Source organism: Niallia sp. Marseille-Q9988, from assembly GCF_976954375.1.
This window is the reverse complement of sequence record NZ_CDRJSZ010000005.1, coordinates 115,343-230,685: the sequence shown is the minus strand read 5'-3', so window position 1 is coordinate 230,685 and position 115,343 is coordinate 115,343. Positions and strand designations below refer to the sequence as shown.

101 protein-coding genes, 1 pseudogene and 4 riboswitches (1 of these 106 cut by a window edge) are annotated in these 115,343 nt (G+C 34.1%); of the genes and pseudogenes, 30 read left to right on the top strand and 72 right to left on the bottom strand.

Going from position 1 to position 115,343, the window contains the following annotated elements:
* Positions 1-17 precede the first annotated feature (17 nt).
* Positions 18-737: a C39 family peptidase gene (locus ACWNMZ_RS10945; RefSeq protein WP_031534178.1), complete on the top strand. Its 720-nt coding sequence runs from the start codon at positions 18-20 to the stop codon at positions 735-737.
* A gap of 320 nt (positions 738-1,057) precedes the next feature.
* Here ACWNMZ_RS10945 and ACWNMZ_RS10940 read toward each other — a convergent pair whose 3' ends face one another.
* Both ACWNMZ_RS10940 and ACWNMZ_RS10935 read right to left on the bottom strand, forming a co-directional pair.
* Positions 1,058-2,845, bottom strand: a complete 1,788-nt coding sequence (locus ACWNMZ_RS10940; protein WP_449598635.1) for a sensor domain-containing protein — start codon at positions 2,843-2,845, stop codon at positions 1,058-1,060.
* Positions 2,846-2,951: 106 nt separating this feature from the next.
* Positions 2,952-3,155: a hypothetical protein gene (locus ACWNMZ_RS10935; protein WP_449598627.1), complete on the bottom strand. Its 204-nt coding sequence runs from the start codon at positions 3,153-3,155 to the stop codon at positions 2,952-2,954.
* A gap of 290 nt (positions 3,156-3,445) precedes the next feature.
* Here ACWNMZ_RS10935 and ACWNMZ_RS10930 point away from each other — a divergent pair, with 290 nt between their 5' ends.
* Positions 3,446-3,913, top strand: coding sequence for a YkyB family protein (locus ACWNMZ_RS10930; protein WP_031534174.1), 468 nt, complete (start codon positions 3,446-3,448; stop codon positions 3,911-3,913).
* A gap of 154 nt (positions 3,914-4,067) precedes the next feature.
* Here ACWNMZ_RS10930 and ACWNMZ_RS10925 read toward each other — a convergent pair whose 3' ends face one another.
* The 3 genes from ACWNMZ_RS10925 to ACWNMZ_RS10915 all read right to left on the bottom strand — a co-directional run bounded on the left by ACWNMZ_RS10925 (position 4,068) and on the right by ACWNMZ_RS10915 (position 7,190).
* Positions 4,068-4,973: a chemotaxis protein gene (locus ACWNMZ_RS10925; protein ID WP_031534172.1), complete on the bottom strand. Its 906-nt coding sequence runs from the start codon at positions 4,971-4,973 to the stop codon at positions 4,068-4,070.
* 309 nt (positions 4,974-5,282) lie between these two features.
* Positions 5,283-6,587 carry an MFS transporter gene (locus ACWNMZ_RS10920; RefSeq protein WP_031534170.1) on the bottom strand — a complete coding sequence of 435 codons (1,305 nt, stop codon included), beginning with the start codon at positions 6,585-6,587 and terminating at the stop codon, positions 5,283-5,285.
* A 78-nt stretch (positions 6,588-6,665) separates the two neighbouring features.
* Positions 6,666-7,190, bottom strand: a complete 525-nt coding sequence (locus ACWNMZ_RS10915) for an RDD family protein (protein ID WP_031534169.1) — start codon at positions 7,188-7,190, stop codon at positions 6,666-6,668.
* Positions 7,191-7,477: 287 nt separating this feature from the next.
* Here ACWNMZ_RS10915 and ACWNMZ_RS10910 point away from each other — a divergent pair, with 287 nt between their 5' ends.
* Positions 7,478-7,651 (top strand): hypothetical protein, encoded by a 174-nt coding sequence (locus tag ACWNMZ_RS10910; RefSeq protein WP_155986730.1) that lies wholly within the window; start codon positions 7,478-7,480, stop codon positions 7,649-7,651.
* A gap of 125 nt (positions 7,652-7,776) precedes the next feature.
* Positions 7,777-8,931, top strand: coding sequence for an aminotransferase A (locus ACWNMZ_RS10905; protein ID WP_031534168.1), 1,155 nt, complete (start codon positions 7,777-7,779; stop codon positions 8,929-8,931).
* A gap of 38 nt (positions 8,932-8,969) precedes the next feature.
* Here the strand turns inward: ACWNMZ_RS10905 and ACWNMZ_RS10900 are convergent, their stop codons facing one another.
* From ACWNMZ_RS10900 to ACWNMZ_RS10885, 4 genes are all read right to left on the bottom strand, one after another.
* On the bottom strand, positions 8,970-9,845 hold the full coding sequence (locus tag ACWNMZ_RS10900) for an NAD(P)-dependent oxidoreductase (RefSeq protein ID WP_031534167.1): 876 nt from the start codon (positions 9,843-9,845) through the stop codon (positions 8,970-8,972).
* Between the two features lie 180 nt (positions 9,846-10,025).
* Positions 10,026-12,671 (bottom strand): cation-translocating P-type ATPase, encoded by a 2,646-nt coding sequence (locus ACWNMZ_RS10895; RefSeq protein WP_031534165.1) that lies wholly within the window; start codon positions 12,669-12,671, stop codon positions 10,026-10,028.
* Between the two features lie 688 nt (positions 12,672-13,359).
* A complete protein-coding gene (gene ptsP, locus ACWNMZ_RS10890; protein WP_031534163.1) occupies positions 13,360-15,081 on the bottom strand; it encodes a phosphoenolpyruvate--protein phosphotransferase in 1,722 nt (573 codons plus the stop codon).
* A complete protein-coding gene (locus tag ACWNMZ_RS10885; RefSeq protein WP_031534161.1) occupies positions 15,081-15,347 on the bottom strand; it encodes a phosphocarrier protein HPr in 267 nt (88 codons plus the stop codon). Before ACWNMZ_RS10885 ends, ptsP begins: the two co-directional genes overlap by 1 nt.
* A gap of 869 nt (positions 15,348-16,216) precedes the next feature.
* On the opposite strand from ACWNMZ_RS10885, the gene ACWNMZ_RS10880 reads away from it, so the two are divergent.
* Positions 16,217-16,585, top strand: a complete 369-nt coding sequence (locus ACWNMZ_RS10880; protein WP_251627367.1) for a PilZ domain-containing protein — start codon at positions 16,217-16,219, stop codon at positions 16,583-16,585.
* A gap of 328 nt (positions 16,586-16,913) precedes the next feature.
* Here the strand turns inward: ACWNMZ_RS10880 and ACWNMZ_RS10875 are convergent, their stop codons facing one another.
* Positions 16,914-17,108 carry a hypothetical protein gene (locus ACWNMZ_RS10875; RefSeq protein ID WP_251627368.1) on the bottom strand — a complete coding sequence of 65 codons (195 nt, stop codon included), beginning with the start codon at positions 17,106-17,108 and terminating at the stop codon, positions 16,914-16,916.
* A 477-nt stretch (positions 17,109-17,585) separates the two neighbouring features.
* Here ACWNMZ_RS10875 and ACWNMZ_RS10870 point away from each other — a divergent pair, with 477 nt between their 5' ends.
* Entirely contained in the window at positions 17,586-17,759 is a 174-nt protein-coding gene (locus ACWNMZ_RS10870; protein ID WP_065429081.1) for a YkvS family protein, read from the top strand.
* Between the two features lie 91 nt (positions 17,760-17,850).
* Here ACWNMZ_RS10870 and ACWNMZ_RS10865 read toward each other — a convergent pair whose 3' ends face one another.
* Entirely contained in the window at positions 17,851-17,955 is a 105-nt protein-coding gene (locus tag ACWNMZ_RS10865; RefSeq protein WP_251627369.1) for a DUF6254 family protein, read from the bottom strand.
* A gap of 220 nt (positions 17,956-18,175) precedes the next feature.
* A riboswitch (glycine riboswitch) is annotated at positions 18,176-18,259 on the top strand.
* A gap of 136 nt (positions 18,260-18,395) precedes the next feature.
* Here ACWNMZ_RS10865 and ACWNMZ_RS10860 point away from each other — a divergent pair.
* Positions 18,396-18,674, top strand: a complete 279-nt coding sequence (locus tag ACWNMZ_RS10860) for an ACT domain-containing protein (RefSeq protein ID WP_031534154.1) — start codon at positions 18,396-18,398, stop codon at positions 18,672-18,674.
* Between the two features lie 17 nt (positions 18,675-18,691).
* On the top strand, positions 18,692-20,053 hold the full coding sequence (locus ACWNMZ_RS10855; RefSeq protein ID WP_251627370.1) for a PFL family protein: 1,362 nt from the start codon (positions 18,692-18,694) through the stop codon (positions 20,051-20,053).
* A 407-nt stretch (positions 20,054-20,460) separates the two neighbouring features.
* On the opposite strand, the gene ACWNMZ_RS10850 is transcribed toward ACWNMZ_RS10855, so the two are convergent.
* Positions 20,461-21,492, bottom strand: coding sequence for a YkvI family membrane protein (locus ACWNMZ_RS10850; protein WP_031534151.1), 1,032 nt, complete (start codon positions 21,490-21,492; stop codon positions 20,461-20,463).
* Positions 21,493-21,807: 315 nt separating this feature from the next.
* On the opposite strand from ACWNMZ_RS10850, the gene ACWNMZ_RS10845 reads away from it, so the two are divergent.
* Positions 21,808-23,967, top strand: coding sequence for an ATP-dependent Clp protease ATP-binding subunit (locus ACWNMZ_RS10845; RefSeq protein ID WP_031534149.1), 2,160 nt, complete (start codon positions 21,808-21,810; stop codon positions 23,965-23,967).
* Positions 23,968-24,005: 38 nt separating this feature from the next.
* On the opposite strand, the gene ACWNMZ_RS10840 is transcribed toward ACWNMZ_RS10845, so the two are convergent.
* Positions 24,006-25,700, bottom strand: coding sequence for a M3 family oligoendopeptidase (locus tag ACWNMZ_RS10840; RefSeq protein WP_031534147.1), 1,695 nt, complete (start codon positions 25,698-25,700; stop codon positions 24,006-24,008).
* A 164-nt stretch (positions 25,701-25,864) separates the two neighbouring features.
* A complete protein-coding gene (locus tag ACWNMZ_RS10835; RefSeq protein ID WP_031534145.1) occupies positions 25,865-26,302 on the bottom strand; it encodes a MarR family winged helix-turn-helix transcriptional regulator in 438 nt (145 codons plus the stop codon).
* Between the two features lie 167 nt (positions 26,303-26,469).
* Between ACWNMZ_RS10835 and ACWNMZ_RS10830 the strand changes: the two genes are divergently transcribed.
* On the top strand, positions 26,470-27,957 hold the full coding sequence (locus tag ACWNMZ_RS10830; protein WP_251627371.1) for an ATP-binding protein: 1,488 nt from the start codon (positions 26,470-26,472) through the stop codon (positions 27,955-27,957).
* A gap of 224 nt (positions 27,958-28,181) precedes the next feature.
* On the opposite strand, the gene ACWNMZ_RS10825 is transcribed toward ACWNMZ_RS10830, so the two are convergent.
* Positions 28,182-28,562 carry an aspartyl-phosphate phosphatase Spo0E family protein gene (locus ACWNMZ_RS10825; RefSeq protein ID WP_081836522.1) on the bottom strand — a complete coding sequence of 127 codons (381 nt, stop codon included), beginning with the start codon at positions 28,560-28,562 and terminating at the stop codon, positions 28,182-28,184.
* A gap of 242 nt (positions 28,563-28,804) precedes the next feature.
* Positions 28,805-29,980, bottom strand: coding sequence for a pyridoxal phosphate-dependent aminotransferase (locus ACWNMZ_RS10820; RefSeq protein ID WP_031534140.1), 1,176 nt, complete (start codon positions 29,978-29,980; stop codon positions 28,805-28,807).
* 324 nt (positions 29,981-30,304) lie between these two features.
* Between ACWNMZ_RS10820 and ACWNMZ_RS10815 the strand changes: the two genes are divergently transcribed.
* On the top strand, positions 30,305-31,090 hold the full coding sequence (locus ACWNMZ_RS10815; protein WP_031534138.1) for a carbon-nitrogen family hydrolase: 786 nt from the start codon (positions 30,305-30,307) through the stop codon (positions 31,088-31,090).
* Between the two features lie 512 nt (positions 31,091-31,602).
* Here ACWNMZ_RS10815 and ACWNMZ_RS10810 read toward each other — a convergent pair.
* Together ACWNMZ_RS10810 and ACWNMZ_RS10805 are read right to left on the bottom strand one after the other, a co-directional pair.
* The gene (locus tag ACWNMZ_RS10810; protein ID WP_251627372.1) at positions 31,603-32,175 is read right to left on the bottom strand and encodes a metalloregulator ArsR/SmtB family transcription factor; all 573 of its coding nucleotides are present in this window, start codon (positions 32,173-32,175) and stop codon (positions 31,603-31,605) included.
* A gap of 215 nt (positions 32,176-32,390) precedes the next feature.
* Entirely contained in the window at positions 32,391-34,271 is a 1,881-nt protein-coding gene (locus tag ACWNMZ_RS10805) for a PAS domain S-box protein (protein ID WP_251627373.1), read from the bottom strand.
* Between the two features lie 407 nt (positions 34,272-34,678).
* Between ACWNMZ_RS10805 and ACWNMZ_RS10800 the strand changes: the two genes are divergently transcribed.
* Positions 34,679-35,701 (top strand): acyltransferase family protein, encoded by a 1,023-nt coding sequence (locus ACWNMZ_RS10800; protein ID WP_031534132.1) that lies wholly within the window; start codon positions 34,679-34,681, stop codon positions 35,699-35,701.
* 51 nt (positions 35,702-35,752) lie between these two features.
* Here ACWNMZ_RS10800 and ACWNMZ_RS10795 read toward each other — a convergent pair whose 3' ends face one another.
* The 3 genes from ACWNMZ_RS10795 to ACWNMZ_RS10785 form a co-directional block, all read right to left on the bottom strand.
* Positions 35,753-35,899, bottom strand: coding sequence for a hypothetical protein (locus tag ACWNMZ_RS10795; RefSeq protein WP_192840939.1), 147 nt, complete (start codon positions 35,897-35,899; stop codon positions 35,753-35,755).
* The gene (locus tag ACWNMZ_RS10790) at positions 35,900-36,058 is read right to left on the bottom strand and encodes a hypothetical protein (RefSeq protein ID WP_192840940.1); all 159 of its coding nucleotides are present in this window, start codon (positions 36,056-36,058) and stop codon (positions 35,900-35,902) included. It abuts the gene before it with no gap.
* A gap of 186 nt (positions 36,059-36,244) precedes the next feature.
* The gene (locus ACWNMZ_RS10785) at positions 36,245-37,600 is read right to left on the bottom strand and encodes a TrkH family potassium uptake protein (RefSeq protein WP_235250193.1); all 1,356 of its coding nucleotides are present in this window, start codon (positions 37,598-37,600) and stop codon (positions 36,245-36,247) included.
* 420 nt (positions 37,601-38,020) lie between these two features.
* Between ACWNMZ_RS10785 and ACWNMZ_RS10780 the strand changes: the two genes are divergently transcribed.
* Positions 38,021-38,215 carry an alpha/beta-type small acid-soluble spore protein gene (locus ACWNMZ_RS10780; protein ID WP_235250218.1) on the top strand — a complete coding sequence of 65 codons (195 nt, stop codon included), beginning with the start codon at positions 38,021-38,023 and terminating at the stop codon, positions 38,213-38,215.
* A 79-nt stretch (positions 38,216-38,294) separates the two neighbouring features.
* Here ACWNMZ_RS10780 and ACWNMZ_RS10775 read toward each other — a convergent pair whose 3' ends face one another.
* From ACWNMZ_RS10775 to ACWNMZ_RS10740, 8 genes are all read right to left on the bottom strand, one after another.
* Positions 38,295-39,068 carry a TerC family protein gene (locus ACWNMZ_RS10775; RefSeq protein ID WP_031534127.1) on the bottom strand — a complete coding sequence of 258 codons (774 nt, stop codon included), beginning with the start codon at positions 39,066-39,068 and terminating at the stop codon, positions 38,295-38,297.
* A 122-nt stretch (positions 39,069-39,190) separates the two neighbouring features.
* Positions 39,191-39,286, bottom strand: a riboswitch (yybP-ykoY riboswitch).
* A 144-nt stretch (positions 39,287-39,430) separates the two neighbouring features.
* Positions 39,431-39,904 (bottom strand): hypothetical protein, encoded by a 474-nt coding sequence (locus ACWNMZ_RS10770; protein ID WP_031534125.1) that lies wholly within the window; start codon positions 39,902-39,904, stop codon positions 39,431-39,433.
* A gap of 232 nt (positions 39,905-40,136) precedes the next feature.
* Positions 40,137-40,916, bottom strand: coding sequence for an amino acid ABC transporter ATP-binding protein (locus ACWNMZ_RS10765; protein WP_031534123.1), 780 nt, complete (start codon positions 40,914-40,916; stop codon positions 40,137-40,139).
* Between the two features lie 18 nt (positions 40,917-40,934).
* The gene (locus ACWNMZ_RS10760; RefSeq protein ID WP_031534120.1) at positions 40,935-42,134 is read right to left on the bottom strand and encodes an amino acid ABC transporter permease; all 1,200 of its coding nucleotides are present in this window, start codon (positions 42,132-42,134) and stop codon (positions 40,935-40,937) included.
* A gap of 9 nt (positions 42,135-42,143) precedes the next feature.
* The gene (locus ACWNMZ_RS10755; protein ID WP_031534118.1) at positions 42,144-43,316 is read right to left on the bottom strand and encodes an amino acid ABC transporter permease; all 1,173 of its coding nucleotides are present in this window, start codon (positions 43,314-43,316) and stop codon (positions 42,144-42,146) included.
* A 91-nt stretch (positions 43,317-43,407) separates the two neighbouring features.
* Positions 43,408-44,478, bottom strand: coding sequence for an amino acid ABC transporter substrate-binding protein (locus ACWNMZ_RS10750; RefSeq protein ID WP_031534116.1), 1,071 nt, complete (start codon positions 44,476-44,478; stop codon positions 43,408-43,410).
* Between the two features lie 688 nt (positions 44,479-45,166).
* Entirely contained in the window at positions 45,167-46,747 is a 1,581-nt protein-coding gene (locus tag ACWNMZ_RS10745) for a peptide chain release factor 3 (RefSeq protein ID WP_031534114.1), read from the bottom strand.
* 171 nt (positions 46,748-46,918) lie between these two features.
* Complete coding sequence (locus tag ACWNMZ_RS10740; protein ID WP_031534112.1) at positions 46,919-47,632, bottom strand: NAD-dependent deacylase; 714 nt, start codon at positions 47,630-47,632, stop codon at positions 46,919-46,921.
* Positions 47,633-47,826: 194 nt separating this feature from the next.
* Here ACWNMZ_RS10740 and ACWNMZ_RS10735 point away from each other — a divergent pair, with 194 nt between their 5' ends.
* On the top strand, positions 47,827-48,594 hold the full coding sequence (locus ACWNMZ_RS10735) for a TatD family hydrolase (RefSeq protein ID WP_031534110.1): 768 nt from the start codon (positions 47,827-47,829) through the stop codon (positions 48,592-48,594).
* 67 nt (positions 48,595-48,661) lie between these two features.
* On the opposite strand, the pseudogene ACWNMZ_RS10730 reads toward ACWNMZ_RS10735, so the two are convergent.
* The 3 genes and pseudogenes from ACWNMZ_RS10730 to ACWNMZ_RS10720 form a co-directional block, all read right to left on the bottom strand.
* Positions 48,662-48,745: pseudogene (locus ACWNMZ_RS10730) on the bottom strand (YjcZ family sporulation protein); the annotation flags it as partial.
* Between the two features lie 87 nt (positions 48,746-48,832).
* A complete protein-coding gene (locus ACWNMZ_RS10725; protein WP_081836530.1) occupies positions 48,833-48,937 on the bottom strand; it encodes a YjcZ family sporulation protein in 105 nt (34 codons plus the stop codon).
* A gap of 262 nt (positions 48,938-49,199) precedes the next feature.
* The gene (locus tag ACWNMZ_RS10720) at positions 49,200-49,742 is read right to left on the bottom strand and encodes a GbsR/MarR family transcriptional regulator (protein WP_031534108.1); all 543 of its coding nucleotides are present in this window, start codon (positions 49,740-49,742) and stop codon (positions 49,200-49,202) included.
* Positions 49,743-50,075: 333 nt separating this feature from the next.
* Here ACWNMZ_RS10720 and proV point away from each other — a divergent pair, with 333 nt between their 5' ends.
* The 3 genes from proV to ACWNMZ_RS10705 are packed head-to-tail and all read left to right on the top strand — an operon-like array spanning position 50,076 to position 53,041.
* The gene (gene proV / locus ACWNMZ_RS10715) at positions 50,076-51,320 is read left to right on the top strand and encodes a glycine betaine/L-proline ABC transporter ATP-binding protein ProV (RefSeq protein ID WP_031534106.1); all 1,245 of its coding nucleotides are present in this window, start codon (positions 50,076-50,078) and stop codon (positions 51,318-51,320) included.
* A complete protein-coding gene (locus ACWNMZ_RS10710) occupies positions 51,313-52,158 on the top strand; it encodes an ABC transporter permease (RefSeq protein ID WP_031534103.1) in 846 nt (281 codons plus the stop codon). The genes proV and ACWNMZ_RS10710 overlap by 8 nt, the downstream gene beginning before the upstream one ends.
* 1 nt (position 52,159) lies before the next feature.
* The gene (locus ACWNMZ_RS10705) at positions 52,160-53,041 is read left to right on the top strand and encodes a glycine betaine ABC transporter substrate-binding protein (protein WP_031534101.1); all 882 of its coding nucleotides are present in this window, start codon (positions 52,160-52,162) and stop codon (positions 53,039-53,041) included.
* Between the two features lie 48 nt (positions 53,042-53,089).
* Here ACWNMZ_RS10705 and ACWNMZ_RS10700 read toward each other — a convergent pair whose 3' ends face one another.
* Positions 53,090-54,604, bottom strand: a complete 1,515-nt coding sequence (locus tag ACWNMZ_RS10700) for a flotillin family protein (protein WP_031534099.1) — start codon at positions 54,602-54,604, stop codon at positions 53,090-53,092.
* A 27-nt stretch (positions 54,605-54,631) separates the two neighbouring features.
* Positions 54,632-55,153, bottom strand: coding sequence for a hypothetical protein (locus ACWNMZ_RS10695; RefSeq protein WP_048717690.1), 522 nt, complete (start codon positions 55,151-55,153; stop codon positions 54,632-54,634).
* A gap of 472 nt (positions 55,154-55,625) precedes the next feature.
* On the opposite strand from ACWNMZ_RS10695, the gene ACWNMZ_RS10690 reads away from it, so the two are divergent.
* Positions 55,626-55,940: a hypothetical protein gene (locus tag ACWNMZ_RS10690; protein ID WP_031534095.1), complete on the top strand. Its 315-nt coding sequence runs from the start codon at positions 55,626-55,628 to the stop codon at positions 55,938-55,940.
* 85 nt (positions 55,941-56,025) lie between these two features.
* Here ACWNMZ_RS10690 and ACWNMZ_RS10685 read toward each other — a convergent pair whose 3' ends face one another.
* The 5 genes from ACWNMZ_RS10685 to ACWNMZ_RS10665 form a co-directional block, all read right to left on the bottom strand.
* Positions 56,026-56,799 carry a Cof-type HAD-IIB family hydrolase gene (locus tag ACWNMZ_RS10685; RefSeq protein WP_251627375.1) on the bottom strand — a complete coding sequence of 258 codons (774 nt, stop codon included), beginning with the start codon at positions 56,797-56,799 and terminating at the stop codon, positions 56,026-56,028.
* Between the two features lie 17 nt (positions 56,800-56,816).
* On the bottom strand, positions 56,817-57,608 hold the full coding sequence (locus ACWNMZ_RS10680) for an ABC transporter ATP-binding protein (RefSeq protein ID WP_251627377.1): 792 nt from the start codon (positions 57,606-57,608) through the stop codon (positions 56,817-56,819).
* 271 nt (positions 57,609-57,879) lie between these two features.
* The gene (locus ACWNMZ_RS10675; RefSeq protein WP_251627379.1) at positions 57,880-58,146 is read right to left on the bottom strand and encodes a phosphocarrier protein HPr; all 267 of its coding nucleotides are present in this window, start codon (positions 58,144-58,146) and stop codon (positions 57,880-57,882) included.
* Positions 58,147-58,271: 125 nt separating this feature from the next.
* On the bottom strand, positions 58,272-59,024 hold the full coding sequence (locus ACWNMZ_RS10670) for a gamma-glutamyl-gamma-aminobutyrate hydrolase family protein (protein ID WP_031534087.1): 753 nt from the start codon (positions 59,022-59,024) through the stop codon (positions 58,272-58,274).
* A gap of 184 nt (positions 59,025-59,208) precedes the next feature.
* On the bottom strand, positions 59,209-60,765 hold the full coding sequence (locus ACWNMZ_RS10665) for a bifunctional metallophosphatase/5'-nucleotidase (protein WP_031539909.1): 1,557 nt from the start codon (positions 60,763-60,765) through the stop codon (positions 59,209-59,211).
* 256 nt (positions 60,766-61,021) lie between these two features.
* Here ACWNMZ_RS10665 and ACWNMZ_RS10660 point away from each other — a divergent pair, with 256 nt between their 5' ends.
* Positions 61,022-61,984 carry a D-2-hydroxyacid dehydrogenase gene (locus ACWNMZ_RS10660; protein ID WP_031539911.1) on the top strand — a complete coding sequence of 321 codons (963 nt, stop codon included), beginning with the start codon at positions 61,022-61,024 and terminating at the stop codon, positions 61,982-61,984.
* A 52-nt stretch (positions 61,985-62,036) separates the two neighbouring features.
* On the opposite strand, the gene ACWNMZ_RS10655 is transcribed toward ACWNMZ_RS10660, so the two are convergent.
* The 3 genes from ACWNMZ_RS10655 to ACWNMZ_RS10645 form a co-directional block, all read right to left on the bottom strand.
* Positions 62,037-62,885, bottom strand: coding sequence for a metal ABC transporter permease (locus ACWNMZ_RS10655; protein ID WP_031539913.1), 849 nt, complete (start codon positions 62,883-62,885; stop codon positions 62,037-62,039).
* The gene (locus ACWNMZ_RS10650) at positions 62,822-63,538 is read right to left on the bottom strand and encodes a metal ABC transporter ATP-binding protein (RefSeq protein WP_235250365.1); all 717 of its coding nucleotides are present in this window, start codon (positions 63,536-63,538) and stop codon (positions 62,822-62,824) included. Before ACWNMZ_RS10650 ends, ACWNMZ_RS10655 begins: the two co-directional genes overlap by 64 nt.
* 863 nt (positions 63,539-64,401) lie before the next feature.
* Positions 64,402-65,628 (bottom strand): coiled-coil domain-containing protein, encoded by a 1,227-nt coding sequence (locus ACWNMZ_RS10645; protein ID WP_031539916.1) that lies wholly within the window; start codon positions 65,626-65,628, stop codon positions 64,402-64,404.
* 672 nt (positions 65,629-66,300) lie between these two features.
* Here ACWNMZ_RS10645 and ACWNMZ_RS10640 point away from each other — a divergent pair.
* Positions 66,301-67,425, top strand: a complete 1,125-nt coding sequence (locus ACWNMZ_RS10640; RefSeq protein WP_251627381.1) for an NAD(P)/FAD-dependent oxidoreductase — start codon at positions 66,301-66,303, stop codon at positions 67,423-67,425.
* Positions 67,426-67,985: 560 nt separating this feature from the next.
* Complete coding sequence (gene minD / locus ACWNMZ_RS10635; protein WP_048717691.1) at positions 67,986-68,759, top strand: septum site-determining protein MinD; 774 nt, start codon at positions 67,986-67,988, stop codon at positions 68,757-68,759.
* A 32-nt stretch (positions 68,760-68,791) separates the two neighbouring features.
* On the opposite strand, the gene ACWNMZ_RS10630 is transcribed toward minD, so the two are convergent.
* The 9 genes from ACWNMZ_RS10630 to ACWNMZ_RS10590 all read right to left on the bottom strand — a co-directional run bounded on the left by ACWNMZ_RS10630 (position 68,792) and on the right by ACWNMZ_RS10590 (position 80,933).
* Positions 68,792-71,236: an SH3 domain-containing protein gene (locus ACWNMZ_RS10630; protein ID WP_251627382.1), complete on the bottom strand. Its 2,445-nt coding sequence runs from the start codon at positions 71,234-71,236 to the stop codon at positions 68,792-68,794.
* A 430-nt stretch (positions 71,237-71,666) separates the two neighbouring features.
* On the bottom strand, positions 71,667-72,665 hold the full coding sequence (locus ACWNMZ_RS10625; protein ID WP_031539080.1) for an asparaginase: 999 nt from the start codon (positions 72,663-72,665) through the stop codon (positions 71,667-71,669).
* A 375-nt stretch (positions 72,666-73,040) separates the two neighbouring features.
* Positions 73,041-73,526, bottom strand: a complete 486-nt coding sequence (locus ACWNMZ_RS10620) for a nitroreductase family protein (protein ID WP_031539082.1) — start codon at positions 73,524-73,526, stop codon at positions 73,041-73,043.
* A gap of 102 nt (positions 73,527-73,628) precedes the next feature.
* Positions 73,629-74,813: a Ger(x)C family spore germination protein gene (locus ACWNMZ_RS10615; protein ID WP_031539083.1), complete on the bottom strand. Its 1,185-nt coding sequence runs from the start codon at positions 74,811-74,813 to the stop codon at positions 73,629-73,631.
* Between the two features lie 229 nt (positions 74,814-75,042).
* On the bottom strand, positions 75,043-76,869 hold the full coding sequence (locus ACWNMZ_RS10610; protein WP_031539084.1) for an APC family permease: 1,827 nt from the start codon (positions 76,867-76,869) through the stop codon (positions 75,043-75,045).
* A 98-nt stretch (positions 76,870-76,967) separates the two neighbouring features.
* A riboswitch (cyclic di-AMP (ydaO/yuaA leader) is annotated at positions 76,968-77,106 on the bottom strand.
* A 280-nt stretch (positions 77,107-77,386) separates the two neighbouring features.
* The gene (locus tag ACWNMZ_RS10605) at positions 77,387-78,571 is read right to left on the bottom strand and encodes an NAD(P)/FAD-dependent oxidoreductase (protein WP_031539085.1); all 1,185 of its coding nucleotides are present in this window, start codon (positions 78,569-78,571) and stop codon (positions 77,387-77,389) included.
* 121 nt (positions 78,572-78,692) lie between these two features.
* On the bottom strand, positions 78,693-79,118 hold the full coding sequence (locus ACWNMZ_RS10600; protein ID WP_031539086.1) for a DUF1641 domain-containing protein: 426 nt from the start codon (positions 79,116-79,118) through the stop codon (positions 78,693-78,695).
* A gap of 571 nt (positions 79,119-79,689) precedes the next feature.
* A complete protein-coding gene (locus ACWNMZ_RS10595) occupies positions 79,690-79,980 on the bottom strand; it encodes a sensor histidine kinase (protein ID WP_109769099.1) in 291 nt (96 codons plus the stop codon).
* Between the two features lie 2 nt (positions 79,981-79,982).
* Positions 79,983-80,933 carry a histidine kinase dimerization/phospho-acceptor domain-containing protein gene (locus ACWNMZ_RS10590; RefSeq protein WP_031539088.1) on the bottom strand — a complete coding sequence of 317 codons (951 nt, stop codon included), beginning with the start codon at positions 80,931-80,933 and terminating at the stop codon, positions 79,983-79,985.
* A 421-nt stretch (positions 80,934-81,354) separates the two neighbouring features.
* On the opposite strand from ACWNMZ_RS10590, the gene ACWNMZ_RS10585 reads away from it, so the two are divergent.
* The gene (locus tag ACWNMZ_RS10585; protein ID WP_031539089.1) at positions 81,355-82,710 is read left to right on the top strand and encodes an amino acid permease; all 1,356 of its coding nucleotides are present in this window, start codon (positions 81,355-81,357) and stop codon (positions 82,708-82,710) included.
* Positions 82,711-82,805: 95 nt separating this feature from the next.
* Here the strand turns inward: ACWNMZ_RS10585 and ACWNMZ_RS10580 are convergent, their stop codons facing one another.
* Complete coding sequence (locus ACWNMZ_RS10580; RefSeq protein ID WP_031539090.1) at positions 82,806-83,711, bottom strand: TetR/AcrR family transcriptional regulator; 906 nt, start codon at positions 83,709-83,711, stop codon at positions 82,806-82,808.
* 277 nt (positions 83,712-83,988) lie between these two features.
* On the opposite strand from ACWNMZ_RS10580, the gene ACWNMZ_RS10575 reads away from it, so the two are divergent.
* Positions 83,989-85,521 carry a DHA2 family efflux MFS transporter permease subunit gene (locus tag ACWNMZ_RS10575; RefSeq protein WP_235252616.1) on the top strand — a complete coding sequence of 511 codons (1,533 nt, stop codon included), beginning with the start codon at positions 83,989-83,991 and terminating at the stop codon, positions 85,519-85,521.
* Positions 85,522-85,572: 51 nt separating this feature from the next.
* Here ACWNMZ_RS10575 and ACWNMZ_RS10570 read toward each other — a convergent pair whose 3' ends face one another.
* Entirely contained in the window at positions 85,573-86,613 is a 1,041-nt protein-coding gene (locus ACWNMZ_RS10570) for a 2,3-butanediol dehydrogenase (protein ID WP_031539092.1), read from the bottom strand.
* A gap of 199 nt (positions 86,614-86,812) precedes the next feature.
* On the opposite strand from ACWNMZ_RS10570, the gene ACWNMZ_RS10565 reads away from it, so the two are divergent.
* On the top strand, positions 86,813-87,700 hold the full coding sequence (locus tag ACWNMZ_RS10565) for a LysR family transcriptional regulator (RefSeq protein WP_031539093.1): 888 nt from the start codon (positions 86,813-86,815) through the stop codon (positions 87,698-87,700).
* Between the two features lie 18 nt (positions 87,701-87,718).
* On the opposite strand, the gene ACWNMZ_RS10560 is transcribed toward ACWNMZ_RS10565, so the two are convergent.
* Genes ACWNMZ_RS10560 through ACWNMZ_RS10545 form a run of 4 tightly spaced genes read right to left on the bottom strand, consistent with a single transcriptional unit; the run spans position 87,719 to position 90,509 of the window.
* Positions 87,719-88,315: a VanZ family protein gene (locus tag ACWNMZ_RS10560; protein ID WP_048717692.1), complete on the bottom strand. Its 597-nt coding sequence runs from the start codon at positions 88,313-88,315 to the stop codon at positions 87,719-87,721.
* 16 nt (positions 88,316-88,331) lie between these two features.
* Positions 88,332-89,564, bottom strand: a complete 1,233-nt coding sequence (locus ACWNMZ_RS10555; RefSeq protein ID WP_031539095.1) for an FtsW/RodA/SpoVE family cell cycle protein — start codon at positions 89,562-89,564, stop codon at positions 88,332-88,334.
* The gene (locus ACWNMZ_RS10550; protein WP_031539096.1) at positions 89,557-89,973 is read right to left on the bottom strand and encodes a PadR family transcriptional regulator; all 417 of its coding nucleotides are present in this window, start codon (positions 89,971-89,973) and stop codon (positions 89,557-89,559) included. The genes ACWNMZ_RS10555 and ACWNMZ_RS10550 overlap by 8 nt, the downstream gene beginning before the upstream one ends.
* The gene (locus ACWNMZ_RS10545) at positions 89,958-90,509 is read right to left on the bottom strand and encodes a sigma-70 family RNA polymerase sigma factor (RefSeq protein ID WP_031539097.1); all 552 of its coding nucleotides are present in this window, start codon (positions 90,507-90,509) and stop codon (positions 89,958-89,960) included. Before ACWNMZ_RS10545 ends, ACWNMZ_RS10550 begins: the two co-directional genes overlap by 16 nt.
* Before the next feature lie 84 nt (positions 90,510-90,593).
* Here ACWNMZ_RS10545 and ACWNMZ_RS10540 point away from each other — a divergent pair, with 84 nt between their 5' ends.
* Positions 90,594-91,019 carry an AI-2E family transporter gene (locus ACWNMZ_RS10540; RefSeq protein ID WP_031539098.1) on the top strand — a complete coding sequence of 142 codons (426 nt, stop codon included), beginning with the start codon at positions 90,594-90,596 and terminating at the stop codon, positions 91,017-91,019.
* Here ACWNMZ_RS10540 and ACWNMZ_RS10535 read toward each other — a convergent pair.
* The 7 genes from ACWNMZ_RS10535 to ACWNMZ_RS10505 form a co-directional block, all read right to left on the bottom strand.
* A complete protein-coding gene (locus ACWNMZ_RS10535) occupies positions 90,956-92,236 on the bottom strand; it encodes an MDR family MFS transporter (RefSeq protein ID WP_035416638.1) in 1,281 nt (426 codons plus the stop codon). The two genes, ACWNMZ_RS10540 and ACWNMZ_RS10535, sit on opposite strands and share 64 nt — an antisense overlap.
* 179 nt (positions 92,237-92,415) lie before the next feature.
* Complete coding sequence (locus tag ACWNMZ_RS10530) at positions 92,416-93,039, bottom strand: SGNH/GDSL hydrolase family protein (protein ID WP_449598626.1); 624 nt, start codon at positions 93,037-93,039, stop codon at positions 92,416-92,418.
* 138 nt (positions 93,040-93,177) lie between these two features.
* Entirely contained in the window at positions 93,178-94,212 is a 1,035-nt protein-coding gene (locus ACWNMZ_RS10525) for a metal ABC transporter substrate-binding protein (RefSeq protein WP_251627383.1), read from the bottom strand.
* Between the two features lie 684 nt (positions 94,213-94,896).
* Positions 94,897-95,946 (bottom strand): Gfo/Idh/MocA family protein, encoded by a 1,050-nt coding sequence (locus ACWNMZ_RS10520; RefSeq protein ID WP_251627384.1) that lies wholly within the window; start codon positions 95,944-95,946, stop codon positions 94,897-94,899.
* 41 nt (positions 95,947-95,987) lie between these two features.
* Positions 95,988-96,956 (bottom strand): sugar phosphate isomerase/epimerase family protein, encoded by a 969-nt coding sequence (locus tag ACWNMZ_RS10515; RefSeq protein WP_251627385.1) that lies wholly within the window; start codon positions 96,954-96,956, stop codon positions 95,988-95,990.
* Between the two features lie 47 nt (positions 96,957-97,003).
* Positions 97,004-98,029 (bottom strand): Gfo/Idh/MocA family protein, encoded by a 1,026-nt coding sequence (locus ACWNMZ_RS10510; RefSeq protein ID WP_031540707.1) that lies wholly within the window; start codon positions 98,027-98,029, stop codon positions 97,004-97,006.
* An 18-nt stretch (positions 98,030-98,047) separates the two neighbouring features.
* Positions 98,048-98,764, bottom strand: coding sequence for a ThuA domain-containing protein (locus ACWNMZ_RS10505; protein ID WP_251627386.1), 717 nt, complete (start codon positions 98,762-98,764; stop codon positions 98,048-98,050).
* A 182-nt stretch (positions 98,765-98,946) separates the two neighbouring features.
* On the opposite strand from ACWNMZ_RS10505, the gene ACWNMZ_RS10500 reads away from it, so the two are divergent.
* From ACWNMZ_RS10500 to ACWNMZ_RS10480, 5 genes are all read left to right on the top strand, one after another.
* Positions 98,947-99,855: a helix-turn-helix domain-containing protein gene (locus tag ACWNMZ_RS10500; RefSeq protein ID WP_048717093.1), complete on the top strand. Its 909-nt coding sequence runs from the start codon at positions 98,947-98,949 to the stop codon at positions 99,853-99,855.
* Positions 99,856-100,114: 259 nt separating this feature from the next.
* A complete protein-coding gene (locus ACWNMZ_RS10495) occupies positions 100,115-102,103 on the top strand; it encodes a methyl-accepting chemotaxis protein (RefSeq protein WP_251627387.1) in 1,989 nt (662 codons plus the stop codon).
* Positions 102,104-102,230: 127 nt separating this feature from the next.
* Positions 102,231-103,100, top strand: coding sequence for a dipicolinate synthase subunit DpsA (dpsA, locus tag ACWNMZ_RS10490; protein ID WP_251627388.1), 870 nt, complete (start codon positions 102,231-102,233; stop codon positions 103,098-103,100).
* A gap of 135 nt (positions 103,101-103,235) precedes the next feature.
* Positions 103,236-104,078 (top strand): SPFH domain-containing protein, encoded by an 843-nt coding sequence (locus ACWNMZ_RS10485; RefSeq protein WP_031540702.1) that lies wholly within the window; start codon positions 103,236-103,238, stop codon positions 104,076-104,078.
* Positions 104,079-104,090: 12 nt separating this feature from the next.
* Positions 104,091-104,255, top strand: coding sequence for a hypothetical protein (locus ACWNMZ_RS10480; protein WP_016200850.1), 165 nt, complete (start codon positions 104,091-104,093; stop codon positions 104,253-104,255).
* Positions 104,256-104,324: 69 nt separating this feature from the next.
* Here the strand turns inward: ACWNMZ_RS10480 and ACWNMZ_RS10475 are convergent, their stop codons facing one another.
* The 8 genes from ACWNMZ_RS10475 to ACWNMZ_RS10440 all read right to left on the bottom strand — a co-directional run.
* Positions 104,325-107,507 (bottom strand): DEAD/DEAH box helicase, encoded by a 3,183-nt coding sequence (locus tag ACWNMZ_RS10475; RefSeq protein WP_031540701.1) that lies wholly within the window; start codon positions 107,505-107,507, stop codon positions 104,325-104,327.
* A 281-nt stretch (positions 107,508-107,788) separates the two neighbouring features.
* Positions 107,789-108,754, bottom strand: coding sequence for a S8 family peptidase (locus ACWNMZ_RS10470; RefSeq protein ID WP_031540700.1), 966 nt, complete (start codon positions 108,752-108,754; stop codon positions 107,789-107,791).
* A gap of 197 nt (positions 108,755-108,951) precedes the next feature.
* On the bottom strand, positions 108,952-109,842 hold the full coding sequence (locus tag ACWNMZ_RS10465; RefSeq protein WP_031540699.1) for a CPBP family intramembrane glutamic endopeptidase: 891 nt from the start codon (positions 109,840-109,842) through the stop codon (positions 108,952-108,954).
* 4 nt (positions 109,843-109,846) lie between these two features.
* Complete coding sequence (locus ACWNMZ_RS10460) at positions 109,847-110,884, bottom strand: asparaginase (protein ID WP_031540698.1); 1,038 nt, start codon at positions 110,882-110,884, stop codon at positions 109,847-109,849.
* Between the two features lie 20 nt (positions 110,885-110,904).
* Positions 110,905-111,672 (bottom strand): GNAT family N-acetyltransferase, encoded by a 768-nt coding sequence (locus ACWNMZ_RS10455; protein WP_031540697.1) that lies wholly within the window; start codon positions 111,670-111,672, stop codon positions 110,905-110,907.
* 179 nt (positions 111,673-111,851) lie between these two features.
* Positions 111,852-112,277, bottom strand: a complete 426-nt coding sequence (locus ACWNMZ_RS10450) for an ATP-binding protein (RefSeq protein WP_031540696.1) — start codon at positions 112,275-112,277, stop codon at positions 111,852-111,854.
* Positions 112,278-112,504: 227 nt separating this feature from the next.
* Positions 112,505-112,587, bottom strand: a riboswitch (cyclic di-GMP riboswitch).
* 302 nt (positions 112,588-112,889) lie between these two features.
* Positions 112,890-113,942 carry an aldose epimerase family protein gene (locus ACWNMZ_RS10445; RefSeq protein WP_031540695.1) on the bottom strand — a complete coding sequence of 351 codons (1,053 nt, stop codon included), beginning with the start codon at positions 113,940-113,942 and terminating at the stop codon, positions 112,890-112,892.
* Between the two features lie 262 nt (positions 113,943-114,204).
* On the bottom strand, positions 114,205-115,343 hold the 3' portion of the coding sequence (locus ACWNMZ_RS10440) for a glycoside hydrolase family 13 protein (protein WP_251627390.1). It continues 487 nt past the right edge of the window; 1,139 of the gene's 1,626 nt are visible here — the last part of the coding sequence; its start codon lies beyond the right edge, outside the window — the gene reads right to left on this strand; the stop codon is at positions 114,205-114,207.

Genomic DNA, 115,343 nt, shown 5'->3' with positions numbered 1-115,343 from the left:
AAGAAAGAGGTAGTAAAATGCAGTTGTGTAAGCTATTACTGTTGCTCACTCCCTTTTTCGGGTCCGAGCAAACTTGGGAATATTTCCATATTGAAGAGAGTAAGCCAAAAGTAGAACAACTACATCAAGAATCTAGCACGAACAAAAGTGTATTGCTTGATGTTCCTTTGATAAAACAAAATCCTGAACTAAAATATGGATGTGAAGTGACCAGTTTAACGATGGTTTTGAATTACGCTGGTGTTAAAGTAAATAAAATGGAGCTTTACAAAAATATTCAGAAGGACATAGACCCATTGATTCGAAAAAATGGCAATATTATCGAATGGGGAGACCCCTCTATTGGATTCGTAGGTGATATGACTGGAAAAAAGCCTGGGTATGCTGTATTTGATAAGCCAATGGAAGATCTAGTTAACAAATACCTCCCAGAAAGAGCCGTTAACTTAACGAAATATTCTTTCCATGATTTAGAGAAACATGTTCAAAATGGTTATCCAATTGTAGTTTGGACAACAGGTGATTATCGTTTACCAGATAGATGGGAATCATGGAAACACAATGGAAAAACAATTAAAACACCATTAGACCTACACGCTGTTGTATTAGTTGGCTTCAGTAAGAATCATGTTTACTTAAATGACCCCTTATCAGGTAAAAAGAATGTTAAAGTCGATAAAAAGACTTTTATTAAATCTTGGCATGCTTTAAAGTCCAGAGCTATTAGTTATCGGTAAAAGTGTATAAAAAGGATAATAAATAGAACGTATTCATAATTTGTTTGCAACAACATTTAACGATTAGCGTTGATTGCATCCACCTATTGATAATTGTTAAAGTAAAGAAGGGATTCCGAGTGTAAATCCAAATTCCCTTATTCTTTTCCTCCAAAAAGCAATTATCTGTGCGCTGCAATCAACGTGTTTCTTTCAAATAGACTCAACCCTACATTTTTTTAAGTACTAACAAAAAGATATGCGTCCAGCTATCCTTCTAGGGTCTTCCTTTTTATTAACTCGCTTAATATAAGTTTATGTTTCCATCTTTCTATTCATGTTTAAAAATCCTTAAGAAATTGCTCCGCCTCTTCACAAGTCAATGGTCGAGAATAATAAAAGCCTTGTGCTTTTTGACAATTTGCCTCTTTTAAGAAGTCTTCTTGCTCTTTCGTTTCCACACCTTCTGCAATAACTTCTATCCCTAAATTTTGTCCTAAGTGAATAATCGTTGTCGTAATGGCAGCATCCTTTGCATTTGTAACCACATCTTTTACAAAGGATTGATCAATTTTTAATACATCAATCGGAAATTGCTTAATATAGCTTAGAGAAGAATAACCAGTTCCAAAATCATCGACAGAGATAATAACCCCTAAATCCTTTAGTTTTCGCAAAATAGGAATTGCTTCTTTAATATTCTCCATAACCCCTTCTGTAATCTCAATCTCCAGCAAGGACGGTTTAATATTAAATTTTTGAATAGAGTAACGTATCATTTCAACAAAATTGGGTTGTTGAAATTGCTTTGGTGAGATATTAACTGCTATACGCACATCCTTATGGTATAAAGTTTTCCATGTATTTATTTGCTCACATGCCTTTTCGATTACCCAGTTTCCAATAGAAATAATGAGACCTGTGTCTTCAGCAAGTGGGATAAAATCATTGGGTGCAACTAGTCCCAATGAAGGACTCTCCCATCTTAATAATGCTTCAAAACTATTAAATGTATGACTCTTTAAATCAATTTGTGGCTGATAATACAATTTTAGTTCATTTTTTTGGACTGCTTTTCGCAATTTTGTTTCTAATGATACTACATTTGTTAAATTTGAAGTCATATCAGAACGATAGAATTGATAATGTGCCTTACCTCTTTCTTTCACGCGAAAAAGTGCCTCATCCGCGTTCTTAATGATTTTCTCCATGTCATCTCCATCATATGGATACATACTAATTCCGATGCTCGGGCTAATATAGTATTCATGAGAGTTTAAGTAGAAGGAATTTGCAAAACTTGAGATAATACGTTGAACTAAGCTTGCTGTTTCTTGTCTATTTGTATTGGACAGGAGAATATTAAATTCATCTCCTCCCTGTCGATATACATGGCATTTATGATTTTTAAATTCTAATAATCGTTCCGCAACTTTTATGAGAATTTGATCTCCGACAATATGACCAAATGTATCATTGATATATTTAAACCGATCTAAATCAATCGTCATTAAGGCAAACGTAACTTTCTCTGTTTCAGCCTTCTTAATCTCCAGATTTAAATCTTCAACAAGGGCTCTTCTATTATAAAGACCCGTTAGCTGATCATGAAAGGACATATAGCGAATTTTTTCTGCCGTTTCCGCACGTTCAGAAATATCCCTTAAGATAACATAAATACCTCTAATGGTATCATTCACTTTAATGGGAACAAATTTTGTATGAATGGACAGTTTTTTTCCATTTTTGCTTTTTAACTTACAATCTAGCGATTGGGATGTTTCCGTTAATTTGCATTTTCTAAAGCTATCGTAAAATAAGGTATTACCCTCATCTATGAGTTCATACAGTGAAAACAGTGGCAGTTTTACATCACTAAAGTCAATTAACTTTAATCCAGTTGGATTCACTTCTTGAATAACCCCATCTAAGCTAACCGTGAATACGGCATCTAAATTATTTTGAACTAATGAACGATATTTCTGTTCGCTTTCATGCAACAATCGTTTTTCTTTAATGGACTCTGTAATATCTCTTGTGATGGATACAATATACTTTACTTCATTCTGTTCATCTATAATAGGCGTCAAAACAGATTCCGCATAAATGATATCGCCATTATCTGTCAGTATTTGATCTGTATAAATATGATTCTTCTTTGTTTCACATACAATCGTATATTCCTGTTGTAATCTATCAGCTATTTTCTTAGAAGAGACATCTTGAAACCCTTTCCTATGAAATCAATTGGTAATTGAGAAAATAAAAGGCAGCCTCATTGACAAAGATATACCGAAAAGTATTGTCTTTTTCTGCTTTCATAATAAATACCATATCTTTTATATACATAAAAATAATTTCAAAAATAATATTTTCTATATTTGATTTAGATTGTGCTATCATTTTCTTACTTGCATTATTCTTGTTAAATTCGTTCATCCATCTCATTCCTAACATGCAGCGATATATTATTTTGTTTCGAATAAGATTAACTCTATTAACAATCGCTATCCAATCTAATTTTCTTTTACTACTTTTATCGGCATATATATGAAAGTTTGTACTTAAATAGATAAAAAATTTAGTTTATTCGTATAAAAGGGCTAATCCTAGATTATTATTCTAATTTTAAAGAAATAACGGAAAAGATATTCTCTTTTTATTTCCTTTTCTCTCGTAAAAATAGTATAATAACTTGTACAATTTAGTAAGAAAGGAGCATTAACCGATTGAATAAGCAGCAAAAATATCCACCACCAATACAACCTACTGTTGAAAATCTTCTCCAAGCAATTTCTGTTGTAAATCGTCATGCAAAAACTGCTCCAAACCCAAAGTTTTTATATAAATTGAAGCATGACAGTTTACATAAGCTATTAGCAGAAGGCAAAGCAAAAAAAATGGGTCTACACTTCTCAAACAATCCAAAATATAGCCAACAACAATCAGATCTATTAATTGCATGTAAAAACTATACTTTTCATCTACCTCCAACTAAAAAGGATTTTGAGGAATTGCCACATTTAGGATCTCTCAATCAAAGTGTTCGAAATCCCAAATCAACTCTATCCTTAACACAATCAAAAAAGCTTTTATCCGTTTACACTGGTTTAAAAGAAGATTCGCCACCTAATCAAACATTCCGCAAAAAGCAATACCAAAAACCAGTATTTAAAAAGCTCGGTGAAAGCTATTAATTTTTGCTCTTTCTCAACTATTTGCAAAGGGGCTAATCCCTCTAATCAACTTATCTCTTTAACAAAGAAAAGCTGCCAAGCTATTTTGCTCTTAAGGTCAAAATAGCTTGGCAGCTTTCATTAAATCACATACTTTTCTTTTAAAACATAAGTATTATAAAATGATGTCGTCGATAATTTGAATTAATTCGTTAATCTCTGGTTTACTTACTTGGGCATTTGCTCCAACAACCTGCCCCTTATGTCTTAAACCCTCTGTAATTAATGACGAAAATATAACGACAGGTAACTTAGATAAGTTTGTATTATCTTTAACTAGCTTTGTTAGATGATGCCCGTCCATTTGTGGCATTTCAATATCTGTAATCATTAACTGGGCAACCTCGTCTATAGAAGTACCATTCTCCACATTTTTTGTTAAATAAGCTAATGCTTCACGACCATTTTCAAAAAATGTAATGTATTGAAAGCCTGCAGCGCTCAACGTATCTTCCAGTAATTTTCTTAGAAGGGCAGAATCTTCCACAACAATTAGTTTCTTATCACTTCTTGCTCTTTCCCCTAATTTTTTCACTTGTTGTACATTAATTCCGGATTCAGGATTAATATCTACCACTATTTTTTCAAAATCCAGCAGTAAAATCATCTCTCCGTTTAATTTAACTACACCAATTATTTGGCTTTCTGATCCATAATAAGTCTCAGATGGTTTCTCAATATTTTCCCATGATATCCGGTGGATTTGTGTAACATTATGAACATGGAAAACAATTTTTGTTTTATTGAATTCAGAAACAATATATTTATCTTTTTCAGGAGTATCAGAAGGAGCATATCCTAATACGTTTGCAAGATTAACTACTGTTAATACTTCTCCTCTTAGTTCCATTATTCCTTCTACATAGGGATGGGCATGTGGTATTGGAGTAATCGGTACTGGATTAATAATTTCCTTCACCTTAATAACATTTATACCAAAATTGTTCTTTCCAACACTAAATTCCACAATTTCAAGCTCATTTGTTCCAGATTCTAAAAGTATTCCTTTGTCGTTTTTCATTTATTTCTGTCCTTTCGTGGTTCTAAAAATTCCTTCATTTATGAAATCCACTTTTCAGTTATTTACCTATTCTTTATATCGGACTATTTATCTATTCTTAAAGTAAGTTTATTCAATTTTCTCCAATTAGAAACTATCTTTGCTCGCTAACAATATCCTCTTTTTTAATCCATCTAGCCAACAATTACTATACCTAATACAGTTATATTAAAAAAGACTGTTCCTAAAGGCAACAATCAAGCAGCTTTTTCCATTGGTTTCACCATTTACGGAATATCTGCTTTCGTTAGCCTTCTTGAACAGCCTAGCCTACCATTCTTCTTTTACGCGTGCATGGATTACTAATCCAATAATAGTTAAAATAATTAACGAGCCTAGCGCCATCCTGCTCGCTATATTTCCTAAATCAGCAAATATGAGTGTAATCGTACCATATACAAATGGACCGATAATGGAAGATACCTTACCAGAAAAGGCAAATAGTCCAAAGAACTGGCCTCTCTTCTCTTCTGGAGTAATATCAACAATATATGTTCTTGTCGTTACCCACATACTCCCTAGAGCAACTCCAAAAAGACTCCCAGCAATCCAAAATGCCCCTTGATTCCAAGCAAATGTTGCAATAATCAAAGCGATAACTAATAATATCCCTACATATCGTACAGCTCGATATGCTCCAACTTTTTTTGCAATATATCCAAAGATAAAGGATCCAATGATGCTTGCAATAGTTGACACAAGATATAGAATAATGAATTTACCTGAACTTATTTCAATAACTGTATTTGCATAATCTGCCATCATAGCAATTGTAGTTGCTAAGGCATCATTAAGAAAAAAATAGGCAAGCATAAAAGTAAAAATCTTTCGATAATTCCTCATCTGCTTAAAGGTTTCCACTATTTCACCATAGCCTGAGAAAATAGATTGCTTTTGGACATTTTCTTTTGGTTTGTCTTTAATGAAAAAAAATAATGGCAAGGATAAGAGCAAAAAGAGAATCCCAGTTGGTATAAATGATTGATTAAAAGCCCCGTCATCTATAAATAAATAAACAGATAATCCAATAAGTGTTCCGATATAACCTACTGCGACACCAAATCCGGAAATTAACGGGATTTGTTCCTTGCTACCTAAATCAGAAATCATTGAATCATAAAATACTAAGCTAGAATGATACGTAAATTTCGATAGTACAAAAAAAAGAACCACGAAACCTAAGGACAATGGTATTCCAAGTATCGTTTGTGAAAACTCAATAGACGAAAAGATCCCCATTGCAATTGTTCCTAGCACTGTTAATAGTGTCAGGATTACAATATATTTCTTCTTTTTTCCTGTTCTGTCCATAATTACTCCAAATAACGGTGTAAAGATAACTAATAAAATGCTTGCAAGGGCATTTGCATACGAAATAAACGTGGATGCTATTTGTTGCTGTACCTCACCTGAACCAATCATTCCCTTTAAATAGAAGGGGAAAAAGACTGTATTAATATTAGACGAAAAAATGGTATTAGCAGCATCATATAATGCCCAAGAAAGAATGGGCAAGGAAAAATACAACGCCCATCCTTTTTTTTCCATTTGAACTTTATTTGTTACTGACTCCATCCATCAAGCTCTCCTCTCCAAAAAGCAAGTATGACATTTTATTTACTGTTCGTTGTCCCCGATAGGAAATAAAACGCATTATTTTCTCACCACAAGAGAACCAACAATTAAATCATGTAATGCTTGTTTTTTCTCTGTAAAAGCAGCCAAAATAAAACCAATCAAAAGGATTCCCGATAAAAGACTTGATACTACATATCTTCCTAGGCTTCTCCAAAAAGATAATCTATTCCCATTTTTATCTGTTACCTTTAACCCTAAAAGTTTTTTCCCAATTGTCGCTTGCCATTTTGATGAATGAAGTAGCGAATAATAAAAAAGACTAATAAGCAAACATATACCCATTGTTCCAAAAAATGCGGTCATCATCGGTCCTATTATCGATAACATTTCTGCATCAGATAATGTGTCTACACTTGCTGGATCCATTAATAGCTCTTCCGGGATTTCCATTGAATTTACAAACAAAGCAAAAATGACATTTGAAAGAATTAATAAGGGAATCCCGATAATAATACTATCGATTACCCATGCTCCAAAGCGAATCCAAAATCCTGCATATTCAGGTTGTTCGTTTTTTTCTATATGTATTGTTGTTACCATTTAATTTCCCCCTCCTATTCTTATGATAAATGGAATTTATTATCTAAACAACCTTTTTTATGTAATAGGTGAAAGGTTTACAATTTTTATACAATTAATGAATTCCTTTGTTTCCTTCCTTCTTTAAATATTCATAAAATGTTTATATTTTTTTTACTATTTCGTGAAAAGTATAACAAAGACCTAGACGATTTAGTGCAATTGGAATAATCTAAAAGTGTAAGCAAGTGAAGGAGAGAATGAAAAGATAATTGCTAAAATATATTTAAAGAGAGGACGAGTACACAATGAAGGGTACTGCAATTCTTTTTCATGAAGACTTATCTGTAACTTTTTTAGAAAATATTGACTTAGAAGCATGGAAAAAACACGAAGAAACTGTACAAATAACGGAAAAATTAGAGAATCATGAGCAATTATTCCTAATGGAAGAAGACGTTGATTGGGATTATGGTTACTAATTCACGATAAATAGATAGAGCTGTGATTGATTTTTTTGTCACTGCTCTTTTTTATTTTGTCTATGGTTTTCAATAATCTCCGCTTTTGATATCATAATAGAATACATTATGATGGGAGACTTAATATGGAACATTTAATCAATAAAAAAGTTAAAAATATTGAGATTTCTGGCATTAGGAAGTTCTCTAATATGGTCGCTGGAAAGGAAGGGATGATTTCTTTAACGATTGGTCAGCCAGATTTTCCGACACCTCTTCATATTAAAGAAGCTGCTAAAACGTCTATTGACGAAAATTTCACTTCCTACACACATAATGCTGGGGAGCTAGAATTACGGAAAGCAGCATCACAGTTCGTACATAATAAATATAATCTTTCTTATGATCCTTCTAATGAAGTGCTTGTTACAGTTGGAGCTAGTGAAGCAATAGATGTTACCTTTCGAACCATTCTCGATAAAGGAGTCGAAGTAATACTCCCTGGTCCTGTATATCCTGGATATGAGCCAATTATCCGTTTATGTGATGCTATTCCAGTATATGCAGACATTCGTGATACCTCCTTTCGTTTTACAGCTGACGTAATAAAAAAATACATCACAGAAAAAACTAGATGTATTGTCTTGCCATACCCATCCAATCCTACAGGAGTCAGCTTATCGAAAGAAGAATTAATGGAAATTGCTGCTCTTATTAAGGGTAAAGACATCTTTATTTTAGCAGATGAAATATATAGTGAATTACTCTATGATCAAAAGCATGTATCTATTGCTGAGTTTCTCCGTGAACAAACCATTGTCATTAACGGACTATCTAAATCCCATAGTATGACCGGCTGGAGAATTGGACTATTATTTGCACCAGCATATCTTAGTCAGCAAATTATTAAAGTACATCAATATAATGTAACTTGCGCCTCCTCTGTCTCTCAGAGAGCTGCACTAGAGGCGTTAACAGTTGGTATAAATGATGCCGAGCCAATGAGAGATGACTATCGAATGCGAAGAGAATATGTATATAATCGCTTAACTTCTATCGGATTGGACGTAGTAATGCCAGATGGTGCTTTTTACTTTTTCATAAAAGTACCGACAACAAAGTTGAATTCCTTTGACTTTTGTCTCGATTTAGTTGATAAAGTAAATTTAGCGGTTGTTCCTGGCAGTGCTTTTTCTGCATTAGGAGAAGGATATTTCCGGATTTCATTTGCCTATTCAATGGAAACATTAGAAGAAGCATGTAATCGATTAGAGAAATATATGACAACGTATATGAATTAGAAGCAAAGAGCTTCCACAGATGTGGAAGCTCTTTATTATCAATCCCAATATTTAAATAAAGCTTGTGTGCCGCTTTCTTCTTCTCCTTTAGCAGATAAATGGCTATATAATGTTTCTGCAAGAGATAGACCAGGTGTTTCCATATTCATTTCTTCTGCTTCTTTAAGAGCAATCCGCATGTCTTTAATAAAATGCTTTATATAGAAACCTGGTTCAAAATCGCCTTTTATCATTCTTGGCGCAAGATTACTTAAAGAGAAGCTTCCTGCTGCACCAGTTGATATGCTTTCTAGAACTTTCTCTGGATCTAATCCTGCCTTCTTTGCATAAACAATTGCTTCTGAAACGCCAATCATGGTAGAGGCTATAGCAATTTGATTACACATTTTTGTATGCTGACCAGAGCCTGCAGGTCCTTGATAAACGATATTTGTGCCTAATATCTCAAAGATGGACTGAAGTTCTTTATACACCTCTTCGTCCCCACCAACCATAATAGATAATTTTGCATCTCTTGCTCCTACATCTCCACCGCTAACTGGCGCATCCACAGCATAAATATTTTTCTTTTTTGCTTCTTCATATATTTTCTTCGCAAGGCTAGGAGTAGATGTTGTCATATCGATTAAATAGGTATTTTCACTTGCATTGTTAACTAATCCATTCTCCCCCAAATAGACTTCTTCTACATCTTTTGGATAACCAATAATCGTAATAATTACATTCGCCTTTAAAGCCATCTCGTATGGACTGTCTACCCATTCTGCACCTTCTTCTACAAGGTCGCTTGCTTTTTCTTTCGTGCGATTATGTACAATAACAGGATAACCTGCCTGTAATAAATGTCTTGCCATACTTTTCCCCATTACTCCTGTACCGATAAAGCCAATGGTAGTAGTTTCTTTTGCCAACATGCTATTCCTCTCCTTTATACAATGTTCCAATTTTATTTAAACATTGTTTTTCTTTATAGTAACATGAAAACATTTATAAATGTCTAAATTCTCTTCTAAAGTCGTACTCACAATGACTGAAAAACTACCCATTATACAAATCTTTACACCGATTTTATATAAAGGGTAGTTTTTTTCAACTTATTTACGTAATATCCTCACTATAAGGACTTTCATTATTTCCATTGCAATTACAGCAGCGATTGCTAAGCCAGTTGCTATTAACCATTCATTCATGCCAAACGAAGCTGGAATAGCAAAGACTTCTCTAGCGAATGGCAAGATAGTAATCAAATATAACAAGAAGCATATTCCAACAGCACCTAATACATATTTATTGGAAAATAACCCAACACCAAAAATCGTTTGTGTACTAGATCTTGCAGCAAAAGTCTGCAAAGAACGTGAAAGAATTAAGGTGGTGAAAGCCATAGCGACTCCTAATTCATCCGAATGTTGTAATCCAATATAATGGGAGATAATAACTGCTATACCAATTAATACTCCTCTTACAACGACTGCTCGAAGTGTTCCGCCGGCAAAGATTCCCTCATTAACATCCCTTGGTTTGCGCTTCATTACGCCTGGCTCTGATTTTTCCATGCCAAGGGCAATCGCTGGTAAGGAATCATTCACTAAATTAATAAATAACAGCTGTAATGCTGTAAAAGGATTAGCCCAACCTGCTATTACCGCAAATAATATAGCAATAATTGCTCCAAAATTCCCTGCAAATAAATAACCAATTGATTTTTTTATATTATCAAAAACAGTTCTTCCTACACCAACAGCATTAACAATTGATACAAAATTATCATCTGTTAAGATCATATCTGCTGAATCTTTGGCCACATCGGTTCCACTTCCCATTGCAATACCGATATCAGCCTGTTTTAAAGCTGGCGCATCATTGACACCATCTCCTGTCATAGCAACAATTCGATTTTTCTTTTGCCACGCTCGAACAATTCGAATTTTATTCTCAGGAGACACACGAGCATAAACAGATATATCCTCCAATTTATGGTCTAATTCTGCTTCCGATAAAGCATCTAACTCTTGACCAGTTAAGGCAATATCGTTCTCTTCCATTAAACCGATTTTGCGACCAATTGCCTGGGCAGTTGTTTTATGATCCCCAGTAATCATCACAGTACGTATACCTGCATTCTTTGTTTGTTCAATTGATCCATATACTGCCTCTCGGGGAGGATCCATCATGGCACTTAACCCTACTAGGATAATATCTGCTTCCTCTTCTTCCGTAATCGTCATTTTATCTTTCGGCATGATTTTATATCCATATGCTAGTACTCGTAATGCTTGACGGGAGAAATCTTCATTTGCTTCCTGAAATTTGTTTAACCATTCATTTGTAAAAGGTTCTTCTTTTTCATTGACTAGCACTTTCGTAGCCCGACTGAACATTACATCTGGGCCACCCTTTATAAGCATAAGCCGTTGATTATCAATCGTATGGACGGTAGACATTAACTTTCGATCTGAATCAAACGGTAGTTCTGCTTCTCTTGGATATCTTAAACGAATTTCTTCATAGCTTCTTTTTCCATCATTATAGAAATTAATCAAAGCAACTTCCGTTGGATCTCCTACTTCCCTATTTTCTTTATTAATATAAGAATCATTACATAAAACCGCTATATTTAAGAGTAATCTTTCTGATTGATTCCAATGGGCGGGATCTTCTGGGAGATGCTCTCTTTCTCCTTCTGGAATGAAGTAATCTGTTACGGTCATTTTATTTTGTGTCAATGTCCCTGTCTTATCTGTGCAAATCACACTTGTAGAACCCAATGTTTCTACTGCAGGCAATTTACGAATTATAGCACTTTGTTTAGCCATTTTATTTGTTCCAACAGACAGAACAATCGTAACAATGGAGGATAGAGCCTCCGGAATAGCGGCCACCGCCACTGCAACTGCAAATAATAATGCATTCAAAATAGACGTGGTGACATCTACCGTTTCATCTCCCAACCATATTCTTAATGCTTGGATGGCAAAAATAAGAATAGATAAAAGAAGAATTCCTACTCCTAATTTCTTACTAAATTCTGCAAGCTTCTGTTGTAATGGTGTCTGTTTTTCTTCAGCAGTATTTAGCATATCTGCAATTTTACCTATTTCCGTTTTTTCTCCAGTACCTGTTACTACAAAAGTACCTCGTCCATAAACAACCAGCGAACTACTATAGACCATATTAATACGGTCACCAAGCGCAGATTCTTCTAATATAACCTTATCTTGTTTCTCAATCGCTTCTGATTCCCCTGTTAACATCCCCTCATTCACTTTTAAGGAACCACTTTCTACAATTCGTCCATCAGCTGGAACATAGTCACCAGCTTCTAGGAAAACAATATCACCTGGAACTAGCTCACGGGCTGGAATTGTACTATTCGTGTTATCTCGTCTCACCTTAGCCTCTGGTGCACTCATATTTCGCAAGGCATCTAATGAACTTTCTGCTTTTTTTGTTTGAATAACACTAATAACCGAGTTAAGCAATAGTACTAAAAATATGATTAAGGATTCGACAAATTTACCCATTATCAATTGGATAATGATTACTACTAATAACACAATAACCATCGGATCTTTAAACGTTTCTAAAAAGAGCTTCCATGTTGGCACTTTTTCTTTATCTTGGAGCTCATTATATCCTTCTTTTTCCAAAAGTGACTTTACTTTGTCTGATGATAAACCTTGTGCAGATGACTGTAACTCTTTTAATACGACGTCTTTTTCCTTTTGATAAAAATCCATGTGACTTTATTCAACTCCTTATTGTTCTGTCCTGACTTTTTTTGCACTTAACATAAACGAAAAAGCAATTCTTTGTACATATGTATAATAAAAAATCCTTTTTTAAACCACTTCCCATTATTTATTCTCCATAAACCTGTCCAATAATATGGAAAAACTATTTTCGTAAAGTTTGTTATACGATAACAGCTAAAAGTACTTTACATCCTTGCGAGAAAATAGAGCCTACTCGGTATAACTCAGTGGCCACTGAAAAAGTGAATTACCTGGTGAATGGTAGTTACCAAACCATTCTAACTTAGTGTAGGTTTTTGTTTTCCGAGGCTTATTATTCACTTTCAAATAAATAAAACCTCATTTTATTTGGAAAACTAGACTTTTTCAGTGCCCTGATAACTCATGAGTGAGGGCATTTACCTCAAACCACTCGGACCCTTTAAAAATAGTCGAGTTGATTTCCCACCTATTTTCCTTACTCATTATAGTCATAGAGTTTAAGAATGAATATACGAATATTTTACCTCTATCCTTTGCTTTTCATGTATGAATCTTTATAACCACATAAAAAACTGACTAGAATCATCTAGTCAGTTCAAATAAGGGGAAAATGAGAATAGCGTTAAGCTAACTTGTAAAAGAGCTTATGCTATTTTTATTTATACCCACTATTTTTAAGGATAAACCTATTTTATTCAGAAAGTTTTGCTGCAGCTTTAACTGCTTCCATAACTTCTTCTGTTGTAGACATTTGTAATGCTTTTTCTGCTAATTCTTCCATTTCCTTTTTAGAAAGGTTTAGAATTTGTGATCTTGCTTTTAAGATAGATGTAGCACTCATAGAGAATTCATCTAGGCCTAATCCTAATAATAAAGGAATTGCTGTTTCATCTCCTGCCATCTCTCCACACATACCTGCCCATTTACCTTCTTTATGCGCTGCATCGATAACCATTTTAACAAGACGTAAAATAGAAGGATTGTATGGTTGGTAAAGATAAGAAACACGCTCATTCATACGGTCTGCAGCCATTGTGTATTGGATTAAGTCATTTGTACCAATACTGAAGAAGTCAACTTCTTTAGCAAATTGATCTGCAAGAACTGCAGTAGAAGGAATTTCAACCATGATACCTAATTCAATTTTTTCTGCTACTTGAACGCCTTCACTTGTTAAGTTAGCTTTTTCTTCTTCTAAAAGAGCTTTTGCTTGGCGGAACTCATTTAATGTAGCAATCATTGGGAACATGATTTTTAGATTTCCATATGAGCTTGCACGTAATAATGCTCTTAATTGCGTACGGAAAATATCTTGCTCCTCTAGACATAAACGAATTGCACGGAAACCTAAGAACGGGTTCATTTCTTTTGGTAAATCTAAATATGGAAGCTCTTTATCTCCACCAATATCTAATGTGCGAACTACAACTGGCTTCCCTTTCATTCCTTCAAGGACAGCTTTGTAAGATTCAAACTGTTCATCTTCTGTAGGGAGCTGATCTCTACCCATGTAAAGGAATTCAGTACGGTATAAACCAACTGCTTCCCCACCGTTATTAATAACACCTTCTAAATCATTTGGTGTACCAATATTTGCTGCAAGCTCTACATGAACACCATCAGAGCTAACTGTTTGTTCATTCACAAGTTTTGCCCATTCTGCTTTTTGTTGTTCATATTGTTCTGCAGTCTTTTTATAGCTTTCTACCATTTCAGGTGTTGGATTAATATGGATTTCTCCTTTTAATCCATCAACAATTACTAAATCGCCATTATTAATTTCATCTGTAGCCTTTTTAGTACCGACAACAGCAGGAATTTCTAAAGAGCGAGCCATGATTGCTGAATGAGAAGTTCTACCGCCAATATCAGTTGTGAATCCTTTAACAAATTGACGGTTAAGCTGTGCAGTATCAGATGGTGTTAAATCTTCTGCGACTACCACTACTTCTTCAGAAATCATACTTGGGTTTGCTAAATGTACGCCTAAAAGATGAGACATTACACGCTTTGTAACGTCACGAATGTCAGCAGCTCTTTCTTGCATATATTCATTATCCATCGATTCAAACATAGTAATAAACATATCTGTTGTTTCTTTTAATGCATATTCTGCATTCACTAGGTCTGTTTTAATTTTATCTTCAATAGGTGCAATTAATTCTGGATCACTTAATACTAATAAATGTGCTTCAAAAATCGCAGCTTTATCCGCACCAAGCTCTTTATTAGCTTTTTCCCGAATAGCTTCTAATTCTGATTTTGCTTTCGTTAAAGCATCTTGAAAACGAGAAATTTCATTTTCAGCATTTTCTACACTAGTCTTTTCAAATGAAAGATCTGGTTCAACTAAACGATAAGCTTTTGCAATGGCTATTCCACTAGATGCAGCAATTCCTTGTAAAAAACTCATTATTCTGCTAAACCTTCTTTATTTAACGTTTCTTGTAATCCATTAATAGCTTCTTGCTCGTCATTACCTTCTGCGATAATTTTAATTTCAGCACCTTGAGCAATTCCTAATGACATAACACCCATAATCGATTTAAGATTTACTTTTTTCTCTTTGTATTCTAATTGAATATCTGAATCAAATTTGCTAGCTGCTTGTACTAAAAGTGTTGCTGGTCTAGCATGAATTCCTGTATCTGCAATAACTTTAAATTGTTTTTCTACCATAATAAAATCATTCTCCTTTATCGATTAAGTTATAAGATGTAACCATATAGATAAACTTTTCAAACTTAAACAACCTTAATATAAATTAACAATTGTTTATCATTAATAATATATAATTTTTATATTACAATTGTAAACTGAAAGCTATGTATTTTGTCGAAAAATATCGCTGTCTATGCACACAAACTTTCTTCACAACCATTTATAGCATCTTCTAAGAAGAAGAGAACATGTAATGACCTGTTCAAAATAGGCAGGCAATTTAAGTTTTTGAAAAAGACATCTCAAATGAAAGAATAGCATTTCTTTCTTATATAGACAATCAAAATTTATTAAACGACAAAAATTTGTTCACTTTATGGCGAAAATTAGCATTTTTTATTTGATAAACCTACACTTGGTGTAAAGTTACTGCCTGTTTAGTAAAATCCCCTAATTATCAACTTTTATACAATTAAAAATGGTGACTGTCCACTTAAAAAGATTATTGTAATTGAATGGGACATCTTATGAAAACAGTTAAAATGTGAACAAAGCTCTGTAACAAATCCTTCAAACATTTGTATAGAAAACTTTTATTAGTCGAAAAATATATTGCAATCTCTCGTTAAACAAGCTTTAATATTATTGAACTTTCAAATATGAATAGTTAATCTAATAAAATTAACCGTTTCAGTGGTATGCGTCATTTATCCACTGATTGTTAGTTGGAACGATTCAGCTTTGTATGGACAGTTGATTCCCATCTATTTTCCTCGAATACCATAAGCTTACGGTTAAGATATAAAGCTAGCGTATTCGTCAAGTTCACGCGATTTAACATGATAAATATAATTTTTATTGGAGAAAAAAATAAAGGGAGGGAGAATATGAGATACAAACGTAATGAAGCTTTTCGTTACCAATTGAATGATTCTCTTGACGCTATATTTACACTAAAGGTTGAGGAAGACACACTTTCTAGTAAAGGGCATGCTCTTATCTATAATATAAGTCCCAATGGATTAAGATTTCGGACAGAATATGACTTACCTGTTGGTGATTCGCGCTTATTATTACAACTTCAGTTCATTTTAAATGGAAACGAGATAATTATGCCTGGCCATATAACCTGGAAGAAAAAAATCGGGATTCTATTTGAATATGGTTTTGAAGGAAAGGAAAATAATGAAGCAAAACAGAAGATAATCAACGGCTTAAAAGAACTTTCTCGAATAGATAATAAAGATACGCTTTAAAAGAGTGCGTATTTATTACACACATCTAAATATTCTTCCACTTCACTCGACCACTGAACTTTTGCAGTGGTCTCCTTTTTTTGTTGGGGTACTTTCCGTCCTTGCTAATCTCCTCAACAAGTTGATCTATATTTTTTACTCCCCAAAGTTAACATTTCACCTGTTTAAAATCTTTTAAATAAACTCATTTTCTATGTTAATTTGGATAGAAAGGAATAAAAAGATTTCCATCAGTGGAGTTGCCTTAAAACTCCACCGATGAATAATTAGCAAACAGTTTTTCAGTGTCCGTCGTTTAAAATGGATCTAAAGCTAAGTGCCCTATTTTTCAACTTCTTGGCTCGTCCATATATTTATATGTAACATCTCCGCCAATTTCTGCAATTCCTTTAAAATGCTTAAAGTCTTCTCTCTTTACCAATTCTGATCGAAAAGTGAGAAATTCCTCTTTTTTAACTCGATAACTTTCTATTTCTTTATTCTTTAACTGTTCTAATATTTTTTCTGCCAATTCCTTATTCATGCCACTCACCAATTACCCTTTCTATCTTTTTTTCAGTCCATATTTTAATTTATTGTAATATTTTAAGCAAAGAATTCTACACTTTTCCTTTTTTAATATTATTTTTTGATATTATTATGGATATTTTTTTTAATTATGTTATAATATCATCTAATATTAGGATAGTGTAACCATTAGTGATAGTCAAAAAAATAGGATAATGAAGTCCAAATTACTTCCTTCACTTTCTTTTATATTAAAAATACATAATTTTTCGATAAACAGCATTTCCCTTTATTTCATCATGCTAGGTAGAACTTACCTTCAAGCAGCAACGAAAAAGACTATTTCAAAAAGTAAATGATACACATTTTATTTGCAGTTTCATAGTATATATTTATTAAGATTACTATACTGCTATTTTTTACGAATAAGTTCTAATAGTGCAAACTATAATCAGAATTTATATAAAATTTGGAATGATAAGGAGAGATTTGAGTGAAAAGAGCTGAGGTTGGAAATATAATTGAATTTAGAGGGTTACAAGGAATTGTTGAAAAAGTAAATGAAAATTCAGTTATTGTAGACTTAACTTATATGAATAACTATCGTGATTTAGAATTAGAGCAAAGAACAGTTGTTAACCACAAAAACTATCGTATCATTAAATAATGTTCAAAAAAGAAGTCTATATAGGGATTGCCTCCTTTTATTGACTTCTTTTTTGTATGCGCTTTATTTCTTCCTTATAATAAGGAAGAAACTATTCTTCCGCCAATTCTTTTTTTGTCTTTACTTTTCCATGTGGCTTTTGTTTCTGCTTACGTACAGTCCATTCTCTTTCTTTTTCTCTATGTGCTTTTGACATCTTCTTCACCTCCATCCTTCGTTATATAATAAACATTATCAACTTTTTTATCCCTATTAATAGTTACAAACTTATCCCATTTTCCAAGTGAATTTCCGCTCCAATATTCCATGCGCTTAAAAGAAATATTTGGTTGACCACATGAAAAAAAACTGTTAACATCACATTATATTTCTTAAATAAATTACATGCTATGAATGTTATGGATCAAACTATAACAGGAGCAGCTTCTGGAGAGACCGTTTGGATTCCCAAACGGCACCGAAGGATTCACAATCTCAGGTAAAAGGACAGAAGAACAACCAATACATATTTATAATCATGTCCTGGTTCTTCTTATCCTTTGAAACAGATTGGTGTATCCAATCTGTTTTTTTCATACATTCATTAAATCGTTTTATTTGAGAAGCAAACAAAATTGTGAGGTATGAGGTGAAATAATGGTTCAACAACGTCGAGCAGTCGTAAGTGTCATTGGAAAAGATCAAATTGGAATTATCAGTAAGGTAACAACAATCCTTTCTAATAATCACATTAATATCCTAGATATCAGTCAAACCATCCTACAAGATTTCTTTACAATGATGATGTTAGTAGATATTACCGATAAAGAAAACTTGGATAACTTAACAAAACAGTTTGATGAATTAAGCGAGCAACTTCATTTAAAAATTAATATCCAATTAGAAGAAATTTTTCAATCCATGCACCGTGTCTAAGAAAAGAGGGTCAGAAAATGAAAATTGCATTGAATGAAATGATGGAAACCATTAATATGGTACAGATGGAAAGCCTTGATATTCGTACTGTTACGATGGGAATCAGCCTTTATGATTGTGCTGATTCAGATTTTCAAAAGTTAAATGAGTCTGTCTATAAAAAAATTACAAAGTATGCAAGCAAATTAACGGAAGTAGCAAATGCTGTTGAAAAGGAATATGGAATTCCCATTATTAATAAGCGTATTTCTATCACTCCAATTGCAGAAATTCTAGGAAATAGTACAGTAGAACAAGCAGTAACCCTAGCAAAAACATTAGATAAAGCCGCAAAAGATTTAAATGTAGATTTTATAGGTGGATATTCTGCCCTTGTACATAAGGGGATTACTAAAGGTGATCAAACATTATTAGCTGCCCTTCCAGAGGCACTTTCTGTGACAGAACGCGTTTGTGCCTCCGTATCTGTTGCTACGACTAGAACCGGTATTAATATGGATGCAGTAAAACAAATGGGTGAAATAATTAAAAAAGCTGCTGAAAATACAAAAGATCAAAATGGTCTAGCATGTGCTAAGCTAGTGGTTTTCTGTAATCCTGTTGAAGATAACCCATTTATGGCTGGAGCCTTCCATGGAGCAGGTGAAGGAGAAGTTGTAATCAATGTTGGTGTTAGTGGACCTGGCGTTGTATTAAGTGCATTGAAGAAATATCCTGAAGCTGATTTAGGAGAAGTCTCAGAAATCATCAAAAAAACAACTTTTAAAATAACTCGAGCTGGGGAATTAATTGGACGAGTAGTTGCGGAACGTTTAGATGTACCATTTGGAATTATGGATTTATCCCTTGCACCGACTAATGCTATTAATGATAGTGTTGCAGAAATATTAGAAGAGATTGGTTTGGAACGTGTCGGAACACATGGGACCATTGCAGCATTAGCTTTAATGAACGACGCAGTTAAAAAAGGTGGAGCAATGGCAAGTAGTTATGTTGGTGGATTAAGTGGCGCCTTCATTCCAGTAAGTGAGGATAATGGAATGATTAAAGGAATTTTAGATGACAGCTTAACCCTTTCTAAACTGGAAGCAATGACTTGTGTATGCTCTGTTGGACTTGATATGATTGCCCTGACTGGAGATGTTACAGCAGCTACGTTATCAGCAATCATTGCCGATGAAGCAGCTATTGGAATGATTAATAAAAAAACAACAGCTGTCCGTGTCATTCCTGTCCCAGGAAAGAAAGAGGGAGAAATCGTAGAATTCGGCGGTCTTTTAGGTCGAGCACCTGTAATGGGAGTTAATCCATTTAGTTCAGCTAAACTCATTGACCGAGGCGGACGTATACCATCTCCCCTACAAGCATTAATTAACTAATAGTATCTTTACATGACAAATACATGAGGCTGGGACATAAGCATTTCATTCAACAATAAACACGAACTATTATGTAATTAATTTGCATGAAAATTCGTGTTTATTGTTTTGAAAAAGGTTTAAAAAACGAAGTGTAATGGAGCGGAGGATGCTCGACTCCTGCGGGAAATAGAGGAAAGGCTGAGACCCCGCAGCGCAGCGAGGAGGCTTAGCTTCCTCCCCGGCGCATCGTGCGTCCGTAGCGCAATGGAACGACTTAGTTTTTACACCTGACTATATTTAAAAACATAGAAAACCATCATGAGAAAGTAGCTTTATTTAAAAGCTACTTTAGAGATTATTCGTCTTTAAAGATTAGTTTTTTAGTTTTGTCCCAGCCTCACCTTCTTGTTAGAAGCGAAAACCAATTATTTAGGCACAGGTTTAATCCATAAGAACAGCAAGAATACTAAGCTTATGTAACCAAATATAGGATATAAAAAGGATAATAATGTGCCATACTGTACGAAACTAATTAAATAGGAAACCAAAATAATTCCACCGATTATTACCATACTTGGTAAAGGAATGAAGCTCCGCAACTGCCTCTCTAACCCATAAATATTCCCGATTACCGAACTGAAAATTTCTCCATATATGACTAAAATATAAACCCATGAAAGCTGTGGAGCTAAATTTTTCATAATAATAGCCATAGGAATAGAATACAGATAAACATCCTTCAGCATAATAAGGGAAAAATGACTGGATATTAGAATCATCATTAGAGCAATTCCACCTAAAATACCTCCCCATTTAACCACTTCTTCATCACCAATTTCAGAGGCTGCAGGTACTAGCACAGCAATTGCTAAAGCCAAATTTAAGGCAGTATACGAAAACGGAGAGCTGATCGTTTTCCAAGTAATGGTCTCCATTTGAAATATCTCTCCCAAAAATCCTGGCAAAGAAATAGAAAGTATAAAGAGAATAAAGCTGAAACTGATCATAATAGGTACAACAAATGTGTTTACGGCAAATAACCCTCTTGTTCCTACCATCATAACCATTAAAGAAAGGACAATTGTAAAAATGACGCCAACCGTTTTATCTAGGCCGAGCTGCTCTTCAAATACAGCACCAGCTCCTGAAAACATCACAGCACAGACTCCTATTAGCATAAGTAATAATAGAATGTTAATCATTGTTCCTATGACATTACCAAATAAGTAAATAGTAAACTCTTGATAGGAAGATGCCTTTATTTTGACCGAAATACGCATTAGTTTCGCCCCAAAATACGCAAAAATAAATCCACTTACAATGATTCCTAACAAGCCGATAAATCCATATTGTGAAAAAAAGACTACTATCTCTCTTCCTGTCGCAAATCCAGCACCGACAACAGTACCTACATACACCGCTGCTAGCTGTATTGCAGCATACCATTTATTTTTCACAGATTTCCCTCCCTACATCAACTATATGTAGAAATGGACAAACAATGACGAGCATTTTCTCTAAATAAAAAATAAATTTTTAAATGAAATAGCTTCCTAATTTTGAACAAGAATATTTACATTTGGATTAGGAAGAACCCAGTCTATCTTCCTCCCATTCTGTATGCAAGTAAAGAGTCTTCAGGAGATTTTTAAACGGAATAAAATTCCATTAATATTTTTTAAGCAAAAAACTTGAAAGTCAAAAAAGGTCAAAGTATAATCATAATTACAAAAGGTCAATATTAGTCAAAATCAAAAGGAGGATATTTAATGATGAAATGTGAAATTTGCCAACAAAACAGTGCCACAATCAGCTTACGATTTGTATTAAACAATATGGAAAGCACAATGAATATTTGTCATGTTTGCTATCAAAAAGAAAAGCAAAAAATGACAGCACAAAACGGCCCAATGTTTTTCCAACCTTCCCCTTTTGACGAGTTATTTCAATCACTTAACCAATCAAATTCATTAGGGGGAGCTAGTGCTTCAAAGGAAGCTCCTTTTATTAATAACAATAAAAAAGCTGGCATTCTCGATAAACATGGGAAAAACTTAAATCAAATGGCTAATGCTGGTTTGATTGACCCAGTTATCGGAAGAGAAAATGAAATTGAACGTATAATCGAGATTCTAAATCGAAGAAATAAAAATAATCCAGTACTAATCGGGGAACCTGGTGTCGGGAAAACAGCGATAGCAGAAGGATTAGCTTTAAAAATTATGGAAGGCAATGTTCCAAAAAAATTACAAAATAAAGAAATTTACTTATTAGATGTGGCTTCCCTTGTATCAAATACAGGTATTCGCGGTCAATTTGAAGAAAAAATGAAGCAAGTCATTCAAGAAGTACAAGCTAGAAAAAATGTTATTGTCTTTATTGACGAAATCCATCAGTTAGTAGGTGCAGGCTCTGCAGAAGGCTCTATGGATGCTGGGAATATTTTAAAACCAGCATTAGCTCGCGGCGAACTGCATATCATTGGGGCAACAACCTTAAAAGAATATCGTCAAATCGAAAAGGATGCTGCCTTAGAGCGACGATTCCAGCCAGTGCAAGTAAGTGAGCCATCTGTGGAAGCTACATTATCGATTTTAAATGGCATTAAGGATAAATATGAAAAATTCCATGAAGTTTCTTACACGGAAGATGCAATAAAAGCATGTACTGAGCTATCCCATCGTTATATTCAAGACCGCTTCTTACCAGATAAAGCGATTGACTTAATGGATGAGGCTGGTTCTAAAATGAATCTTTCTTCTACTTATCAAAACACGGAAGAAATCGAAAATCGTCTTGCTATGATAGCAAAAGAAAAAGAAAAAGTATTAAAAGAAGAAAATTATGAAAAAGCAGCTCAACTGCGCAAAGAAGAACAACAGCTTGAAAAGGCATTAAATGAACCAAACAATGATGATAAGCCGATTGTGGATGTTGCCCTTATCCAGCAATTAATCGAAAAGAAAACGGGCATTCCAGTAGGAAAATTACAGGAAGATGAACAGCAAAAAATGAAGTTTTTAAGTGATCGATTAGCAGCAAAAGTAATTGGACAGGATGAGGCTGTTCGCAAAGTGGCTAAAGCCATTAAACGTAGTAGAGCAGGACTTAAATCAAAAACGAGACCAATTGGTAGCTTCCTTTTCGTCGGTCCAACTGGTGTGGGGAAAACGGAACTTACCAAAACACTAGCAGAAGAATTATTCGGCAGCAAGGATAGTATGATTCGCCTAGATATGAGTGAATATATGGAGAAACATAGCATTAGTAAAATCATTGGTTCTCCTCCAGGATATGTTGGTCATGAAGAAGCAGGACAATTAACAGAAAAAGTTAGAAGAAATCCATATAGCATTATTCTGCTAGATGAAATCGAAAAAGCACATCCTGATATTCAATCCATCTTCTTGCAAATTCTAGAAGACGGACGCTTAACAGATAGCCAAGGACGCACTGTCAGCTTTAAAGACTCTGTTATTATTATGACAAGTAATGCAAGTGTCGCCCATAAACATAGGGTTGTTGGCTTTGGAAATAATGATGCAATCGAAGAAAGCAATCTTTTACAAACATTAGGAAACTTCTTTAAACCAGAATTCCTTAACCGCTTTGATGCGATTATCGAGTTTAAATCATTGGAAAAAGAACACTTACTACAAATTACAGACTTATTATTAGAGGAACTTTCTCAAAATTTACAAGAACAGCAAATCACTTTACAAGTAACCGAAACGGCCAAAGAGAAAATCGTAGAATTAGGAACACATCCAAGCTTTGGTGCTCGTCCTTTAAGAAGAGTAATTCAAGAGCATTTAGAAGATCAATTAGCAGATGTTATTCTCGATGAGCCAACAGTTAAAGAATTAACTGCAGTTATTGAGGATGACCAAATTAAGGTCAAACCAGTGCAAACACAATCTATTAGTCAGTAAATAAAAAGAAAACCGTGGGGCAATCCCACGGTTTTCTTTTATAGATTTCGGTCATCTACAGAACTTAACCACTCATCAATTACGCCGACAACTGACTCTACACAGCCATTTTCAAATGGAGAGATTAAATTAGCCTCTTTCACTAATTCCGTAAACGGCATGCTTCCCCCTAATTTGCATAGCTTAACATAATCAGCCCAAGCATCTTCTTGATTCTCTCTTGAACGTTTCCAGAATTGGAATGCACAGATTTGCGCCAATGTATAATCAATATAATAAAATGGAGAACTAAAAATATGCCCTTGCTTTTGCCAGAAGCCACCATTCTCTAGAAACTCATTTCCATCATAATCAAGATGTGGACTATATTTTTTTTCGATATTTCTCCAAGCCTGTTTTCTTTCTTTTGGAGTAGCGGTCGGATTTTCATATACCCAATGTTGGAATTCATCCACTGATACTCCATAAGGAAGGAATAAGAGTGCTGAGCTTAAATGAGAAAACTTATATTTCTCTACATCTTCTTTAAAGAATAATTCCATCCATGGCCATGTAAAGAACTCCATACTCATCGAATGAATTTCTGCAGCTTCATATGTCGGCCAATAGTATTCAGGAATATCAAATCCACCACTAGAGTACACTTGGAATGCATGACCTGCTTCATGTGTTAATACATCAATATCTCCTGAAGTTCCATTGAAGTTAGAAAAAATAAATGGCGCTTTATAATTTTCAATAAAGGTACAATATCCTCCCCCTGCTTTTCCTTTTTTAGCAACCAAATCCATTAATTCTGTTTCTCTCAAATAGGAAAAGAAATCACCAGTTTCTTTTGATAGTTCCTTATACATTTTTTGACCATTTTCAACTATCCAGGCTGGATCTCCTTTAGGAGTAGCATTCCCCGTTAAAAATTCGAATGGTTCGTCATAATATTTTAAGGAGTCGACCCCTATTCTTTTTTGCTGTCTTTCTTTTAATTTTGTTGTTAATGGGACGATATGTTCTTTTACTTGATCTCTAAATGCGGCAACCATTTCTGCATTATAATCGGTACGATACATACGATAGTATGCTAGCTCGACAAAGTTTTCATATCCTAGCTTTTTGGCAATTTCTGTACGAACCTTTACCATATCATCATATATTCTATCTAACTGCTCTTCATGCTCACCAAAGAAAGCAAAACGGGCTTCACTAGCAGCCTTTCTAGTATCACGGTCTTTTGATTCCGTAAATGGCTGCAATTGTGCAAGTGTTCTTTCTTCTCCCTCAAACATTATCTTTGCAGAAGCTACAAGCTTTGTGTATTCTGTTGATAGTTTATTTTCTTGTTGCAAAAGCTCTACTACTTCTTCTGAGAACACTTTTAATTGAGCTTCCGCTAATGCAAATAGCTGATGTCCCCATTTTTCTTCCAATTGTTCTTTAAACTTAGATTTTACAAGCGCTTCGTAATATTTAGTAGTAAGCCCCTCCACCTTAGGAGATACTTCATCCATATAATCTTGTTCTTTTTGATAAAATTCATCATTTGTATCAACAGAGTGTCGAATATAGCATAAATTAAACATTGTAGAAACATCATTTCTTAGCTCGTTTATTTTCTCTATCGCAGTAATTTGCTGCTGAACATGTTCTGCATTATTAAAATCTACTAATAGTTCATTCATCTTAACTGCAAACTCTTCAATATTTGGTCTTTTGTATGTAAATTCCGAAAATTTCATTTATATACCCCCTATTTCTTCTATGTATCACTATAATTATACATGAATATTAACAACACAAATACATAAAAGCGAAATTCGTAAGGAAGATTTATTTCAAATAGTTCCTTCGAAATAAACCTTTATCCTATTTATGAATACTCGCTTTTTACATTATACAATGACTATTTTCCAACTGATAAACCAAGGCGTTTAATTAATTCAATTGCCACATCTTTTTCTCCTGGTGATAGTTCAGACATGATTTCATGGATTCTTTGTTCGTGATTTGGAAAAATGCTTTCAATCAACTGTTTGCCATTTTCCGTTATTTGAGCGAATGTGACTCTTCGATCTGTTGGACAGGCAATTCTTCTTAAATACCCTTTTTCTTCCAGTTTATCAACTACATAGGTAATACTTCCACTTGCTAATAAAATCTTACCTCCTATTTGCTGTAACGGTTGATCTCCTTTATGATACAACAATTCGAGAACAGCAAACTCAGTTGGATTCAATCCATTTGCAGTAATTAATTTATTCACATTTTCATTGATTGCTCGAAATGCTCGAGACATAACAATATATAATTTTAATGATTGTTCAATATCTTTTTTTTCCATATTAAACTTCCCTTATTAGAATAATTCATTATCTCGAATTCAGATAAATTATAGTATTCTCCCTTAGATTTGTCAATTTCTGTAGAACTCCGCCTGTCATTGAGCTTTTACCATTTCATGTTATAATGAAGTTTATACATTGGAATTTCGTTATGGAGAATCTATTAATGAAAATAACTACACAAAAAAAAATTTCGTATATTGTAATCGTTGTTATTCCTATTATGATTACTGCAGTTCTTTTTTTTAATTACCAAATAAATAAAGAAGAAGCCAAAAATAAAGCTCATGCAGAATGGGTTGCTTCCATCCACCAAAAGCAATGGGACTCTTATATAAACAAAGTAGTATCCTCTTTAAATATATTAAGTCTATCTATTCAACCAAATATTGATACACCTAATGAGATGGATAGCTTACTTAAAAAAGTATTTACGAATGAGCATATCTATGGGGGTTTATTTTTACTCGACAGTAAAGGGAAAACGATTGCAGGGGTAAATGATACTTATGATTCCATTGATATTTCAGAGGAAGATTATATATTGGAAGTTATAAACTCAAAGGATTTAGTGATTTCTAATCGAGAAGAAGTATTAAGTAACGGACAGAAGGTTATCGGTATTGCAATGCCAATATTAGGTCAACATAATAGACTAGACGCGATTATAACAGCATATCTTCGTGTCGATTACCTTATTAATTTAACGAAGATGTTATCCTCAGAGGAAAATATTGCGATTATGAATGGGCAAAAAGAAACCATTCTCTATATAAATGATGGTGCAACTTTAGGCGAAAATGTCATTAACATGCCGATTGACCGTTTACCTTGGTCAATCATGGTTGAATTAGTAAAACCGAATATTTGGAACATTGTCAAAGCAAATATTTGGATACCTCTGTTCTTCATTCTCATTTTTCACCTTATTTATCTGATTATGATTCTTTACTATCAAAGAAAAGTAAGAAAGGAAGAAACAAAAGAGAATGAAATCCAAAAATTAGAGCTTGTTGGTAATTTAGCTGCTAGTTCAGCTCATGAAATTAGAAACCCTTTAACAGGAATTAAAGGATTGATCCAATTATTAAGTGAAAAACATCAAGATCAAAAGGATCAGCTATACTTTTCCATTATCCAAAAAGAAATTGCTCGAATAAATGAAATTGTAAGTCAATTCCTCATTTTAGGAAAGCCTACAGCACAAAAAAAACATAATATGAATTTAAAAATGATTATAGCAGAACTTAATCCACTTATTATTTCAGAAGCAAATTTATATAATGTAAAGTATATTGACAAAGTGCCTGATGAAGACATTTATGTACTTGGAATAGCAGATCAAATGAAACAAGTACTGTTGAATTTAACAAAAAATGCACTTGAAGCAATGGAAAATGGTGGTCAATTAGAGCTTACAGTTCGTCCTATTCGTTCAAACGTACTTATTTCAGTAACGGATAATGGTATAGGCATGTCCAGCCGTCAATTAAAGAAAATATTTGAACCATTTAACACTTCGAAGGAATCAGGTACCGGCTTGGGGCTTGTTGTATGTAAAAGAATCATTGAATCATTCGATGGTGAAATACAAATATCTAGTAGAGAAAAGAAAGGAACAAGGGTGAATATTATTTTACCTTTAATAGACTAACAACCTACTTCTTCGCTTCTTGCATGTTCCTTTATATTTCCCTTCTTTCCACAAAGAGGGGAATAACTATTGAACAAAAGATGCTTTTTTCTTTATCCTGATCGTGGACACATGCGGAATAATGGGGTATTAACATCATTTAATTACAGAAGGGCATTGATTTAGATGAGATATTATTAGGTAATTACTGCCATTACCCTTCACCAATATTATTTAATAGTATATTATCTATATACAACCTCAGAATAATTTTTGCGCTTATATTGACTAGCATTAGACCAAAAAATTCGAGTGTTTTTATATTTTCTTTTTATTTGTTTTCTTTTTTCTCGTTCGTAACGAAAAACAAGCTGATATTTATAGATTAATTCATCAAGCTCTTGACTTAACCTAATCGTCTCCGCATCAATAGTACCAAGCTCTTTTGCTGTTTTTATCATTACCTCCCTCTTCTCTTGAATTTCATCTAACAATTCTGTTTTCTTACAATACACCTTTTTCTTCCTCCTAATCAAATTCCAACTTTCAAACAATTCATTATTGTTTACTTGATGAATTATTACAATAAAACAAATAAAAGTAAATAGATTCGCAATATTAGACATTTTTTTAAGAAAAAATAGGTAAAAAGACCTATTTATCTATCTAACCATTACTGTTGTTCGACAAGAAACGTGACGAAAATAGTCGAATGGTATGACTAAAGTAAGCAAACGCTTTCTTTTTGGTTATTTCCGCCCATTATTTCCCCTCATATAAAAAAAGCTAGTACTCTTTATATTAAAAAAGGATTAAATAGATAAAAATCTATTCAATCCTAAATGAAATTTTATAGCTTTATTCCATCTTATTTAAAAATCGGAAGTGTACTTAATCTTTCAATGGCCTCTTGTAATCTATCCACTTCTGTTAATAACCCCACTCGAACATATCCCTCTCCAAATTGACCAAAACCGGATCCTGGAGCCATTGCAATATGTACTGTCTCTAATAAATAATCACTAAATTCTTGTGACGTAAAACCATCTGGTATTTTCAGCCAAGCAAAGAAGGATCCCTCTGGCGCCTTCACTTCCCAACCAATTTCGTTGAGTCCTTTTATTAATATATTTCGTCTCTTTTCATAAAGCTCATTCATCCTTTTTACACTCTCTTGAGATTCTGTTAATGCCGTGTAAGCAGCTTCCTGTATCGCACCAAATAAACTTACATACAGATGGTCTTGGTAAAGATTAATAGCTGAAATAACACTGCTATTTCCAACTGCAAAGGCTACTCTCCAGCCTGCCATATTAAACGTCTTTGACAATGTATATATTTCAACTCCAATATCCTTTGCTCCATCAGCTTGAAGAAAACTAATTGGTTTCTTTCCATCAAAGCCAATCGCACCATATGCAAAATCATGGACAACACAAATGTCATGCTTTTTACTTAGAGAAACTGTCTCATCAAAGAATTCCTTTGTTGCTATCGCTCCTGTCGGATTGTTTGGGTAATTTAAAAACATTAACTTTGCTTTCTCTAAATCCTTTTCTGCTATATCCTTATAATTGGGCAAAAACCCATTTTGTTCTCGCAACGGCATCATAACTGTTTCTGCTTGTGCTAAAGCAATCCCAGATAAATAGTCGGGATAGCCAGGATCTGGAACCATTACTGTTTCTCCTGGATTTAATAGACATAACGGAATTTCAACAAGACCTGCCTTCCCCCCAAATAAAATAGCCACCTCTGTTTCAGGATTTAAATCTACATTATATTCTTGCTTGTAAAATTGAGAAATGGCCGTTTTTAAATGAGGATAGCCTCTAAAAGGTGAATACTTATGGTTTTTCGGTTCTTCTGCTGCAGCTTGCAGGCTCTGGATAATAGTAGAAGGAGTCGGTTGATCTGGATTACCTTGTCCTAAATTAATCACATCATAACCTCTCTCAATATAGCTATTAACTTTTGTAACTAATGAAGCAAAGAATTGTTCTGGCAAATTTTTCAATAACTGAGATTGTTCATATTTCTTCATATAACTCACACCTTCTTTAAACGATAAAGTGAAACTTCCATCAGGGAAATTTTTCTTCTTTTTCCCCGCTGATGTTAATGGAATCATTCAACCTTTACAAACAGTTGATTATCAAATCTCCTACAAAAAGAAATGAGCGTATTCCTGTCCGTTAATAGTGGGATAATCGCTAAAAATATTTCACTTACTTAAATGATGCAATACAAAAATAATCATTTAATAATTCGCTTTTTTATGATATAACCAAATTACCTTAATAATTGGATTTTTTAGTTGATTATCATTATATAGGAAAATAACGAAGATGAATAGAGGTGTTAGCTTTTGAATTTTCGAATTAGTTTGATTCAAATGGATATTGCATTCGGTAAACCAGAAGATAATTTTCAGCAAGCAGAAGAAAAAATTACGGCCGCTTGCAAAGATAACTGCGATATCATTGTATTGCCTGAGCTATGGTCAACGGGCTATGACTTAGCAAGACTTTCATCAATTGCTGATAATCATGCCAAAAGAACTATCTCTTTTTTAAGTGAATTAGCACTTAAACATCAAGTTCACATCATTGGTGGATCTATTGCGAATAAGAAGGAAAATGGCATATTTAATTCCCTTATTGTTATAGATAAATCAGGAAATGTCGCCCACACCTATGACAAGCTCCACCTTTTCCAATTAATGGATGAACATTTATATTTAAAAAGCGGAACATCAAGTGGATTGTTTTCTTTAGAAGAGAGAATGTTTGCTAGTATGATTTGCTATGATATTCGCTTCCCAGAATGGATAAGAGCACATACAACAAAAGGGGCGGAAGCAATCTTTGTTGTTGCTGAATGGCCAAAGCCAAGATTGGCACACTGGAAAAGCCTCCTTATTGCTCGAGCCATTGAAAATCAATGCTTTGTAATTGCTTGTAATCGCGTTGGTGCAGATCCTGATAATGTCTTTGCAGGACATAGTATGATTATTGATCCATGGGGAGAAATCGTAGCAGAAGCCGGTGAAGAAGAAGAAATTCTAACAGCCTCTGTTCATTTAGATAAAGTTACAGAAGTTCGGAAGACTATCCCTATTTTTACCGATCGCAAACCAGAATTTTATAATTGATTTTAGCATTTTTATAAAAATATTCTAAGTAGAAATAATGAGCAGCCTGAATACACATAAACTTAGACTCCTCTTGGATTTGCGGAGGGCACTGAAAAAGAATAGTATCTCCAAATTAAATAAGAATTTATTTATTTGAAAGCGAATATTAAGTTGGTTTGGAGAGGCGTCCGCTCGACTCCTACGGGAGATGCGAGAAAGTCCGAGACCCTGCAGGAGCGTGAGCTGTGAAGCGGCTCGGCGCTCGCCCCTATGAGTCACGTGGGCACCTCGGAAAACAATTTGCACATCTAAGTTTAAAAGGCGGTTACTATCAATCATCAATAGCTATCACTTTTTCAGTGGTCTCGATTTGCGAGAGTGAGATCCTATAGCCGAAACACGGGGATTAAAAGCTTTCCCATTTGAAAGCAAAGTGTATTTAGGCAGAGGATTATAGCAACAATATTAACAAAAATACCGATCATTCTTTTAAGGACTGTTTGACTCTGTTGATCAGTCCTTCCTATTTTTTACTTTGCCCACATTTCCTCTGGATTAAGTTCATATATATTATTTTCTCTATACATAAAATGATTAATGATAAATTCTCTTCTAATTGTGGCATAATCATCAAAGTACTGTTTTATATGTTCATTTATTTCTTTTTCCTCATATTTTCTTCCAAAAACTAATCCTTTTAACATGTATTTGAATACTATTAATTTCTTCTTTCTTTGAGCAGGGATATTCTTAAGTCTTCCCTCTGCAGTAAAGAAGTTTTCGATAATTTTTGTTTGTTCCTCATTGTTAACAGTCATTACACTTTCCTCCATTCCTATAGCAAGTTTTTTTAAGGCTTCTGTTTGCTGCAAAATAACAGATTTGTTTAAATAAAAATAAATCGTGTTCTTATCTCTTCTATCATAGACGATATTTATTTCACGCATTTTCTTTAAATGATGTGTAATCGTAGGGGCAGATAAGCCTAGTTTATCTGCTAAAGCTTGCCCATTCCATGGTTTGTTTGCTAATAAAGAAATAATTCTTATTCTCGTTGGGTCTCCCATTGTTTTATAAAAAGCAACCAATTTATCTAATTGCATTCAACCACCTACTTTCATAACCTTCTAATTAGATACTAATAAAAGTAGTTGGTTGTGTCAAGAAAGAAAATCAGTATTAACTAATTCTTTTTTCCTATTGAAAAAACAACAATCTTTTAGAAAACGGACAAAGTTTACGAGATGCTTTCCCTTTTACCTTACTTCAACAAAAAAAGACCTAGTTTACATTAACGGGGTCTTTTGTAATAATTCCATTAGTCTATTTTGTTTATGTTTATTGGAAGTAGGAGGTGAAAAGTCGTACCAATGCCCAGCTCCGACTCTACTTTCACTTTCCCTTGATGGTCTTCTATTATTTGATAAGATACTAATAAACCTAATCCTGTTCCTTTTTCTTTTGTCGTATAAAAAGGCTCTCCTATTCTAGCTAGCTTTTCTTTACTCATCCCTTTTCCATTATCCTGGATTGATATATGGAAGTAATCTTGTTTTACTTCCATCGAAGCCTCGATTTCTCCGCCATCTTCTAATACCTCTATTGCATTTTTGATAATATTTATAAATACTTTTTTCAGTTGATTAGGTTCACAGTAAATCATCGGAATTTCTTCTTCGTATTTTTTTATAAATTGAACATTTTGTAATACTGCTTGAGCATGAAGTAATTCCATCGTTTCATTCATAATCTGCCTTAAATCACTTTTTACATATTTGACTACCTGTGGCTTAGCAAGCAATAAAAATTCATTAATAATTGATTCAATTCTCGTTAGCTCCGATTTTATTACCCCAAAGTACATTTCATTTTCAGGAGAAGCCACATCTGTTTCTAATAGTTGAATAAACCCTTTTAAAGCTGTCATTGGATTACGAATTTCATGTGCTATTCCTGCTGCCAATTCTCCTACAACATTTAATGTAGATGATTTCCTCAGTTGTTCTTCCAAGATGGCATTCTCTGTAATATCACGTAGCGTAGTAATATTTAAGCCAGAATAAACATTAAATTTATTTCTATATTCTAGCTGTGTGTACTCCCATTTATTCTGAAATTTCACTGTATATAGTCCTTGATTTTGTCCTTCTTCCTTCAAATGAATTAATTTAGGCTTGATATCTTCGCCTATCGATTTAGCAGGAGGAAGAGTGGATAATAAATCTAGACCGATTACTTGCTCTTTATTTTTGCACAATAGACGTTCTGCCGCTTTATTCATATCTATTATTGTAAATTTCTGATCCCAAATAATAATACCATCAAAAACTTCTTCAAAAATATTTTCGAACATCGCCTTACTTTCTCTTATTTCCTCTTCCATTTTGTATCGTTCCGTTATATTGCGAAAAATACTCATATTTAAACCTTCCACCGAATGGAGTTTTGTTGTAAATTCCAGTATTTTCTTCTGCCCATTTGGCATCAAAAACATTAATTCATCACGATTTTCCTTTTGATGATATAAATTCATGACTATTTCAGCATATTGCTTATCTTTTTTATAAATATAGTCACTAATCTTCGAAGTCAGCAATTGTTCCTTCGTGCTTTCAAAAATTTTAAGAGCAGAGGCATTAGCTGCAATAATTTGCCCTGTTTCTTTCCATAGCATTATCCCATCTAGTGCTTCTGTAAAAAATTCATTATACAAAATTTGTGTTTCTTCTTTTTCTTTCTCTTTCTCTATTTCTTCTGTAATATTTTCGATGATTGTTACAAAACCCATATCATATGGCAAGCAACTTGTTAAGGTTTCAAAATAATGTAATTTATTATTAATTGTTAACGGTAATATGCTACGTTTTGAATGCAAATCAGATTTGGTTATTAGATTGTTAATATTATTTCTTATCATCGAACGCTCTTCTTGTTGAAGGAAGTGGGTTATATTTCTACCGACAACTTGATCAACTTTTAAGTTAAAGTTATCACAAAGAAATGTATTGATATCGCGAATAACACCATTTTTATCAAATATAATGATTCCTACATTTATTGTTTGGAAAACAGTTGATCGCCTATCCTGTATATGACTCTTTTCCTCTAGTTTTTTTCTCAGAATTGTATTCTCTTTCTCGACTTCGCTTAGTTTCTTCTGCAATTGGCGATATTCTTCTGAATAGGATATACGATCCATCCTAGTGGTTACCCTCCTTACAAACGTAGTGTTTACATTATTCTACATAATTTTCGAATTTCCTTTACTTCTGGAAAAAATAAGAGAATAAAACTATTTTTATAAATAGGAAAAAGAAGCTCCCTATTTAAAAGAAACAAATGAATTGTCACAATCTATCCAATATATCCCTTTCTCCCCTATTATTTCTTAATAGAGACCCACAAAAAATTAAACAAATTTAAAGGTTTACCTGCTATGATAAATAAGATTTTTTCTCTTTGGGTTGTTCACCAGTTCATTTCATTTTTGTAATAAATAAAAGTTATTTATTTAACAGATTGACTACATGCGATTAAAACAAGGGATTTTGTGTTATATATAGTTAGTGAAATATATGATATTTCCATTCATGAAAGGATGAGTTTATGAAACAACGGGATTACTACTTTGATAATGCAAAATTTATTTTGATCTTTTTCGTTGTCTTCGGTCATTTTATCCAATCATTTATAAATGACAATCAAAATATTTATACGTTATATAAAGTAATTTACACTTTTCATATGCCGGCATTTATATTAATTTCGGGATTTTTTGCTAAGGGGATTTCGGATAAGGGCTATATAAAAAAATATGCAAAGAAGCTGATTATTCCTTACCTGATCTTTCAATTAGTATACAGCATTTTTTATTATTTTCTTTATGGAAAGTCGACTTTTGCCATTGAACCGTTAACACCACATTGGTCATTATGGTTTTTAATTAGTTTATTTTTTTGGAACATCTTCTTATTAGCTTTTGTGAAATTAAAGCCGATACAAGGGATTATTATATCCCTACTTTTAGGACTTGCAATAGGTATGATTGACTGGACATCAACCTATTTAAGTTTAACAAGAACATTCGTTTTCTTCCCTTTATTCTTAATGGGCTTTTATATGAAGAAGGAACATTTCAATTTAGTTAAAACGAGAAAAGCTAAAATTAGCGCTATTATCATTTTCGCTCTTGTTTTTATCGGTTTTCATTTCTTTCCGTCGATTAATTATCAATGGTTATTTGGTTCTAAATCTTATGAGACATTAGGGGAAGGGTATATTGCAGGAATGGCAATGCGAGTATTTTTCTATATATTAAGCTTTCTAATGATTTTTTGTTTTTTCACATGTGTACCAAAAAGGGAGTATTTTTTTACTAAATTTGGTAAATCAACGTTATATGTATATTTATTACACGGTTTCTTTATTCGTCTTTTTAGACAAAGCGATTTGCCGGATATATTTGTATCTCCGAGATCCTATGTGATGATTGTCGTTGTATCATTCTTAATAACGATGCTGCTTTCAAGCAATATAATCATTTCTTTAACACAGCCGCTGATTGAGTTAAGAAGTTCAAAATTGAAACAACTACTCTTTAAACGGTCGACATATACTTCGAATAGATAGATTTTGAAGAATCTTCCCATCAGTTACGGATTCACTGATGGGAAGATTTCTTTATTTCCTTCTAGCTTTTCCCTTTACTTTATCTTTTGTTAACGCTTCTGTATCAAAGAATTTGCTTGCATTAACATCGCCAAATTCTTGACCAAATTCTACATTTGAGCTCTCTGTTTGTTTACGATTCTTTTGTTTTTTCGACATTTAATTTCCCTCTCTTCCTTGCTTAGAATTTCGATTAGCACCTTTGATTGGGTTCTCGCCTCTGCTAAATTCAGCAGAAAATTCCGTTTCTTGGATGTTTTTCTTCGGAGTTTTACTATATTTTTCTACACTATTAAATTCAGCCTTGCGCTTTGCCATTTTTGTCATCTCTCCTTTCACACTTACATTCTTATTATTCACAAGCAAAAAGAAGATATGCTTCCCTACATTTGTTAAAACGGAATAAGGTACACAAGTATTCTAACTATAAAAAAACCCAAACAAGTACAATCCTTGTTTGGGTTTTTAATTAGTTAAATAGGGTGTTTTCGTAAAGGTGGTGTTTCACCCAATAATGATTCGTTCTTTTGGATAGTGGAAATTATCTTTTTTCTCTTTTCCACCGATGATATAGATGAATGAAGTCAATCCAATTCTTCCGATAAACATGAGGAGCATAATCACACATTTTCCAAAGTTAGATAATTCTGGAGTCAAGCCTAAGGAAAGCCCTGTAGTACCGAAAGCAGAACAAACTTCAAAAAGGATTGCAATAAGAGGGGCATTTTCAGTTATGGAAAGAGCAATAACAGCGACAATACAAATTCCAGTTGCAAATATTGTTACTACTAATGATTTTATTATATCCTCTTCATGTATTTCTCTTTTAAAGATCTTTATATGTCTGTTTCCATTTGCATAATGATAAATAAATAATATGTTTAAAGCAAAGGTTGTCGTTCGTATTCCACCACCGACTGAACTTGGAGAAGCACCGATAAACATAAGAAAACAAAAAATAAGCAATGTCGTAATAGAAAATGCATTTAAATCCATTGTTGCTAACCCACCGCTTCGTGTAGACGTAGAATGGAAAAAGGCATTAAAGAATATTTGGTGCCAGTTCATTCCTGCATAATAATTACCCCATTCTAAAAGAATAAACATAATTGTTCCAAATAACAAAAGAAAACCAAACGTCATGGTCGTTAACTTTGTAAATAAAGAAAATTTAAGATTCACATTCCCTTCTTTTGGAAAAAGATAATTCTTTCCTTCAATTAATACAGGAAAACCGATTGCTCCCAATGTAATTAGAATGATATTTACCAACTGTACAAAATAATCATCCTTAAATGGAATAAGAGATTGTCCTGTTAAATCTAAACCTCCGTTTGTTGTAGCACTAACGGACGCAAAAGCTCCATGTAAAAGAGATTCTTTCCAGGTAGGATAATAATTATGGAATTGCAATGTAAGAATAATAGCTCCAACAACTTCAATGATTACAATAATTTTAAAGATTTCTCTAATTAAATTGACTAACCCTGACAGATTAGACTGATTGTGATCAATCATAATTAACTGTCTCTCTCTTAATCCTATCTTCCTCCGAAAAATCATCCAGAAAAATGTTCCTATAGCCATAACGCCAATTCCGCCAAATTGTAAAACAAGCATTAAGATGATAATTCCATATGTACTATATGTCTCTGCGATATTAATTACCGTTAGTCCTGTTACACTTACTGCTGTTACTGCAGTAAAAAGTGTATCCATAAACGATACCGTTACTCCTTCTTTATGTACACCTGGTAAACTCAATAACAGAACAGATATACTAACTGCTAATATATAATAGCTGGTTATCATTTGCGCAGGAGTTAGGTTTTGAAGGACTAACTTAAACTTCTTGCCCATTAAAAAACAATCCCTTTCTTTCAAAGCTAATTAATAAAGAACCTCTTTAATAAGATCTTTTTTTCTATGCATGAATAATAAACAGTATAAGTTATCTATCCCTAGTCGTACAACCTTATATTATAATTGTTTATTTAACTTTTATAGAGGCACTGTAACATTATACGATACGCAAATGTAGTTGGGAAAGATTCATTTTTTTGAAATTCTTTTCATAAAGCAAATGACAAGAACAAATTTTTCAAAAAATTTATGTTGATTGTAATTTATCCTATTTTCTCCCATATAAACAAACATTACCACTAATGAACTTCAATAAAATCCATATATTATTAATACAGAATCATTTATCATTTCCATATAAATTGCAAATGAATTTGATAAATAATCACTGTACTATTAATAAGGAGGAAGAAAAGAATGGCTTCTAGTAATAAATTATTAGTTCCGGGAATTGAACAATATTTAGATAGTGTGAAATATGAAATTGCACAAGAATTTGGAGTAAATTTAGGATCAGATACCGTTTCTCGTGCCAACGGCTCTGTTGGAGGAGAAATTACAAAAAGACTTGTTCAACAAGCACAAGCAGAACTATCAGGTAAAACACAGTAATATCGCTAATCTAGCGTAGTTTGTTGAATAAATTATTAGAAAAAGCCATTCCAAAATATGGATGGCTTTTTCTAACCTTTTATGCATTGCTTTCCTTTGTTTTAACAGCTTCTTTATTGGAAAAGAAATATCCCCCAATTGCAATTGCTACTAATACAACCCAGAAAATCCCTTTCCATATTTTAGATTCTGGAAAATGTTCATCTAGGAATCCTACAGATGGATGTGCTAAAGTAAATACAGCCAATTTCACACCAACCCAACCAACAATTAAAAATGCTGCTGTTTCAAGAGACGGGCGGGAATGAAGTAACTTGACAAACCAGTTTGCTGCGAAACGCATGATGATTAATCCAATCAAACCACCCATGAACATAACTAAAAATTGTCCGCCATCAATTCCACCAAGCGAAAACCAATTTGTTTTTGGTAAGGTAATTGCAAGCGCAACTGCCGCTAACATAGAATCGATTGCAAAAGCAATATCTGCTAACTCTACTTTTAAAACAGTCATCCAAAAACCAGATTGTTTCTTCGTCTTCTTCTCCTTATCCCCTTCATTCTTCTTCGCATATTTGCCATAAATATTATGCACCGCAATGAAGAGAAGATAAATGGCACCTATCGCTTGAACTTGCCATACGTCTACCAAAAACGAAATCATAAATAACGTAGCGAAACGGAAAACAAACGCACCCAATAGGCCATAAAAAAGCGCCTTTTTTTGTTGCTCAGCAGGTAAATGTTTAACCATAACCGCCATAACTACTGCATTATCTGCTGCCAATAACCCCTCTAATACAACTAGAATTAATAAAACCCAACCATACTCTAATAACATGCTCGCATCCAATAATTTTTCCCCCTTTAGGTATTTATTTGTATACTTCCTATTAGCAGGTTTTGCTACAACTCTCGTTATTATGTACAAAAGTGCGCAAAAAAGACCTTTGCCAAATAGGCAAAGGTCTTGCTAAGCACTAATATGCCAACAAAGCCGATGGCAAATGCCATGAACTGACGACTTTGTTTTAGGTATCAACCTAAAAGCTACTCCCCTTTGAGTAGTATACAAATATTAATATGTATTAATTATATACATAGTTGAGCTATTTTGCCAATAGTTTTTTCTATTTTTTTATTTTACTGATAATTTTTTAAATAAACATAATGAATCCTATGCTTTCACCCTATATCTAGGATCTAGCATACGTTTCACAAATGTCTCTTTTTCCTATAATAGATTAAACAATACTTTACTATATGACCGCAAATGATACCAGGTATCAAAAAAACCATCGGTAAAAAAACAGGACCGAACAATACGCCAAATAGCTTCAACTTTGTTGAATAAAAAACGCCCACCGTAACAAAATATGCGCAAAAAACAAATGGCAAAAATGCGTATTCATTGTCTGTATCCATTACTTCTTTATAAGCATCCCACATCGCAAACATATATAAACACGGATAAAACAATATCCATTGAAAGTCTATTACGTCTATCGCTTCTTGGATATTGCCACAAAAACTAAGCATAATTGCCATATTGAAGTTACTTTTCGCATTTATAATAAACTCTAAAATAACAAACAATGTTCCTTTCCAATATTTTTTCAATAACAACTGACTAAAACCTGGAAGTGCAATACTCCACATGATTGCTTCAAGTCTACTTAGGCCCTTCATTGGTATCACCATCTATTTTTCTGTACCTACTTATATAATTATCAAAATAGTGATTTTTTATACAAAATGAATTTCTAAATTTTTACATCATTAAAAAACTTACTATACTGCACCAATATTCTTATTTATCCACCCCTCTCCTCTTGCTTATGAGAATTGCAGAAAGATAGTTGGTGATGAAGTTGCGCTATATTAAAATAGAATAAACAAAAAAAGGCCAAATGGCCTTTTTTTAAAGTATCTGAGATAAGAAAGCTTTCGTCCGTTCATGCTTAGGATTGTCAAATAATTCTTCTGGTTTACCCATTTCTACAATTTCTCCTTTATCAAAAAGGATAATACGGTCTGCTACTTGTCTTGCGAATCCCATTTCATGTGTTACGACAAGCATAGTCATACCAGATTCTGCCAGAGTTTTCATAACATCTAATACTTCTTTTACCATTTCTGGATCGAGTGCAGATGTAGGTTCATCAAATAGCATTATCTTAGGCTGCATCGCTAATGCTCTTGCAATTGCAACACGCTGCTGTTGCCCACCTGATAATTGTCCAGGGTATTTATTCGCTTGTTCAGGAATACCTACCCTTTCTAGCAAATCCTTTGCAATTTGCTCCGCTTTTGTTTTCTTCCACTTTCTCACCCAGATAGGAGCTAAAGAAATATTTTTCAAAATTGTCATATGTGGAAATAAATTAAAGGATTGAAATACCATTCCCGTTTCTTTACGAATCTCTTCAATATTTTTAACATCATCGGTTAATGCAATATCATCAACAATGATTTCACCTTTTTGAAATTCTTCTAAAGCATTAATCGTACGAATAAAGGTTGATTTGCCTGACCCAGATGGTCCTAAAATAACGATAACCTCTCCTTGCTTAACCGTAAGATCTACATCCTTTAATACATGATGATCTCCATACCATTTATTCAATTTATTTACTTTAATAATATCTTCTCTCTCCGTTAAAGGGGTTGTTAATTTATTTACTCCAAATACACTTTCCATATAATCCGATTCTCCTTTCTATCTCGTTCCAACACCAAGTGATTTTTCGATATGTTTACTTACATGGGACATTAAAAAGCAGAAAATGAAGTATATAAACGCAATGACAATGTATAACTCCATATATTTTCCTAGATATTCAGGGTTGGCAGCGATTTTTTTCCCCATACCAAGGAAATCCGCTAATCCTATCACCGCAACCAATGATGTATCTTTAAAAACAGAAATAAATTGTCCAACCATTGCAGGAATAACGGCTTTTAAGGCTTGTGGCAAAACAACAAAAATCATTACTTTGACATTATTTAACCCAAGTGCCTGTGCTGCTTCGAATTGTCCTCTCGGAATCGATTGTAATCCACCGCGAATATTTTCTGCTAAATATGCGGCACTAAATAGGGTGAATGCAATCATGGCACGAACAACATTGTCTAATTGAATACCTCCAAGAAACATAGGAAGCAATAATTGTGCAATAAATAAAACCATAATGAGAGGCATTCCACGAATTAATTCTATATACAGAATACAGCAATACTTTATTATAGGCAGTTTACTTCGTCTACCTACTGCAAGTAATAAACCTATTGGAAAAGAACAAATAATTGCTACCGACGCAATTACTAAAGTTAATAAGAATCCTCCCCAAACATTTGATTTTACAGGCTCTAATACTCCAAATCCGTTAATGATAGAAAGACAGATTGGAATATATAATATCCATAGTACAAGCATAGGAATTTTTAATTTTGGAACATATTTCCCAACGAAATAAAAAACAACAATCGTAGCAATACATGAAAACAAGTATACTTTGGATTCATTTTCTGTATACGGAAGAATGCCGAATACTAATAATAGAGCACCAAGACTAATTGCTACATGACCGATTATCCCTCTCCAAACTCCCCAAGAAGTACCTAATAACACAGACATAAATAAAAGGGATACCCACAATCTCCAAATTTCTTCTATTGGAAATTGCCCAACAAATAGTAGTCTCAAATTATCAGTGACAACATTCCATTCACTGGCAAATAAAAATTTCCCTATATTTGCAAGTAAATAAATTGTAAACATTAGGGTCACAATCGTTACTATTGCATTTTTCCAGTCTTTAAATAAATTATTTTTAAGCCATAACTGTAGTTTTTTCTGACTATTTAATTTTGTGGTTTCCATAACTGGTTCCGTGTTTTCTAATTGTATATTATCCAATTCGCTTCCCTACCTTTCTACCAGCTGGAATTTTTTGTTGAAAAGATTCATTAACAGGGATGTAGTTAAGCTAAACAGTAAATATACAGAAATTACAATTAATAGTGTCTCTAACGTATGTCCCGTTTGATTAATGATTGTATTTCCGATTCCAACAATATCTTGATATGCTACCGCCATCGCTAAGCTTGAGTTTTTTATTAAATTTAAATACTGGCTTGTCAACGGCGGGATAATTATTCTGATTGCCTGTGGAAAAATAATTAACCGAAGCGCAGTGCGACTTTTAAAGCCAAGTGCTTTTGCAGCTTCTGTCTGTCCTTTTGGAACGCCCATAATTCCAGCACGGACAATTTCTGAAATATAAGTAGATGTATAGATAGTTAGTGCCACGAGCACAGACATAAACCCAATAGATAAAGATGTTCCACCATCAAAAGAATTTCCATTAAAAACTGGAACAGATAGACCAAATGGGCCATTTCCTAAAACAAGAAAAGTAATAATCGCGCCAATTACTATTAATCCGATACTGGAGATTAGTGGATATGTAGATTTACCTGATTCTAATGATACCTTTGTTAATATTCTGAATAAAAATACACTACCTACAATGAGGAGAATGAGTACGATTAACCAAATAAGCGTATTATCTTGTAATGTAAACCATGGGATGGATGCCCCTCTATTAGAAAAATAGAAAGAACCGATAGAGAGTGCTTCTTGTATTTTTGGCATCGGTAAAAATACGGCAAAATTCCATATAAATATTTGTACCAAAAGGGGAGTATTTCTAAAAACCTCTACATATACAGTAGCCACCTTGCTTACTAACCAGTTATCAGATAAACGTGCAACACCCACTATAACTCCGATAATACTTGCAAATATAATTCCAAAGATAGAAACCTTAAACGTATTTAATAATCCTACCAATAATGCACGTATATATGGATCATCAGGTGTATAGCTAATAATAGATTCTGAAATCGGAAAAGATGCTTTTAAAGTTAAATAATCTAATCCTAATGTCAATCCTATTTGTTCAAGACCAGATATCACATTATTGACCATAAAAATAATCACTGTTCCTACTATAATGACAAAGAGGATTTGAGCAATAATCGGTATTATTTTTCTATTTCTCCAAAGAGGAGTCGATGTTGTCTTTTTTACTTCCACTCTTTCTCACCTCTCACCTAAAAGAATAGGGGGAACTCAAAAGGGTATGACAATTTGAGAACCCCCTTATTTTTCAACTTAATAATTCATATTAACGGAACGGAATAGAGTACAATAATCCGCCATCGCTATATAATGCATTTTGTGTACGTTCTAATTTGAACACTGTATCAGGACCTAAGTTGCGATCATAAATTTCACCATAGTTACCGACTTGTTTAATTACTTGGTAGGCAAAGTCATTAGATAGTCCTAATTGTTCACCAAGGTTTCCTTCTACTCCTAATAAACGTTGAATTTCTGGATTTTCACTAGTTAAGAAATCATCTACGTTTTGAGACGTAATACCAAATTCTTCTGCTTGAATTGTTGCAAATACAATCCAAGTTACCGCATCTGCCCATTTTTCATCTCCATCTTTAACAGCTGGAGCTAAAGGTTCTTTTGAAAGTGTTTCATCTAAAATAATGTGCGCATCTGGATCTTGTAATGTAGACTGACGAGAAACCAGTCCTGATTTATCAGTTGTCCATGCATCAATAGAACCTTGCTCATATGCAGCTATAACAGCATCAGCGTTATCAAATGTTTGAGCTGTATAATTAACTCCTGCAGCTTTCATTTGATCCGCTAAGTTTAATTCAGTTGTTGTTCCTGTTTCTACACCAATTGTTTTTCCTTCTAAATCTTGTAACGTTTTGATATTACTATCTTTCGGTACCATAATTCCTTGCCCATCGTAGAAAATTACTGGAGCAAAGCTTAAGCCTACTTCGGCATCACGGTTTGTTGTCCAAGTTGTGTTACGTACTAACACATCAACTTCACCAGACTGAACAGCGGTGAAACGGTCGGTAGCTGATAATGGTCTAAATTCAATTTTCGTTGCATCTCCAAGTACTCCTGCTGCAATTGCTTTTGCAAAATCAACATCAAAACCAGTATTTTCTCCATCTGATCCTATGTATCCAAAGCCAGGAAGTGCATCATTAATACCAGCTTTTAAAGTTCCTCTTTCTTTAATAGTATCAAGTAGACTGCTAGAATTTGATGTTTCTCCACTGCTACCATCCTCGTCAGATCCTGTCTTACTTGAACAGCCGGCTAAAGCAAGTACAAGCACTAGTAAAATGCTAAGAGTAAGCGAAAAACTTTTTTTCATGCAACATATCCCCCTATTATCTATTTTGTTATCATACTATCAGACTTCCATTTAACGAATATTCAATCTTTTTAACTTAATAGAATACTCTTATTGCATCGAAAGATAGTATCATCATTGCTAAATTGCTAACAAGTCAAATATGTTAACATTTGTTTGTTAACTTTTATAACAACTTGTTTTTATTATACCTATTTTTTTTCTAAATACAAATAGTTTTTTGAAAACTTTTAATTTTTATAATTATCGAGTGTTAATTATTTATTTAGGCAAACAAAAACTATATATATCAGTAATTCGACTATCGAAAGACTTTTATTCCTACTATTAAAACAAATAATTTATTAATTATTTTAATAATTATCAGAAAAAACAAATAGTATTCTTCTGAAATATATTATATTAACATAACATTCCCTCTCCTTTTTCAATAAACACTTGTTTTCTTCATCTATTTTTCTTCCTACATTTGTTCAAAAACCTGACATACTCTTTTGACAGATATCCTCCTTTCTATAATATCTATTTATTTATTTATTGATTGACCCTCCAAATGAATCTATCTAAATAGATTACATCAGGTCGCTTGGAAACAAGGATTATTCCAAATAAAAAAAAGACTGTTCCAGCCATGGAACACCCTTAACCAAACGGGGGGATATCCATTTGAAACAATCTTATTTCTATCTTATTCTTGTTCATCCATCGGATTAAATAATTTCACTTCTGGATTTTTATCTTGGAACCATCTTAAGGCAAATTCATTTTCAAATAAAAATGCTTTTTTACCGAAACGATCCTCCACCAATAAGCTTCTTCCACTAGAAAGATTTTCATTCACTTCTTCATCTACTAGCCAACGAGCAATTTTAGAGCCAACATGTTCCATAATTACTTCAACATTGTATTCATTTCTCATGCGGTGCTCAAACACTTCAAATTGCAATTGACCTACTGCTCCAAGAAGATAATCTTCTGTTTTAACAGTCTTATACAGCTGAATTGCTCCTTCTTGAACAAGCTGCTGAATCCCTTTATGAAAATGCTTTTGTTTCATTACATTTTTTGCTGTTACCTTTACAAAAAGCTCTGGTGTAAACTGTGGTAACTTTTCATACTGAAAGGATGTTTTACTAACGGTTAACGTATCTCCAATTTGATAAAACCCTGGGTCATATAATCCAATAATATCCCCACTAACTGCTTCATTTACAGTGCTTCTGTCATCTGCCATAAATTGAGTCGATTGAGCTAACTTCACTTGTTTTCCAGTTCTCGGTAAATTAACAGTCATTCCTCGTTCGAATTTCCCAGAACAAATCCGTAGGAATGCGATACGATCACGGTGAGCTGGATTCATATTCGCTTGAATCTTAAAAATAAACCCTGAGAATTCCTCAGAAAGCGGATTAATCTCGCCAACAGAAGAGTTTCTTGCTTGTGGCGATGGAGCAAATTGCAAGTAGGTTTCTAAAAACGTTTGAACTCCAAAGTTACTTAAGGCACTCCCAAAAAATACTGGTGTTAAATCCCCATTGTTAATTTTCTCCTCAGAGAATTCATTCCCCGCTTCATTTAATAGCATAATTTCTTCTAACGTTTGATCATATAAGGAATCCCGTTTAATTGGATGGTCTCCCTCAATTTCGCCATCTTCATTCAGCGGAATATACTTATCAGTATCTTCTACACGGAACTGTTCAATCCGCTTATAAAATCGATCATATATTCCTAGGAATTCTTTTCCCATTCCAATTGGCCAATTCATTGGATAGGACTCTATTCCCATCACTTCTTCCAATTCTGCAAGTAACTCAAGAGGTGCTTTCCCTTGGCGATCCAATTTATTTATAAAAGTAAAAATAGGAATACCCCTCATTTTACAAACTTTAAATAGCTTTAATGTTTGTTCCTCTATCCCTTTTGCAGAATCAATAATCATGACAGCACTATCAACTGCTGTAAGTGTACGATAAGTGTCCTCACTAAAGTCTTGGTGACCTGGTGTATCCAAAATATTTACGCGTGCATCTTGATAATCAAATTGCATCACACTGGAAGTAACAGAGATTCCTCTTTGCTTTTCTATCTCCATCCAGTCACTTGTTGCATATTTCCCTGTCTTCTTCCCTTTAACAGTTCCAGCATCGCGAATAGCGCCACCGAATAGTAATAGTTTTTCCGTTAATGTCGTTTTACCAGCATCCGGATGGGAAATAATCGCAAAGGTGCGACGTGACAGTACATCCTGTTTAAAATTCTTTGACATGTTACTTTCCTCTCTTTTTACGCTTTCAAATTTAGTCCATTCCCTTATATTATCTCGATATATCAAAGTTTGCAATGGGTTTAAATGTATTTAAACTAGTTTTATTTCGACTATTTTCTTCTATATTCTCAAAGAAGCTTTAATTTCTTTTGCTCTCCCCCATACTGTTCATTATAGCTTAGAATTTATTTCCTCTAATACGTTGCCAATTGGTTCATGAATAACGATATCTGCTATCCGATCCATTTCTGTTGGTTCTTTGTTTACTATAATTAACTTAGCTCCCGTTTCACTTGCTAGCAATGGAAATTGATTTGCTGGTGATACTGATAAAGAAGAACCTAATACTAAAAAAACATCTGACTTAATGGCAGCTTCTTCTGCCGTTAAAAAAGGCTGTTCTGGGAGCATTTCACCAAAGAGTATAATGGAGGGTCTCAATACACCACCACAGCCACATGTATAATTATCATGTAGATATTCTTCACTTAGATAGCTTCTTCCACACGTTTCACAATGAACCTTTTTTAGTGTCCCATGTAGTTCAGCGACTTTCTCACTTCCTGCTTCTTGATGAAATCCATCAACATTTTGGGTAATGATTTGTTTTAAATACCCCTTTCTTTCCCATTCAGCCAGAATTTCATGCCCTTTATGTGGCTTTAAGTCATGGATACCTTGTACTCTTTTTCTATAAAAATCGGTGAATTCTTGTAAATGATTATTTAAGGCATTCGTACTGGAAAGATATTGCTTTTGTTCGGTTGTCCATAATCCACGGTTAGCTGACCGAAAATCTGGTAATCCACTCTCTGTTGACATACCTGCACCTGTAAATACAACTAAATGATTTGCAGACTTGATTAATTTTACTAATGAAACCATCTTACAATCCCCCCTTATGTACCTCTTATCCCTTCATTTTATCAAATGGATGAAAGTACTCAAAATCAATGTTCTTTCCTATTAATTTCGATTGGTTTCCTACTCTTTCCTTCTGTTATAATGAATGAATGAAAATATCCATTATTGGAGACTATAAGTCATTTCTCCAATCTAACATTTAAAGGTGATGAAAGATGAAACAGATAATAGATGCACATATTCATTTAGATCAGTACAGCAGAGACGATATACTTCGTTTTGCTATGGAAGAAACAGTGCAATATGCCATCAGTGTTTCAAGTAATTTAGAATCATGTAAAAAAACGAAAAAACTGAGCCAGGAGTTCGCTTTTATTAAAGCCGCATATGGATATCATCCCGAACAATCTATCCCTTCTGACAAATCCTTATCTGCTCTATTTACATGGATGCACGAAAATCAAGAAAGCATGACTGCAATTGGTGAAGTTGGTTTGCCCCATTATATACGGAGAAAATCTCCTTCTTGCATTCCTTTAGAACCTTATATGGAAATTTTGGAGCTATTTATTATATTTGCAAAAAAATTAGAAAAACCCGTTATTCTACATAGTATTTACGAAGAAGCAGATATCGCTATTCATTTACTTGAAAAACACAGCTTCTCAATGGCACATTTTCACTGGTTTAAGGGAAATCCCAAAACAATTGAACAAATGATATCAAATGGTTATTCTATTTCCATTACTCCTGATTTATTATATAAGGAAAAAACTCGCCAACTTGCAAAACTATACCCAATTGAAAATATAATGGTAGAAACAGATGGCCCTTGGTCACTCGAAGGACCTTATCACCATCAAAAAACTGTTCCAATGATGATTCACGATACCGTTCACTATTTATCGGCAATTAAAAACATTACATTACCAGATATGTACAACCAGCTTTTGAAAAACACGAAAAATTTTTACTCCATTTAATTGATCGCTATAGTAGTAGAGAAAAGGAGACTGATCCCTTCGAATCAGTCTCCACCTTTTCAACATTTTACCATTTGAAACAAGCTGCACCTACAATGATTAAAAGAATGAATAAAACAACGATTAAGGCGAAACCTCCGCCGTAACCTCCACCACCATAGCCATAGCTAGGATATCCACAACCACCATATCCGTACATTCTAGTTCCTCCTTTTACATTCTATTCAGTTACGGATTATTAAAATCCGCCGTAACCCCAAGAAGCACCGATAATCACCAATAAAATAAATAATACTACTAAAAGAGCGAAACCTCCGCCGTAACCTACTCCAACTTCACCCATGAATAAAAACCTCCTTTTTTTGATTCCATATATCCTATTCAGGAATCTAAAATGTGCGATAGACAAATGCACATTTTTTAGGTTTTTTAACCAGTTTTGACTTTGAGCAAATTGTTCTCCCTTAGATTTCCTTTTCTTTTTTACTTTATTTGCGTAAATCCAAAAGGTTTTATTATCGTCAAAAAAACAAAAAAATGTTTTCATATATGGTTTTATATCAAACCGTATATGAAAACACCCTTTTAGTAAAATTTACTTAGATTTATTTTTCGTCTTCTTTTTTTGGTACTAAATGAAATATTTCATGTGATTCCAAACTATCTACAAACCGATCTAGCCAATTATAGTAATTGATTGCATAATTTAATTTTTCTAAGTCATTTTCCGCATCTTTCTTAACATCTTCAGAAATATCGTCTTTATTTATTAAGACTCTTAATTCATTAATGGACTTTTCAATGGCATACACATTTTCCGTAATTGCCAATCTCCATTTGATCGTGAAAAAATCGATAAATGATTGATACCAATCTTCTTCCGCCTTATATAAATCTTTTCGAACACCTTTTCGCCAAACTTTGTCCACCATTTTCAATTCAAGTAATGTTCGAACCGATGTACTCATACTGGTTTTACTCATCCCCAGCTCTTCTTTCATTTCGTCAAGAGTCATTGGGTCTTGCTGGAACAATAACATCCCATATAATCTACCAATTGATTCTGTTACACCATATAAATCCATATTTTGTGCTACAGAATCAATTACTCTCTCTCGAGCAATATTTAACTGCTCCCTATCCGTCATTTATCATTCACATCCATATTTTATGTTTACTTAATCATTTTAATAATGATTATTTCAATAATCAAGGTGAATCAATAATCAAAAACTTAAATGTATATTCTGTTTATAGATTAACATGAATGAAAAAAAAGTAAAGTAACATCAACTATAGGAAAAGGAAGCATTTGGGCGCATTATTAAGAATTAAGCACCTACAGTTCGTTCAGTTTTTTCTGTACGTTCAGAATGAATGATTTCAACTGATTATACCGTTTGAAATACTTGCTAATTATCTCCTATAATAAGTGAGGGCTCGATATACAATAGAGCGGTTAGAATTAAAGAGGTGAAAAAATGGAAAGTATGGCAAAATTAAAAATCGAAAATGTAACAAAAATTTTCGGGAAAAATGCAAAAAAGGCCATTCAGCTATTAAATAATGGTGAATCAAAAAAAGATATTCTTAAAAAAACAGGAGCAACAGTCGGGGTAAATAAGGCTAGTTTTGAAGTGAATCCTGGAGAGATATTTGTAATCATGGGACTTTCAGGAAGTGGTAAATCAACATTAGTTCGTATGTTTAACCGTCTGATTGATCCAACCATCGGGAATATTTATATTGATGGGAAAGACATTGTACGTATGTCTAAAGAAGAGTTACGCAATGTTCGTAGAGAAAAAGTAAGCATGGTCTTTCAGAAATTTGCATTACTTCCCCATCGAACAATCTTAGAAAATGCTGAATTTGGTTTAGAAATTCAAGGTGTAGATAAAGCGACTCGCAAAGAACAAGCCTTAGAAGCTCTTAAACTAGTTGGTTTAACAGGTTACGAAAATCAATATCCAGACCAACTAAGTGGCGGGATGCAACAAAGGGTAGGTCTTGCTCGTGCATTGGCAAATGATCCAGATATTCTTTTAATGGATGAAGCATTTAGCGCACTTGATCCTTTAATTCGTAAAGATATGCAGGACGAGTTATTAGACCTGCAATCAAATATGGAAAAAACAATCATATTTATTACACATGATTTAGATGAAGCATTGCGAATTGGTGATCGAATCGCATTAATGAAGGATGGGTCTATTGTCCAAGTAGGAACGCCTGAAGAAATTTTAATGAATCCTTCCAATGATTATGTAGAACGATTTGTCGAAGATGTTGATTTATCGAAAGTTTTAACGGCAAATCACATAATGAAACGTGCAGAGGCAGTCAATATAGAAAAAGGTCCTCGTGTTGCATTACAAATGATGAAGAAACTCGGAATCTCAAGTATCTATGTTGTAAATAAACGTAGAGAGCTTCTTGGAGCAATTACTGCCGATGATGCACGTATAGCCAGCGAAAAAAATGAAGGAATCGAAGCCATCTTACAAAAAGATGTTATTACGGTAACAGGTGATACATTATTATCTGACCTATTCGATAAAGTTTCCACTGCAATCATTCCAGTTGCTGTTATAGATGATCAAAATAGATTAAAAGGAATTCTTGTAAGAGGTGCAGTTATTGGTGCTCTTGCTGGTAATAATGAACTTATTAATGCACCTACACCGACAGAAACCGTACCAGTTGGGGGGGAAAATAATGAATAATCTATTTCCTAAACTGCCTGTCGCAGATTGGATCGATTCCTTTGTTGACTGGCTTACAACTACTTTTGAAGTATTATTTGATGGAATTACAGCAGTACTAGAATTTGTAGTTAATATTATAGTTTCTTTCTTTGGATTCATTCCTCCTATTCTATTAATCATTTTATTAGCATTACTGGCTTGGAAATTAGCGAATAAGAAGATTGCACTATTTACGCTTATAGGCTTATTACTTGTTGATAATTTAGGCTACTGGGAACCAATGATTGATACATTAGCCCTTGTTCTTTCAGCTGTATTTATCTCGATTGTTATTGGTATTCCGCTAGGCATTTGGGCTTCTCAAAACAATACAGTCCGCAATATCGTAATCCCGATATTAGACTTTATGCAGACAATGCCAGCTTTTGTATATTTAATACCGGCCATTTTCTTCTTTAGTATCGGGGTAGTGCCAGGAGTAGTTGCTTCTGTAATTTTTGCAATGCCACCTACTATACGCTTAACAATTCTTGGTATCCAACAGGTACCAAGCGATATTACAGAAGCTACCGAAAGTTTTGGTAGTACTACATCTCAAAAATTATTAAAAGTTCAATTACCACTTGCAATGCCAACTATATTAGCTGGTATTAATCAAAGTATCATGCTTGCGCTATCAATGGTAGTAATTGCTGCAATGGTTGGTGCGCCTGGATTAGGTGCAGATGTCTATCGTGCTGTAACTCAGATTCAAATTGGTCGTGGGTTTGAAGCCGGTATTTCTATTGTAGTACTTGCAATCATTTTAGATAGAATTACCCAAAATGTGGGCACAAAAAAAAAGGGGGCAAATTAATATGAAAAAAATGACAAGCTTACTAGGAGCAATCACGCTTACTTTAGGGTTAGCTGCCTGTGGTTCTGACAGTGCAGATAACGAAAATGCTACAATTGGCGAAAAGGTCGATTATGAAATTATCGGGATTGACCCTGGAGCAGGATTAATGAAAGCAACAAACCAAGCAATTAGTGATTATGAATTAAGCGATTGGACTTTAGTAGAAGGATCAAGTGCAGCGATGACTGCCGCGCTAAAAAAAGCATATGATAAAGAAGAACCTATCATTGTAACAGGCTGGACTCCGCACTGGATGTTTACTGCCTATGATTTGAAATACTTAGAAGATCCAAAAGGCTCATATGGTGAAGATGAAAACATTCATTCCATTGTACGTAATGGCTTAAAAGAAGATATGCCAGAAGCATATGAAGTATTAGATAATTTCCATTGGACAACAGAAGATATGGGAGTTGTTATGATGGATATTTATGAAGGAGAGTCACCTGAAAAAGCAGCCGAAAGCTGGGTTGAAGAAAATGCTGATAAAGTTAGTGAATGGACTGACGGCGTTGACAGCGTTGATGGTGACAAAATTAAAATTGGTTACGTTGCATGGGATAGCGAAATTGCAAGTACAAATGTTGTTGGCCAGGTATTAACAGATTTAGGCTATGATGTAACATTAAGTCAAGTAGAAGCAGGTCCTATGTGGACTGGTGTTGCTGACGGCAGCTTAGACGCACATATCGCTGGCTGGTTACCAATTACACATGAAGACTATGCAAGCAAATATGAAGGCCAATTCGAAGATTTAGGCGCTAACCTAGAAGGAACAAAATTAGGACTAGTCGTACCAAGCTATATGGATATTGATTCCATTGAAGATTTGAAAGAATAATAGCATATTGAAAAAGGGTCCGATTATAAATCTGACCCTTTTTCTTCCTTATTCTGATTTATTACTTAAATTATCATTCAATTCATTAATACTTTGACGAATATTCCCTTTACCAGATAAATTCTCCAATAATTCTTTAACATCAATCCCAGCTGAAGCCTTTAAAGATTCCTGCATTGTTGACATGAGGTTTGTCGCATAGCCTGTTACTTTATTTGCTCCACCATTACTGCCATCACTTCCTGTATCAACAACTGTAATCTTATCAATATTCGCTAATGGGCTAGCCACTTGTTTTGCATATTCCGGTAACATGTCAAGCACCATATCTAAGATTGCCGCTTGGCCGTATTGTGCATATGCTTCTGCAATCTTGCGTTTCGCTTCCGCTTCTGCCAAACCTTTTAAGCGAATGATGTCTGCTTCTGTTTCCCCTTTTGCTTTTTCCGCTTCCGCTTTCGCTAAACCGTCTACACGGACTTTTTCTGCCTCGGCTTTCGCTTGTGACTCAATACGATATTGATTAGCATCTGCTTCTGCAATTTCACGACGTTTATTTGCCTCAGCTGCCTGTTCCATTGCATAGCGATCTGCATCAGCTTTCTTTTTAACCTCTGAATCATATTGCTTTTCTCTTCTTAAAATTTCTTTTTCTTCTAATTCAATTTGTTTCTGTCTTTCAATGATCTTAATTTGCATTTCTTGTTCGGTAACTTCTTGCTTAGAACGAGCACTTTCTAAATCATACGCTTGGTCAGCACGCGCTTTTGCAATATCTTGATCTCTTCTATAATCAGCAATTTTCATTTGATTTTCTTTTTCTGCTTCGGCAATTTCCGTAGCTCTTTCTAATTCAGCCTTTTTAGCATCCTTATCTGCTTCTGCCTTTTTAATTCTTGTTTCTTTATCGGCTTCTGCAGTTGCTATGTCTGCATCTCTTTTTACTTGTGCAATACGCGGTTTACCAAGGGATTCTAAGTATCCATTTTTATCTCTTACATCTTTAATGGTAAAAGAGACAATGACCAGACCCATTTTTGCCAAGTCATGTGAAGCAACTCTTTGCACTTCTTGTGAAAACTTATCTCTATTTTTATAAATTTCCTCTACTGTCATACTACCAAGGATAGAACGCAAATGTCCTTCTAATACTTCTCTTGCTTCGTTTTCACGATCTTGTTTGGTTTTCCCCAAAAACTGTTCAGCTGCTGTTGCAATTTCACCAATAGAACCACCAATTTTAATAATTGCTGTACCATCTGCCATTACTGGAACACCTTGCTCTGTATATACTTCAGGTGTCGAAACATCTAATTTGCTAGATAATAAGCTTAAAGGCTCTGATTGTTGGAAAACAGGGAGAATAAATGCCCCTCCGCCTCTAATGATCTTAATTTTATTTCCAGATTCGTCAACATGAACATTTTTTGATCCTAAATAGCTTCCTGTTACAATTAGCGCTTCGTCAGGTCCTGCTGTTTTATACTTTGCCATAAATATACTAATAAGTGCGATTAGTAAAATTGCTACAATTCCTATTACAATCCAAATCTCCATTTGCATCCAGTTTTCCTCCTCTTATTAACTTTCCTAAATTCCGTTATTACGGACTACATAAGCAACATTCTCTTTAATCTCTACTACAACCGTTTCCTCACCAAAGCCAATTTCTTCATTATAAAAGCTTGCTGCGGTCTTAGAAATATTACCGCTTATACTCTCAATTAAAATTTCTCCATATCCATCTTTCGGAATAGCAGTAATCACTCTGCCAATTCTCCCTTTTAATGATTCATCATTGTAAACCAATGACTCCTCTGCATTGGCAAGTGGGATAAATACAAAAAAATGTAAACAGCTAGAAACAATGAGTGCAATAACTGCTGAAATAGATAGAATCATAACACTATTGATATCGGAATACTTTTCCATCAAATAGCCACTTGCTGCTAATATCGTAAAAAAAGCAAGGATTAAAGTGGGATTGAAGACACCAATATCTCCGCCAAATAAATCTGATAATAATAATGTTAAAATGACACATATTCCCGATCCTATTAATACGGTTAAATAAATGGTGGGAAGATCAAAGCCGAATATTTCCATATACATCATTCACTTTCCATTTTTTAAATTTTATTATGTGGTCACCTAATCATTCCTCCTTCATGTTATTTCTTATCAAATATACGATTAGAAATAAAAAAGGTTTCAGGAATATTTATAAAAAACAAATTCACCCTATTCATTTTTCCTTTCCATATCCATTATGCCTCATATGTTGTAAGAATCGATCTTTCTCGCAGTTCCCCTAGAGATGCTACGATTATTCAAGCGGTTCCGTTATTCTCATTAATTGCTTTTCCTATAAAAAGCAACATTCTTTTAGAAAACACCTTTCCTAACAATAAACTACATCAAAAAAGGGAAAACGATATTACATTCAAATTTTCGTCATCTTTATGTTTTTGTTTCATATCATAATTTAGAGGAAATTTCATATATATCAACCTATTATTACATCTGCCATTGATACCGTTTTAGCAATTATTTTTAACGAAAAGGGGATATTGTGGAGGCGCATATGAAAAGTACGGAAAAACACGACGAAAAGAAAAATAGTATTAGCAAAAAAATCATCTATTTTTTAGGTTCCATCTTACTCTTAACTACCCTATTTGGAGGCTATATTTTCTCAGATAAATATTTTGCTAGTGAGCCCAGAACAGGAAAAGAAGAATTCGGAGAAAAAGTAGTTATCACCTTACCAAATGGAAAAAAGGTATTTACCTACGAAAACCTAATCGTGAAAGAAGATGGCAAACTTCTTTATAAAGGGGAACGTAATACCATCGATTTATCAGGTGGAGTAGTAGTGTATGAAGATTGGAAAGACTAGATTATCCTTTTCATTCTAAGCTGTCAAAAGACCAAAAAATAACATTTGACAGCTTTTCTTCTATGTATAAAAAAAATGTCCCATACTAGATTAAACCAATTTCTTTCAAACCATAAGAGAGACCGCCTTCATTCACATGCTTTGTGACCATTTTCGCAAATGGTTTAACATCTTCATGAGCATTTCCCATCGCTATCCCCATACCTACATACGAGAGCATTTCTTTATCATTTAACCCATCTCCAAATGCCACAGCCTCCTGAGGATCGATATTTAATCTATTTAAAATTTCCACTATTCCTGCTGCCTTTGACCCACCAGTGGGGATAACATCCATTGATAAAGGATGCCAACGTACAAAGTGAATCGTTGAAAAAGTTTCTTCATATAAATTTTCATCTTTTTCTTCACAGAAAAGCAAGCATTGATAAATATCCGCCTCCTTCCAAAAATCTTTTCGATAGGATGGCGCATTTAATTTCAATGACTGAAAGGATTCAATAATATGAGCATGCTCTTGATGATTTGCACAGCATTCCTTACTTCCTTGAAATACTAACGGATGATCATTTTTTAAAGCAATTTGTTCTAATTTCTCTAGCGTCTCTATCGGAATCGGTTTTTTATATACCTCCTCTTTCTCATGAACAACGTACGAGCCGTTAAAAGAGATATATGATGTTAAATTTAATTCAGCTAATATATCTGAAAAGAAATACGGTGCTCTTCCTGTTGCTAAAACGATGGGAATATTGCGTTTCTTTAACTCATTAATTGCTAATTTTGCATCATGAGGTATTTTTTTCTCCTCATTCACTAACGTTCCATCTATATCTATAAAGACAATTTTATAAGCCACAATCTATTCTCCCTTTCCTAATTTTCGATCAGTGAGCTCTTTTTTCTAGCCAAAAGCGGCCGTTCGTTATTCCAAATAACTTCAACTGGTAACGAAAAAAAGCTACTCATATTTTTGCTCGTTAATATATCCTTTGTATAGCCAGAGGAAAATTCCTTACCTTCTTTCAAGAGAAAAGAGTGGGAAAAAACCGGCAATATCTCTTCCACATGATGTGTAACATAAATGATGCTTGTGTCCTCGTTTACTATCTTTGAAATGGTGTCCAATAATTGTTCCCTTGCCAAAAAATCCAAGCCAGTTGCTGGTTCATCCAAAATAATAAGCTCCGGATCCAGCATTAATGCTCTTCCAATAAGAACCTTTTGTCTCTCACCTTGCGATAAGCTATTATATGGTCTGTCAGCATATTCCAAACTACCTAACTGCTTCATAATAGCAATAGCTCGATTTCTGATTTCAGTTGTCGGTGACTCATATAAACCAATAGACGCATAAGCGCCACTTAGCACGATTTCAAATGCACTGTCAGATTCATATAATTTTTGTTGCAGACGATTTGATACCAATCCAATTCTTCTTCTCAGTGCTCCCCCTAATTCAGATTTCCCAAATACCTTTCCTAGAACTTCCATCTTACCTTCTGTTGGATGATAATAGGCACAAATCATATTTAATAAAGCTGTCTTACCGGCACCATTAAGACCATATAAAATCCAATTCTCCCCTTTTTTAATCTCCCAATTAATATGTTGTAGAATCCACTGTCCATTTCTTTTTAAGCCCACATCATCTAATTTTACAATCATGCCAATCCTCCTATTCCCTTTTCATTTTACTAAAAATTCTCATATTATGTACAGAGAGAAATGGAGATAGCGAATATATAGAAACGAACGCATCCATGAAATGCGCTATTTTATCATTGAAAAAAAACAAAAAAAGATCTAGCTTTTGTAATGTAAAGACAACAAAAGTCAGATCTTTTTTTGTTAATATCGAAATGTAAACGCTTTAACAAAGCTACAAAAAAATAAATGAGAGTGACCCCCATTTCAGAGGGTCATTGAAGCATAAAGATTAACCAACTAATCCTTCTTTTTTAAGGACAGTTTCTACACCTTCTACTGCTTCTACTTCATCTTCGCCAGTTGCAGAAATAGTAATTTCTCCACCCTTTGGTACACCTAGTGACATTACGCCCATAATAGACTTTAAGTTTACAGATTTACCTTTGAAAGAGATTTGCATATCAGATTTGTATTTACTAGCAGTGCTTACTAATAATGTTGCTGGTCTTGCATGAATCCCAGTTTCATCAATTACCGTAAATGTTTTTTCGCTCATTGTTATGCCTCCTAAGAAAAAATTGTCTTACCTTATTATTTTAGCTGATTTTAGGAGTTAATACTAACTTTTTTTTCATCTTTTTCTTTTTTTGCCTTTATCTTTATCTTCATGACTGTTTTTTCTTATGACTTCATTTTATGTAACATGTTCACTTTTTCTAGTTTTGCTCTCTTTATAAATTCAGCAAAAATTTGATTCATCTTTTCATTGGTAGATGCCATAGATTCAGGATGCCATTGTACTCCCAACAAAAAATTTTGATAACTCTTATGCTCGACCGCTTCAATGATGCCATCCTTACTTCTTGCAACCTCCACTAAATCCTTTGCTAACATATCAATCGCTTGATGGTGAATGCTATTTACCCTTGTTTTCGTTTCTCCTATTATAGATGCTAATTGACTATCTTCTTTTATGGTTACAAAATGAGTATCCCAGCTTCTTTTCACAGATTGAGTATGTTTAATACTATCTTTCACTTGAGAAGGAATATCTTGAATTAGTGTTCCCCCTAAAGCAACATTTAATATTTGAATCCCTCTGCATATTGCTAGTATTGGTTTATTTGTCTCCATCGCTCTATTAATTACATTTATTTCCACTTTATCCCGCAGGAGAATGGTATCCCCGATATTTTGATGTGGATCTTCTCCAAATGTAATAGGATCTATATCCTCTCCACCACTTAGAATAACGGCATCACATAGATCTACCATTTCTACTGCAAGATTCTCTTCCACAAACGGAAGAATGATCGGCAACCCACCATTGGCAGCAATTGATTTTTGATAATCATGATGAACGTATGTACCTTCCATGAATTTATTTTTAAATATATAAGCACCTGTTATCCCTATTATCGGTTTACTCAACATCTTCATCCCCTGACGCTTCTATTTTTTTAATATTAACAATATTAAAAATGAAATAAAAGGGCATGTCAATAAACTTGTCTAAAAGAATAATAAAAAATCAGCTACTATCGATAGACCCACATATATTCTCTCGACAATAGCTGACTATTTTACCCTATAGACTTGCTTTCAGCCCTAAATATAATCACCAAATAACTTTCCAATTATGATTACAAGTAGCGGGTACAATTTTTCGCTCCATTATATAATTTGCAAGTAATTCTGAAGCATCAAATTGAATCTCTCGGACAACAGGTTTATTCTTAAACATAAAGAAATCACCGCCACCCCCAGCTCGATAATTATTCATTACCACTTCATAAATAGCTTCCTCATTTATTGGTTTGCCTTCAAAATCTAGCTGAATGACTCTTTGTCCATGAGGTTTTGTTATATCAAGTGTATATTCAATACCCTCCCACATATCATAGTTATAATGCTGTGGTTTAGGATAAACAAAGGAAGGATTTACTATTGGTTCACCTTCCTCATTCAAAGCAAAATATTTGGCGCTTTGCTCAAGTGCTGCACGAATATCTTTCCCAGTTAAAGCTAGTACTTTGAATGTATTAGGATAGATATAATTGGAAACAATGTCTCTCATTGTCACATTTGGTTTAAATCCAGGGGATTCATTATTAAAGAGTGCCGTATTACTGATTTTTACATTCGCAGCTTCCATTTGCACTTTATTAATAAATTCAATGAGCGGACTATCTGCTAAGCGAATCTCCATTGGATCTTTTACAAGCATATCTCCATCAATATGTCCTATTGGCGTATCCAGCCATTTTTGTGTACTATCTTCATATTCTTTTGCTAACATAAGGATTTCTTCATCTGCATCCACATCTGCTACTGATAATAATTCGGAGTCTTTCTTTATTACCTCCCCGTTTTCATCAAGCACCAATGTTATTTTGCCCACAAATTTTCCATTATTACTTGGCTGTATAATTTCTGTGCCATTTATATTACCAGTTAATTCTCGATGTTGATGGCCAGTTAATAGCACATCAACACCATCTATCTGTTTGCAAATGCTATATCCCTGATTCTCCCTAGTCAATACTTCCGTTGGCTCTCCCGTTTCCAGATTCCGTTCAAATCCACCATGATAGGAAATGACAAGAACATCTGGCTGTTCTTCTTTATTAATAAAATCTACCCATTTTTTTGCACTATCGAATGCATCATTAAATTGAAGTCCTTTGATATTCTTAGGGTTTTCCCAATTCGGAATATAGTGCGTTGTCAAGCCAAGAATTGCAATTTTAAAGCCATTAATTCTTTTAATCAAATAAGGGGTACCTAAAAACGGCTGATTTGTTTTTTCTTCGACAATATTCCCACAAAGCCAAGGAAAATTTGATTCTTTTACAGCACTTTTTAAAATAGTTAAACCGTAATTAAATTCATGATTTCCAATAACAGCCCCATCATATTTTAATTGATTTAAGATTGTTATCATTGGATTTTTTTTATCTGCTAAAAAATTCACATAATGGTATGTTAAAGGCGTACCTTGTATTAAATCACCATTGTCTATTATAATCGTATTTGGATTCTTTGCCCTTTCCTTTGCTATAATAGTAGCAACTTTTCCTAGGCCCACATCAGATGGCGCATTATTCCCATAGTTCACTGGAAATATATTTCCATGGACATCACTTGTTAATAAAATAGTTACTTCTGTATTCAAGATTTCATCTCCTGTTACTTTATTTCATCATCTACTTCCATTCATTAACTTCCACGTACTTACTCATTAATAGCATTTTCATTATAGCAAGTTCATCCTTCAATAACTACTTATAATTCTTTATATTTCAACTAAATTAGTAATTCCTCCAAATAGAAAGCATAGAATCATTTTAAATAAGCAAAATAGTTCCAATTATCTTATAATTTGTTACAATAGTAATAATACAATCAAATAATAAAGGAGTGTCCCCCATATGAATAGCAGAAAAATATTAATTACCCACCCCCTCCATCCTTCTCTATTGGAAAAAGTTAAGTCCCAATTCTCTGCATGGCAAATTATTCATGCATCAAAACAGGATGAATGGCAAGAGCATTTGATTGATTCTGAAATAATTGTTGGTTGGAGAAATAGTTTTGATATGCAAAGCATTAACCAAAATGACCAGCTCAAATGGATTCAAACATGGAGCGCTGGTATAAATACCCTTCCATTAGATCAATTAAGTAAAAAAAATATTTTTATAACAAGCGCAAACGGAGTACATAGCTATCCAATTTCTGAAACGATTTTCGCTCTCCTACTAGGATTAACAAGAAATATTCATACATATGTTCGAAATCAGCAAACAAAAAAGTGGGATGGTACCGATATCAAGTTGGAAGCTCATAAAAAAACGATTGGCATTATTGGCGTTGGGGCAATCGGGTTAGAAACAGCTAAAATTGCGAAAGCATTTGATATGCATGTCATCGGTGTAAGAAACTCGCTGAAACCGACAGACTATGTGGATAAATTATACACTTCCAATCAACTAGCTGAAGTACTTCCAATATGTGATTATGTTGTTGTCACTCTTCCTTTAACTGATGATACATACCATTTATTCCAAAAAGAACAATTTCAGCAAATGAAAAAGTCAGCATTCTTTATTAACATCGGACGTGGAGAAATTGTGAAAGAAGATGATCTAGTTGAAGCATTAACAAGTGGAGAAATATTAGGTGCGGGATTAGACGTCTTTGAAACAGAACCATTACAGCAATCAAGTCCATTATGGGATTTAGAAAATGTCATTATTACTCCTCACACATCTGGTTCTACAGAGCATTATAGCAGTAGAGTGATAGAAGAAATATTTCTACAGAATGCAAATTACTATCTAAAAGGAGAACCACTCCCGATTAATTTAGTAGACTACCATAAAGGATATTAACTAAATAGATAAAAAGAGGAGCCAGCTATTAATAGCACTGACTCCTCTTTTTTTACCCTACTTTTTTATAATTTTTCTGGCTTGATGCACGACGAACTATCATATAAACCTTTTGACTTAAGAAACCTATAAGCAAGATAACTACCAATAATAACGTTATCGTTGCTCCAGGAGGAGTTCCTAAATGATAGGATGAAAATAAACCAGTAAAAATACTAACTGCCGCTACTAAAATGGCAACAATAAACACCCATTTAAAACCTTTTACTAATTTAATGGAAAAAGCAGAAGGTAGTACCAACAGGGCAGAAACTAATAATACTCCAATAGTTGGTATAATAACAGAAATTGCAATACCCGTTAAAATGCTAAATGCAATAGATAGCATACTTGTATTAATCCCACTAGTTGTAGCAGTATCTTGATCAAAGGTCATAATATACATTTGTCTCGTAAAGAAAAGAAAAAATAAAAGAATAATTCCAGTTACAATTGCTAACACATTTACTTGCTGTTTACTTATCGTAATAATACTCCCAAATAAATATTGATCCATGCTTGCCGTCATTCCACCACTTGATAAGCTCATAAGAAATAACGCAAATGACAGACCAGCAGCCATCAAAATAGCTATCGATACTTCTGAATAAGTATGATATGCACGACGCATATATTCAATCCCAATCGCCCCAGCGACAACGACTAGTAGACTAGAGAGTGTCACATTTGTTTGAAAGAAAAAACCAATCGCAACACCAGCTAATGAGATATGGGACAAAGTATCGGCCATTAACGCCTGTCTTCTTAAGACTAAATAAATCCCTATGATTGGTGCAATTATTGCAATGAGCCCACCTGCCCAAAATGCTCTTTGCATGAATTCAAGCTCAAACATCTCCATCCACCTTTTTCTCCTTTCTCTATATGAATAATCTTATCTAAATAACCTTCTACTTCATCTTGATCATGGGTTACCATGACTACCGTTCTATTATGTTCTCTAACCTGATGCTTCATAAATTCATAAAATCCTTTTCTACTATCCGCATCCATGCCTGTTGTCGGTTCATCTAAAACAAGTAAATCCGGTTCTGACGCTAGTATTCGGGCAATCACAATCTTCTGTTTTTGTCCTCCAGATAACTCTCCTATTTTCTTATTTCGATACTCCCACATTCCAACCATTTCTAAAGACTTCTTCACTGCCTCATGATCAACTTCCTTCAGTCTCTCATAAAACTTTTTACGCTGATATCTACCTGAACGAACAAGTTCTATCACCGTGCTCGGGAATCCAACATTAAAAGAAGAGATTTGCTGCGGAACATAACCAACTGTTAATTTTTTTTCCTTCGAATTAAGCTTACTTATTTTCACACTGCCTGACCAAGGTTTAAGCAAGCCCAATAATAACTTTAAGAGTGTAGATTTACTTGCACCATTCGGGCCAGTAATCCCAACAAACTCACCACTTTCTAATTCAAAAGAGACATTTTCAAGAGAAGGGACATGCTCATATCCAAATGTAATTTTTGATACTGTCGCCAGTTTCATAGTAATTACTCCTTTCCATTTGTAATTCACGTCATCAATTCATTATTTAAATAAAAGCCGATTAATCTAAGATATAAAACCATACCATGTCAAAGAGGCTAGCTTGGTTATACCGATTTTTATATCAATGATTGATATAACATATATCTCCGTGTCCATCCACTGTCGAGACACATCTAAACTTTTATAATTTTTGCCATTTCCTACAGGTATATACTCTATAACATATATTGAGTAGCTTACTTTCCTAGTTTGAGAAAGTAAATCTATCCTTTAACCATTTCGTATTCATTACGATTTAAAGAAGAAATGGAACACACCTAGTTATTCATTTATTTAGATTAATCATAAATGAAAGCTATTCCTACCTTTTTCTTTTATATATTATACATGACACTTAATAATAGACTTTTCCCATTAAGGTGTCAACATAAATCCAAACGATTCCGATTAAAAATTTTATAATAAACTTTTTAATTGGTCAAGAATTTTACCTTCTTAAGAATACTCGCTTTTATCTTCCATCATATTATCCATTTAATAATAGAGGGAAACAAATTACTATTACACTAATAATAAAAATGTCGTGAATCCTTTTAGAAAAATTGTGGTCCTTCATCCTTCACTAAAGGTTAGTTCTAGCTTAGAAAACCATTTAGGGGCTATTTACTCTCCCACCTATCCTTCTTAAACGCTCACAAGCTTGTAATTAATGTCTAACTGAAGTTGGGAGATAAATAAAAAATTAACGCATCTTTCAAAAAAAAGGCATATTTTTTTTACTAATGGGTATTATATAAGTAAACAGAACAAAAGCATTACCAGATAAAACTCACTAGTAATGCTTTCCTGAAATGATTCTATTAGAAACGAACAACTCTTCCATTAAATACAGATTTCCAATACCCGCTATTCATAGATGCTATTGCAACACCAGTAGAGCTTTGTGAACCGATAAACTTACCTCCACCAATATAGATTCCAACATGACCATCTGTTTTATATGTGTTAAAGAACACTAAATCTCCTGGTTGCATATCGCTTGTAGACACACGCGTTCCGGAGTTCTTTAAAGCATCCGTACTTGCAGGAATGCTATATCCAGCTTGTGAATAAGCCCAGCTAACAAATCCAGAACAATCAAACAATCCGTTTGCTACATCGGAAGCAGTTCTTCCACCGCCAAATTTATAAGTTGAATTCCCAATGTATTTATAACCAGCAGTAATTGCTTTTGATTTACCACCGCTTGCTTTTTCACTTGAAGTCTTACTAGCACTCCCACTGTCATTGGTTCCAACTGTCGAAGCAACCAATTGATTTAAGTTATCTTCTTCTTTTTGTTGAATCATTTTTTTAATTTGTGGCTCTACAGATTGTAAAGAACCGTATTTCTGTTCCAATTCTGCTTTACGTTCTTTATTTTCAGCTTCTTTAGCCTTTAAATCTTTTTTGGATTGCTCATTTTTCTTCTGTTGATCTTCATTTTGCTTTTGCATTTCTTCAAGATCTAACTTCGTATTATTCAACTCATCATATTTATCTTTTATTTCATTTTGCTTTGTTTCTAAATCTTCTTTATCTTTCTCATTGCTTGCAATTAAATCTTGATCTGCTTCCATAATTGTAGCAACTGCACCTACACGGTCAACAAATTCCTTAAAACTAGCAGCACCGAATAATACTTCAATATAATCAACACTTCCTCCATTTTCTTGGAAAGAACGTGCTCTTTCTTTTAATACATCATTACGCTTTTCAATTCTATCTTCTAATTCTTTTATTTTTTTCTCAAGAGAGTCAATTTCTTTCTCCGTAGCTTTCATTTTAGCCTTTGTTTCCTCAATAAGACTTTTATTTTCCTCAATTGCTTTATCTACTCTTTTAATTTGAGCCTCTAATTTTTTTAACTCTTCTTGCGTTTCTACAATTTTAATTTGAGCGTCAGAAATTTGGCTTTTTAAAGATGCTTGTTGTTGCGTAATGCTAGTTGGTTGAATCGCATGAGCATTTATTCCTGGGATCGCTAAGCTAGTACCCAATCCAAGTAATATCGTCGTATTTAGTACCACTAGTTTCTTTTTTAACATTCCATTTTCCCCCTGCACATTTATCTAATGTAGAATTCTTCTAATTTATTTATCTATGTATCTTCTTTATGTTTATGATGTAATTGGTAGAGAGACTCTTATAATATAGTATTCTCTACAGTGTAAATCAAACAATAACCCTGTTTTCGACGAAAGTTCTTTATATAAAACATCTTTCGCCACAAATAGAAGTATAACATCATAATTTGTCATTTAAGTAATAGAAATATTACAATTATATTTCTATTGTCATTTTTCTTCGTTTGTTCACATTTTTTTCACACTTTTTTCCTATATATCACTCCAAAAAATGGAAGCGACTAAATAATATTAAAATAATGAACCGTTCTTAATAGAAGTATTTTATCGTTTTATTTCGACACAACTCAACATTTTTCTTTTTTGTTAAAAAATGCGAATTTCTTTCTATTTGAACCACTATGTTATATTAGAAATAGCTCTTTACCTTGGCTGTTTTTCAATAATTGGTTTTTTAAAAGAAAATTAATACATGACAAGAAGGCATTTTAGGGATAACTCAAAGGCTAGCCCCCCTTTGCAAACAATAGGGTAACCCTTCCCATAATTTGTGATGACAATATACTTTCAAATTACGACCAACAAACTTTGAAACCAGTCCTAACTTAATATATAGAAGGAATTGATTAATACATGAAAAAAGTAATTGTAGTAGGCGGAGGGATACTTGGCGCCTCTATTACATTTGAATTAGCAAAGCGTGGAGCAGAGGTTATAGTCATTGATCGAGAAGACCAAGGACAAGCAACAAAGGCAGCAGCTGGCATCATTTGCCCTTGGAATTCCCAGCGTAGAAACAAAAAATGGTATGTATTAGCAAGAGAAGGTGCGAAATACTATCCATCCCTTGTTGAAGATTTAAATAGCTATCATCAATTACATACTGGTTATAAAAAAGTTGGTGCTCTTAGCCTTCATTCCGATCTTACAAAACTAGAAGCTATGAAAGAGAGAACATTAAAAAGAAAATTAGAAGCACCAGAAATTGGAGATGTAAATATTCTTACCTCATCAGAAGCAAAGGCATTGTTCCCGTTATTAGCTCCAGGATACGGCGCTTTACATATTAGTGGAGCAGCAAGAGTAAATGGCTGGGCATTACGAGATGCTCTTATAGAGGCTAGCAAACAATTAGGTGCAACCTTTATCCAATCATCTTGTACGCTAATTAAAGAAAAAGATACGGTAAAAGGAGTTACACTTAGTGACAACACGACCATTTATGCGGATGAAGTAGTAATTGCCGCTGGTGTTTGGGCGAATGAATTACTAGAGGCACTTCGAGTATCTTTTGACGTGAAGGCACAGAAGGGACAGATTCTGCACGTAAAGTTAAAGGATGTTGAATGTTCAGAATGGCCTGTTGTCATGCCACCACATGATCAATACTTATTATCATTAGAAAATAATAATATTGTTATAGGAGCAACACACGAAAATACGACAGATTTAACTGCCAACATTACAATTGCCGGAATACAAGAAATTATCGATAAGGCTTTATTATTTGCCCCTGGCTTGTCAGACGGGATTTGGAGTGAAGTAAAAGTTGGCTTTCGTCCATTTACAAATGACTTTCTTCCTGTGTTCGGAAGACTACAGCAATATGAAGGGATAACAATTGCGAATGGTTTAGGGGCATCCGGCTTAACAATGGGTCCTTTTATCGGGCAACAACTGGCCAAATTTGTCCTTGGATCTGCATGTGATATCGATTTATCTCCATATTCTATCGATAGTTCCGTTCAAGAGATATAATTGCCTTGTTTTAAATACGCTGCTCGATTATATTTTGTTTATTTAATTAATACCATCCGAAAAAAAAAGGATGCCTGATCCCAGCTACCTTTTTGGGAGATTCAAGCATCCTTTTTCTTTATAAGGATTACCCTTCCTTAAAATAATTTTTTTCAGATACAATATTAGGTAATTGTCCTTATTTTTTTCGTTCACAGCTAATTATATATGCTCTGTTCCAAATAAAGTGAGCCCATTAACCGTCACTCTTCACTAGGCTTTTTTCCTATTACCCATCCAAAACTCTTACAAATAGAACTCTCTCCCCTACATTAGGTTGAAATTCAATAGAATAGATAGTATTTTCTACATATGGTTCTTCGCCAATTTTCATATTAAAATTGTTCTATATTACGTTCACTTTCATTCTATTAAACGTTCTTTCTTCATTATTATTTAGGAATAATCTAGTTAACTGCAATTAGTGATTTATTGTTCGTTCACTAATGGATCATTACGAACTTACTGTTGAGAGACTGCCCTCTTTCATCAGCCTTTTTACATTTTAGGGGGATTAAAAAATGAGTCGAATAATTACTATTACTTCCGGGAAAGGTGGGGTTGGAAAAACTACAGTTACTGCTAACATCGGTATTTCCCTTGCATTAAAAGGCTATAAAGTGTGCTTAATTGATGCAGATTTTGGTTTACGAAACCTTGATATTCCATTAGGCTTGTCTAATCGAATTATTCTAGATATTTCGGATTATTTGCAAAAGCTATGTTCCTTTAATCATATAGTCGTTAAACACCGTACATTAAAGAACCTTCATTTAGTACCCGGTAGTAAAAAGCAAGTGACAGAGGTAGAATTTCTCTCGTTTGTGGAGATGCTCCAAGAAATTGATTCACTGTATGATTTTATCTTAATTGATTCTCCCTCAGGATTGGAAAGTGGATTTTTCTATGCAATAAACGGAGCCGATGAAGTTATTATTGTAGCTACACCTGATAAAACTGCATTACAGGATGCAGACAGGGTAATTGGTATACTGGAATCACAAAATAAACAGCCATTATCTCTCCTTGTAAATGGTTATAAACATAACCAGGAAGTTGATAATATCTTGCAATTATTGAATATAAATATTCTAGGAGCCATTCCTTCTGATGCAGATATTATCGCAGCTAATAACAAAGGCAATCCAATTGCATTAAACCCAAGTTTACAATCTGGAGTGATGTTTAGAAAGATTGCAAGTAATCTTTCCAAACACCATTATAACCAGAGAATTGATTTACCTTCTTATAACCAGAACTTTTTTACACATAGAAATTTAAAGCTGTCTTTTTAAAAACATTTATGATTGAAAGAACTTATAGTCTCTTACTTAGCGTTTACTTGATAGGTTGGAATTTCATAGTTTAATGTATATGTACTTATTAAACTATATAAATTATAAATTTGATTTACCTGTTTTGTTGCCCAGCCTATATCGGAAGCATACTGATGTGTTGCTGTCCCTGTTTTTTCAGCTGCATCAGGATTCCATCTCATTTTATATAAAGTATCTTGTCCAGCATTGATATAACCTTGCGCAATAAATTTTGCACCACCTATAATCGCAGCTTCAGGTGTAAACCAGCCAGCATTATAGGCATATTCGGCACCACTTGAAATAGCAGATCCATCATAGGCACCAATACCATACATGTTATAAACCATTTTACCATTAACTTCAACACCATTTGCCAAAGTAGAAGTACCATTTCCAGTCTCTAAAAGAGCATGAGAAATCAAGTATAGTTCATTAATTCCGTAAGCATTAGCCGCAGTGACAAAAGCAGATGCTTTACCAGCTAATATACCTTTACCAGCTAATATCTTACTATCTACTTCTTTATCATCCACATTTGCTTTTGCAGACAATTTAAGAAATTGCAAAGATTGGATATCACTATTAATAAAGTTATCGGGGTTTAGATAATAGGCAGTATCTTCTTTACTAGCACTAACCCAAGCCTGTGAATAATCTACTTTATACCAGTAGTATCCATCCGTTCCTTTTACTTTGGAAACAACCGTTAATACCTGTCCACTCGTTAAAGTACTAACAACAGAATAATCGGTTCCAGCACCTCCACGCAATCTCCAGCCACTACCAAGTACAGTTCCTTTTGTGGAATCAGATGTTTTGAATACAATCGCATCTTCTCTGATATATGTATCATATTTTGTATCCGTTTGTGGATTGACTTTTAATTGAATATTAGTCATGTCTTCTAAAGTCAGATTGTAATTAACATAACTCTTATTTATTGTTACATTAGTACTTCCATTATCTTTAGCCGTTAAATATTCTGTACTAACATACCCTTCCAGATTATTCACTATTATTTTGGACCAACCATTTTCTTCTGATTGAACAGTTACTACTGTTCCTGCTGCAAGCTTGCTTAAGATTGTTCCACTCGTTGATGGTGTAGCTCTCATATTTAAGCTAGAACCCGCTTGGACATTAACAATCTTTTCCACTGCTGTTGGTGCTTCCTCTGGCTGCTTGTCTTCCTCTGGATCTGTTTGGTCGTCTGTTCCATTTTCAGGGGTAGTAACACTTGTTAAGTACTCACTGCTTACATACCCTTCTAGATTATTCGTCTTAATTTGCGACCAGCCATTTTTCTCTGATATTACTGTTACTACCGTTCCTGCTGTAAGCTTTCCTTTTATTGTGCCACTTGTTGATGCTTTCGATCTCACGTTTAAATTAGATCCCGTCTGCACATTAACTTTTTTCGTGATTATTGTCGGTGACTTGTCCGAATTACTTTGTCCACTTTCTGTATCAGATGCCTCGGTAGTAGTATCGGTAATTTGCTTATCTGACAAATAACTATTGCTTACATAGCCAGTCTTTCCAGATGCATTTACTTTATCCCAGCCATTTGCGCTTGAGAGAACCGTAACCTTCGCCCCTCTAGAAAGCTTCGTTAGTACAGAACTACTCGTATTTGCTTCCTTACGCAAATTTAGCGATGAGTTTTTGGCTACATTTACATATTTTGTTGTCGTTTTAACACCTGTTTCTTTTGATTGCTCTGAATTAACCGTTGATTTTTTGTCAGCTAAATACTGCGTTGCCACATAACCTTGTTTTCCATATACTTCCACTTTTGACCAACCGTTTGATTCAGAATAAACCGTTACGCCTACATCTTTTGCCAATTTAACAATAATAGAAGCTGAATTAGACGGACTATTCCTTAAGTTCAAACTCGATCCAGTATTTACATTTACATATTTAGTTGCTGTTTTTTGTTCATTTGATGTATCAGTTGTTTTCTTTTCCTCTGTTTGATCAGCTTTTATGTATTCTGATGCAACATAACCATTTATTCCATTTACTTTAATTTTTGACCAGCCATTAGATTCCGATACTACTTCAACCTTGGTATTCTGTTTGAGCTTTGTTAGGACCTTCGCTTTAGTAGAAGCAGATTCTCTAACATTTAAGGTAGAAGACGGGTTGATGGAAACATATTTTATCGAATTTTCTTGCTTTGTAATTAAATACGTGGATGATACATATCCAGTCTTTCCGTCTACATTTACTTTTGACCAACCATTTGTTTCAGAAAGGACATTTACTTTCGTCCCAGTATTTAATGTTGTTACAATATTTGTATTCACTGATGGACCGACTCTTACATTTAATACCGATCCCTTATTCACTTCTACATATTTGGTAATGGAAGCAGCCTGAGCCTCTTCCATAAAAAGTGGAGAAGATAATGCTGCTAGAAATATACCAGGTACTACTACTTTTTTCACCAATACATTCCTCCTAGTTCTAATGTCTCAATTCATTATTAGGCATCTTTAAACCTATCACCTTATTACTATCCGTTTCTATTACCCCAATTATGTATTCTTTATTACCTATGATATTATCTATTATTCTACTAGTATATAATTCTATAGTCACGTTTTTTTATTGCTTTTATCTTCAATAGATCAAAAGTTTTATATATCAGAAAAATATTTCCATCTCTCTACTTTCAAAAGTGCTGTTTTCTAAACAATCAATCTATTTTTAGCAATTTTTACGACAAAGCAGACAGAACAAAATTAGGTACATAAACCTACCTTGAAATTGATGTTATTCTCCTTCTTAAGATGGAATGAAAAAAGCCCTATCTAATCGTTCAAACCGATTTGATAGGGCTTTTTTATTTGTATCTAATTGAATCAGAACAGCTCTTTAACTCTCCCATTCTACTGAAAGATCATAGGCTATCGGACTTTCCATCACTCTCTTTATTTCACTTAATGATTGTTCACTGCCCAGTACCCACATTAATTTTGCAACAATGGCTTCTGTATTCATGTCAGCAGATAATATAACATTGTATTGAGAAACCTTTCTTCCCACTTCATATAATAAGAGATCTTGTCCTTCTTCCAGACACTGTGTAGAAATGACCACTGCTATCCCTGCGTTTACCATTTCTTCTATTTTTGGCAAGAGATTTCTCTCCTCAAAAGGTAATCCTCCATTACCAAAGCTTTCGATAATGACACCCTTATATACATGTTTAATAAAATCAAAGATTTCAGGTTTTGTTCCTGGATGCAATTTTAATAGAAATACATCTGGACAAATCCTTGTATCCAATATTAGTTCATCCGTTTGCTTGTCCGGCTTCCATAAATACTGAATTTGATTTTCTTCTATTTTAGCCACATATGGATGGTTAATGCTTTCAAATGCATCATAGCTTTTGGTGCGCATTTTTACTGCTCTTGTCCCAATAATCACTCGACCATCAAAAACAACAAATACGCCCCCTATGTCCTCTTTTGCAAAGCGAATACTATCCATAACATTTTTCTTAGCATCTGTTTGTTTAAAACTAATCGGTACCTGTGATCCCGTAATAACAACAGGTTTTGTTAGACCACCCAACATATAAGATAGCGCAGCTGCTGTATAGGCTAACGTATCTGTTCCGTGTGTGATAACAAAACCATCATATTCGTGATAATGTTCTGCAATTGTTTTAGCCATCATAATCCAATGTTCTGGCTGCATGTTCGTACTATCTCTATTCATAATAATTTTACAAGTCACATCAACTTCTAGAATATCATTTTTAAAATATTGAAGGAGCTCTTCTGCAGACAAACCGGGGACTAGTCCTTCCTTCCCTTCAACTGAAGCGATTGTTCCACCGGTTGCAAGTAACAGCAATTTTTTCATTTAAAGTCCTCCTAAATGCATTACTCCGTAAAGTATACACTTGCTTTATATACACCAAGTTATTATATATACTGAACGAAATTTCCGCAATAAGTGGATTCTATCCATTTTTGCAAAATGGAATAAACTTCTTTGTATGCACCTAAGTCTATTTTCCTAAAGATGTGACTAAAAGGAAGTGATCGGGACACTAATATTCCAGCCAAAGCTAAAACCGAACAAATCATTCGAAAATGGCTGAATGATTGTTCGGTATTATTATTAGTTTAATAAACGGCTATTTTATTTAGGCTCTTCTTGCCTGCAACTAGAGTTATTATTTTTTTCGAAAAAATTTTTAAAAAATAATTACCTTTAAAAGCAAAACGAAAGGCCTTAATCTAAGTAGGTAATTTTGTCCTCAATGGAAGCTCTTTCTTTCGCAGCCATAATTTCTTCTGGATAACCAATTGCCAATACTCCTACGACTTCAAATTCATCGCTCACTCCTAATGTTCTTCTTCCTAACGCAGAAGAACCAACAGAACTCCAGAACGTTCCAATTCCTTCATCCCATGCCTGAAGCATAAAATTTTGAATAAAGCAGGAAACGGCTGATAAGTTTTCATCCCGTTCCATTTGGTTTCTTCCTTTATGTGATAAAATGGCTAAAACCTTTGAAGCCCCACCAAAATTTGTTTTATGCTTTAATTCTGCTCGAGTCTTTTCACCAATAAAAAGAATTTTCCATGGCTCTGTCATCTTATGATTCGGTGCATATCTGGCACGTTGTAGCCATTCCAAAATAATGGAATTATCTACTACTTCAGGTTTAAATTTTTTTATTGTTCTTCTCCCTGTGATTACCTCGGATATATTCATTTCTACCTCTCCCCTTTTGTGAAGTCTTCCTTCATACTCCTTTTTATCATAACGCTATTGTTATCTTTTTTAAAGAATTCCTATTATTAAAAGACAGTTAATTTAATTTATCTTATAGCTATTGTTTCTAAAACCACTTCTTTTTATTTCTATATTTACATGAACATTTATCTTTGCATCTTTAAAACCAGCATCCCAATTTTCTACATATTGTTTAAAATGCTTATAATCTTGGTCTCTAAATATTTCTCCTAGTCCAAATATGTCTGCCACATATTCTGTTTGCATTTTTTTAATTAGTTTACTGAATTCCTTCTCTAAGTAACTATTGCTCCGTTCTTCAAAATCTTCAAATGCGTTTACCTTTGCAGCCTTTATTCCTTTGTCAGATCCATCTAGTGTAGATTCCGCACGAACAAATATATCTATTTGCGGTCTTCCATTAACTTGCCTAGCATTAATTTTCGTCTGCGTATGGATAACTCGTAATCCAAAAAACTTTTGGTCTTCATAAGGAATCGTCAAAGAAGTACGTTCCAATTTATTTTGAATCCACAATAAAATTCTTGTTTCTTGCAAATTCAGATAACCTTGGAGCTTTCCGTATTTAAAAATCGCTAAAGAATCAATTTTTGCGATTGCTCCTGGTTTTGTTGTCTTAATATTATCCATACTCCCTCCTATTTCTTTATCGCCTGAAATGATCATAGCTGCTAACACAGGAACTTGACCTTCTGATGAATATGTACGAATGAAATCGTTTAATTTCATTCCAGGTGTTCCTCCCCATTCCTTAAGCATATGATCCAGCTGCGGAAATATTTTTAAAGAGGAAACTTTTTGATAATCATTAATGATCCGCAAAAAATCAACAGCCTCTCCATCTTTCGCAACAACTATGTTGAAGTCATCTCTTATTTCTCTATCCCTATCGAAATAATCCATAAAGCTGAGAATACCTTCTCGAGCTATTTCTTCACCAATGACAAGTAATCTCGTATGTGAAAATTCCAAATGAGTAGATATTGCAACATTAAACTTATGGGTAATCTCTCCCATTGTATCCCCTTCAATCGAGTAAACAATTGCGGGAGCCAAACCTTGAGCAGTTCTGGGATTTAGCTCTGTTGCAGAAGTGCTCTCTATAGATAACTTATACTTATGGGTTTCCCCTTTATCCACTGCTATCCCTGTCACAATGGCATTTTGATTAAGTTCCGAATGATCCCAACAACCAGTTAACAAAAAGATAGATATAATGGATATACTTAATAAGAAGCTTCTCATATTTTATACTACTCCCTTAGAATCATCGATATCACACATATATCCTCCCTAACAATATTCACCTTGCTAGGATAACTAGTAAGAAACACTTCTGCTGTCCATGTTGACTTCAGAAAACTATTGCTTACTTAACTATACAAAAAAAGGATAATTTTATTTTTTTCAAAGTTTACCAATAGGTTATGAAAAAAATGAAAAATTATCCTTTATATCATAATAATTTTATATACTATTTTCTTAAATGATAGGGAACAGTAGTTACAATTATATTTCGTTTATATAATAGATGTGCCTTGATCAATAGACTGGACTGATTGTGTAAGAAATTATGCCAACTTTTCTTCGTAATAAATTGTGGGATAATAACCGTCACACTACGTTTCTGTTCCGCCGCTTTTTCCTCTATTGTATCAATAAATCTTGCTAGTGGCCTAATCAAACTTCGATATTGTGAATGAATGGTTACTAAACGAATATCTGGTCTAAATTCTTCCCATTTTTCCTCCATTCTTCTCTCACTCTCTCTGTCAAATGCAACATATACAGCAACTACTACATCTCCTACCGTCTCCGCATATGCTAAAGAATTCTCTACCACTTTCGTTACCCCGGCAACTGGAAGAATAACGATATTCCCTTCCATTTTTATCGCTGAACGTGGCTTTGCTACTCTTAATTGTTCTGCAACATTTTGATAATGCTTGTTTATTTTATGAAACCCGAAAACAACAATAGGAAGAAAGAATAATACTGGCCACACTTGAAAAAACTTAGTTGTGAACAAAATTACTAAAACGGTAAAGGTAATAAACGCTCCAATTAAATTAATTGCTAACTTCCCTTTCCAACCCTCAGGCTTCTCTTTCATCCATTTTCTGCTCATTCCTGTTTGCGATAATGTAAATGGAATAAATACACCAACTGCATATAAAGGAATCAGCTTTTCTGTATGACCATCGAAGAAAATGATTAATAATATAGAGGAGATACCTAAGATAACAATTCCATTTGAATAGCTTAATCGATCTCCTCTAACTGTAAATATACGTGGCATATATTTATCCGACGCTAAATTTACGGCAAGCAACGGAAACGCAGCATAGCCAGTATTAGCTGCCAATATTAAAATGATGGCAGTTGTCACTTGGATAAAATAATACATAGCATTTTTTCCAAACACTTCGGTAGCTATTTGAGAAATTACCGTTTCCTCTCCACTCGGAGCAATCCCAAACCAGAAGGCAAGAAAAGTAATTCCGGAAAATAATACAGCTAAAAATAACCCCATCATCGTTAACGTTTTAACTGCATTTTTGGCAGATGGTTCTTTGAAATTTGGCACAGCATTAGAAATTGCTTCCACACCTGTTAAAGCAGAACAGCCAGAAGAAAATGCCTTTAACAATAAAAAGACACTTAACCCTGGAACAGTCGTCCCAATCGGCGTGTGTAGCTCTGTAGGAACTTCTCCGTTTACAACCTTCCAAATACCAACACCAATTAAAATTAATAAAGTAAAAACAAACAAATAGACGGGATAAGCTAAAATAGACGCAGATTCGGTTACCCCTCTTAAATTTAAAATTGTTATCAGAATAACCATCAATATTGCGATAATAACATTGTAATGATACAAACTTGGAAAAGCAGAAGTTATCGCATCTGTTCCAGCCGAAACACTAACTGCGACGGTTAGAATATAGTCTACTAAAAGCGATCCACCTGCAATAAGTCCTGCATTTTCGCCTAAATTATTTTTAGATACAACATATGCTCCTCCGCCTTGTGGATAGGCATAAATAATTTGACGATAAGACAACATCAAAGCTGTCAATAAAATAAGCACACCAATCGCAATAGGAATAGAGTACCAATAAGCAAGGAATCCTACTGCCGATAAGACAAGCAAAATCTGTTCTGTTCCATACGCTACAGATGAAAGCGCATCAGATGAAAGTATAGCCAACGCTTTTAATTTATTTAATTTTTGTTCTCCTAAAGCACTTGTTTTCAAAGGTTTTCCAATAATGATTCTTTTGACGGTTGATTTATTCACGATATATCCCTCACTATAAACTTTTCATAACTTTACTTTTAAACACAAAAAAACTACAAAGAATTACTTTGTAGTCGTATAATAGTGTACGCCAAGTATTCTCCCCTCTAAACGCTTCCGGAGTTAGCTGTCGGATTAGGGCATATGAGAGTTGCCCTTCCTTAATAAGGATTCACCCCTAGTGTTTCACACAATGTCGGGTCCCCCGTTCCAAAATGAATTAAGCGATTTGTATTAATTTGTTTTAACATGAATGATATTACGCCTGAAATTTAGGAAAGTAAAGAAACAAAAAGGAGTAAAATAAAGCAAATTTAACCGAAAAAGACAACCTAAGCTATTTTACATGGAAGAAATTATCTCTATCTCATTATTTTATATATTATCTACATTTATTAAAGGCTGCTCACTATTTCAAATTCAGTCCGTTTCGAGATGGAAAGTCTTTTAGAAAACAGCCAAAAGAAAAAAAGATGAGTACAGTGCCATGCACCATACTCATCTTTGTTCACTAGGATTAATAAGCTAAGCTGAATAATCCTTTAATATGTGATAAGTAACGAATATTACTTGCTTCTTTCATTAGGGAAGCAGGTAATCCTTTTAATGGAGTGGAGCTTCCGCCTACGATTGCAACTCCATCTTTTCTACCAAGACTAGCAAGTGTACCAGAGTTAATTGGATCAAAAGTATCTAATGCTCCGTTTTCCAGGTAAGCATATAGATTGTATCCGATTAATTCTCCCATTTGCCAAGCAATTTGCGCAGTTGGTGGTGCTGGACGACCATCTCCATCAGCAGGGAAGTATACAGCACTGTCACCAGCAACAAAGACATCAGGGTGTGAAGTAGACTGTAAGAATTCATTAACTGTTGCACGGCCACGGTTAACTTCTAATCCAGAAACACCAACTAATGGGTTTCCTTGAACGCCGCCTGTCCATACAAATGTATTAGCAACGATTTGTTGACCATCTTTAAGATCAATAACATTGCCTGCTACATTTGTTACAGGAAGTCCAGTTAAGAATGTTACGCCACGCTTTTCCAAGCTTTTTGTCGCACGTTCGATTAAGTCTTCTGGTAAGACAGGAAGAATTTTCGGACCTGCTTCTACTAATAGTAATTTAATATCTTGGAAATCAACACCGTATTTTTTTGTTAATCCTGGTAAGATATCAGCAAGTTCACCAACAAGTTCGACACCTGTTAGTCCGCCACCACCAATTAAAATAGTAGCATCTTCTTGTTTTCTTGTTTTCGCATATTCACGAATACGATCTTCAACATGGTTGTAAATTTTGTTTGCATCATCTGCAGATTTAAGAACCATGCTGTTTTCTTCTAATCCTGGGATACCGAAGTATGCAGTTACACTTCCTAAAGCAACAACTAATGCATCATAAGTTAGTTTAGATCCATCACCTAAAGCAACTTCTTTTGTATCCACGTTGAAAGAATCAACGGAAGCAATTTTCAAATCAATGTCTTTCCCTTTAAATAATTTCTCTAGCGGCATAGCAACTGCTTTTTCAGAAACGTTTCCTGCTGCTAAACGGTGCAATTCCGTAATAATTTGATGTGTTGGATATTTATTAATTACAGTAACTGTAGCTTCTGCTTTACTGTAAAATTTACGAACATTTAAAGCTGCTAAAAGGCCGCCGTATCCAGCACCTAATATAACGATATGTTTTGACATAGTAAATCCTCCGTCCTTATTACATTTAAAAGTATTGGCAGGCTTCCTTTTCTGCATTGTCCTTAAAGGAATTCCTTTTTATTAGACAAATAGCTTACTTTGGAAGACTCTACATGAAAGATTATTTATTATTGCGCTCTGACATAATTTGAAGATAGCTCTGTAGAAAACGGAACATCTTTTGTGCTTGTGGATCTTTTAACATTTTCATTAAACCAAAGATGCCAATTGTTTCATTGCTTTCTTCAGCACGATCTTTTGCTTCAATTGCTGCTGAAGCCATTCCTTTAACTGAATGGATTACTGGTTCGAACATTTCAGTAGTCGCACCAACAATATCGCCCTTAAAAACTTCATCTTGTGATAATGATTGAACAACATCATATGATTTAGATAATCCATTAACCATTTCCGTTAACTTAGGTAATTGCTCGATTAATGTTGTCAATGATTCTTGTACCTCAGGCTTTAACAACTGATCCAATAGGTCTTGATTTGTAGCAGTCAGTTGTTTTTCAGCATTCGTTTGAGCAGTAGTTTCTGACATAACTGATTCTCCTTTACTATAAGCTTTTCGCTTAAATGTTATTAACAAATTTCTTGTGATTGACTGCACAAAAATTTGCAAAAGATATTTTTACCAACTCTAGTTAAAATGATTGAAGGTATGTACAAAATAAAATCCTGGTTAAAGTCCTCTTTAAAACCTTAGAAGAGGATGTGTACAACCTCTCCATCATTAAACTCCTTTAATATAATACCACTTTTTGAACAAAAATAAATGTAAGTTTGACAAAAAAATAGAGTTTTTTTGAATAAAAGTGAAGTTTATCACCTATAAAGTGATTGTCGCCACAAAAACAACAAATAAAATATTTACTCGAAATATTCTCAGTTTTTATATTTCCTAAACTATTATGTGAGAAAACGGATGAAATATTCATTCCTTCCTTATATATATTCTTCAGAAAAACCAAAAACCCCTGTAAGTGTTTACATTTTACCTTCTTAAAAGAATGTATGAGCAAAATTTATCCGTAGTTTATACTATGCCCATACATCTCTCTTTTATTTAGGCTAGGCTACTAGCATTACTAAAGAATTTATTTTAACAGCATTTATTTACTAACAATCGGCAAATAAATAGAAAAAGTTGTTCCTTTGTTAACTTTACTTTTAATCTTGATTTTGCCGTTTAGGTGATGAACAATATTAAAGCAAACCGTTGTACCGATACCTGTTCCTTGTGTTTTTGTGGAGTAAAAAGGAGTTCCTAATCTGTTCAGTTCATCTTCAGACATTCCTTTTCCATTATCCATAATATTAATCTTTATATATTTTTCTTTTATTTGTTCGGATATAACCACTTCCCCCTTGCTCTCTATTGCTTCAATAGCATTCTTGATCATATTTATAAACAATTGCAGAATTTCATCTTGCCCAGCATTAATGAACAAGGGGTATGAACGTGATTAATAATTTTTACGTTATTTAATAGTGCATAGGGGTTGATTATCTCTTCTACTTTTTTTAGAAAAACAGCTAAATCAATCTGTTCTTTAACCCCTTCATTTGGCCGAGCAAGTGATAAATAATCATTTATAATTTTTTCAGCCCTGACTAATTCTGATCCCATAAGTGAAAGCATCTCTTGTTGTTTTTCTGTGATATTGGAGGATTCTTTCAATAAATGAGTGTATCCTTTAACAACCGTTAAAGGATTTCGTATTTCATGTGCAACAGAAGCGGCCATTTCGCCAATTAATCTTATCCGCTCTGTTTGCTGTTTTTGCTCCTTCTGCCTTTCTTGATAAGAGAGTGACTCTATTAGATAAATAGAGATAATAAAAGTAACGAGATGAGCTAAATATAAATAAACAATAAATGTTAAGGTTATTTTATTTGTGAAAAATGAAGTAGCGATTAAATCAATGCTTATAGGAAATAACGATGTAATACAAGCTATCATTATTTTTTTTATGAAAGATTGGGTCTGTTTGTATCTTTTGATGGCATAATACAAAATGGGTAGTGATAACAGTACGATAATCATTGTCACTAATAATCCTGCATTAACGCCAATCATATATCTGTAAATCCCCATCACAACAGTTGTCAATAAACCTGCTGGAAACCCTCCATAGAAAAAAGCTATCAACCAAGGAATTGTCCTTAAATCATAAATATGCCCAGGTGCTATTTCTAAAGGAAATGTCATGGATAAAATTAATATGGCTGAACAATAAATAAAGGTGAATACTGTTTTATTTTTAATTTTCATTTTATGAAAATAATAATAATAAATAAAAATTGGCACAACATTTAATAATAGAACGAATAAGTAATTGTCGAATCTGATCATCATTTCTCCCCATTTACGAAAAAATTCTCACCTCATCTAAGTTACCATCATTTCACAATTATTTCTATTATGAAGGCAATTTTCGCAAAGTTTGTTTCTATCGCCCGCAGCCGGAATACACTTCGCTTTCCGTGGGGCTCGCGCTGAGCCGCTTCACAGCTCACGCTCCTGCAGGGTCTAAGGACTCGCGCTAATCCCACAGGAGTCTACGTGTATTCCGGCTGCTATTTGCTTCCAACTAATTCTTTTTTCCTATTGAAAAAAACAACAATCTCTTAGAAAACAGCCATTATGAATGTAATTTTTCCTATTTTAAGTAAAGCAAATAATTGCTGTAAAAGCTGACATACTAATAGTGGTTACTTTGTAAGGCAATCTTTTTTATGTAATCCCTTCATCATTACTGAAAGAGGAGAAAGACATGACGAAAAAACAAAACAATTCAAATTCATCTAAATCTGAAAATCTAAAATGGTGGCAGCTATCCTTAATTGGTGTAGGCTGTACGATAGGAACTGGCTATTTTCTAGGGTCTAGTCTTGGCATTAAAGAAACGGGTCCTTCCATCGTTTTCACCTTTATTTTAGCTGCTATTGGTACATACATTGTTTTTAATCAATTAGCTAAAATGACTGCTGAAGACCCCCAAGAAGGCTCTTTCTGTTATTATGCAAACAAAGCATTTGGTCCATGGGCTGGCTTTAGTTGTGGATGGAATTATTGGTTCTCTAATATCCTCATCATGGGCAGCCAATTAACAGCACTTTCGCTTTTATCACAGTTTTGGTTTCCCAAAGTTCCATTATGGGTATTCGCGTGTATTTATGCTGTTCTATCATTATTTGTTGTCTTTCTAGGAACGAAAGGCTTTGATCGCGTTGAAAATTATTTAGCTATTATCAAAACAGCAGCGATTATTATGTTTATTGGATTAGCAGCAGCTGCTGTATTTGGCTGGATACATGGAGGCAATAGTGATATTTCTATTCCTCATTCCATGAATGAACTATTCCCAAAAGGCTACAAAGGGTTCTGGATTTCTTTATTATTTGCATTTTATGCATATGGAGGAATAGAAGTAATCGGGTTAATGGCTATGCAGTTAAAAGATAAAAAAGATGCACCGAAAGCTGGGACAAATATGCTAATCATTCTTGTGATCATATACGTACTTTCTCTAGGGCTGGCGTCGATTTTAGCGCCACTCGATCAGTTTTCCGAAAAAGAGAGTCCATTTGTAACCGCCTTATCAGATTATCATTTGAACTTTTTTCCACATGTCTTTAATGGAGCTATTATCGTTGCAGGATTTTCCACTATGACTGCTTCTTTATTTGGAGTAACTAGCTTGTTAGTTACGTTAGCAAATGATGGGGATGCACCAAAGATCTTTACAAAAAAATTAAAGAAATTTAACCAGCTACCTCTTCCTTCCTTTATTCTTGGAGGAATTGGGCTCTTTGCTTCTGTTATTGCCGCCCTTTTATTACCAGGGAAGATATTCGAATACATTACAACGGCAGCTGGGATTCTTTTATTATACAATTGGGCTTTCATTCTGTTTTCTTCCTTTAAAGTACTGAAAGGAAAACTTTGGGATAAAATAAAATCTTCATTTGGTATTTTACTTATTGTCTCTGCTGTTGCAGGAACCATTATTGAAAAGCAAGTTCGAATCGGCTTCTTTGTTAGCTTAGCATTTGTTGTGATTATTGCAGCAGCTACATTTTTCATGCGACATAAATTGGGGAAAAACAAGGCAGGCTGTGCAGAATAAGTCAAATGTTATTCCCCACTTTACCAATAAACTTTAGAAAATAGCAAAAAGGAAAAGTCATCATTTTAACTGTGACTTTTCCCTATTGACAGTTATTAATTCTGTTTAGAATATATTTTTTCCATGCTTTCTATAAGTGTTAGAACCATTTTAGCATATGGTGAATCTTTTACTTCTTGCATCAAAGACATCAATGTACTTTCGATAATAAAATATCTTGGGTGTTTGATCTCTATCTCTTCTTCAACGAATGTTAATAATTGTTCTATTTTTTCATGATTAGTTAGCCTATCATTATCTTTTTTTACATTCGCTTTTAACGTATAAAGCATACAATAAATTTCCTTTTTCCCCAAATCTTCATTGTTTATAGTTTGAACTGCAAGCCAATTATAAAGCATATCTGGATTTAAAAGTACTTCCTTTGTATTAGATAAATGGTTAACCATATCAAGAACTCTATTCACACAATACTGAACAATTTCATGAACATTTGTGTTATCTTGATAGACTAAAGTATGCATATAAATAGTAGAATGAATCATACCCATTAACATGATAGAGCAATCCAATAAATAGGTTTTGTTTTTTGAGCCACAAATATCTACTAATCGATTATACACCCAGTTTAACTCATGTACTCTTCTATTTTTTATATAGTTTTTTAATTCTTCATCATTCGTAAAAAGAATTTCTTCAAATAAAGAAATAATTTTATATTGGTTATTTGTCTTAATTAACATTTCAATTTGCTTAATAAAAAGAGTACTATCTGCTTTATCTTGACCAATTAATAATTGCTTCCTTTGCCATTCTAATTCCGTATAGATATTCTTAAAAATAGAAATCAACAATTCATTTTTACTCGAAAAGTAATTATAAAACGTACCTTTAGAAATATTACTTGCAGCTAATATGTCTTGAATAGACGTTTGTTGAAATCCATTTTCAATAAATAATTCATGGGCTTGCTGCATTACATGCTGTTTACGTTTGTTCATTTCATCACCTTTAGAAGAAAATTAGACTACTGGTTCAAATTATATACTAGGTTATTCACAAAGAAATTACAATCATTCCACAAGAATATTAGCAGATAAACCCCAGTGTTATAAGGAGTTCATCTGAAAAATCTTGCGTTCATTTCAACCAAACTTTTTTTACTTAGGGATTCTAAACATTTTTATTGCAATATTTATACTACAGGTATATTATTATTTAAGCTTAGTTTCAATAAGGATATTAAGAACATATAGGTCATGAGGAGGAATTGTTTGAATGAACATAAATGCAACAACGAATGAAAAAAAACCGCCATATGGCATAATTGTTATTTTAATGGCTGGTGCCTTTGTCGCATTTCTAAATTCAACACTGTTAAATATTGCTTTACCATCTATAAGCGCGGACTTCGAAATTGATCCATCTATTGGACAATGGCTTATTACTGGCTATATGCTGGTTAATGGAGTTATGATTCCAACATCCGCTTTCTTAATTCAAAAATATTCAACAAGAAGATTATTTATCACAGCAATGTCTCTTTTTGCTTTTGGTACTATAATGGCTGGAATGGCTCATTCCTTCCCAATATTGTTACTTTCACGTATGATACAGGCTTCTGGGTCGTCCATTATGCTACCTGTATTAATGAACTTCTTGTTAACCAGTTTTCCAGTTGAAAAACGTGGGAGTGCAATGGGTGTTTTTGGACTTATTATGACTTTCGCTCCAGCAATTGGTCCGACCTTATCAGGATATATTGTCGAACATTATGAATGGAGAATGTTATTCTATGTTGTTTCGCCAATTGCCATCATTGTTTTAATTTTAGCGATTTTTAAAATTAAGGATAAGAAGGAAAAAGTGGATATTCACATCGATCGCTTATCTGTCGTTTTATCGAGCCTAGGATTCGGTGGTTTATTATATGGATTTAGTTCTGCAGGTACAAAAGGATGGACTAATATTCATGTTTATGGCACTTTAATTGTGGGTGCAATAGCTCTTATTTTCTTTGTTCTTCGTCAATTAAAAATGACTACTCCAATGCTTGAATTCCGAATCTTTAAGTACCCGTTATTCTCGCTTTCAGCAGTTATTACCATTGTAATTAACATTGCACTATTCTCTGCGATGCTACTGATGCCAATGTATATTCAAACAGTTAGAGGAATTTCCCCATTCCACTCTGGATTGTTATTATTACCAGGTGCGATTATTATGGGAATTATGTCTCCTATTAATGGAAGACTTTTTGACAAATATGGAGCAAGAACACTAGCTTTAATTGGATTAACATTGACTGCAATCACAACCTATATGTTTAGTCAATTATCCATGACAACTACAACAACTACACTAGTACTAATTTATTCCGTACGTATGCTTGGTATGTCCATGGTTATGATGCCGATTATGACAAATGGTTTAAATGAATTGCCACAAAGAATGAATCCGCATGGAACAGCATTAAATAACACATTGTCCCAAGTGTCAGGAGCAATTGGCTCTGCAGTTATGATTACCATCATGTCTCAACGTACAGCAACACATGGGGAAGAATTGGCAGCTCAAGCAATGAAAGAGATGAGTAATTCAACTACTCAACCAACTCCAGAAGCACTTGCTACTATGCAAGAAAAGCTCGGAATGCAGGCAATGCTTGAAGGAATTAATGATACCTTCTTAATATCTGTTGGAGTTGTATTAGTCGCACTTATACTTTCCTTTTTCGTAAAACGTGCGGTTCCACCAAAAGAAACAGAAGAACAAACTAGTCCAACGAAAATGAATGAGGCAGTTGAATAAAAATAAATTAAAAGTCAGCGACAATCGCTGACTTTTTTATAAATTATTTACTCATTCTGCACTTACTAAAATCTTCACTTGATTTTTTTCTGATAGCAATGATTTAAAGCCTTCTTCTACTACATCGTCCAATTTAATTTTTTTGGTTACCAATTTATCTGCAGAAAAATAGCCTTTTCTCATTAAGTTCAACACACTTGGAAATACATCTCGATAACCAATAATCCCCTTAATAGTACGTTCCTTGATAACGATATCATTTGGGAGAATTTCCGCGCCTTTTTCCCATATACTTACAATAACAGTTTCTCCTGCAATAGTCGTAGATTGAATAGCCTGTTTTAGAACTACTGGTACCCCAGTAACTTCAAAAGATACATCTACCCCACCATTTGTCCGGTGAATAAGTTCAGCTACAACATCTTCATATTCAGCTGGATTAACAACAATTGCTCCTAATTCTTCCGCTTTTGCCTGGCGTTCAGGAGAAAGCTCTATTGCATAAATATCTGTTGCTCCTGCCGCTTTCAAAGCCTCAATTACTAGTAACCCAATTGGACCACATCCGAAAACTGCAGCAGTATCCCCTGCTTGAACTTTACTAGATCGTACAGCATATAAAGCTACAGCAGAAGGCTCTACTAATGCCCCTTGTTCATAGGATAATTCATCAGGCAATTTATGCAGTAATTCTGTTTCCACAGAGACATATTCGGAGAAACCGCCTCCTCCGCCCGCTAATCCTAAGAATCCCATATTTTCATCTAAATTATAGGCTCCTTGATGACCATGTGTAGCAAAAATCGGTTCAACAACCACTCGATCGCCTACTTGATAATCAGTCACTCCTTCTCCTATTTCAACAATTTCCCCTGAGAATTCATGTCCCAATGTAATTGGTGCTACTTCATTTGTTAAAGGATGTGGCTGATCCACAGGTATAAAAATAGGACCTCCTAAGTATTCATGTAAATCACTTCCACAAATTCCACACCATTTTACTTTTAGTTTTACTTTGCCTGGTTCTACTTGAGGTTCCTTAATATTTTCTAGTCGAATATCTTTTTGGTCATGCCATCTTAATGCTTTCACGAGTAAAACATCCCCTGACTTAAATAGTTTTACAGCTAAACTGCTAAATTTCCATTGCTATTTGTTATTTAAGGCCTTAAAAACGTAAGTTTTAGAAACAAATTAATTATAGTACTTATGTTATTAATATGAAATTATATTATAATTAACTATAGTTAACTTTTACTTAACTAAAACTATTTTTAGAAAGGGTCAACCTATGAATATTGAACAATTAAAATATATAGTAGAAATTTCTAATAGCGGCTCATTAAAAACGGCTGCAGAAAAGTTAAATATTACATTACCTGCTCTAAGTCAATCCGTAACAAAGCTAGAGAAAGAATTAAATGTAGAGATCTTTCACCGTTCTAGAAAAGGTACCTATTCAACACAAAAGGGGGAGATCCTTATCCAAAAAGCTAACGGCGCACTAGAGAAATTACAAGAATTCTTAGATGAAGCAGAAAACTTTTCAGACACATTAAAAGGAGAGTTAAAAATCGCTATGTTTCCGGGACCATTAGATTTGCTGGCTGATCAAATTACTTTATTTAAAAAAGACTTTCCTTCCATTAAGGCTTCTATAGAAGAGGATAATTCCCAGCATGTTATCGAAAAAGTAATAAAAGAAGAAGTTGATATTGGATTTATTATATTTAAAGAAGAAGATATACAAAAATATAAAAATATACATTTTCATAAACTTTATGATGGCTGTATGGTTGTTGCAGTTAATATAAACTCTTCTTTAGCAAACAAATCCTATATCACTGAAAAAATGCTAGAGAACCAGCCAATTATTTTGTACAACGATCAATCTATATTAGAATTCGTCCAAAACTTAGATATGGTGGAAAGTAATATGGAAATTTTATTTACGACAAACAATGTAGAAACAATTCGATATGCATTAGAAAGAAACACAGCGATTAATATTGGCTATGATTATGCCTTTAAAACAATAACTGGGTTAGCAAACAATAATAGTTATGTTACCCTACCTTTTGTAGATACCTTAATAAACACCTATTATTTTGGTTATATATATGCCGCTAATAAAGGCATTTCTAGGGTAGCAAAAGAATTTTTAGAAAGGCTAACATAGTCTTTTCAAAGCTACTTCTCATCTTTGGAGCCCAACTAGTCTTTTTGGAAAAAGAGTATTAAGGATTTTAAAGAGACAATAACCAAAAATAATCCCTAACGCATTTAAAAGAACATCATCAATATCCGTACTTCTCCCAATAAATAGTTGAGTAATTTCAATAAACAATGGGATACCAATTGACATCCAAAACAGTGGAAAAAACTTTCTAAACTGTCGCCATAACAATGGAAGAAAAATCCCAAATGGCACGAAGACGACCACATTTCCTAATAGATTAATAAGAGATACTTGGTTCCAATTACTAACTTGCTCATTAGAAATAGCTAAATAGGAAAAAATTGTTGAAAAAGGAATGAGGTTTATGCTTCTTCCCCCTTCTAATCGTTGAATATAAAGTTTCTGTTTTCCATTCTCCATCGACATATACCATTGTGGAATAATGGTTTGGGATGCAACCCCAATACAGAACAGGACAAATAGAAATAGTAATATTTCCTTATTCCATTTCCACTCTTGCTTCTTTAATCTAATGTAGAGAGTACGACATATTAAATAAATTGGCGCACCAAAAATCATATAAATTAGCATTGACTCTAAATACATTCGAATCATTCGAATCCTCCAAAAGTTATGAGATATTTTTTCTGCGATTAATACTTAACACAAGACCTATCAATAAAGCGTTAATAATGGTCGGCATTAGTCCATAGCTTATAAATGGCAACGATAAAGAGATAATTGGGAATAGCCCCATACACATTCCTATATTATAAATCACTTGGATACTATACAACGCAATCGCACCTATTAAGAGAAGCTTTCCATATCGATTTTTTATGTAACGAACATTTCGAATCATTTTTATTATCAATGCACTAAATAAAATCACAATTACTACTGCTATTACATACCCAAATTGAGAGGAAAGCTGAAGAAATACGGTGTCTGTTCTATTAACAAAAGACAATAACTCCATATCAGAAGAACCTATCCACTTGAGACTTGCCCACATTTTTTCTCGATATAAATATATCCAGCCAACATCTTGCGCATATCTATCAGGAAAAAGGAATCCTAATAATCTATGTAATCTTGCAAAAAAAGCATAGCCGAATAATAATATAAAAAGAACTGCACCCGTAACAATCGACAAGACGATTTGCTTTTTCGAAAAACTGCTCCAAAACAGCATAACAACCACCATAGTATAATAAATAAAGACAGTGGAAATACTATCATATCCTAAATAAAACAATATACTGGAAAAGAAAAAGAACAATAAAAAAGACAGATAGCTAAAATTTTTCTTGGTAAAAAGGGAAGCCCAAGCTAGCAGGAAGAACGGAATTGCCATTATTCCTTTAATGATAATTGGCCCAACTTTTAAATAGTTAATTCCGTTTATTGTAATATTGGAAAAAAGAATGACGGATAGTAATAATATGGATCCTATCATATAAAATACATAGCCTAATTCCTTACATTTCCGATAATCCAAAAACATGATTCCAACAACTATTCCAACTCCCAATAAAATGGTCCATAATTTCTCTGCTATAAATAATAAATCTGACGTTATATTAGGTAAAAGTCCAATCATCAATAAGCAAACTGTACAAGCAAAAACCATCCAATCAACCGTTAGACGGTGCAGTTGATTTAACTCCAGTCCCAATAGAATAGGACTTCCCATTTCTTTAATTGCTCTTTCTTCCGCTTCTTTTTCTTGTAACCCTTTTTTTATCCAACCTTCTTTAGCAAGTTGGATATGATGCTCCATTTCTAATTTAATTGAATCCTTTGCATCTTTTGATTTCACTTGCTCTATCACTTTATCTAAAAATATATGCCTTTTATTCATTTACGTACACCCAATCTATCAATTCTCTAATATCTTTGTTAGCTCCCCCTTCTACTTCCAACTTTTTTTCAAGCTTTTTTCCTTTTCGATCTATTCGGTAATATTTAACCTTTTTATCCTCCCATTCAGAAGCAATGATATTTTTCTGTTCTAAACGATGCAATAAAGTATAGATAAACCCTTCCTTTTTCTCAAATCTTTCAAAGCCACGGGCACGTAACAATTGTGTTAATTCAAAACCAGTTTTTCTATTATGCAGTAATTGTAAAACTGCTAATAGTACTTCCTCTTCCTTATCCTTTATTTGAATTTTTTTTAAGATTTCTTTACGATGCTCCTCACTAAAAGGAAGATGATCAAAATAAGTCTTTTTCAAGCTAGATGGAAGGTTTTTTAGATGTTTTTCCATTTTTCTTCATCTCCTATCTTTTTTAATAAATGCTTTGCTCTTCTAAGTCGTGTTTTGATAGTATTTTCATTTATTTTTAATATGGAAGAAATCTCGTTTATTGATAGTTCTTCAAAGTAAAAGAGAAAAATAATTTCCCGATATACGATTGGCAAATTCATGACAGCTTGAATAAGTAATTGCTCTTCTTCTTTTTGAAGAATTTCTTCTTCCACATTTTCATTTCTGTCTATCCCAAAAAGAAATTCATCATCTACTTTTACAACATTTTTTGCATACCAACTTTTCAAATAATCTTTACAGCGGTTAATAGCTATTCTCCATAGCCATGTTCGTAAGCTAGATTTTCCCTTATATTTATTCAATGAATAATATACTTTTATAAATATATCCTGTGTTAATTCTTCGGCTATTGCTTGATTTCTCACATAGGAAAAAACCAAATGCAACAGCTCTTGTCCATATGTAATCATTATTTCTTCAAATACTTCTTCTTTATTGTCTATTTCATTCCAGCTTGCTGACAATTCTTCCATACGATAACCCCCCTTACTTACTTATTAGACGATAAGATGACGGAAAAAGTTTGGAGGTAAAGACAAAATTGATTAAATTTATTTTTGGTAGGTCCTTGGATTGGTGCTATTCCTTCTGTCATCGTCAGGCTATTACACTCGCCGATACAGGCAATTATTGTTCTCGTAATTGTTGTGATTATTCAACAAATGGAGAGTCTTTTTGTTCAACCACAAATTATTGGAAAAAGGATGTCTATCCATCCAGTCACAGTAATGGTTTTAGTTTTAGTTGCGGGGCGATTTATAGGTGTTATCGGCATGGTTCTTGTAATCCCAATCTTTGCTATTGTTAAAGTAATTGTTACACACACAAACAGACTATGGAGAATTCGACAGGAAGAAAAAATACTTAAAAAAACTCCTGCGGTTTTAGATTATCACCTAATTCCGCAGGAGTTTATTTATTATAACTGTTTCACTGCTTGTAAATTTCTCTTTTTCATTTCGAATTGTTTAAACATCACATAATAAATAAAAGCACTTATTATGGCAAGTATAGCAATAATCAAAAATGTCCATTTGAATCCAAACCACGCACTCATTGGAATAGATAATGGTGCAATCATTTTGGAAAAAGTAAACCTCAGACTAGCTGCTGCAAAATATTTTCCCCTTTGGTCCCGAGGAGCGATTTCCGATATAAAGCTTTGCTGGATTCCTGCTGTCATCAGTTCAGCAAAACTAAATAATAGCATCGCAAACATTAACCCCAAAATCAAATTGGTTTGGCTAAACATAATAACTGCCGTTGCATAAATAAAGGAGGAGACAATAAATACATTCTTCTCTTTGTATTTAGACATCCATCTTGTCACCATTATCGTAAATATAGCTACTACTAAACCATTTTCTGCTAGGATTAATCCAAATGCCTGCGTACTTTGAATCTCTAACGACCAACTGCCGATAGAAAATAATCTTTGGGTTGAAACCATTTCATCGACATAAACAGGCAGTAATAAATCTAATTGCATAAAAGTTTGTCCGATTAATACCCCTGCTAAAATAAACATTAAAAAAGTTCGATCTCTGACAATAACCTGATAATCTTTCATCTGATTACCTAACGCCATCATCCAATTCTTTTTTGTGCCAGTTGCCTCTTTGTATGGTGGGGCTGTTTCTGCTATCCAAATTTTTAAAACAATACTTAATAGAATATTTAATAGTCCAGCTGCTAGTAAAAGGAAGAATCGATAATCCTTATAAAAGAACCCTCCTAATATAGGGCCTATTACTACTGCAATATTAGTAGACGTATAGAATATCGCAAATACACTACTGCGATCTTTCTCCTTAACTACATCAGCTACCATCGCTTGACTTGCTGGCCAATAGATACTTGTAAAAAGGCTAATCACTGTAAAACAGATAAAACTAATGGCAGGAGAATCAAGCCAAGGAGAGCTTGCTAAAGCAAAGACTAGGTAAGAAATCCCTTGCGCCAAGCTTGATAGGACCATCATTTTCTTTCTTCCGTATTTATCTGCATAATAGCCACCAAGTAGATTGGCAACAACCGAAAACCCTTGTGAAAGTATTAATAAGAACCCAGCAATCGATTTGCCAAATGATTCTGTAAAATAAATCGCTAAAAACGGGAAAAACATCCAAAATGTAACATTAACGGTTGATTCACCAGCAAGACGAATCTTTAAATTTCGATCCCAATCTCTAAGTCGCATCGTCATGTTTGTTGTTCACTCTCTTTCTATTTGCTTCTCCTATCATACCTTGATATTTCGGATTAGGAAAGACTTTCTTATTCTTTGGATTAACTGGTTTAGAATAAACAGTTTGCACAAAAAGAAAGAGGCATGTTAGTTAGCAACAACGCCTCTTATACTAATAGTTTTCTATTTTGCTATATTACATTATTATAAGTTTTCAACCATGCCTGTGCCATCAACATATTCCCAGCAGAATTCATATGTACTCCGTCTGTTGTCAACACTTGATGATTGGGTTTCTGTAAATATTCGATAAACACTTGATGTGTCGGGACAACTATTGCTTCATGTTTTTTTGCTAATTGATGAATCACTGCTACAAAATCCTTTAATAAAATATTCCCTTTTGCTTCTACCGATTCCTCGATGATTGTTGGTTCCATTAAAAAGATCCTAGCTTCCGTATTTATCTTTACTTGTGTTAAAAGGCGCTCATTTATTTCCCTAAAAATAACAGGAGTAACTTGTTCCATATCAGGGTTGTCTAGCTGTCTCCATACATCATTTATTCCAATTGAAATAGATACTAAATCTGGGCGCAACGATAGGACATCCTCTTCCCACCTTTTCTCTAAATCTAGGATTCTATTTCCATTGATACCTTTATTAAAAAATACCGGCAAAGCTTCAGGCTGATTTATGGCAATATAATCTTTAATATACCGAACATATCCATGACCGATATGTTCGCTATCTTCAAGTTTATCCGCCTGTGTAATACTATCTCCTATAAACACAAACCGTTGATTAGCAACCATCCTTATCCCTCCATCAAAACGCTTTCAATATTACAATAACACTTTTAACTCCCGCAAAGCAACAGGTAAGTACACCTAAATGAAAAGCCTCCATTGGAAAGAGAAAAAACACCCATGGAGACTTCTTAAGCTATGATATTATTGTTGCGCTTGCACAATTTTTTCTAGATTTCTTTCCATTACCTTAATATAATCCAATCCATTATCTTCATCTTCTTTGCTTAATACTTCTAATGTGCTAAGCACTTCTGTTTTTGCTCCGATTTCAGATGCGAGTGTATCGGCAACCTTTTTAGATGCCGTTTCTTCAAAATAAATAACACTAATATCATGCTCTTTTGCAAAATCTTTTAATTCAGCTAATCGTTGTGCATTTGGTTCTTCTTCAGGCGATAATCCAGAAATTGGCACTTGTGTAAGTCCATATTCACTAGCTAAGTATCCAAATGCAGCATGCTGGGTAATCATCTCTTTTTTCTCTACTTTACTTAAAGCGTCTTGATATTCTTGATCAAGTGCTGATAATTTCGCAATATATGCTTCACTATTTTGTTGATAGCTTTCCTTATTATCTGGATCTGCTTCAATTAGACTAGCTGTAATTGTTTCTACTTCTTTAATCGCTAGTGCTGGGCTTAACCACACATGCGGATCTTTCTCATGGCTATGCTCGTCTTCAGCTTCTTCACTATCATGATCATGGTCTTCTTCTTCACTATCATGATCATGGTCTTCCTCTTCGTTCTCATGATCGTGTTCTTCCTCTTCACTCTCATGATCATGTTCATCTGTAATTCCCTCTTTTAAAGTAATGTCACTACTTGCTTCAACGAACACTGTTTCTTTATTATCAACAGCAGCTTTAATTGTATCTACAAAGCTTTCCATATAAATACTATTAAAAATAAATAAATCTGATGCTTGGACATTTGCTATATCTTTCGGTGTCGGTTCCCAACCATGTGGCTCTTGACTAGAAGGTATAAGTATTTTTACATTTGCCTTATCACCAGCTATGTTTTTTGTAAATTCATACATTGGATAAAATGTTGTCATGATCTGTAGCTTTTCTTTGCTTGATCCACTAGACACATCCTTTTCACCTTTCCCACATGCAGCTATTATCAATACTGCAAGTAACATCATACTAATTAATTTAAATTTTTTCCCCATTTATTTCACCCTGCCTTTTTAAATACTTTCATTATGCAATATTTTTCGGATATTTTCGTAAAGTTAGTTGCTTATCTCCTGTTTCTGTGCAAACAAGTGTAATATTTACTCTCATAATTACCAAACCTTTCTTTGTTCATACCCTAATTATCCATTTGTGATACTGGATAAGTAACCTTGAATGGTGTATCAATACAAGGTTTATGTAAGCTACAATTAGGTTCGCCACCATTTATTGAAAACTGATGAAAATCATAAAGGTAGGAAAACTATTTTTAGCATCTTAACCTCCTTACTTAATATGTGAGGATTAAATAAGACCATTCCTCTTCATTATTCTCTTGTTCCCTCTACTGATAAAAAAAAATACCTACAGAAATTTTGGTCAGCTCATTATTTTCCCTTAAAACTCCTTCGGGAACTTTCAATAGGCTTAAAAAACAAATCGAAACAATTACGATTTAGAGTGTTAAGTGAATAATCATTTCATCGACTATCTTATATTAACCGTAACCATTACGATTTGTAAAGTGTTTTATAAAAATTTTTTTCCATTGTTTTTTCTATTATTACGTATTGAAAGAACCATCTTAAGCAAAATATTATACAGAAAAAGCTATACTAACCGTCTTCCACGGTGTAAGTATAGCTTTTCTGTATAAGTAATCGGCTGAAAATAGTATTTTACAAAGTCTCCACTTTCGATTTAAAATAAACTCGTTCTTTTTTCTTCCCTGATTCGTAAACCGCACAAATCATTTCTTGTGTTTTTAAGGCATCTTCCCCTGTGATGTCTAAAGGGATTCCCTTAGCTAATGAATCATAAAAATTATTTATTTGCTTCACATGACTTACTCCCCAATATCCTTTTACTCCATTTTCATAATCGAAGGTTTCCTGTGGATTATTATCTGCAATAAATTCTCTTCCATCAAGTAAACGGACTGTTGCCCGGTCTGCAATCATTTTGGCAATTCCCTTTTCACAATGTAATTCAATTTCAACAGGTGCATCATACGTATAATAATTAATGGCATGGAAAGCTGTAACGATGCCATTTTTATAGGCTACAACCCCTTCTGCTGCATCTTCCACTTCTATCATTTCATGTGCCCGATTACTTATCGATGCATCTACATACTTAATATCATCAGCAATAAACCATCTCATTAAATCCATTGTATGGATTGCTTGATCGATTATTACCCCTCCGCCTTCTTTTTCCCATGTACCTTTCCAATCGCTTTTTTGATAATAATCATCCGATCGGTCCCATGTAACAGATAGCTTACCTGACTTTATCGTACCAAGTTCTCCATTATCTAGCATTCTCTTTATTAGCTGTGACCCAGGATTATAGCGATTTTGGAAAATGACACCAAGGGTTACCTTATTTTCTTTTGCTGTCTCAACCATTGTTTTCGCATCGTTATAGTGAATAGACATCGGTTTCTCTGTCAAAATATGAATCTTTCTTTTTGCTGCTTCTATTGTTACTGGTGCATGGAGATGATGTGGCAAACAGATATGCAAAACATCTATCTTTTCTTTTTCAAACATTTCCATATAATCAGTATAGCTGCCACATTGATAGATTTTTGCTTTTTCTTCTGCTCGTTCTTGTTTCACATCACAAACAGCTACTAGCTCTGCATCTTCTCTTGAGACAATCGACTGTGCATGCATAGGAAAAATATTGCCACAACCAATAATAGCTACCTTTAACTTAGACATATGTCTCCCTCATTTCTATTAGTAGAATACTATGCGATTCTTTACACCCACCACATTTGGGACGGTTTTTCTTCAATTAGGACAGATTTCAAATTGGTCACTGCTCTTGTTAATCCCTCTCTAATCGACATAATTGGATCTTCGTGTTCAATGCTAACCACATAGTCATATCCATAGGTGCGTAAGGCACTTATCATATCAGACCATTCACTAACACTATGTCCACATCCGACCGAGCGAAATGTCCATGCTCTCGTTTTCACTTCGCCATATGGCTGCATATCTGTTAAACCATACATATTGACATTTTCTTGATCTATATACGTATCTTTTGCATGAAAATGATGAATGGCATTTGCCCTCGCTAAAATTTTTATAGCTGCAACTGGGTCAATTCCTTGCCACCATAAATGGCTTGGATCAAGGTTTGCCCCAATAGCATCACACGTTTCTTCTCGTAGTTTTAATAGTGTATAGGGGGTATGCACAAGAAATCCGCCATGTAATTCTAAGCCAATTTTCACTCCATGCTCTTTTGCGAAACTCCCTACTTTCTTCCAATAAGGGATTAGCTTTTCTTCCCATTGCCATTTTTTCACGTCACTATATTCATTTGGCCACGGTGTAACAGGCCAATTTGGATATTTCGCTCCATCGTGATCTCCAGCAGTTCCTGAAAAGCAATTTACAACAGGAATATTCATTAAAGATGCTAGTTTTATTGTTTTAATCAATGTTTCATGAGATTCCTTTGCGAACCCTTCTTCTGGTGAAATAGGATTCCCATGGCAGCTGAATGCACTAATGAAAAGGTCGCGCTCTGCAATTTTTTCAAGATATTCTTTTCGCTTTTCTTCTGAATCCAATAATTCATCTACATTACAATGATTGTTTCCAGGATAACCACCTGTACCAATTTCTACAGCTTGTATTCCTGCTTCTTTCACTGCATCAAGCATTTCTTCAAATGTTTTATCTGCAAATAAAACGGTAAACACACCTAATTTCATAAGAATTCTCCTTTCCAATATTCTGCATTGATTTTGTTAATAGGTCTTTATATTTTTGTAATTGTCTTTGTTTCTTGTGATGCTAATGCCGCAAGAATAATAGCTAAAGATTTTTTCCCTTCTTCTCCCGTTACAAGAGGATCTTTGTCTTCAAGAATACTTTCAATAAAATGGTCAATAACACCTGACTTATTTTGACCACCATCCTCATTTGACTGAATTCTACCTAACTCATAATTTACTTTTTCACCATTTGTGTACTGGATAATTAATGAATAGTTTGGATCATCTTCTAAGCGAATTACTGCTTTTTCTGCATAGATAACGGTAGAATTATCTTCTTTCCCTCTATAAGCCCAGCTCGCTGTAAGCGTTCCGATAACGCCACTCTCTGTTCGTAATATACAAACAGCATTGTCATCTACACTTGAGAATTCTTTCGCATTTGTTTCTACAAAAGCCCCTACTTCAGCAAATTCTTCTCCTAATACATACCGTAATAAATCTGCTTTATGTACACCTAAATCTCCCATCGCACCAATAAAAGCCTCTTCCTTTTTAAAGAACCAACTGTCTTTGCCATCTACACTCCAGCCTTCTGGACCACCATGACCGAATGTCGTACGGAAACTATATATCTTTCCAACTTCCCCACTTTTAATTAACTGATGTGCTTTTTGATGGGAGGAAACAAAACGTTGATTATGTCCAATCATCAATTTTTTCCCACTCTGTTTAGCGGCTTCGATCATTTGATTTGCTTCTTCTTCTGATGTCGCCATTGGCTTTTCACAAAGTACATGTTTTTTAGCATGTAGTGCATCAATGGAAATTGGAGCATGCAGATAATTTGGTGTACACACGCTAACTGCATCTATCTCTGCCATTTCTAACAAGTCTTTATAATCGGTAAATGCTTTCACTTGATATTTCTCAGCCACTTCTCTTGCTCTTACTTCATTGATGTCACATACTGCAGCTAATTCCACTTGTTCATTCCACAGATACTCCGGGATATGCCGATGTTGCGCAATACTGCCACACCCAATTACACCAATCTTTAATTTAGCCATTTCCATTACCTCCTCTATTTACTTTACGGATATTGTTTCAATAGGCTTTGCATTGCCATAAACTGGTCTCTTCCGTTTAACTGGTGTTGCCCATTTAACAGCATTGCTAATGACTTTTTGGATATCTTTATGATGGTAGGTCGGGTAAGTTTCATGTCCTGGTCTAAAATAAAAGACCTTCCCGTTTCCTCTTGCATACGTGCAGCCGCTACGGAAAACCTCTCCCCCTTCAAACCAACTAGTGAAAATAAGTTCATCTGGTGCTGGTATATCAAAATGTTCCCCGTACATTTCTTCTTTTTCTAATTCAATGTATTCATTAATTCCTTCCACAATTGGGTGATTAGGAGCTACCACCCATAGTCTTTCCCGATCATCTGCTTCCCTCCACTTTAAGTCACAGCTAGTGCCCATTAAGGTTTTGAAAATTTTAGAAAAATGACCTGAATGAAGAACTATTAATCCCATTCCATCTAAAACACGTTGTTTCACTTTTTGTACGATTTCGTCCTGTACTTCATGATGCGCTAAATGTCCCCACCAAACCAATACATCTGTGTTATTCAATACTTCTTCTGTTAATCCATGCTCTGGTTCATCTAATGTTGCTGTATGCGTTTGATAGCCCTCTTTTTCCAAAAATGCGGCAATCGTACCATGAATGCCATTTGGATAAATGTCCGCAACAAGTGGGTTTTTCTTCTCATGACGGTTTTCATTCCAGACTGTAATCATTGTTTTGTAACTCCTTTTCTCAATCTATGTATACGCTTTATTATAAAAAATGAAAACGGATAAAAAAATACTTAATCCTGTCTTTTTTTTATGCAATTATGTCATTTCATTATCTGCTTTTTGCTACAATAGAAAGAAGAACAGTATCTTTACAACCTATTCAAATAGGAGGAGAAGATGAAGTGGAAATAAGGACTAAGCACACCTATAATCAGCCAGTAAACGAAAAAGTTATTTACCAAAATCCTCTTCTATCCCTAAAAGTATGGGAGATAAACGATGAGAGGGAAAACGCAATAACTTCTGTTGAATATCACCCTTGGCACTATCATAAAGAAGTGGAGTTACTTGCCATTGTTGATGGTAGTTTGGCGGTGCAAACAAAGGAATTGGATCAAACGATTTCTGCAGGGGATGTTCTTATTATGGGGACCTCACAACCTCATAGAACAAGTAAAGCTAGTGGCGGCAATTTGCGCTATATCGTCTTGCAAATAGATTTACATAAACATTTTGATCAAAGCATTCTTCCTTATTTCTATTGTTTTTCAGAAATAACACATCCATTAGACAGGATAAATTATATCTTTGAAGAAAATCAGCAAATCAAACAAGAGGTACATTATTTAATTAACGAGATACATAAGGAAAGTCAAACAAAAGAAAAAGGGTATGAAATTGCCATCAACTATTCAATTAAAAGACTTCTACTTTTATTAGTTAGAAATGATACGAAAAATATGCTCCATTCTTCAGAAGAACAAGATTTATCCAGAATTAAGCCTGTTTTAGATTATATTGATCGTCATTTAGAAGACCGAATACTTGTAGAGGATGTATGTGAGCTTTTGAATTTTAGCTATCACTATTTTATCAAATACTTTAAAAAAGTGATGGGTATGTCTTTTGTCGATTATATTAATCTAAAGCGGATAAAAAAAGCGGAATTATTACTATTAACTACAGATAAAAGCATTTTAGAAATAAGCTATGAAGCTGGGATTACGAATATGGCCCAATTTTATAAACTTTTTAAGCGGGCAAATCATTGTTCACCGAAAGCATTTAAAAATAAAATGCAAAAAAGCTAAACCATTTAAACAGCTGACAAGCACAGCTGTTTTTTAATTTGTGACTATTTTGTAAATTTTTTCTGATTTTTCACAAAAAAGCCTCAGAAAATTAATAAATCCCCTTCACCTTTGTCATAACTTGTCGAAATAATAATTAACATTTGATTATACTGCAAATATGAATCCGTTCATCTAGTCCTTCGTTCATATAGCAAATAGTGTCTAAGAAGCAATTTATACACCGTTACACAAAATTTATGGAAAGGAGCTATGATTGATGAGAATTTTAAAATCATTAAATCAAAATTTAAAATTAAGCACTAAACTCTACATTGCATTTGCCCTTATTCTAATTGTTCCTACTATAACAGTAGCCTACCTATCTATCCAAAGTGCTAAACATGAACTTAGCGAGAACATAATGGAAAGCACAAAAGAGAACGTCAAGTTATTAAATAGTAGTATCGACAGTACCATTTCTCCCAAACTATATGATGCAAATTATTTAGCAGATATAATAACAGGAGAATTATTCGAAAAACAAGGAGATAATCCTGATGCTCTAATGTCAAAGCTAGACCAGTATAAAGGACTTCACCCAGAAGCTGTAGCCGTTTATTTAGGAACACAGGATGGGAAAATGTACACCTCTCCAGCTCTAGATCTACCAGACGATTATGACCCAAGAGATAGAACTTGGTTTACACAAGCAATGAACAATTCAGTGGATAAAGCCATCGTAACAAATCCTTATATAGATGCTAGTTCTAAAGAAATGGTAGTAACCATTACTAGGAAAACAGCAGATGGTTCCGGAGTAATTGGCATTGATCTTAATCTCTCTACTTTAGAAAAAACAACCAAAGAAGTAGCAGTTGGGAATGAAGGCTTTATCCTTCTATTGGATACAGAGCAAAACTATCTTGTCAGCCCAATAAATGAAGCTGGCACAAAGGTTGACCAAAATTTTCCTGACTTATATGAGCAAAATTCTGGAGTGCATCACTATAAAACAAACGGTCAGGATCGAACACTTTATTATTTAACAAATGAGAATACAGGATGGAAAATTGTTGGTTCTATGCTGGATGCTGAAACAAATGCTGCAGTAAAACCTATCCTACAAAAAAGTCTTTTAGTTGTGGTCGCTTCTATTATTTTTGGAGGAGCTATCATTATTTTAATTATTCGTTCACTTGTTAGCAGATTAAAAGAAATTCAGAATAAAGCAAAAAAAATAAGCGATGGGGACCTTACAGAAGAGATAACGCTTCAGTCAAACGATGAAATCGGACAACTTGCCCACTCATTTACTTCCATGCAATCAAGTCTAAAGACGCTTTTAAAAACACTAGAGCACCATTCTTTAATGGTTTCCGCAACGGCTGAAGAGCTAAACGCTAGTGCTGGTCAAACAAGTGAAGCTAGTGAGCAAGTTGCAACCGCCATCCAACATGTGGCGGTTAGTGCTGAAAAACAAACAGAAGGCGTAGAAGCAAATATATTATCTTTAAATCAAATAGTAAATAGTACAAACACAGTTTTGCTAAATGCTAATGGAGTATTAAATCGCACCAAAACTACTACTCAAAATGCCGAAGTAGGAAAAGCGATTGTCCAACAAACGGTTAATCAAATGAATGAAATTCATCATTCCGTATCTGATACGAATAAAGTAATTGCTTCATTACATGATCGTACGAAAGAAATAGGGGCTATCGTAGATGTCATCACTGCTATTTCCAATCAGACTAATTTACTCGCCCTGAATGCTGCAATTGAAGCAGCAAGAGCTGGAGAATCTGGACAGGGCTTTACTGTCGTAGCTGATGAAGTAAGAAAACTAGCTGAACAATCTCAAATTTCTGCTAGTCAAATTACTGAAATCATCAAGGCAATCCAACAAGATACAAAAGAAACAGTTCATACGATGTCCACTGTAGAATGTAATGTACAAAAAGGCATTGAAATTTCAGATGAAGCCATCAATACATTTATGGAAATATATGATAATATGAATCTAATTTCCCCACAAATGTCTCAAGTAGCTTCAACACTTAATGATATATTAACTTTTGTGCAAAACACAGAAAAAACAGCGGAACTTATATCTGATTTAGCCAAAAACAATGCTGCTTCTTCCGAAGAGGTTGCAGCTTCAACAGAAGAACAACTTGCTGCAATGGAAGAAATATCTTCCTCTGCCAATACACTAGCTTCCATGACAGAGGACTTGATTCAGTTAATCAAAAAGTACAAATTTTAATTGGAGAAAAATACACAAGTTTGCGCCAGAAATATTCGTATTGGAAATAGTCTGAACTATTCTATCCCTCCATATAGATTACTATATAGAGGGATTCTATCAACATAGAGAAAAGGAAGTGACACAATTGAGTCATAATCATGTCTTATTAATTATCGGTGGTGACTTTAGGCAGCTTGAAGTGATTCGCATTTTAGCACCTAAGCTTAGTAAAATATATTTAATTGGGTTTGAAGATGCCTCTATTCCTTATAAGGATGTCATCAAAGTAACTGGGCAAACAGCCCCACTTCATGAAGTAGATAGTATTCTCTTGCCTATTCCAGGGATTCAAGATAATGGCATTGCTGAATCGACTTTTTCAAAGGAAAAAATGATTCTCACAAAAGAACTAATAAATAAAACGAAACCTAATTCAACTATATACTCTGGCATTATTACCCCTTTCTTAAACCAACTGGCTACAGAAACGAATCGTCAATTGGTTGCTCTATTTGCAAGAAATGATGTAGCGATTCTTAATTCAATTCCAACTGCAGAAGGCGCATTAATGCTCGCTATAAAGCATACAGACATTACAATACATAATGCCAACGTACTTGTTCTTGGTTTTGGGAGAATCGGCAAAACGATTACCCGCCTTTTTTCAGCAGTTGGTGCAAAGGTAACTGTCCTTGTTAATAAAAAAGAGGATGAAGCTAGAGTAATGGAAATGGGATTCCACCCTCTACTCGAAGCTTCATTAGAGTCTACAATTCCATCCCAGCATATTGTTATTAATACTATTCCTGCACTTATTCTGACTGCTACCCTTATTAAAAAAATGTCAAGCGACGCTCTAATTATCGATTTAGCTAGCAAGCCAGGCGGAACTGATTTTACCGCTGCAAAAAAGCATAATATCCAAACATTATGGCCACTAGGTTTACCTGCAAAAGTGGCACCAAGAACGGCAGGTACTATTATTGGTAAAACTTTATTGGAGTTACTGAAATAAGAATAATAGTGTAAATCGATTTGGAGATAGCTAACTATCTCTTTTTTTATGCTTATTTCTCAACAAAATATTTTACAATATTATACAAAAGTGATATCATAATTATATCAAATTGAAATTATAGGAGTGATTCATTTGAAAGAAAAAAATGCATTTCATTTTAATGGATTTATCGGTGTTCTTCTTATTGCCATCTCTCTTTTTCTTGGTACCTATTTTCTTATACAAGAACTTCCAGCTGTAGGAATTCCGTTTATATTATTAGCTGCTCTTCTTGGTAGTGGAATCACCATTATTCAACCAAATCAGGCTGTAGTTGTCACCTTTTTCGGTAAGTATTTAGGTTCTATTCGTAGCAGTGGGTTATTTTTAACGATTCCACTAACTTTAAGAAAAACAATTTCCTTACGTGTGCGCAATTTTAACAGTAAGCGATTGAAAGTAAATGATGTCGATGGAAATCCAATCGAGATAGCTGCTGTTATCGTTTTTAAAGTAATCGATTCAGCTAAGGCAATTTTCGATGTGGACAATTATGAGGAATTTGTAGAGATCCAAAGCGAAACAGCCATACGACATGTTGCGACGAAATACCCGTATGATACCTTTGAAAATGTGGAATTAACATTAAGAGGGAATGCAGAGGAAGTCTCTAACGAGCTTACAACCGAATTACAAGCTCGACTAGACCTTGCTGGAGTCGAAGTAATCGAAGCAAGATTAACTCATTTAGCCTATTCTACTGAAATTGCTCAAGCAATGCTGCAGCGTCAGCAAGCATCTGCGATTATTTCTGCTCGTCAGAAAATTGTAGAAGGAGCTGTTGGAATGGCGCAAATGGCCATTAACCAATTAGAGCAGGATAAAATCATTGAATTAGATGATGAAAGAAAGGTACAATTAGTAAATAATCTACTTGTCGCGATTGTCTCAGAAAATCCTACAACTCCTGTAATTAATACAGGTACTTTATATTAATGAGTGGTATAAATGACGAAGAAAAAAAGCTTTCCATTACGCATTGATCCAGAGCTATACGAAGTACTGCAAAAATGGGCTGCAGATGATTTCCGCAGCATTAACAGTCATATAGAGTATTTGCTTCGTGAATCTGCCAAAAAAGCCAAACGATTTCCAAAACAAAAAGAAGAATGACAGAATCACAAAAGAAGACCAGTCCTTTTACGAAGGTTCTGGTCTTCTTCTAATTATACTGCTATTTTTCTAGCTTAATAATTCCATGATATCTTCTTCTGTTATGGACGATATCATTTTTTCATCTGTATCAATAATTTCATCCACTAAACTTTTTTTCTTTTCCTGTAGTTCAAATATTTTCTCTTCTATTGTTCCTTTGGAGAATAATTTGATGACATCAACAATATTTTCTTGCCCCATCCTATGCGCACGATCTGCAGCTTGCTCTTCAACTGCAGGATTCCACCATGTATCATATAGAATAACTGTATCAGCTGTCATTAAATTTAATCCTGTTCCCCCTGCTTTTAAGCTTATCAAAAAGTAGTCTCGTTCTCCCAAATTATAGCGATGACATAATTCCACTCTTTCATCAGAGGGAGTATTTCCATCCAAATAAAAGAACGACAAACCCTTCTTCGCTAATTCCTGTCCGATAATATCCAGCATACTGGTAAATTGCGAAAAAATCAGTACTCTTCGATTCGAACGTTGCGATTCTTCCATTAATTCCATTAAATGCGCTAACTTGGCTGATCCACCCTCATAATTTTCTACAAATAGGGCAGGATGGCAGCATATTTGTCGTAGCCTCGTCAACCCAGCAAGAATTCTAATCTTATTTTTTCGCAATGTATCTTTGTTTAAGTGCTTTAGAGCATCATGCCTTAGTTTTGACAAATATGCTGCGTATAGTCTTTTTTGCTCTGGTAACAATTCCACCATTTCGCTCCACTGTCTTTTCTCCGGTAGTTCTGCTAATACATCCTCTTTTAACCGTCGCAGCATAAAGGGTCTTATTTTTTTCGCAATCTGCTTATTAGTAAGATTTGCGTATTCCTTTAACCCCTTCAATAACTCAGGAAATACAATATGAAAAATAGACCACAGCTCTTCAATGGAATTCTCAAGCGGTGTTCCTGTTAAGGCAAAACGATTTATTGCCTTTATTTTTTTCACTGATTTAGCTGTTTGCGAAAGTGGATTTTTGAAATACTGTGCCTCATCAAAGAAAACAGTATGGAGAGATTGCTGTTCATACCATTGAATATCTTGTCTAATTAATGGATATGACGTTATCAGAACATCGATATTTTCTAAATCCATTTGTAACTGTGCCCGCTCCTTCTTGTTCCCATCAAGGACAAGACATTGAATAGTTGGAGCGAACTTCATGATTTCTCTCTGCCAATTATAAAGGAGCGACGATGGGCAAACGACTAGCACTTTTTGCTTTGATTTTCGAATCACTGGTAATTCAGACATGATAAAGGCAATACTTTGAAGCGTTTTTCCCAACCCCATATCGTCTGCTAAAATTCCGCCGAAGTGGAATTTCGCTAAAGTTTTCATCCACCTATACCCATCCTTCTGGTACGATTTCAGGACATCCTCTAAAACAGCGGGAACCTTAATCATTAATGTTTCTGGATGCAGAAGTGATTCTATCAACTGTTGATAGGATTCATCTAGTTTAAATATCTTTCGGTCTTCCTCTATAAAAGATAAGCTTTCTAAAAGGGTCAGTTCAAATCCGCTGACAAAATCCTTGTCTTTGATTTGTGGGGAAAGAAGATAACGTTGAATTTCCTCCATCTCTCGCGTTTTTAAGGCAAAAAGAGAGCCATCCTGTAAACGATAATATTTTCGCTTTTCTTCTAAAGCAGCTAACAGTCCTTTTATTTCTCGTTCCGGAAATCCTTCCATCTCAAATTTAAACTCTAGCCAATTAATCCGATCCTTTTTTAATTTCACCGAAAACCGTGGCCAAGTTTTTTCCTTAAAAATTCTATTTCTAATCGCTGTTGTTGCATAGACTTTTACAAGCTTTTGCAACTTCGGTAATACGTAATACAAAAAATCAAACTCTAATTCTTCGTTATAAAGCATATATCCACTATCCGTTTTCGCAAATGAACTTCCATCCATCAGCTCCAATATCACTTCTTCTTTTTTCCAATCTCGAAGAAGCACTCCATCGATGTCTTTATCTCGTTCATGAACTGGATTAATGACGATATTTTCATAGCGGAATTCTAAACTTGCCAACAATCGATTATTTACTCTATCTAAATAGAGCTCTGCTTGCAGGGGCGCTTTTCCTATTTTTTTTGAAAGTTCTTTCTCCAATTGAACTTCCCCTAATTTTTTCAAGCCTGGAGCAACATTTTCTAAAAAGAAGTCTATTTGATTGTTTGCAATAGGGATATAATTCTTGCCAACCTTCTCTGTCATTCTTTTCATTTCCACAAGCCTGTTAAAATCCTCTGATTCCAATTGAATGACATTTCCGTCAATCATGACTGCATAATATTGATGCAAGAACAGAATAGATTCCATTCCTTGAACATTCAATTGATAGCTTCCTGTGTCCTGCTGATATAAGTGAAATGTTAGTGGGAGTGGTTCCCGAGAAACTTGCAAAGGCATTCTAGTTCCACTATATTCTTCTAAAAAACTTAATTCCTTCCAGTGTGAACGAAGGGAAATCCAAGAAGATGGAGGTATTAATAAAGTATCTTCTTCCCCTATGTTGTCCATTTCGTTGTGATGATTCAAGAAAATGGATTCATCGCTTACCACTTTCCATAATTCTTGAAGAATTGCTTCACTTTCTTCCTTTACACAGTGTAACTTTGGGTCAAAATTCTGCCCCAGAGCATATTGATACATATTGCCGGCATTTATTACTTCTAAAAATTGACGAATGTTTTTTATTTTATTGGATAAAAGGTGAATTTCGATGCCAAACATATTCGCTTCTGATCCAACTGGAATAATTTTCATCAAAAATTCAACTGGAACTACTTCTCTTTTCTCAAAGTGGCGTTGTTTCTTTGGTGAAGGAAAACTAGTCTGATTAAATAAAGCAAAAAAATCATCTGATACATTTGTATTCGTTTCTTGCATAGTAGCAGGCTCCTTGCCACTCAGCTGAAATTTCTTAATCTCCAGCAAAACAGCTGCAATATGCTGACATTCTTTTTGAAAGGAAGCTAGCTTTGGACAAGAACAATTCGCTTTTATTTCACCAGCTTCTACAGCCACCATTACAGCAAAGTCTTCTGCTGCTTGAACGAATGCTTCACAGTAGTCTTCTCTATATTCTTTAAACAACACCTTATGATTCTTTGAAAATGCCTCGCCTCTTTTTAAAGAAACAGGACCACACATCTCCAGGACCATTTTTCGTGTAATAACGATATTCAACAATCTAATCTCCTTCTTTTAATATTACAAGTTACGCACAAATACCTCCTTACACTTTACTACTTTTTTCATAACATTTCTATTATGGGAGTATTGTAAAATTAGGTAGAAGTTTTGTTTATATATGTATGAATGATTGTGTATTGATTGGATTGGCATTTTTGGAAAATATTTTTGATTTTTGACTATTTAATCTTTTTTCCGCTATAAAAAAGTGGACAAACTCCCACTTTCAAGAAGCTTGTCCACTAAAATAGATTTATTTTGAAAGTTTATTCCTTTTAATAGCTATTAGCAACTAGTAATTGGACTGCTGATTGGAGTTTTTCCTTTAATTCATCTGGAGCCGTTAAATAGAGAATTCCATTGCCTTCTATGCTTGGTTTATTTCCTAATGGGATGGTTCTTTTAATTAATTGAGCATAAATTTCTGGCTCTGTTAAATTTCGTTCAAAAGCTTCATTACTAATTAATTTAATTAATGCTAAAGCACCGCTCACATGAGGGGCAGCCATCGAGGTTCCTGTTAGGCTTGCGTATTTCCCATCTAAAAAGGTAGAGAGAATTTCTTCCCCAGGAGCTACTAAATCAACTTCTCGATTCGAATTGGAAAAACGAGAAGAATTTCGCTCTAAGTCTACGGCACCAACACTTATCACTTCATTATAGGCAGCCGGATATCCTAATTCTTCGGTTGAATCTAGGCCATCCCCTTCATTCCCCGCTGCACACACGACGAGAATTTGGGCTTCGACAGCTTTTTTCACTGCCTCATGTAATTCTGCTACATCCTCAGGTCCACCAAGACTCATGGAAATAATATCTGCCCCTTGCTCAATGGCATAATAAATTCCGTTTATAATCCAATCATATTGCCCAGTACCTTGTCCATTTAAAACCTTTACAATTAAAAGAGAAACTTCTGGCGCAACTCCTGTCAATCCGCTGTCTTTTCCTGATGCCCCAATTGTTCCAGCAACATGTGTCCCATGCCCATTATAATCCATATAAACTTCCGGACTGCCGTTGTCATCATCGGTAAAGTTTTTCCCACCTATAATCCGTTCTTGCAAATCTGGATGATTTATATCACACCCAGTATCCAAGATGGCAATGGTTATCCCTTTTCCTTTTGTTTTATTCCATAAATCAGGTGCTTGAATTAGTTCAATTCCTTTTGGTATTTCTGTTGATAGATCCAATACTTCTTTCACTTGATAAGGAATTACTCTACATTTTTTTTTCATATAACAGCCTCCTAATAATAGAATCACTAACACAATAAATATTTTAACAATTCCGAATTATTTTGATAAGAGGCTTAAGACTCAAATTAAGAACATTTGTTCTAAATGACTAATTATCATTTCTCCTTGCAAAAAAAATGGCCTACATAGATAGACCATTTTCTTCTTCCTATTCTTTTAGCTGAATAAATAACCGCTTATCTTACTTCATATTTTTTCCTACATATTAAATAAAAAGCAACAAAAATGACAATGGACCAGATCAACGAATACAATGGACTTGTATCAATAATTCTAAAAAGACTTGGGATATCACCTGCAACTGAATCATCATATGTAAATAATAAGAAGATCATCATATTATTTGCCGCATGTGCACCAATGGATAGCTCTAAACTGCCTGTTTTTACAGCTATAAAGGTTAAAGCAAATCCTGCAAGCAAATAATCTAAGCCTACTAATATGGCAGAATCATTCATTTCAGGATTAGTAAAATGCAAAGATCCAAAAATTAGTCCAACAATTAGTGCTAATAAAATAGGATTTTTTAGTTTTTTTCCTACCCATTGTAGTAATAATCCCCTAAATAAAAGCTCTTCTACCGTTGTTTGAATTGGAACAAAAAGAATAACGACAAGGAATAAAAAGACATAATCAGAAAGTGAAACATTATTCCACTTATAATCAGGGGCATTTATCAAGAAATCAATAACAGATGTAACAAGGAATAGCCCAGTAAATATGGCGAATCCCCAGCCAATCTTTTTCCAATTTACTCTTTCTTCCCCTGTAATCAATGTTCGAAATTTTCTTTTGTGTATAAATCGTACGCCAATCCATAAACCAACTAAAGCAAAGATATAAATAATATGTGTCATTAATAAACTAATAGTGCCATTTCCGCCGACAACCATGCCTGTATCCAAATCTATAAATGTAGCATCGTTCCCGTCCAACTCCACGCGCAATAACTCGATGATGAAATAAACAATAGAACCAGCAATCATAAATCCAACAGCTAATAAAATAGATGCTAAATAGCGCGGCCAGCTATTGTTTCCTTCTTTTACATTCAAATAATGTTTCATTCATCTACTCCTTTGTACCATTATTTTTCAGCTGATACGCTCGTTCCAAATCAAAATTTGCACGTATTTCACCGATTTTTTCTTTTCTTGCATTTAGCACTGGTGTATGCACATATTTTTCTAAATCTGTAAAAATTCCCTCCTCTTTATAGCCTAGCTGACTTAGAACCTCCATTGCCGCAACATTTACTGCTCGTGTTCCTCCATCTTCTACCTTAATCGCAATTCCGATTCCTTCTTTGACAAGGCCAATACACTGAACAGCCTCAGCACCTGCTTTTGAAACAATCCGTCCTTGATAAGCGTTCATTAAGTCCGTATCAAATCTGCTTGTGCCGCCAACCATTTCAGGAAATTCCATCATGCTATCTCTTATCCGTTTGACTATCTTTATTCGCTTTTCTGATTTAATAGAATCAGGGCTCGCTAGTCTTGCATAACCTAGTGCTACATGATATAAAGGTAGTTGATGGACTGGTACGCCACAACCATCTACACTAAGATTTATTTTTTCTTTTGGAAAATCACATATTTCTTCTATCGCCTCTAATATTCGCTGCTGATGAGGATGCTCTACTTCTCGATAATTAGCAATATCTTCCTTCATATGAATAGCAGTAGCAAGCATACCGGTATGCTTTCCAGAACAATTACTGTAAACAGGGGTCACATCTCCTCCATTTCTCAACAGCTCTTTATAGCTTGTTAAATTCCATGGTGTATGTGTTCCACATTGTAGGTGATCCTCTTTAATCCCTAATCTTTCTAACAGCTGAAGAATTGTTTCTCGATGGAAGGATTCTCCAGCATGGGAAGCACACGCAATTGCTATTTCTGCATTACTATATGAATATGTATCAGCTGCTCCTGTCTCTAAAAGGGGAATCGCTTGAAATGGCTTCATCGACGATCTAGGAAAAGTCATTCTATTGGGATTTCCATAGGAATATAGCAATCTACCTTCTTTATTTACTACAGCAATATGAATATTATGTGTACTTTCTACATATTTTCCGCGATAGACAAGTATAGGCTTATTCAATACAATCGACTCCTTTTTATCTATAAAACATCAAATTTTTCTTTTAAAGCTTCATATTGGAAACCTTGTTTTTGATAGTTTTGCTTTTTATACATTTCTTTTGGTGTGTCTTCACCATCTGCCAGCAAGATAATCGTCTTATCTGGAAATAAGTCCATCACCATTTTTTGCATACGAGCAGCAATCCCTTTTCGCTGATATTCATCAATTACAAAGATTCCGTCAATTTCGACTGTTTTATAGCCAAGAATTACTTCTAAAGCACCAGCCCCTTTTCCTTTATAATAAGCAATTATCTGCAAGAAATGAGGATTGCTAAAATTTTTCCGATATACTTCTGTTTTTCCTTTTGCATAATCTATTCCATATTTCAAGTCTTGATTATATTCTAATTGTAAATAGTCCTCAAAATTCTCCTCCGTAACTTTCTGAATAAGAATATCTTCAATAGGAGACAATACAGGAAATTCACGAGGATTAATCGCATAAAGTTCAGTAAATCCCACGTCATAATAACATTTACTTACAATATGCTCTTGTAGCTCCTTCGTAAACTTTTGGTTTTCTGGAAAAATAAACTTAAGATGCTTTTGACCAGTCTTTTGGTGAAACACTTTAAGGTATTCCTCCGCCTGCTCAAATTCGCTTATTGTAGGCATTGTTTTAAACTGTATAAAATTACTGTCATATTGAAGCAACATTTCCTCATTATGAACATGGATCCAATTAATAGATTCCATTATTTGTTTCCCTTCCTTGTGGATGTTGCTATAGGTCACTTTCTCCATGTTGTTTTCTCCTACCTTCTTCTCAAACTACTTTTTTACCGTAATATACTAATAATAAACGATTCATTTATAGAAATCAGTAAATTATAGAAAAAAATGACATTATTAAAATTTAACCACACGTAAATAGGACTGTCTCTAAAGAAACAGCCCTACTTAAATGATTATTCTCTCTTTGATTATATTGCTTCTGCATTTTCTTTTCTTTCCCTCCATAAAAACACTTCGTTCCCCATTTCATTATATTGCACTTTTTGAAAGATTTGCATCATCATTAAAATACCTCTACCACGTTCCTCTAAGACGATATCACTCATGAGCTTTTCTGTTCCATATTTTTCAATATCATTGATTTTCTTTGTTACATTAAACCCATTCCCATGATCTTTTATCCGCATGTCAATCGCTCTATTTGTATAATGTATATCTAATATAACGGGAAAACCCCCATGTTCTATCGCATTATTTATAGCTTCGCCTATTCCCACGCTAAGCATAAAATCCTCTGACAACCAATCTCTTAAATCCTTATTTATCTTACCTTTCCATTCTTTTTCTGTATGATCATGTATTACTATCTTTTGATAGCTAATAAGTTCACTCATATGCTGCCCCCTGTTTTTAAAAAAGCACAAGCTCCTTATTAACGATAAGGATCGTCAAAGCACATCAACTAAATAATCGAATCTCTAATAGTTATAATTATCGTATTAGTGTACCTTTTTCTTGATAGCGGAGACTTGATTTATGCTGGTACATTGATGCTGGAACTGAACATTCATTAGAAATATGACTCTTTTATATTCATAAAAAAAGCTAACAAAACAAGGATAGTTTGGTTAGCCGGTTGCGCTAGTAGCTCATAATCAACAAAGCGCCCAAATAAGTTGATTAATCAAAGCTTTCTACCTTTATAACTTTCTCATAATTTAACAAGTTTTTAAATTATATAGTATTATATACCCATACCAATGAAACATAAACCTATTTTAAGAGAAATCATAAAAAATATAAAGCTCCCTATATTTCACCTTTTGAAACAATTTTAATTTAAATTGAATGAGAACCCTTTAACCATCAGGAGAAAAAGAAAAGAAGCCATCAGTATCTTTTACTGATGACTTGGATCGACAAAAAAGAAAGCAATTCGGAGTACTAATATGAGAGCACTCCCATTATATCCATTTAGTCTCTCTATAAATCTTCCCACTATTCTTTTATTCTATTACCCGAAACTTCCATTTTGTTTCTGCATAATACGTATCTTCTGGTTTCAAAACGACGGATGGGAATTCAGGGTGATTTATTGCATCAGGAAGACCTTGCGTTTCTAAGCATACCCCTAAGTATTTTCTTCCAATTACGCCATTAAAATCATACTTATCCTCTAACTGGTTGCCTGTATAAAGAATGATTGCAGGCTGATTTGTAACTAAAGACAATTCCCTACCACTTTCTTTATCTCGTAAAATAGCAGAATGTGTACCTTCAGCAGAGAAGATAAGTGGATGATCATAGCCATTGCCTACTAAAATATTTTGTTCGAAGTTATTGTCCATTCCTTCTTTCAATAGCTTTCCTTCTGCAAAATCAAATGGCGTATTTTCTGTTGGGACCATTTTTCCTGTTGGAATAAATCCTTCATCCAGCTCTAAGAATCGATCCACATCTGCAATAAGTTCATGTTCGGTTATATCTCTTTTATTATTTCCACTAAGATTAAAATAGGTATGATTGGTTACCGTTACAGGTGTTTCTTTATCCGTTTTTCCTTTGTAAGTCAGGACAATTTCATTATCATTTGTTAATAAATAATCCACTGTAAGATCAAAATTACCAGGATATCCTTCTTCTCCATCAGGACTATGATAAGTGTATCGGATTCCAATTGCCTCTTCCTCTTCTACTATAGAAGAATCAAAGACTACTTCACTCCAACCAACATTTCCTCCATGTAAATGATTAGGTGGAGTATTTGCATTTAAACGATATTCTTGGCCATTAAGCTTAAATTGTCCAGCCTTAATTCTTCCGGCAATTCTCCCAACAATTGCCCCTAAATAAGGCCCTGAATTCTGTCTGTACTCCTCAACTGTTTCAAAACCAAGCACCACATTCTCCTTGTTGCCATCTTTATCTGGAACTATTATTTTTGTGATGATGCAGCCATAATTTATACTAGAAAAACTCATTCCATTGTTATTAGTAAAGGTGTATTCCGTTATCTTTTCTCCATTTACTTCTCCCATTGGTCTTTGACTATAATTCATCTTAATCACTCCTTCTAATAATCATTCTTTCTCTCTTATTTTCCCACTTCTAATTTGAAATCGCCTTCATTTCCATGTCTTTAAATGAACATAGATTGAAACGCTTTCAATAGTTTGTTTACCCTATTAACTAATCCCCAACTATATCTTACTTTATTTTATCAGAATTGATAATATTTTTTTTATTTTTTCTAGAGAAAATAAAAAAAGCTGTCAATATCTCACTTATCGATGATGTTGACAGCTTCCGTAATGTTTTCGATCAAATGCTTACAACAAAAGCTTCATATGGCTTTAAATGCACATTTCCAAAATCCACACTTTCACGATGATAATTACTAATAATCACCTCATCACACTCGTTAAATTCTGGTAAATGCAGCATTTTTTCTTGGTCACTAAAGTTGGCCACTACTACCCAAGTTTTTCCTTCAAACTTTCGTGTATAAGCAAAAATCTCTTCTTCCGTATCTTCGATTAGCTCAAAATCTCCCCATACTACGATTGGATTATCTTTTCTCAATTGAATTAAAGATTGATAACAATAGAAGACGGAATTAGCATTTTCTAAATTATTCTTAACATTAATATCCAAATAATTCGGATTAACATGCAGCCACGGTGTCCCGGTAGTAAACCCTCCATTCTCCGTATCATCCCATTGAATAGGTGTTCTTGCATTGTCTCTACCTTTTACATTAATCGAATGAAGGATTTCCTCTTTCGTATACCCTTGCTCTATTCGCTCATAGTACATATTAATACTCTCTATATCATTCACTTCACTAATATCCGAAATTGGGCAATTAGTCATCCCAATCTCTTCCCCTTGATAAATATATGGAGTTCCTTTCATTAAATGTAAAAGGATGGCAAACATCTTTGCACTTTCCACCCGATACTCTTTATCATTTCCCCAACGAGATACGATTCTTGGTAAATCATGATTATTCCAAAACAAACTATTCCAACCTTCATTCCCAAGAGAAGTTTGCCATTTTGCTAGTATGGATTTTAATTGCTTTATTTCTAATGGCTTTAAATCCCATTTTTGTTTCCCCTCTTGCTCGTCTAATCCAATATGTTCAAATTGAAAGACCATGGAAAGCTCATTTCTTGCTGGATTCGAATATAATTTAGCGATTTCAGGAGTTGCTCCCCAAGTTTCTCCTACTGTTAAAACATCATAATTACCAAACGATTTTTCATTCATTTCTTGAAGATAATCATGTAGCTTTGGTCCATTTCCAGTAATACCAAGATCTGGTTGTTTTCCTACTAAATCAATCACATCCATGCGGAAGCCACCGATTCCCTTTTCTAGCCAATAGTTCATCATATTCCAAACTTCTTCCCGCACTTTTTCATTTTCCCAATTTAAATCCGGCTGTCTTTTACTGA

Bases quoted from the DNA above. Each gene is read 5' to 3' on its own strand.
- ACWNMZ_RS10945 (WP_031534178.1), top strand. From the start codon at position 18: ATGCAGTTGTGTAAGCTATTACTGTTGCTCACTCCCTTTTTCGGGTCC.
- ACWNMZ_RS10935 (WP_449598627.1), bottom strand. From the start codon at position 3,155: ATGAACGAATTTAACAAGAATAATGCAAGTAAGAAAATGATAGCACAA.
- ACWNMZ_RS10925 (WP_031534172.1), bottom strand. From the start codon at position 4,973: ATGAAAAACGACAAAGGAATACTTTTAGAATCTGGAACAAATGAGCTT.
- ACWNMZ_RS10920 (WP_031534170.1), bottom strand. From the start codon at position 6,587: ATGGAGTCAGTAACAAATAAAGTTCAAATGGAAAAAAAAGGATGGGCG.
- ACWNMZ_RS10915 (WP_031534169.1), bottom strand. From the start codon at position 7,190: ATGGTAACAACAATACATATAGAAAAAAACGAACAACCTGAATATGCA.
- ACWNMZ_RS10910 (WP_155986730.1), top strand. From the start codon at position 7,478: ATGAAGGGTACTGCAATTCTTTTTCATGAAGACTTATCTGTAACTTTT.
- ACWNMZ_RS10905 (WP_031534168.1), top strand. From the start codon at position 7,777: ATGGAACATTTAATCAATAAAAAAGTTAAAAATATTGAGATTTCTGGC.
- ACWNMZ_RS10900 (WP_031534167.1), bottom strand. From the start codon at position 9,845: ATGTTGGCAAAAGAAACTACTACCATTGGCTTTATCGGTACAGGAGTA.
- ACWNMZ_RS10895 (WP_031534165.1), bottom strand. From the start codon at position 12,671: ATGGATTTTTATCAAAAGGAAAAAGACGTCGTATTAAAAGAGTTACAG.
- ptsP (WP_031534163.1), bottom strand. From the start codon at position 15,081: ATGAGTTTTTTACAAGGAATTGCTGCATCTAGTGGAATAGCCATTGCA.
- ACWNMZ_RS10885 (WP_031534161.1), bottom strand. From the start codon at position 15,347: ATGGTAGAAAAACAATTTAAAGTTATTGCAGATACAGGAATTCATGCT.
- ACWNMZ_RS10880 (WP_251627367.1), top strand. From the start codon at position 16,217: ATGAGATACAAACGTAATGAAGCTTTTCGTTACCAATTGAATGATTCT.
- ACWNMZ_RS10875 (WP_251627368.1), bottom strand. From the start codon at position 17,108: ATGAATAAGGAATTGGCAGAAAAAATATTAGAACAGTTAAAGAATAAA.
- ACWNMZ_RS10865 (WP_251627369.1), bottom strand. From the start codon at position 17,955: ATGTCAAAAGCACATAGAGAAAAAGAAAGAGAATGGACTGTACGTAAG.
- ACWNMZ_RS10860 (WP_031534154.1), top strand. From the start codon at position 18,396: ATGGTTCAACAACGTCGAGCAGTCGTAAGTGTCATTGGAAAAGATCAA.
- ACWNMZ_RS10855 (WP_251627370.1), top strand. From the start codon at position 18,692: ATGAAAATTGCATTGAATGAAATGATGGAAACCATTAATATGGTACAG.
- ACWNMZ_RS10845 (WP_031534149.1), top strand. From the start codon at position 21,808: ATGAAATGTGAAATTTGCCAACAAAACAGTGCCACAATCAGCTTACGA.
- ACWNMZ_RS10840 (WP_031534147.1), bottom strand. From the start codon at position 25,700: ATGAAATTTTCGGAATTTACATACAAAAGACCAAATATTGAAGAGTTT.
- ACWNMZ_RS10835 (WP_031534145.1), bottom strand. From the start codon at position 26,302: ATGGAAAAAAAAGATATTGAACAATCATTAAAATTATATATTGTTATG.
- ACWNMZ_RS10830 (WP_251627371.1), top strand. From the start codon at position 26,470: ATGAAAATAACTACACAAAAAAAAATTTCGTATATTGTAATCGTTGTT.
- ACWNMZ_RS10825 (WP_081836522.1), bottom strand. From the start codon at position 28,562: ATGTCTAATATTGCGAATCTATTTACTTTTATTTGTTTTATTGTAATA.
- ACWNMZ_RS10820 (WP_031534140.1), bottom strand. From the start codon at position 29,980: ATGAAGAAATATGAACAATCTCAGTTATTGAAAAATTTGCCAGAACAA.
- ACWNMZ_RS10810 (WP_251627372.1), bottom strand. From the start codon at position 32,175: ATGCAATTAGATAAATTGGTTGCTTTTTATAAAACAATGGGAGACCCA.
- ACWNMZ_RS10805 (WP_251627373.1), bottom strand. From the start codon at position 34,271: ATGGATCGTATATCCTATTCAGAAGAATATCGCCAATTGCAGAAGAAA.
- ACWNMZ_RS10800 (WP_031534132.1), top strand. From the start codon at position 34,679: ATGAAACAACGGGATTACTACTTTGATAATGCAAAATTTATTTTGATC.
- ACWNMZ_RS10795 (WP_192840939.1), bottom strand. From the start codon at position 35,899: ATGTCGAAAAAACAAAAGAATCGTAAACAAACAGAGAGCTCAAATGTA.
- ACWNMZ_RS10790 (WP_192840940.1), bottom strand. From the start codon at position 36,058: ATGGCAAAGCGCAAGGCTGAATTTAATAGTGTAGAAAAATATAGTAAA.
- ACWNMZ_RS10785 (WP_235250193.1), bottom strand. From the start codon at position 37,600: ATGGGCAAGAAGTTTAAGTTAGTCCTTCAAAACCTAACTCCTGCGCAA.
- ACWNMZ_RS10780 (WP_235250218.1), top strand. From the start codon at position 38,021: ATGGCTTCTAGTAATAAATTATTAGTTCCGGGAATTGAACAATATTTA.
- ACWNMZ_RS10770 (WP_031534125.1), bottom strand. From the start codon at position 39,904: ATGAAGGGCCTAAGTAGACTTGAAGCAATCATGTGGAGTATTGCACTT.
- ACWNMZ_RS10765 (WP_031534123.1), bottom strand. From the start codon at position 40,916: ATGGAAAGTGTATTTGGAGTAAATAAATTAACAACCCCTTTAACGGAG.
- ACWNMZ_RS10750 (WP_031534116.1), bottom strand. From the start codon at position 44,478: ATGAAAAAAAGTTTTTCGCTTACTCTTAGCATTTTACTAGTGCTTGTA.
- ACWNMZ_RS10745 (WP_031534114.1), bottom strand. From the start codon at position 46,747: ATGTCAAAGAATTTTAAACAGGATGTACTGTCACGTCGCACCTTTGCG.
- ACWNMZ_RS10740 (WP_031534112.1), bottom strand. From the start codon at position 47,632: ATGGTTTCATTAGTAAAATTAATCAAGTCTGCAAATCATTTAGTTGTA.
- ACWNMZ_RS10735 (WP_031534110.1), top strand. From the start codon at position 47,827: ATGAAACAGATAATAGATGCACATATTCATTTAGATCAGTACAGCAGA.
- ACWNMZ_RS10725 (WP_081836530.1), bottom strand. From the start codon at position 48,937: ATGGGTGAAGTTGGAGTAGGTTACGGCGGAGGTTTCGCTCTTTTAGTA.
- ACWNMZ_RS10720 (WP_031534108.1), bottom strand. From the start codon at position 49,742: ATGACGGATAGGGAGCAGTTAAATATTGCTCGAGAGAGAGTAATTGAT.
- proV (WP_031534106.1), top strand. From the start codon at position 50,076: ATGGAAAGTATGGCAAAATTAAAAATCGAAAATGTAACAAAAATTTTC.
- ACWNMZ_RS10710 (WP_031534103.1), top strand. From the start codon at position 51,313: ATGAATAATCTATTTCCTAAACTGCCTGTCGCAGATTGGATCGATTCC.
- ACWNMZ_RS10705 (WP_031534101.1), top strand. From the start codon at position 52,160: ATGAAAAAAATGACAAGCTTACTAGGAGCAATCACGCTTACTTTAGGG.
- ACWNMZ_RS10700 (WP_031534099.1), bottom strand. From the start codon at position 54,604: ATGCAAATGGAGATTTGGATTGTAATAGGAATTGTAGCAATTTTACTA.
- ACWNMZ_RS10695 (WP_048717690.1), bottom strand. From the start codon at position 55,153: ATGTATATGGAAATATTCGGCTTTGATCTTCCCACCATTTATTTAACC.
- ACWNMZ_RS10690 (WP_031534095.1), top strand. From the start codon at position 55,626: ATGAAAAGTACGGAAAAACACGACGAAAAGAAAAATAGTATTAGCAAA.
- ACWNMZ_RS10680 (WP_251627377.1), bottom strand. From the start codon at position 57,608: ATGATTGTAAAATTAGATGATGTGGGCTTAAAAAGAAATGGACAGTGG.
- ACWNMZ_RS10675 (WP_251627379.1), bottom strand. From the start codon at position 58,146: ATGAGCGAAAAAACATTTACGGTAATTGATGAAACTGGGATTCATGCA.
- ACWNMZ_RS10670 (WP_031534087.1), bottom strand. From the start codon at position 59,024: ATGTTGAGTAAACCGATAATAGGGATAACAGGTGCTTATATATTTAAA.
- ACWNMZ_RS10660 (WP_031539911.1), top strand. From the start codon at position 61,022: ATGAATAGCAGAAAAATATTAATTACCCACCCCCTCCATCCTTCTCTA.
- ACWNMZ_RS10655 (WP_031539913.1), bottom strand. From the start codon at position 62,885: ATGGAGATGTTTGAGCTTGAATTCATGCAAAGAGCATTTTGGGCAGGT.
- ACWNMZ_RS10650 (WP_235250365.1), bottom strand. From the start codon at position 63,538: ATGAAACTGGCGACAGTATCAAAAATTACATTTGGATATGAGCATGTC.
- ACWNMZ_RS10645 (WP_031539916.1), bottom strand. From the start codon at position 65,628: ATGTTAAAAAAGAAACTAGTGGTACTAAATACGACGATATTACTTGGA.
- ACWNMZ_RS10640 (WP_251627381.1), top strand. From the start codon at position 66,301: ATGAAAAAAGTAATTGTAGTAGGCGGAGGGATACTTGGCGCCTCTATT.
- minD (WP_048717691.1), top strand. From the start codon at position 67,986: ATGAGTCGAATAATTACTATTACTTCCGGGAAAGGTGGGGTTGGAAAA.
- ACWNMZ_RS10625 (WP_031539080.1), bottom strand. From the start codon at position 72,665: ATGAAAAAATTGCTGTTACTTGCAACCGGTGGAACAATCGCTTCAGTT.
- ACWNMZ_RS10620 (WP_031539082.1), bottom strand. From the start codon at position 73,526: ATGAATATATCCGAGGTAATCACAGGGAGAAGAACAATAAAAAAATTT.
- ACWNMZ_RS10615 (WP_031539083.1), bottom strand. From the start codon at position 74,813: ATGAGAAGCTTCTTATTAAGTATATCCATTATATCTATCTTTTTGTTA.
- ACWNMZ_RS10605 (WP_031539085.1), bottom strand. From the start codon at position 78,571: ATGTCAAAACATATCGTTATATTAGGTGCTGGATACGGCGGCCTTTTA.
- ACWNMZ_RS10600 (WP_031539086.1), bottom strand. From the start codon at position 79,118: ATGTCAGAAACTACTGCTCAAACGAATGCTGAAAAACAACTGACTGCT.
- ACWNMZ_RS10595 (WP_109769099.1), bottom strand. From the start codon at position 79,980: ATGATCAAGAATGCTATTGAAGCAATAGAGAGCAAGGGGGAAGTGGTT.
- ACWNMZ_RS10590 (WP_031539088.1), bottom strand. From the start codon at position 80,933: ATGATCAGATTCGACAATTACTTATTCGTTCTATTATTAAATGTTGTG.
- ACWNMZ_RS10585 (WP_031539089.1), top strand. From the start codon at position 81,355: ATGACGAAAAAACAAAACAATTCAAATTCATCTAAATCTGAAAATCTA.
- ACWNMZ_RS10580 (WP_031539090.1), bottom strand. From the start codon at position 83,711: ATGAACAAACGTAAACAGCATGTAATGCAGCAAGCCCATGAATTATTT.
- ACWNMZ_RS10575 (WP_235252616.1), top strand. From the start codon at position 83,989: ATGAACATAAATGCAACAACGAATGAAAAAAAACCGCCATATGGCATA.
- ACWNMZ_RS10565 (WP_031539093.1), top strand. From the start codon at position 86,813: ATGAATATTGAACAATTAAAATATATAGTAGAAATTTCTAATAGCGGC.
- ACWNMZ_RS10560 (WP_048717692.1), bottom strand. From the start codon at position 88,315: ATGATTCGAATGTATTTAGAGTCAATGCTAATTTATATGATTTTTGGT.
- ACWNMZ_RS10555 (WP_031539095.1), bottom strand. From the start codon at position 89,564: ATGAATAAAAGGCATATATTTTTAGATAAAGTGATAGAGCAAGTGAAA.
- ACWNMZ_RS10550 (WP_031539096.1), bottom strand. From the start codon at position 89,973: ATGGAAAAACATCTAAAAAACCTTCCATCTAGCTTGAAAAAGACTTAT.
- ACWNMZ_RS10545 (WP_031539097.1), bottom strand. From the start codon at position 90,509: ATGGAAGAATTGTCAGCAAGCTGGAATGAAATAGACAATAAAGAAGAA.
- ACWNMZ_RS10535 (WP_035416638.1), bottom strand. From the start codon at position 92,236: ATGCGACTTAGAGATTGGGATCGAAATTTAAAGATTCGTCTTGCTGGT.
- ACWNMZ_RS10530 (WP_449598626.1), bottom strand. From the start codon at position 93,039: ATGGTTGCTAATCAACGGTTTGTGTTTATAGGAGATAGTATTACACAG.
- ACWNMZ_RS10525 (WP_251627383.1), bottom strand. From the start codon at position 94,212: ATGGGGAAAAAATTTAAATTAATTAGTATGATGTTACTTGCAGTATTG.
- ACWNMZ_RS10520 (WP_251627384.1), bottom strand. From the start codon at position 95,946: ATGTCTAAGTTAAAGGTAGCTATTATTGGTTGTGGCAATATTTTTCCT.
- ACWNMZ_RS10515 (WP_251627385.1), bottom strand. From the start codon at position 96,956: ATGAAATTAGGTGTGTTTACCGTTTTATTTGCAGATAAAACATTTGAA.
- ACWNMZ_RS10510 (WP_031540707.1), bottom strand. From the start codon at position 98,029: ATGGCTAAATTAAAGATTGGTGTAATTGGGTGTGGCAGTATTGCGCAA.
- ACWNMZ_RS10505 (WP_251627386.1), bottom strand. From the start codon at position 98,764: ATGATTACAGTCTGGAATGAAAACCGTCATGAGAAGAAAAACCCACTT.
- ACWNMZ_RS10495 (WP_251627387.1), top strand. From the start codon at position 100,115: ATGAGAATTTTAAAATCATTAAATCAAAATTTAAAATTAAGCACTAAA.
- ACWNMZ_RS10480 (WP_016200850.1), top strand. From the start codon at position 104,091: ATGACGAAGAAAAAAAGCTTTCCATTACGCATTGATCCAGAGCTATAC.
- ACWNMZ_RS10470 (WP_031540700.1), bottom strand. From the start codon at position 108,754: ATGAAAAAAAAATGTAGAGTAATTCCTTATCAAGTGAAAGAAGTATTG.
- ACWNMZ_RS10465 (WP_031540699.1), bottom strand. From the start codon at position 109,842: ATGAAACATTATTTGAATGTAAAAGAAGGAAACAATAGCTGGCCGCGC.
- ACWNMZ_RS10455 (WP_031540697.1), bottom strand. From the start codon at position 111,672: ATGGAGAAAGTGACCTATAGCAACATCCACAAGGAAGGGAAACAAATA.
- ACWNMZ_RS10450 (WP_031540696.1), bottom strand. From the start codon at position 112,277: ATGAGTGAACTTATTAGCTATCAAAAGATAGTAATACATGATCATACA.
- ACWNMZ_RS10445 (WP_031540695.1), bottom strand. From the start codon at position 113,942: ATGAATTATAGTCAAAGACCAATGGGAGAAGTAAATGGAGAAAAGATA.